We start from the raw sequence: 115343 nt of genomic DNA, 5'->3' as shown, positions 1-115343 counted from the left end.
AGGTTGGCCAGGTATGCCTGCCGCGCCAGCTTCGCCCCGCTGCGTTCGGCCAGGGCCATGCGATTGCGCGGGATCAGGCCGTTGCCCAGCTGCAACAGCATTTCAGTGAAGTACAGGTTGCCAGTGGCCTCGGCAATCAGTAGGTGAAAGCGCCGGTCGGCCTCGATACAGCTGTCACCAGCGGCGGCCAGGTCCTGGTAGTCATCCAGCGCCTGACGCATGCGCGCCAAGTGCCCCTCGTCACGGCGTAGCGCGGCCAGGGCGGCGGCCTGGCCTTCCAGGCCGATGCGCAGTTCCAGCAGGTCGCGCACATTGGCTGCGCTTTCCGCCGCGATGCGCAGGCCGGCCTGGGCCTGGCGCTCCATCACGAACGTACCGATACCGTGGCGTGGCTCAACCAGCCCCGAGGCCTGCAGTTTGGACAAGGCCTCGCGAACCACGGTGCGGCTGACCCCATGCTCGCGCACCAGGCTGTTCTCCGAGGGCAACTTGTCGCCTGGCTTGAAGGTACCCAGCAGGATCTGTTGCGTCAGGCTGGAGACCAGGTCATGGGCGCGGCTGTGGCCGCGTTTGTGAGCTTGTTCGATGGCCATGGCGGGGTCCGATTGTTGTTGTGCTTGTACGACAAGTTAATCGATGAAAATATTTTTTGCCGATTTTTCTGACGCTCAAGCCCACCAGTAGCCTGTAGGTTTTTGCAAGATATGAGCATATAGGCATTGTAGTAGCTTGTATTTTGCGATTTTGCCGATCTTGCTCATCTTGTCGTACAACTAAGCTGCGCATATGCTCCTCCCCACTGCCATGTCAGACAACCTCGACCCGCACAAAAACAATTAGTGGGAGATCCGCAAGTGAACGATACCCTCGCTCCGTCTGCCCGAAATGAAGGCGACGCCCTGGCCAGTGCTGTGGCCAAGGTCAAGCGCCACGTCCTGCCGCTGTTCGTCATCATGTTCATCGTCAACTACCTGGACCGCGTCAACATCGGCTTCGTCCGCCCGCATCTGGAAAGCGACCTGGGCATCAGCGCGGCGGCCTATGGCTTTGGCGCCGGCCTGTTCTTCATCGGCTACGCGTTGTTCGAGGTGCCCTCGAACATGCTGCTGCAGAAGGTCGGTGCACGGCTGTGGCTGACCCGCATCATGTTCACCTGGGGGCTGGTGGCCACGGCCATGGCCTTCGTGCAGAACGAAACCCAGTTCTACGTGCTGCGCTTTCTGCTGGGCGTTGCCGAAGCGGGCTTCTTCCCCGGGGTGATCTACTACTTCACCCGCTGGCTGCCGGCCGCCGAGCGTGGCAAGGCGATTGCCATCTTCCTCAGTGGTTCGGCATTGGCGTCGCTGATTTCCGGGCCGTTGGCCGGTGCACTTATGCAGATTCAAGGCCTGGGCCTGCATGGCTGGCAGTGGATGCTGTTCATCGAAGGCATGGCCTCGGTGACGCTGTGCTTCTTCGTGTTCTTCTGGCTCGACTCCAGGCCGCAGGACGCCAAGTGGCTGAGTCAGGCCGAGCAGGATGCACTGGTGGCCGCCATCGATCGCGAGCAGCTTGAGCGCGAAGCGGTCGGCGCGGTCAGGCCATCGGCCTGGAGCCTGCTCAAGGACCGCCAGATCCTGCTGTTCTGCCTGATCTACTTCTGCATTCAGCTGACCATCTATGCCGCCACGTTCTGGCTGCCGAGCATCATCAAGCGCATGGGTGACCTGAGCGACCTGCAGGTCGGCTTCTTCAACTCAATCCCGTGGCTGATTTCGATTCTGGCCATGTATGCCTTCGCCGCCGGTTCGGCGCGCTGGAAGTTCCAGCAGGCCTGGGTGGCAGGTGCGCTGGTAATCGCAGCCATCGGCATGTTCATGTCCACCACGGGTGGGCCTGTTTTCGCCTTTGTCGCGGTGTGCTTCGCGGCCATCGGTTTCAAGTCGGCGTCGTCACTGTTCTGGCCGATCCCGCAGGGCTACCTGGATGCCCGCATCGCCGCTGCGGTGATCGCGTTGATCAACTCGGTCGGCAACCTCGGCGGCTTCGTCGCCCCAACCACCTTCGGCCTGCTGGAGCAGCAGACCGGCTCGATCCAGGGCGGCCTGTACGGCCTGGCGGTGACCTCGGTGCTGGCGGCCATTGCCATCTTCTTCGTACGCACTCGCCCAAAGGGCGTCCCTTCCGATGACCTCAAGGCCCCCTCGGCCCTGGGTCAGAGCCATTGATGACCGCGAGACAACAACCATGAACATGCAGACCCTTCACACCAGCACCCCCGTGGTCACCGACCTGCGCGTGATCCCCGTCGCCGGGCACGACAGCATGCTGCTAAATCTCAGTGGTGCCCATGGCCCGTTCTTTACCCGCAACGTGGTGGTGCTGCGCGACAGTGCCGGCAAGACCGGGCTGGGCGAGGTGCCCGGCGGCGAGAAGATCCGCCAGACCCTGGAAGACGCCCGCAGCCTGGTGATCGGCCAGCCGATCGGCCATTACCAGCGCGTGCTCAATGCCATGCGCCAGACCTTCGCCAACCGTGATTCGGCTGGTCGTGGCCTGCAGACCTTCGACCTGCGCATCACCGTGCATGCGGTGACGGCCATCGAGTCGGCGCTGCTCGACCTGCTCGGCCAGCATCTGGATGTGCCGATGGCCGCACTGCTGGGCGAAGGGCAGCAGCGCGAAGCGGTGAAGATGCTCGGTTACCTGTTCTACATCGGCGACCGCCAGCAGACCGACCTGGCCTACCGCAACGAAGCCGATGCCGAGGACGACTGGTTCCGCCTGCGCCACGAAAAGGCCCTGACCGCGGACGCGGTGGTGCGCCTGGCCGAGGCCGCCAAGGCGCGCTATGGCTTCAGCGACTTCAAGCTCAAGGGCGGGGTGTTGCGCGGCGAGGAGGAGATGGAAGCGGTAACGGCACTGGCCGAACGTTTCCCCGAAGCACGCATCACCCTCGACCCGAATGGTGCCTGGTCATTGAAGGAGGCCATTGCCCTGTGCCGCGACAAGCACGATGTGCTGGCCTACGCCGAAGACCCATGCGGTGCCGAGAACGGCTACTCGGGCCGTGAGGTGATGGCCGAGTTCCGTCGCGCCACCGGCCTGCCCACCGCCACCAACATGATCGCCACCGACTGGCGGCAGATGGGCCATGCGATCCAGCTGCAGTCGGTGGACATTCCGCTGGCCGACCCGCACTTCTGGACACTGCAGGGTTCGGTCCGGGTGGCGCAGATGTGCAACGACTGGGGGCTGACCTGGGGCTCGCATTCCAACAACCACTTCGATATCTCGCTGGCGATGTTCACCCAGGTAGCAGCTGCGGCACCGGGTGAAATCACTGCGATCGACACCCACTGGATCTGGCAGGACGGCCAGCGCCTGACCCGCGAACCGCTGCGCATCGTCGACGGGCATGTGCACGTGCCGGCACGGCCGGGGCTGGGGGTGGAACTGGATGAAGACCAATTGGCCAAGGCCCATGAGTGCTACCGCAACATGGGGTTGGGCGCGCGGGACGACAGCGTGGCGATGCAGTTCCTGGTTCCGGGGTGGAGCTTCGATAACAAGCGGCCTTGCCTGGTGCGTTAAGACTGCTGGCCTCTTCGCGGGCTTGCCCGCTCCCACAGGTGCACCACAGGTTTGAGGGGTGTGGAGTACCTGTGGGAGCGGGCGAGCCCGCGAAAGGGCCAGTACAGCCACAGCACACCCAAATGAAAAACAAAAGCTCCAGACGGCCCGGTGGCGCGATCGGGCATGCCATTCGCGACATCCGGCGTTAATGGAAACGCCCTGTCGTGATCGAACAGTTCCGGGGCGTTCTCGTGTAATTTCCCGCAGCCCTGGGGGGCTTAAATGAAGCCCGACCTGCACTGACACGTTGCTCTGTGACGCGTGCCAAATATCAACAACAGAGCGCGAGCAACCTGTCGACTTATTGATTTCAAAGGAGATATTTTCGCCTACGCCTGCCCGTCCATCCTTGTGTCAGCAAAAAGAGAACAACATCAATGAACACCGTGGGATCTGATGGCAACCTTGCACAAGGTTTCAAGCCACGTCATGTAACGATGCTGTCCATCGCCGGCATCATCGGCGCCGGACTTTTCGTCGGCTCTGGCCACGCCATCGCGGCAGCCGGGCCAGCTACCATAATTTCCTATTTCGTGGCCGGGACCTTGGTGGTACTGGTCATGCGCATGCTCGGCGAAATGGCCGTGGCACACCCGGACACCGGATCGTTTTCCACCTACGCCGAGCAGGCCATCGGCCGCTGGGCCGGCTACACCATCGGCTGGTTGTACTGGTGGTTCTGGGTACTGGTAATCCCGATCGAAGCACTGGCCGCCGGGCATGTTCTGAATGCCTGGTTCCCGCAGGTGGACAGCTGGATATTCGCCTTGGCTTCGGTGCTGCTGTTGGCCGGTACCAACCTGTTCAGCGTGGCCAAGTACGGTGAGTTCGAGTTCTGGTTCGCCATCCTCAAGGTCACGGCCATTCTCGGCTTCATCGGCCTGGGCTTCGCCGCGCTGATGGGCTGGCTGCCCAACCGCGAGGTCAGCGGCCTGAGCGGCCTGATGGCCGAGCACGGCGGCTTCGCGCCGAAGGGCTGGTCGGCCGTGGTCGGTGCGTTCATCACCGTGATGTTCAGCTTCATCGGCACCGAAGCGGTGACCATCGCAGCTTCCGAATCCAGCGACCCGTCGCGCAACATCGCCAAGGCCACTCGCTCGGTGATCTGGCGCATCAGCACCTTCTACATCCTGTCGATCTTCGTGATCATTTCGGTGGTGCCGTGGAACGACCCGCAGCTGGCGGTGGTGGGCTCTTACCAGCGTGCGCTGGAGATCATGAACATCCCCAACGCTGCCTTCATGGTCGACCTGGTGGTGCTGGTGGCAGTGACCAGCTGCATGAACTCGTCGATCTACATCGCCTCGCGGATGATGTACTCGCTGGCCAAGCGCGGTGATGCGCCGGCCATGCTCAACAAGACCTCCAAGGTGGGTGTACCGCGTGCTGCGGTGTTCGGCAGCACTCTGATCGGCGCGGCCATTGCCATCCTCAACTACTTCGCGCCGAAGGGCGTGTTCGAGTTCCTGCTGGCCAGCTCCGGCGCCATTGCCTTGCTGGTGTACATGGTCATCGCCATTTCGCAGCTGCGCATGCGCCGCCGCCTGGAGCGGGAAAACACCGAGCTGAAGTTCCGCATGTGGCTGTTCCCGTACCTGACCTGGGCGGTGATTCTTTTCATTGGCGGGGCATTGGCGGTAATGATGTACACGCCTGAACACCGGGCAGAAGTGAGTTCGACATTGGGCCTGGCGATCGTGATTTCCTTCCTGGGGATCGTGACCACGCGGGGCAACGCGCAACCGGTGGGGGTGCGTTCGATGGGGTGATTGAGTTCACCTGGCGGTAGGGCAAAGGGCACCAGTGGATGGTGCCCTTTGTTTTTTTGAAACACTTGTTCGGTGTTGTTGACGCTCGAACGGCGACTCACCGGGCGTAGACTCCCTTTCGAATTCATAAAGGGAGTCGATGCATGAGCGCTGAACAACAAGACCCACAAGCGCCGCCGGCCCTTCCTTTGGTAAAGGATGACCGTTTTGAGGAAGTGCTGGCGTTGATTCAAGGCGCCAGGCAGCGGGGTGGCGCAGGCGGTCAATACTCAGTTGATCGATTTGTACTGGCAGGTGGGAGCCTACATTGGTCGAAAGCTGGAGAGGGCTGAATGGGGGGGATTCGGTGGTAAGCCAGCTGGCTGCTCACCTTGCTCAGACGCAGCCGGGCCTACGTGGTTTTACCAGGCCTAACCTGTTTCGTATGCGTCAATTCTATGAGGCGTATCGCCACGATGAGAAAGTCTCAGCACTGCTGAGACAATTGCCGTGGACTCATAATTTGACGATCCTCAGCCAGAGCAAGCTTCCCCAGGAGCGCGAGTTCTACCTGCGCATGGCAGTACAGGAAAAGTGGTCAAGCCGAGAATTGGAAAGGCAATTCAAGGCCTCGCTTTTTGAGCGCAGCGTCGCAAGCCCAGCGAGGGCTTCGGCAGCACTGCGGCAGGAGTACCCGGCAGCCATGGAGGTTTTCCGAGATGCCTACATGGTCGAGTTCCTCGGCCTGCCTAGGGACCATGCCGAAGCAGACCTGCATGGCGCATTGATAGACCGGCTAAAAGAGTTCCTGAGCGAACTGGGCCGGGATTTCTGCTTCGTCGGCTCTCAATATCCACTTCAGGTTGGCGGCCGGGATTTCGCACTGGACTTGCTGTTCTTCCACCGTGGTCTCAACTGCCTGGTAGCGATCGAACTGAAGGTTGGTCGCTTCGAGCCCGAGTACCTGGGCAAGCTCGATTTTTATCTTGAGGCGCTGGATCGCAATGAGCGTAAGCCTCATGAAAACCCTGCCATCGGCGTGTTGCTATGTGCCAGCAGGGACGACGAGGTGGTCGAGTACGCACTTAATCGCAGTTTGTCTCCAGCGCTGATTGCGGAGTATCAAACGCGCTTGCCGGACAAGGCACTGCTGCAAGCCAAGCTGCATGAGTTCTATGCCTTGGGCGCTGCTGAGGAACAGGGCGCATGAGCACCCATCAAATGCCGCACTTCACGCTTTCCACATAACGCATCACTGCCGGCGCTTTCTCGAAGCGCCGGTGGATCAGGCTAAGCCACGAGCTGGCCTGGCAGTCGATAATCCGCCGGTAGTTCACCTGCGGCAGGCTGATGCGTTGCACCACCGACTCTGGTACCACTGCGATGCCTTGGCCGAGTGACACCAGGGTGATCACCGCCACCAGGCTACCTGGCTGGGGGCCGAGCCTCGGGACGAAACCACCTTGTGCGGCCACCTCCAGCGTGCCGGAGATCTGTTCGGGCAGGATGAAGGTTTCATTGGCCAGGCGCGAGGCCGGTATCTGTGGCACTTCATTGATTCGCGAGCTGGCGGGCAGGGCGAGGACGAAACCTTCCTGGTGCAAGGCGATGGTTTCGAGTTCTTCCGGCAGATCCATCGGCGAGCGCACATAGGCAAGGTCGAGCAGGCCATCGCGGACCATGCCGGGCAGTTCGGCCATCGGCAGTTCGCGAATGTTCAGGCGCACGCCGGGGCAGGTTTCGCTGTAGCGGCTGACCTGCTGCTGGAGCATGCCCGAGTACGCGGCCGAGGCCACATAGCCGAGTTCGATACGCCCGCTTTCGCCACGGGCGGCCCGTTGCGCGCCCAGTTGTGCAGCATCGAACTGGCGCACGGCATGTTCGGCCTCGATAAACAGGGCCTGGCCGGCGGCGGTGAGGTTGACCTCGCGCTGGTTGCGCTCGAACAGGCGTACGCCCAGTTCGCGCTCCATATCCTGGATCTGCCGGCTGAGGGTGGGTGGGGCAATGCCCAGTTGCTCGGCGGCGCGGGTGAAGTGACCGTGGCGGGCGACGCAGAGGAAGTAGCGGAAATGGCGGATTTCCATGGGTGTTACCTGCAGGGTAATGACGCGGGTCGCCGGGGCTAACAAAGCTCGGGGTCGGCGGCGTTATGGTGAAGCCAACACTACAAGGCTGGTGGCTTGGCGGCAAAGGCTGCCTGGGGATTGCAGGGGACCACTTCGCGGCCCATCGCAGGCAAGCCAGCCCCCACAGGTGCAGCACAACCTTCGAAAGCGATGCCGTACTTGTGGGAGCTGGCATGCCTGCGATGGGCTGCAAAGCAGCCCCGGCGATATTGCAGCTAAACGGCACTCTCCAAGCCAACCAGCTCAGCTTCCGGAGCCTCACCATGCCCTCTGCGCGTTTCACCCTGCTCACCGCTTCCTTGGTCTGCGCCCTGATCATCCTCGACACCAACATCGTCGCGGTCAGCCTGCCCAGCATCGCCCGCGACCTGTCCGGCTCGTTCGCCGATATCGAATGGGTGGTCAGCGCCTACCTGCTGGCCTTCGCCGCCTGCCTGCTGCCTGCCGGCAGCCTGGCCGACCGCTTCGGCCGGCGGCGCATGCTGCTGCTCGGCCTGGCCCTGTTCGGCGTCGCCTCGCTGGCCTGTGGCGCGGCGCCAAGCCTGCTGTTCCTCGACTTGGCCAGGGCCGCCAAGGGCGTTGGTGCGGCGTTGCTGCTGACCTCGGCCCTGGCCGCGATCGGCAACCGCTTTCACCAGCCCCAGGAACGCATGCGCGCCTGGGCCTTCTGGGGCGCCTGCATGGGCGCCACCATTACCTTTGCGCCGTTGCTGGGCGGGCTGATAGCCAGCACCCTTGGCTGGCGCTGGATCTTCTACATCAACCTGCCGCTGGTGGCAGTGCTCGCAGTGATGGTGCTGCACAGTGTCGAAGAGTCCCGTGACAGCGCTGCGGCCCGGCTCGACCCATGGGGCAGCCTGACTTTCGCCGGCAGCCTGGGTTACCTGATCTGGGCGATGATCGATGCCAACCAGGTAGGCTGGGGCAGTGCGCAAACCTTGGGGCGGCTGGTGATCAGCGCCTTCCTGTTCGGCCTGTTCGTCATGGTCGAGCGCAGCCAGGAACGACCGATGATCGACCTGCGGCTGATGCGTAGCGGGCGTTTCGTCGGCGCCTTGCTGGGCATGTTCGCCTACGCAGCCTGCGCCCAGGTGATGATGACCCTGCTGCCGCTGTATCTGCAGAACGGCCTGCAATTGCCGGCCTTGGCCGCAGGAGCTGGCATGCTGCCGTTTGCCGTGGCCATGCTGCTGACGCCACGCCTGGGCATGCGCCTGGCTGCGCACTTGAGCCCGGCGCAGGTGTTCGCACTTGGCCTGGTATTGGTCGGGGTGGGTAACCTGCTATGTGCCTGGGCCACGCAGCGGGGCGGTTACGGTGCGTTCGCCCTGGCCAGCCTGGTGCTGGGTGCTGGCGCCGGGCTGCTGAATGGCGATACGCAGAAGAACATCATGGCTTGCGTACCGCGTGAGCGTACCGGCATGGCTTCGGGGTTGAGTACAACCACGCGGTTCGGGGCGATCGTGCTGGCCATCGCTGGGCTGGGTGGTGTGCTGGCTGCACGTAGTGAGCAGTTGCTGCATGACTCCGTGGCTGCCGTGGCGCCTGGGCAATCGTGCCAGGTTGCGGCAATGGCTGCGCGGGTTGCCGCTGGTGATTTGCAGGCGGCATTGGCGTTATTTGAGCCCGGGTTGCGGGAAACGGTGGCACCCTTGGCCCGCCAAGCGTTCATCGGGGGCTTCGAAGCCGTGTTGCAGGTCGCTGGTGTGGCGGCGCTGCTGTTCGCGATGCTGGTCGGCGTATTGCTGAGCCGACCGCTGCCAGCCATGCCGGAGGCTTTGCTCGCTGAAGGGCAATCATGACGCGTGCGCAGGAGCAGCACTATGCAGTGACTGGGGGCATCAAGCCCCTGGTCGCGGCATTCGACGATCAGTCATTCAACAGCCATGGCTTCAGTTCCTTGAGGTTGCTCACCACCAGCTGCTGCGCCTCGGGCAGTACTGCCAGGTTGCGGTGGTCGATCTGGTAACGCTGCAACACGTACTTCACCAGTGCCCTGCGGCTGGGTACCACCAATTGCCCCTGCGTCATGCCGAAGTCGGTTTCGATGATTGCCTTCTGCGCCGCGTTCAATCGCCCGTCAGGTTCGAAGATCACGGGCACCTCGACATTCCAGTCTTCATCCTGCTCGCGCGTGTTCGGCGATTGGTCGAGCAGGTCTGGCTGCCCGCGCAGGCGGCTGAGCACGAAATCGCGATACTGGCCGTTCTTTTCGCAGTAAGCCCGCACGTGCCAGCGCATGCCGGTGTAGACCAGCGTGTGCGGAGCGATAAGGCGTACCTCGACCTTAGGGGTGTTGAAGGACACGTATTCGGTTTCCAGGCGCAGGCCTTCACGGCAGGCCTTGAGCAAGGGGCGCAGCACCTCCGGGCGTATAGGCCGGTCTGGCACCTCCAGCACCCGGGTATGCGCATAGGCCAGTGCCAGCCCATCGATGTGCGGAGCTCGCTCATTGTTCTGGTAAAGCAGGTGCAGGTAGGCGCTGGCGCTGTCATCGATGAACAGCGGTTTGAAGTGCTTGCCTGGTACATAGCCCTTGAGCTGCTTGTCATATGTCAAGTTTTTGGGCGCATGTTCGCTGATGTAGGTATTGATGTCCTTCGACGCCTGCTGGCGGCTGATGCCAAAGCTCTGCATCAGGTGGCCCGTGGTCAGCCGGCCTTCCCACCAGGCAACGGTCTCGATCAAACGATAGCGAAGTGCCAGGTCCCAGCGTACCTGCTCGATGGATTGCTTGCGTTTCATACCCTCTCCATGTGCGCGATTACTTTACCTGTATAAGTCTACATTCTAGACCTGTCGTCAAACACTACATATCGTGATTCTGTCATTCGAAATGAATTGAAGTCACGAAAGGAAGTGGACATGACTATGTCTGAAGCGGTTTCGACAGGGGCGTTGGTGTTGATCGGGGTAATCTTGGTGGTGCTCCTGGTGCAGTACCTGAGGTTGCGAGAAATCTGGCACCTGGTTCTCGCCTGCCGCCAGGACGCGCGTTGGGCGCGGATATGGGAGATGGAAAATAGGGAGCTACGCTCGGCACAGCGTGCCGACAAAGCGCACATCGCGCAGCTGCAAAACAAGCTGGTGCTTTTGCAGAACCGGGTCTCTGCGGAAGTGTGGAAAGGGGAGGCATGAACACACTGGAACGGATCAAAGGTTGCACTAATGACCTGGGTAGCTGAGATGCCTATAAAAAGTAGACCGATCCGTCAAGATATTGGTCAAGTGTTTTGCAACTTTATGTTGCAGGTGCCAATCAGTATCATTAAGATTTGTACTCCAGGACGCAAGGAGAGCACTGTCCATATAAAAAGAAGGTCAAAAAAGAATGCTGAAAATGCTCCTCGTGTATGTTCATCTGCTCGCCACCTGTATTGCCCTCGGTAGGGTCTTGCTTGCCGATCACAAGCTTTGGAGTTGGCGCAAGGAAGCGTTGGATCAGGCAAAGCATGAGTACCTGGAAGAAACCAGGAAAATTGCCACCCTCGCGTTACTGGCTCTTTGGGGCAGTGGTCTGCTGTTGATACTTCAGGGGTATCTTCTCGAAGGCGCGGCGTATTTGCTCAACCAGAAACTCTGGGCCAAGGTTGCGGTTGTCGCGCTGCTGACGTTGAACGGTGGTCTGTTACATCGCATCGGCTTCCCGTTGTTGCAGAAAGCCCCTTTCGTATTGTTACCAGGTTCCGACCGCGGTCGCCTTGCACTATTGGGGGCTTTCTCCATGAGTGGTTGGCTGTTCGCCGCTTTTTTGGGGGTGGCCCGAGCCTGGAACCATGTAATGCCATGCATGCATGTTATGGCAGTGTTCACGGCATTCGCTTTGCTGGCTTGTATCGTGGCGCTTGTGGTCGCCTGCACGGCAGGTAGCATGGAAACTACGGCTTCATAGAAGCTGTGACGCAACTCAAGCGTCAATAGCATGAAACTTCCCGCAGTGCAGGGACCAGTCGGCGTTTCTACTCTGACCTGCACCTGTTGGCCGGAAGCGCCTGCGATCCGACCAGGTGGAGGACGTTCCATACCGATCAGCCTTTGGCGTCATTGACCGGCTTGGTTTTGCTTGCAGCTACAGCGGCTTGTGCTTTCTGTTTCTCTGCCAGTTGGAAGGCCTGCATCGAGGCCTTTCGGGCTGACTCCATGCGTGCGAAGGTCCGATCACCACCGCCGGAGGCCATCGCCAAAGAAGAAGCGGTAAGAGCGGCGGCAACGAAGAGAACTTTCATGTTTTTCATTTGCGTATCCTCAATTGAAACTTTTAACTGCTCAGCATGATACTCAGCCCGGCTGGGTTGGAGTTTGCCGTTGTTGATGGTGGCTGGAGTTCGGTTATTTATATGTGTTGGTACTCTGCAAAAGGCAATAGAGGTTGTCTCGAATGACTGTTGATCATTCGGTCATGTCCATTTCAGGTAACGGAAATATCATCTGCACCGGGTGCCCATGAATTTCGACTTGCGTATATGGCGAGGCTTGTAACTTTAACTTTGCTCGGATCAGGCCACGCTAGCAGGGGCTGCGGGGCTTCCACCCCATTCGAGGAAGCGGATTTTATGAATTTCGCCCTTGCTGTCTTCATACACAACGGTCACCGGCACAACGCCGGTCTTGGCTGATGTATCGGTGCGTTGCAATACCCGTTTCACATCGATGTTCATACCGTAATGGTATTCGACAGCAGAAACATGCGCGCCGGAGTCTTGCAGGTTGCTATGGTCAAAGACACTTGGTGCGAGACTGGAAATCACCGCACTTACAATTGTGGCCATGCTCATAAGGCTGTACCTCTACTGAAGTTCGCTCGACAAGGACCTAATCTGACACGCCGGAAAAGTGAAGTTCACTTCGCCAAGACGAATGCGCTTGGTTGAAACGCCTGTAGTGGCAAAAAACTCCCAGCAATTCCCCGTGCCTGACACATTTTGACCATTCGTCTTTTGACCCCCGTATCTGTTGGTCCAAGTCCGTTTTTGAGGTTGGCCGAGCACGGGAGTGGGCAGTGCGGCCTTTAGCGCATCATGCCGAGTTTGGCATCCGGCAAGCCGGGTTTTCATGGGGCTGCACATAACTCAGTGATTTGGCGGGGGCCTGTGGGAGCGGGTTTACCCGCGGACACCCGCGCAACTGATGTCATGCACCGCGTTGCCTTCTTCGCGGGCTTGCCCGCTCCCACAGGTACTTGCGCTGGCTTCGAGTTTTCACGGTACCTGTGGGAGCGGCCGTGGCCGCGAACACCGGCGTAGCCGGTGCCATGCAGCGCGTTGGATTCTTCGCGGGTAAACCCGCTCCCACAGGGTAATGAGCAAACTCTTTGTGAGCTCGGTGCTCCGCGCGACAGCGCAACCCACGGTACGGTGGCTAACGCATCATGCCCAGCTCGGCGTCATCCAGCAGTGCTTTACCTAAGGCGCAAAGGTAATGTGCGGCCCAAATCAGTTTCGGCTTGTCTTCCATCAGGCCGTCGATGGTCAGGTCCCGGGCATAGCCCATCAGTTCCGAAGCTTGCTCGCGGGCGTTCTGGCAGGGGATGCCGGGCTCGATGCGGAACAGCGGGTGAGTCTGGTTTTCACCCTGGTAGAAGATGGTTTTACCGACGGTGCATTTAGTGTCTTCGGTGGTCATTGATCGATCTCCCTGGTGGTGAATCAGTGCACGGCCTGCGGGTCCGCTGGCTTGTGTATGTGTGCCAGCGCTGACTCGAGAAGTTTGCGCAGGGCTTCAAGCTCGTGCATCGACGCCATGATCAACAATGACGCCGGCGATCGCGGCTGCATCAGCATTGCCTGCTGGGCTACGGCTTCGGCACAGAGCGCGTAGTCCGAGGCCAGCATGATGGTGTCTTCGAGGGAAAGGAGATGGTGGGGTGGGTCGGGTACTATCTTCAACATGATTGCTTCCATTTCAGGGCCGTCACCCTCTGCTGTCAAACAGAAGGGTGGCAGCTGTACGCGGGTTGACAGACCGGCGGAAACAACAAGTTCCGGCGCACGCAAGCGTGCCCGCACGTACAGCCGCCATAACGACGAGCCGTTTGTTGTTTACCGTCGCGACCTGTCAAAGTCATGCCGTTGATGAGCAACGACCCGACGAGACTAAAACTCTGAAAAAACGACCGCAACGGAAAACAGGCGCTGGGAGTATCTTTGGGCAACGCCCTACACGAAAGGGGCAAATGAATCGCCCCTGGTTTTCTAGACACTCTCCAAGCTCAGGAAATAGCGTTTCTCATACTCTACTGGAGACAGCTGCATAGCACTGCTGTGTCGGCGTTTAGGGTTATAGAACATCTCGATGTAATCGAAAATATCACTTCGGGCTTCTTCACGGGTTGTGTAGATCTTTCGTCGGATTCGCTCTCGCTTCAAAAGCTGGAAAAAGCTCTCGGCTACGGCATTGTCGTGGCAGTTTCCCCGCCGGCTCATGCTGCTGATTACATTGTTGGCCTTCAAAAAGCTTTTCCAATCCGAGCTACTGAACTGACTGCCTTGATCTGAGTGAATCATAACTTGCTGCTGAGGCTTGCGTCGCCAAACAGCCATCAACATCGCGTCGATAGCCAGGTCGCTGCACATCCTTGGCTTCATTGACCAACCAATTACTTGGCGTGAGAACAGATCCAGCACTACCGCGAGGTAGAGCCACCCTTCATAGGTGCGGATGTAAGTGATATCTGTCACCCAGACCTTGTTCGGCTCACTTACCTTGAACTGCCGCGCGAGGTGGTTGGGCGAGGCCACTGTTGGTTTTCCACCATAGAACCCTGGACGCCGCCGATAGCCCGTTTGAGAACGCAGCCCCTCCGCCTGCATCAAGCGCCTGACTCGATTTCGGCCGCATTCCTCTCCCAGCTCACGCAGGTCATCGTGAATTTTGCGGTAGCCGTATACACCTCCGCTTTCCAGCCAAGCGTGTTTGATCAAGCCAAGCAGACGTTGATCTTCTTTTGCTCGGGCAGATTGAGGCTCGGCCAGCCAGGCGTAATAGCCGCTGGGGTGCACCTTGAGGGTTTGGCAAAGGCGCCGCACCGGGTAATCAGTCGAGTGCTTCTTGATGAAGGCGTACTTCAGCCGCACTCCTTGGCAAAGTACGCGGCGGCCTTTTTTAAGATGTCTCGCTCTTCCGTCACGCGCTTGAGTTCAGCGCGTAGCTTGCGCAGTTCGGCCTGCTGATCGTCGTCTTGCTGACGCTGCTCTTGGGGCTTGCTGTAGACCTTGATCCAGGCGTAAAGACTGTGCACGGACATGCCCAGGCGCTGGGCGACATCGGCGACAGGTTTGCCTTTCTCGGTCACTTGCTTGACCGCTTCGATCTTGAATTCTTCGGGGTAACGCTGACGACTCATGGCACCTCCTATTTGGGCCTCATTATGAGGCTTGGAGGTGTCTACGAAACCAGGGGCGATTCAAAAATCTGATTTTCTGAGCTTGCACACCCCAAAATTCAGACACAAAAAAAGACGCCCGAGGGCGTCTTCTTCTTTGGGATTTGGTGGGCCGGGGTGATCTGAAAACAGTCGGTATCTATCTGTTTTGGCTAGTGAATAATTGTTTTTCAACTTGCCTGGAATACCAGTTGGAACGATGCGTGGCGTGGATTCCGATGGACAGTGATTTTTGAGCTCAGCCAAGCGACTCATCAAAGTAGTCGCTGTCGAGCCTTGGCACCTTGTAAAGCTGCGAGCTGACTCCGACCTCATGATCCAACATCAGATTGACCAAGCGTTTACCGTCGACCAGTACAAGCCCTTCGACCGATAGCGCGAACTCAACTGCTTGGGCGGTGAAGCCAGAGGTAGTTATGAATACGCCGCGTTTGGCTTTCTGTCCTGCCAGGGCACCATAGAACGCCTGCAAATCGGGGCGGCCTACTGTGTTCTGCCAGCGCTTGGCCTGCACGTAGACTTTCTCCAGGCCCAGCGCGTCGAGCGAGATCACGCCGTCGATTCCGCCGTCACCACTACCGCCGACCTGCTGCAGTGCCTGACGGTTCGCTCCGTAGCCCAAGCTGTGCAGGACGTCGAGTACGATGTGCTCGAAGCGCGTCGGGCTCGCTTGCAACAGACTGTCCAGCAGATCGCCCGCGACGCTGGTGCGCAGTTCTAGGATGGCTTGATTCAGGCGCTCCTGGGGGCTGCTAGTTGCGAGATCAGTCTTGGTAATGGGCGCTGGAGCGTCATTGCCTTCATCCAGCGAGGCGGCATCCGGCGCTGTCTTCAGCTTTACGCTCATGAAGTTCACTGCTAGATGCTCGATCTGCTCTGGGCTCAACGGGGCAGGGTTGGCTTGGGCGAATGCGCGGCCGGTGTCAGTTAGCTGCCAGTAGCCACGCTTTGCGCTGCTGGAATAGCCAGCGCGCTTGAGCCGATCATGCGCCCAGCCGGAGCGGTTCTTGTAAGTAGCCTGGCCGCTGGCAATGGTCTCCTGCCGCTGTGCCTCGCTCAGGCCAAGTGTCAAGGCAGCTGCTTCATGTGCCTCGCCCGCGATGGCACCCTCCGAGTGGGCGGCGAGAAAGCGCAGGATGGGCTCGATGAACTGGTCGTAGGTCGGGACAGGCATGGTTCGCTTCTTCCTGATAAAAGGCTTAGCTCGGCGTCGCAGTTCGACGCCTGTGCTTGGCCTCGGGCGCAGCAGTGCGCTGGGTTTTGCTGCGTTTCCAGTAAAGCGCTGGCGAATTCGTCGTTCGGGTCTTGGGGAGGGACAATTCACCGCGGAAGGCTTTGGCCAAGATACTTTGAGTCAGCTGGTCCACTCTAAGCGCATATCCCGCACTGCGGATGCCTAAGCGGAGGTAGCTTAACCAAGGTGAGGCGGTTTTGGCCATCGCAGGAGTCCATTTCGAGAGACGGTTGTATTTAGGCCTGGATGTTCCGCCTTGCAGGTCGCGACTGTTCTTGGTCCCTTCTTGGGCAAACCCATTGGAAGCGGCTACTCGCAAATCAAAGGCGGTCAGCCGCGCCGTTTAGCAAAACAGCCGCCATACCATCCAGCCGCTTTTTGGTCTTTTCCCATTGCGGCATCACCTGGTGCATAAGCCGGTAGAACCGCTCGCTGTGGTTGTGTTCGGCGATGTGACAAAGCTCATGCAAGATCACATAGTCGATGCACTCGCGGGATGCTTTAACCAAGTGGGGGTTGAGCGTGATACGGCCCGCAGGTGAACAACTGCCCCACTGTGTCCGCATGCTTAAGATGCGCAGTGGGGGCTTGGATGCAACCCAAAGTGCTTGTTGCAAGGCATCTTCTAGACGTCGATCAAATACCTCACGGGCCCGCGCTTTGTACCAAGTGTGCAGGAGTTCGCGAATCCTCTCTGCCGACTTCACCCGGACAGACACCTCTAGCTTGCCTCGCAACAGACGCACCTGCTGTAGCTCATCAGGCGCTTCTATAACCTTGAGCACGTACTGCTTGCCTAGGTAGTAGTGACTTTCTCCGCTGATGTACTGCCTCGGGCGGACGTGTGTGAGCTGCGTACGAAACTCACGAAGCTGCTCATAGATCCAGCGGCCGCGTCGCTTTAGTGCGGCCAATACCTGTTCATCGCTAGCCCCATCCGGCGCACTGACGCGCACGCGACAGTCGGGGTCAACCTTGATCAGTATGCGTGAAACCTCTCGCGCCCTTCTCGCCCTCTCAACCTCAATCAACTCGTCGGCATAGTGAAAGCTCAGCCAGCTCGATACTGCGGAGGCAGAAGGAGCACTCATAACGATGGGCACACTCATAAGCCGGACAAGCCTACTCGCGTGATTTGCACCACCCACTCAACCATGGCCTTCGCCTGATCCATACCAGCGCCCACCGCTTTGCATTCCTTGAAGAGCAACGGCAGCAGCTTCTTACGGATGTCGCTTTCGATGTTCTGTGGGTTGATTGAATGTTCGGCCACGGAGGTCATGACCATTTCATCCAGGCTGAAAGCCAGTTTTACCCAGTGTTCTTGTACCTGCTCATCAGCTGAAGTGAGGGCGTCAGGAAGGCTTTTCTTGAAAATACCGAAGTACGCCTGGGCATGCCGGTTACCCGCGAAAACATCAGGCAGCTCATCAAGCTTACGGGCCTGCACCTGCTGCTCAAATTCGTGGAATAGCAGGTACTGCTTGAGCGGATGATCAAATAGCTTTGCCGCCTCTTCGATGGCCTGGCGCAGCAGTTTGGAGAACGCTTCCTGAGCATAGGGATCGTCACGAAGCTCCTGCTCAATCATCTTGCTGACACGGGTCTTGATGATGTCGGTTTCGTTGCGCGTCTTGTCTTCACTCCACTGCTCGGGCTTCTGTTGACCCATCTTGCCGACTTCGTAAACGCCGCCAGGGTCTTTTACCTCCACGCCTACCACGTGCTTATCCAGCAGCTTGCGCACCTGTTCGGCGTACTGGTCATAGTTCACCGTTTCGCCGGCATCCTGTCTGGCCAGTTGGCGCAGGCTGGAGAACTGCTTGAGGGTTTCCTTGTAATGAATGCGGTCGGCATCGCTGAAACTGGTGTCTTCAAAGAAGGACGCGGACTGCAAAGCAACTTTTAGGCAGCTGGCAAACTCGGTTAGTGCCTCGTAGAAGTCATCGCGCACCTTGAGATTTACATCAACCAACTCGCCGTCACGCTCCTGCATCTTGGGCACCAGTACCTGGCGCAACTGCTCGATATCCCCTTTGTTTTTCACATCGGAGAAAATAGCCCAGAGGTTTTTGTGCAGCTGAGGTAGCCGTTTGTACTCACTGCTCATCTGGTTGTAGAGCCCAGCGATGTCATTGATGTCATATCCGCCCTGGGTGCGCGAAGCTAGATCCTGATACTTCTGGATCGTGGTATCCAGCTCCGAAAGAATGCCTCTGTAGTCGATCAGCAGACCGAATTTCTTTAGCGGATGTAGGCGGTTTACCCGAGCAATCGCCTGGATCAGGTTGTGCTCTTTAAGTGGCTTGTCGATGTAGAGCACGGTGTTTTTCGGCTCATCAAAACCCGTCAGCAGTTTGTCCACCACGATCAAAAGCTTGAGCGATTCATCCTTGTCGAAGCGCTCGATCAGCTGCTTGGTGTAGGTTTGCTCATCAGTGCTGCCAACGTTTTTCTTCCACCATTGGGTTACCTCAGGTGAGGCTGCTTCATCAACGTCGGTGTTACCCTCACGGCTATCCGGTGGGCTCATCACCACTGCGGATTCGAACAACCCTGTTTCATCCAGATACTGTTTGTACTTGATTGCTGAGGCTTTACTGTCACAGGCCAGCTGGCCTTTGAGGCCCTCGTCGATGTTCTTCACGAAATGGTTGGCGATATCCAGAGCAATCAGACGAATACGGTCATCAGCGCTGTATATCTGGCCTTTCTTGGCGAACTTGCGTTTGAGGTCGGCCTTCTGCTGCTCACTCAGCCCTTCTGTAATGCGCTCGAACCAGCTGTCGATGGCGCGCGCGTTTACATCTAGATCGGGGATGCGCTCTTCATAAAGCAACGGCGTCACTGCCTGATCCTCCACCGCACGCTGCATAGTGTAGGCATGCACGATGGGACCAAACTTATTTGTAGTCTTGTCGTTTTTGAGCAGCGGTGTGCCGGTAAATGCCACAAAAGCCGCATTGGGTAGAGCCTGCTTCATGCGGATATGGTTTTCACCTCCTTGGCTGCGATGACCTTCATCGATCAGCACGATGATGTCAGCACTGGTATTCACACACTGTGGCAGTTTAGTGGCGCTGTTGAACTTCTGTATTAGCGAGAAAATGATGCGCTCATTCCCCTTGCCAATTTGCTCGGCCAAGCGCGTGCCGGAAGTAGCGATGGCGGTATCGCGATCCCTTTTGCCCGAGAGTTCTCCCCCCGAGGCGAAAGTTTTGCTCAGCTGGTTTTCCAGATCGACCCGGTCGGTGACCACCACAATGCGGCACTGCTTGAGCGAGTCGTGCAGGATCAGCGCCTTGCTCAGAAAAACCATGGTGAATGACTTGCCCGAACCCGTCGTATGCCAGATCACTCCACCCTCGCGGCTACCGTCCTTGCGTTTATGGGTAATCCGGTCGATCAGCCGTTTGATGCCAAATACTTGCTGATAACGAGCAACAATCTTGCCAGCCTTCTTATCGAACAGGGTGAAGTAGCGTGTCATCTCCAGCAGCCGGGCAGGAGAAAGCAGACTGATTAGTAACTGATCCTGTCCGGTCGGCGCTAGTTCACCGCCAGCGATCAAGGTGTCATACCATTCTAGATCACGGGGCGGGCGATGGCTGAAAATAGAGGCCTTCTGCGCGGCACCCAGCTTGCGGTTCTTCAGCGCATACAACTCCTCGGCGGCGATATCTTCCTCACGCCAAGCTGCCCAGAATTTCGCAGGCGTGCCGCATGTGGCATAGCGACCATCGCTACCATTGATAGACAGCAACAATTGGCTGTAGGCGAATAGCCTTGGGATTTCGTCGTGACGCTGATTACGCAAGCTCTGCGAAACGCCTTCTTCGATGGTCGGGCCTTTCTGTGCATTGCTATCGGGGCGCTTGGCCTCGATCACTGCCAGCGGAATGCCGTTGACGAAGCAAACAATATCCGGCCTCCGCGACTCCACACCGTTGCTGCGCAGCACGCGAAACTCTTCGGTGAAAATGAAGCTGTTATTCGCTAGGTTATTCCAGTCGATTAACGCCACGGTCGGGTTGGCTTTTTTACCATCCACGAAATCCGTCACCGAAATGCCATACAGCAAATGGTTGTACAGTCGCATATTAGCGGCCTGTAGCCCTTCGTTAAGCGCCGGGCTGCACATTTCACTAATCAGGTTGTCAATGGCCTTGGCCGATAGCGGATATTCACTCCCGCCAAACAAGAAACGCCGCTTCTGTAGTTGCTCGCGGAGTACATCGCGTAAGATTACCTCGTCGCTCTTGCCGCTCCTTGCTGTCAGTGCCTGCTCAGGCGAGAGGAACTGCCAGCCGAGGTTGCATAGAAGAGCCAGAGCCGGAAGTTTTGCGCTATATTCTTCCTGGAATTTAGGTGTTTGAATCATCCGCTGTAGCTCTCCAAGCCGCCCGTCAGCTATAGCTGGAAACCAACCAGCTCATGAATTTAACTGCTAAGTGGGGCATCACCCACTCATGGTAGTACATACATTCCGCGCAGAGTGAATTGCACCAAACCATCGTCTCTGTAGAGAATTAGGTCGCTGCTGCGATATCAGCCATTTGCCTCTGCGATTATGCGATCCGATACCACCTTGTCGATCATCGCCTTCACGGCGCGATCAATGGCTGAACCATCAGAGTAATCAGCAGTGGTTGCCAGATTGGTCCGCCCTTCCTTGACCAGCTTGAGTGCCTTGTCACGGGCACCGCGTTTGCCCTTGCCGTAGACGGCAATCGAGTGGCCTCCCTGGTTCTTGACCAGGCGCATGGAGGGTATGTCGGTCTCACCGTCGCCTATAAAAACCATATTGCTGAACGGAACAGGCCGCTCGGCTGGCTCAACGAACTTGTTAATTACCGAATTATCGTGCACATCCAGGCTGCCTTTGTTAATGCGAAACAGATACTGCGTTTTAGTGGTGTAGTTCACCGCCAATGCTGGCCAGTGTGCAACGTCGTTATGGTCGTACATAAAGCCGGAGGCATAGACGCGATTGAAATACTTGTTGATCGGAGTTCCCTCGATCATTTCGCGTAGGCCCGACGAAATGATGAAGTGTTCGACCTTTACGCCCTTAGCGCGGCCATATTCAGTGATGCGTTTGAACCAGTCCTGTACGCCCGGGAATAGCTCTATATTCGCCCCAAAATCGGCAAAGTCCTTTTTGCGTACCGGCACCCGGGCAGCCTGAGCCTTTTCGATCATCAGCCGCATGTACGCCAGAATCTCGTCCGCCTGCTGCTGCTGAGCCATAACCTTAGCTTCGCTCCAAAAATCAGCCGGCTTGATGCCCAATGCCGGGACAAAGTTGTACTCCTGCATATTGCCAGGCGACAAGGTGCCGTCGAAGTCGTAAGCAATCACAAATGGTATGTGCTTCTTAGCCATTAGGCGATCTCCAGCTCATCTACCTTCACGCGGTGTTTGCCGGTGAGCAATTGTTGCATCAGGGCTTTTTTCTCATCTCGTAAGTAAGAAAGTTTGGCTTGCATCGTTTTTATTTCTTGCTCAGCTGTAGTAAGCACTGTTGCAATTGCCTTTTGTTCGGTTACCTCTGGAATGAATACAGTCAGCCCGAAGAAATCGCTGGGCTTAACGTTAAGCAAACCATGCGCACGACCGCCTTCGTTAGCTACCTTGCTTAAGCCATTGTTTAACAGGCCAGATTCAAAATAGTGCTCAAAAAAATCCCCATTACATGTGGCTTCGTTGCTTGCTTCGAAGCAGATGTAAAGTGTAGTTACTACGCCTTTTTCGTATTTGTTTAGGCGTTTTATGGCGCCCATTGGATAGCCATTGGAATAGCTTTTGTTGTAGGCAAACTGTCCTTTTTTAAGCAAAAAATAGTTTCCTAGAGTTTCTGATGCCACAGTTTTATTAAAATACTCTTCCTGACGTACCAAGCCATGCTGAGCTGATATGGTGACCACGTTCGTGCTGCCTTCAGTGTTCTTGGCGGTTACTCTGCAAAAGAGCTTTTCAAGCCGAAGCGTCTGCCATGCTTTTTCAAAGCCATGTAGGCGCCGGTGGCCTGTCAACAACTGCTGTGTCAATGCTTTGTACTGCTGTTGGCTGTTTTCCAGAAGCTTTTCGGCGGTGCTTATTGCTTGATCCCAAGTGGAAAGGATTTTGCTGACTTTTTTTTGCTCGTTTAAAGGGGGGATCAGTATCGGGAATTCTTTGATCTGTGTTGAGTTGATGCTAGCCAAATTGGTGCTTTTTTTAGCGCAGCTCAGAAAATAACTTTTCCCGTAATTGCTTCCGGCCAAGGAGGCAAGAAAATATGAATCAATTACTTTGGGGTTTGGTCGAACAGCAAACACATGATTCTGATGTAGGCATGGCTCAATCTGTCCTTTCCAAATATCGCCCCGTCCAAGCTTGTCGAAGTCGCCGCCCTCATTCATGAGAACGTCTCCGTACTTAAGGGAGAAACGTTCCAGCTGGCTTCTTTCGATTTCGATTGTCTTGACGTCACGAAGGTCTATATGACCATCTTGAACATTGGCAACTCGCAGATATGGCAAAGTTATCGGGTCTTTTAAGCCTGATTTACCTTTTGCGATACCGCCTCTTACCTCAGCGACGGATGCCAGAGGTGCGCGTTTCCATCCTTCAGGCACCATATCCCAACTCCTTCAAATACCCTTCCATCTGCACTTCAAGCTCAGCTAGTTGCACCTTGAGCCGCTTACGCTCCGCACGCACCACCAGCATATCGATTTCTTCCTCATCCTCGAAGGTGTCCACATAACGAGGGATATTGAGGTTGAAATCGTTTTCGCGAATTTCCTGCAGGCTGGCGCGGTGGCTGAACTTGTCCGAGCTGATGCGATGGCGATAAGTGATCAGGATATTGTTGATCTGCTCATCACCTAGAATGTTCTGGTTTTTGCCGGCCTTGAAGTCGCGGCTGGCGTCAATAAACAGTACATTTTCATCAGTCTTGGCTTTGCTGAAAACCAGGATCGCAGCTGGGATACCAGTGCCATAGAAGAGTTTTTCCGGCAGGCCGATGACTGCATCCAGCAGATTTTCCTCAATCAATTGCTGGCGAATCTTGCCTTCGCTGGATCCACGGAACAGTACGCCGTGGGGCACAATCACTGCCATGCGCCCCCCGCCGTTACCATGGAAAGGGCTTTTCAGGGTTTCGATCATGTGCAGGATAAAGGCGAAGTCACCTTTGGTTTTCGGCGGTATGCCGCGTTTGAATCGACCAAATTGATCATGCTCGGCTTCTTCATGACCCCACTTGTCCAGCGAGAACGGCGGGTTGGCGGTAACAATATCGAATTTGAGGAGCTGCCCATTGGAGTCAAGTAGCTTAGGATTGCGTAGGGTGTCGCCCCACTCGATCTTGTGGTTGTCCTCACCGTGGAGAAACATGTTCATCTTCGCCAGCGACCAGGTGGAGCCGATGGCTTCCTGGCCGTAGAGGGCATATTGCTTGCTGTTGTGATGTTCGCGCACCTTGCGGCCGCATTTCATCAGTAACGAGGCCGAACCGCATGCTGGGTCGCAGATGGTGTCGCCCGGTTGTGGGTCTAACAGTTCGGCGATCAGCTCGGAGACTTCCGGTGGTGTGTAGAATTCACCGGCCTTCTGACCGCCGCTGGCGGCGAAGTTCTTGATCAGGTACTCATAGGCGTTACCGATCACATCCAGGCTGCCGACGCGGGACGGCTTGAGGTTTAGTTCGGCTCTGGCGAAGTTTTCCAGCAGGTGGCGCAATATGGTGTTCTTCTGCTTTTCTTCTCCGAGCTTGTCGGTGTTGAAGGAGATATCCTGGAACACGCTCTTGCCGGCATCCTTAAGTTTGGTGCCGTTGGCTTCCTCGATAGAGTGTAACGCCTGGTCAATTCGCTCACCGTTACCTGGCTCATGGCGACGGTCGTAGAGGGCGTAGAAGCTGGCATCACGTGACAGTACGAAACGCTCAGTCTTCAGCATTTCCTCGATAAGCTCCGGCTCGTCGCCGTACTCTTTTTTATAGTTGTCGTAGTGATCCTGCCAGACATCGCTGATGTACTTGAGGAACAGCATGGTAAGGATGAAATCTTTGTAGGTATCGGCACTGATGGTGCCGCGGAAGATGTCGCAGGCTGCCCACAGCGCCTTGTTGATATCGTCTTGGTTTACTTTGTCGTTCATGGGTCAAGCCTTAATAAGGTGCTGGTAAATGCCTTGTAGCATCTGCTCTTTATTGGTTTGCAGGCGCGCGATCAGTGCATCCTCTTCATCCCACACCGCTTGCAGGGCAATCAACTTCTGCTGGGTCGCGAGCGGTGGGAGAGGGATCTGCATGTCCATTAAGGACGCTTTGCCGATGGCTTGAATCGCACTGCCGTTGCGCTCAAGGCTGCGTTGGCTTTGCGGCAAGTTGATCAGCCAGCACAGGTATGCCGGCAGTATTTCTGACCGTCTAGCCGTGACAATAAAAAACTGGTTGGTCGCTACAACCGATTGCTCGCCAGCATAGAGTACGGCCTTGTTGCTATCACCACGGGCGATCACGGCGATGTCGTTTGGCTGAAGCAAAGGCGGAGCGGTACGCGCGTCCCAGGTAACGGCAATCAGCAGATCGGGTTCAATCGCTGCGTTTTGGCGTAGATCCTTGATCTGCAGTACGCGAACGTCGCCAAATGGGTCATGCTCCAGCGCACCGCGGAAGGTGTATCCGGAACGGACATCAGCCAGTTCGCTCAACTTGAATAACTGGGTTGGCATAAATTGCTCTGGGAGAAAAGCGCCATCCTTGGCGCAACAAGAAAAGTCAGACTTCGCAGCGCTGGTACTGGCTCTGCAGCCATTTGGCTTGCTCGGTCGCCAGCCCATACCATGCTGCGTCGCCCTTAAGACGGGTTACAAGCAAGCCGTCATCGGCATCCATTACTGCTTTAAGGTAATCCCGTACCTGAGCTGCAGTTTGGGGCGTGGCAACAATCCAGGTGGACTCCAGCGGCCGGCACCACGTGCCGTAGGCTTTGATGCGCTCATACAAGGATTGGTAATCACGGTTCTTACGCAGGTCATAGGTAATTTGGTACAGTTTCATAGCTCTAGCTCTCCTAACGAGTCAGTTATTGCACTAGCGGCAGGCTGCAACCTGCCGCGCCTCATTTTTTTCTCCGTACAAGACGTACTGAGTAGATGGCGAGAGCAATATCTCCTCATTTGCACCTGCTGTCAAATTCTTTTTTCTCAGTAGAGCCTCTATGGAGTAGAGGTCGCGTTGAGGTAGCCATCCGTACTAGCGTGGAAATCGTGGTGACTGGATGGCGCTATACATCTTCGTCATGCGATCCACCAGTGTGTCGCCTAGCGCTGATAAGGCGCTTTCCATCTCGTCGCCGCTTGCAACCTGCCGGCAGCGCGGTCTCAGTTTTTCTTGCTGCTTTCTTGTGTAAGCCCAGGTTTACCAAGCCGCTTGATAATCAACCACTCGGTTAGCTGGTAGTAGTACCTCGTCGCCGGGCTGCGGGACTTCAGGTGTTGCTCCTCAAACCACCGGAAATGCTTAAGCTGCCAACGCCACGGATTGTCTCGACCGAAGCGCTTCCGAATGGCCTTTTGTATTGTTTGGGCCTGCCTAATGTGGCGCTGCCGTGTGGCATGGGAACCGGTGAGTACGGCTTCAAGGAAAAGCCTCATGTCGAAGAACTTAGTCATCGCCGTCCTCCTATGTAGGCTGCGATCACGTCAGTGCGGTTATGGCCTAGCTCCAGACTGATTTGCTGGCGTGCTGTTAGGTCGGGCTCACGGTTTTCCTGAAAGCAGGTGCTATCGTTGATCGGCGCTGCATAGCCAGTAAGTTGTTTGTAACGTTCGCAGGCGTATGCGGCGCGCAATTCGTGGAAGCCTTTCAAGCCATGTACGTGCAGGATCTCGCGTGTCGGTTTCACAGTTTGCTGCAGGAAGGTTCTGTAGCTTTCGTCTTGGGCGAGCAGGTTGTTGCTGCCAATGGGCGAGGCGTTACGGGCTGCCTGCAGTGCGTCCCGTACGTTCTTAGTCGCTGTTATCCATCTTGGCGCATATGCACCTGAACGACCTCCCTTGGTGCCGTCTTGGATGTTGATGCGGCCGAGTCGCTCGGCTTCGCGATGCAAACGTGGCAGGTTGGCTAGAATCGCTTCGCGCAGACGCATGCCAGTGGCACGTGCCAATTGTGCGATGGCGGCGATACGCGGATGCTTTTCGCGGAGCGCGTCGACGATGCGTATCATCTGCTCGTGATCTTGGCCCTGAGGATTTGTCGTGCGCACGTTGCTGCGCTGCGTTCCCAACGCCTTGCTCGGACTCGGCACTTTCACATAGTGATCACCGCGAAGCGCGGCCATGGTCCGGTTGACGCTGGACAATCGGTTTTGCGCGGTGGCGATGGTGAGCTCACCTTGGTCAACTTGCAGGCGCAGATGCCCGGCGTAGTCAAGCAAGGTCTGCCGATCAATTTGTCGCGCATCGTTAAAACCCGGCCCATTCTCCGACCGACACCAGCGCACAAATGCTTGCCACCGATCACTATGTGCTTTGACGGTCCCGTAATGCCCACCGCCAAACAGATCTTTCAGTGCTTGCGGTCCGGCATAACTCAATTGCCGGCCATAGCCAAAATTCCGTCCATCCCGTCTGCCTACCAGCGCCATGATCAAACTCCTCTCGAAGCCAACCTTTGAAACCGGCCCCACGTCATCCCGCCAAAAATGCTGAGTGTTATCAGGGATCAAGGCCCCTGCGACCTGTGGGGATGTCCTCTAGCGCGGGACTGGCGGCTCCTTACGTCCGGGGGCAAGGGCATCTCATGATCTGGCCTCCTGAGCACCGTTACCGGTGGGCGGGTGGAGGCAGCGCTGGCTGACGAGACCTGCGCCTGAAGATCCTGAGCCATGTGCAAGCAGCAATGCGATGACCGGGGCATGCCTGACTGTCAGTCAGGTGCAGTCCATTCCGTGGTCTGCGGCACCATCATCTACAGCGCTGTTGCTGGTGACATCGGCGTTTGTCACGCTGATTGTCACGAGGGGGAATGCCGCAAAGCCTTGTGCAATGAGGGCTGCAGCAGTGGTAGAAGTGCCCGTCTCTTTCCAGAAGAAAGAGACGGGCACAGGTTGGCGCAATATTCGGCCAAGCGGATAGGTTGCTGCAGGGCAGCGAGGTACGGTGTGTCTGGCGCACGAGCGCTATAGGTATAAAAGCATCCATCACATGGGTAGTGACCGGGCGAGCTGCCGGATGCGAATCGCCCTTGGGCTGAACCACCGCCAGAGCGGCGTGACCTTTAAGGCTCGGGTCACCTGGGGTGCTGTCATCGACAGCCTTTGCACGGCCAGTTCTACGCCTGTGGATAAACCCGGTCAAGGGCCGAAATTAAGCGCCCTTGAGGACGTGAATAGCGGTTATCCATCGGTGGAATTACTTGGTAAATCCCGGACAACGTCGTGGCTTTTAGCTCTTCAAAATGAGGTCCATCCAAACAGGGCGGCTTTGCAGCCCTGTTTGGATGGACCCGCGCTGAGAAGCAGATAAGCGAGGCTGCTTGCCCCGAATCTTGGACGTTCAGTTGTTTCCGCAATTCTTGCGCCGTACAGAGCTAGCGGATCGGTACCACGTTCTTGTCTCTGACTTGACCGTATGCTGAGGCAAGCAGGCTGCCGGTGGCGGCTTTCTGGATGTACTCACTCCACCAGGCCATCATCGGTCGTCTGCGTTCAATGTAGTCGGCTCGGTTGTAGGCGCTGCGCACCTCATCCTTGTCGACATGCGCCAGTGCGACCTCAATGAGTTCCGGGTCCCACCCATGTTCATTCAAGATGGTGCTGGCCATCGAGCGCATGCCGTGGCTGACCAACCGATCCTGGAACCCCATGCGTTTCAATGCCATGTTGGCGGTCTGGCTATTGGCGTGGGTGCGCGGATTTCTGTCTGCCGGGAAGACGTATTCGCGATGGCCGCTGTGGGTCTTCAGTGACTCCAACAACGCGACAGCGTGATCACTCAAAGGAATGCTGTGTGGGCGGCGCTTCTTCATCCGCTCCGCAGGGATAGTCCAAACGCGCCTTTCAAAGTCGATGTCTGCCCAGCGAGTAGTCGCCGCCTCGGCGGGGCGAGTCATCGTGTGCAACTGCCATTCGATCAGGCAGCGGGTGGTGCGTTTGATACTGGCGTTCGCGATCTCCAGCATGAGCTCGGGGAGTTCTTCGGGCGGAAGCGCAGCCATGTTCTCTTTCTTGGGCTTCTTGAACACTGCCCTGATGCCGGTGAGCGGATTGGCGAAGATCAGCCCGGAGTTTACGCCGTAGGTCATGATCTCGTTTAGCCGCTGGCTTAGACGCTTGACCGTCTCCAAGCTGCCTTTCGCTTCGATTGGACGAAGCAATGCGATCACCATCGGGGCGGTGATTTTCGTGAGTGGTGTCGTCTTCAAATCAGGGAACACGTGTAGCGTGAGCGACCGCCAAATGTCCTCGGCGTAGGCAGGGGTGACCGAGTCTTTCTTGAGCTCGAACCAGGCGGTGGCCACGTTCTCGAAGGTGTGTTCCGATTCCGCGCGTTTGGCTTCATTCAACGTATTGCGCTGCACCTTCGGATCGATGCCTTGGGCTAGCAGCTCGCGGGCTTCGACTGCCTTCTTTCGTGCGTTCGCTAGTGACAGTTCGGGGTAGGTCCCGAAGCCGATGTTGATGCGCTTCTTGGTCACCGGTTCGCGGTAGTTGAAATTCCACAGCAACGAGCCGTTGCTGCGTACGCGGAGCTGCAAACCGTCACCGTCCGTGAGGACATAATCCTTGGACGCGGGTTTGACTCCCTTGAGCTGTCGATCGGAGAGGCGGAGGTTTTGAGCAGGCATGAGATTGTCCTCAAGCACTGATTCGGTATTCCAAAGATTAGCACCGGGTGAGCTGGAATACCGCCTGGAATACCCGAATGGCTGGAACTCAAAAACTCTTGAAAGACCGCAAAAGCGCTGGAAGCCGCGTATTTACTGGCTTGCAGGCACAAAAAAAGACGTCCGTGGACGTCTTTTTTTGATCATTTGGTGGAGCCGGGGGGATTTGAACCCCCGTCCGCCAGTACTCCGCTGTCGGTACTACATGCTTAGCCGTGTCTACTGAGTTAATCCGCAGCCGCCCGACGGGCAGGGTGCTTTGGACGAGTTGGGTAAGTTTTAGTCGCTTTGCCCCCAACGTGCTACACGACGATCCTGTTCTGTATGACAATCATTTCGGGTTTACAGGCATCCCCTGATGATTGCTGGAGCCGAAGCTACCAGGAGAGCGGGCTCAGCTGCTTACGCAGCGAGAGCGTAGCCCTCGTAGTTTTCGTCATTGGCAACTATAGAAAGTTGCAACAGTGGATTTACGAGTTCTGTTACCAACTCGGCATGCACCTAGAGTTTCGCTACCGGCGTCGAATCCTAATCGGCCCCACACTAGCTCTTGGCTAACGCACCTTACGGCACGTGATGCGGAGTATACGCCATTGTGCGGGCGACGTCGACTGCCGGCCCGATCGCCCGCTTTCTGGCCTCACGCGCCGCTACCACCGCCGCTGGTGCCGCTGCCTTTCTCGGTTTTTTCCAGGCGCTCCAGCACTTTGCTGGTGATGGCGATACATTCCTTGGTGTCGCCTGCGGCCTGGGCAGCCTTGGCTTTGTCGACGTGCTCGGTGATGGCCTTGTCCAGGCCTTCGGAGGTGGCCCCGGCGGTGGCCATGCTGTCGTCGATCTTTTGCAGATTGGTGGTGCACAGGTCTTCGGCGGCAAACACCGGGGAAGCCAGCAGGGTGGCGGCCGCGAACAGGGCCGAAAGCGCGGTACCTTTCATGGGAGTCTCCTCTGGGGCCTCTGGAAGGTGGGCCTGTAAGGGTGGACTGTGGGGGATTGGCGGGGGTTCAATCGGGATGGTGAAGGGGTGGAATGATGGTGGGGATGGCACCGGCTTTGCCGGTGTTCGCGGGTGAACCCGCTCCCACATGGAATTGGGTTGGCTCGTGGTGTGCGCTGTACCGGTGGGAGCGGGCATGCCCGCTCCCACAGGGTCAGATGCTGCGGGGGCGGGTGACGCGGTCGACCAGGTAGACCAGGCCGTGGTAGTCGATGCCGCTGTGGCTGCTCAGGCCGATCTCGCAGGTGCGGCTGGTGGAAATGCCTTCGCTGCAATACTGCACCGCATCCTTCAGGCTACGCAGCGAGTGGGCGTTCAGCTCGGGGGTGGTGAAGCCTTTGTCGCCGGCGAAGCCGCAGCAATGGATGCCTTCCGGGATAACCACCTGCTTGCTGCAGCGCCGCGCCAGGTCGATCAGCGCCTGGCTTTCGCCAAGGTGCTGGGTGCTGCAGGTCACATGCACGGCCACCGGCTCGTCCTGGGGGGTGAACTCCAGGCGCTCGACCAGGTGGGTGCGGATGAAGCGCACCGGGTCGTACAGGTCCAGCCGGCTTTCGCCCAGATCCTGCACCAGGCGCAGGGTGCAGGGGCTGGTGTCGCAGTAGATCGGGTCGAGGCCGCCGCGGCTGGCGTGCAACAGAGCGGCGATCAGTTCCTGGCGCTTGTGTTCGGCCTGCTCGGGGTAGCCCTTGGAGGCGAACGGCTGGCCGCAGCACAGGTTGTCGGCGTTGTCGGGGAACACCACCTGGTAACCGGCCTTTTCCAGCAGGGCGCGGGTCTTGTCCAGCAGCGAGCTCTGCTCGCGGTCGGCATAGGCCGGGCCCATCACCCGCGAGACGCAGGCGGCCAGGTACACCACCCGAGGGCGGGCGTCGTTGCTGGCCGGGCCGAAGTCCAGTGGGCGCAAGGGTTGTGGCATCGCCGGGGTCCACTGCGGCAAGCGGCCTTTGCTGGCTTTGTTCAGCGAGGCGCTCAGGCGGCCCAGGCGTGGGGCGCCGAGCAGCTTGCGGGCGGTGTTGGCGGCGGTCAGGGTCAAGCGCGCGCCACCCAGGGCGGTGTGGAAGTGTTCGGCCAGCCAGTCGGCGGTTTTTTCGTGCCCGGCGGCCTGGCTGCGCAGTTTTTTCACCAGTTCGCCGGTATTGATGCCGACCGGGCAGCGCTGGGCGCACAGGCCGGTCGCGGCGCAGGTGTCGATGCCTTGGTACTGGTAGGTCTGGCGCAGTTGGCGGGTATCGATGCCGGCGCGCTGCTTGGCCTGGATGTCACGCCACATGACGATGCGCTGGCGCGGGCTGAGGGTCAGGCCTTTGGACGGGCAAACCGGTTCGCAGAAGCCGCATTCGATGCACTTGTCGACGATCTCGTCGGCAGCGGGCAGCGGCTTGAGGTTCTTCAGGTGAATGTCCGGATCCTCGCTCAGCACCACGTCGGGGTTGAGAATGCCGTTGGGGTCGAGCAGACGCTTGAGCTTCCACATCAGCTGGTAGGCGTCATGGCCCCACTCCAGCTCCACGAACGGTGCCATGTTGCGCCCGGTGCCGTGTTCGGCCTTGAGCGAGCCGCCGAACTCCACCGCCACCAGTTGCGCCACATCGTCCATGAAGGCCTGGTAGCGGGCGACTTCCTCGGCGCTGTTGAAGCCCTGGGTGAAGACAAAATGCAGGTTGCCTTCCAGGGCGTGGCCGAAAATGATCGCTTCATCGTAGCGGTGCTTGTCGAACAGCTGGATCAGGCGGTTGACGCCTTCTGCCAGTTGCTCGACGGGGAAGGTGACGTCTTCGATGATGACAGTGGTGCCGGTCTGGCGTACGGCACCGACGGCGGGGAAGGTGTCCTTGCGGATCTTCCACAGCTGGTTGTACACGACCGGGTCTTCGCTGAAGTCCACCTGCTGTTCCAGCGGGAAGTCGGCGATCGAAGCCATCACCTGTGGCAGCTGTTCATGCAGCAGGCTCTGGCTGGCGGCGCGGGACTCGATCAGCAGGGCACAGGCATTGTCCGACAGGCCTTTTACCCACAGCGGCATGCCGGGCATGTCCTGCACTGAGCGCAGGCTGCGGCGGTCGAGCAGTTCTACCGCAGAAACCGGCTGGCGCTTGAGCACGGTCACCGCGCGGCAGCAGCTTTCCACGCTGGGGAACACCAGCAGGGCGCTGGCCTTGTGCGGGTGGTCGGGCACGGTGTCGTAAGTGACGGCGCTGATGAAGCCCAGGGTGCCTTCGGAGCCGACCAGCAGGTGCTGAAGGATATCCAGGGGTTGGTCGTAATCCACCAGCGCATTCAGCGACAGGCCGGTAGTATTCTTCAGCCGGTATTTGTGCCGGATGCGCTCGGCCAGGGCGGTGTTGGCGCGTGTTTCACGGCCCAGCTGGGCCAATGCTGCCAGCAGGTCGGCATGGCTGCGTTCAAAGGCGGCAACGCTGGCCGAGTCTTCGCTGTCCAGGCGCGTGCCGTCGGCCAGCACCAGGCGCAGGCCGGCCAGGGTATGGTAGGTGTTCTGCGCGGTGCCGCAGCACATGCCGCTGGCGTTGTTGGCGACGATGCCGCCGATCTTGCAAGCATTGATCGACGCCGGATCGGGGCCGATCTTGCGCCCGAAGGGGGCCAGCCAGGCGTTGGCCTGGGCGCCGATGACGCCGGGCTGCAGGCGGATCTGCTCGCCTTGGCCGCGGATTTCGCGGCCGTTCCAGTTATCGCCCAGCACGATCAGTACCGAGTCGCTGATGGCCTGGCCGGACAGGCTGGTGCCGGCGGCGCGGAAGGTGACCGGCACCCGCTCGCGCTGGGCCAGTTTGATCAGGCCGACCACCTCGTCCTCGGACTCGACGCGTACCACCAGCTTGGGGATCAGCCGGTAGAAACTGGCGTCGGTGCCGAAGGCCAGGGTGGAGGTCGGGTCGTCGAAGCGGCGTTCGGCGGGGATCAGGCGCTCGGCATCACGCAGGAATGCGGCGGGCAGGCTCATGCAGTCTCCTCGCGGGGCTGTGGCGTCTGTGCGCCACATGCCCCGGGTCAATCAGGCGGTCGTTCTTGCGGGCGCTCAGGCGCCCAGTTCGCGTACCAGCGAGTCGCGGGTGATTTCGCTGATCGACTTGGCGCCGGTCAGCACCATCGCTACGCGCATTTCCTTCTCGAACAGCTCCAGCAGGTTCTTCACCCCGGCCTGGCCGTGCACGGCAAGGGCGTAGAGGAAGGCGCGGCCGATCAGTACGGTATCGGCGCCCAGGGCGATCATGCGCACCACATCGAGGCCGCTGCGGATGCCGGAGTCGGCAAGGATCTTCAGCTCGCCTTTGACCGCGTCGGCAATCGCCGGCAGGGCGCGGGCGCTGGACAGCACGCCGTCGAGCTGGCGGCCGCCGTGGTTGGACACGACGATGCCGTCGGCGCCGAAGCGGACCGCATCGCGGGCGTCATCGGCATCAAGGATACCCTTGATGATCATCGGGCCGTCCCAGAAGTCGCGAATCCATTCCAGGTCTTTCCAGGAAATGGACGGGTCGAAGTTGTTGGCCAGCCAGCCGATGTAGTCGGCAAGGCCGGTGGGGTTGCCACGGTAGGTGGAAATGTTGCCCAGGTCGTGTGGGCGCCCCATAACGCCGACATCCCACGCCCACTCGGGGTGGGTCATGGCTTGCAGCACGCGACGCAGCGGGCCGTTCTTGCCACTCATGCCGGAGTGGGCGTCGCGGTAGCGGGCGCCGGGTGTCGGCATGTCGACGGTGAACACCAGGGTCTTGACCCCGGCGGCCTTGGCCCGCTCCAGGGCGTTGCGCATGAAGCCGCGGTCCTTGAGCACGTACAGCTGGAACCACATCGGCCGGTCGATGGCCGGGGCGACTTCTTCGATCGGGCACACCGACACCGTCGACATGGTGAACGGAATGCCGTGGGCAGCCGCCGCGCGCGCTGCCTGCACTTCGCCACGGCGGGCGTACATGCCGGTGAGGCCGACCGGGGCCAGGGCCACCGGCATGCTCAGGGTTTCGTCGAACAGCTTGGTCTGAAGGCTGAGCTCGGACATGTTCTTCAGCACGCGCTGACGCAGGGCAATGCTGGCCAGGTCCGAGACGTTGTGGCGCAGGGTGTGCTCGGCGTAGGCGCCGCCGTCGGCATAGTGGAACAGGAAGGGAGGCAGCTTGCGTTGGGCCGCGGCGCGATAGTCGGTAGAGGCAGAAATGATCATGGATTCTCGCAGCGTTGCTTGTGGGGATTGCCGGGCGCGCCATGGCGCCCGGCCCCTTTCACTTTAGTGATGAACCAGCATGCCGGTCAGCCAGTAGGCCTGGATCAGGGTGATCAGGCCGACGATGGTGGCGAAGAACAGGCTGTGCTTGACGGTGAAGCGGAACAGGTCGGATTCCTTGCCGACAAGGCCGGTGGCGGCGCAGGCCACGGCGATCGACTGCGGCGAGATCATCTTGCCGGTCACGCCGCCGCTGGTGTTGGCCGCTACCAGCAGGGTGTCGTTGACCCCGATCTGGTGCGCGGTAGTGGCCTGCAGCGAGCTGAACAGGGCGTTGGACGAGGTGTCGGAACCGGTGAGGAACACACCCAGCCAGCCGAGGAACGGCGAGAAGAACGGGAACGCGGCACCGGTACCGGCCAGCACCAGGGCCATGGTCGAGGACATGCCCGAGTAGTTGGTGACGAAGGCAAAGGCCAGCACCATGCCGATCGACAGGATTGGCCAGCGCAGTTCCCAGAAGGTTTCCTTGAAAGTGGTCAGACCAGTTTTGAAGTTGATCTTCAGCACGGCCATGGAGATCAGCGCCGAGAGGAAGATCGCGGTGCCGGTGGCAGAGATCGGGTCGAGCTTGAACACCGCTGGCATGGCGGTTGGCGCGGCGACGATCGGCGCGGTCTTGATCACCAGTTGGTCGAGGTGCGGGATGGCGAAGTTGAACACGAAGTTGTACATCGCGCCGCCTGGGGCGAAGGCCGCCTTGAACGGCTTCAGGGTCCAGATGGTGACCAGCACGGTGAGGATCAGGAACGGCGACCAGGCTTTGAAGATTTCGCCAAAGCTGTAGGGGCTTGGCTGGCTGCCGCTTGGTTGTACCACGGCGGCGCCGACGCTGCCTTTGGCTTCGGCGAACGAGCGCTTGGGCTGCCAGACTTTCAGGAACAGGGTCAGGGCGATCAGGCTGGCCAGGGCCGAGGTGATGTCCGGCAGTTCCGGGCCGATGAAGTTCGAGGTGAAGTACTGGGTAACCGCGAAGCTCAGGCCGGCGACCAGGGCGGCAGGCCAGGTTTCTTTCACGCCACGCAGGCCGTCCATCATGAACACCAGCCAGAACGGCACGAACAGCGACAGCAGCGGCAGCTGGCGACCGGTCATGGCGCCGATGTGGAAGGCGTCGATGCCGGTGACCTGGCCGGCCACGATGATCGGAATGCCCAAGGCGCCGAAGGCCACCGGCGCGGTGTTGGCGATAAGGCACAGGCCGGCGGCGTACAGCGGGTTGAAGCCCAGGCCCACCAGCAGCGCGGCAGTGATTGCCACCGGTGCGCCGAAGCCCGCCGCACCTTCCAGGAAGGCACCGAAGCAGAAGCCGATCAGCAGCACTTGCAGGCGCTGGTCGTCGGTAATCGACAGTACCGAGCTGCGGATCACTTCGAACTGGCCGCTCTTGACCGTGAGTTTGTACAGGAACACCGCGGCAACGATGATCCAGGCAATCGGCCAGAGGCCGTACAGGAAGCCATAACCCGCGGCGGCGAAGGCCATGTCGACAGGCATCTGGAAGGCGAAGATTGCCACCAGGATCGACAATGCGAGGGTGATGCTGCCGGCCACGTGGCCTTTGAGGCGGAACACGGCGAGGGCAAGGAAGAAGAAGACGATGGGAATGACCGCCGCCAGTGCGGACAGGCCAAGACTACCAAGCGGGCTATAGATTTGTTGCCAGGTTTGCATATGGGGTGGCCCCTAATTGTTGTTGGTCAGGCACTGGCATTGGATAATTGGTAAGACCAATTTACAATGACTGGGCGCTAGGTTAAAAGCGTCTTCGTGGGTGTGTCAATTTGTCCCGTGCAAAACTTTGGTCGCGTGCCGATGAGCGGGCGCCTGATGAGCTGGGAAAATCGTCGCCTGGTGGGTGTTTGCGTGACCTGGATCGGCGAGAATGGCCACCCCTGAAATTGCCGGGGGTTTGTGGAGAGCATGTGATGGTTTTTGATCAGGTCCGCCAACGGCGCCTGTCCGACGACATCGTCGATCGGTTGGAAGGGATGATTCTGGAAGGCACGCTGACCTCGGGGCAGCGGTTGCCGGCCGAGCGCGTCCTTGCCGAGCAGTTCGGCGTGTCCCGCCCGTCACTGCGTGAGGCGATCCAGAAGCTGGTGGCCAAGGGGCTGCTGGTCAGCCGCCAGGGTGGGGGCAATTTTGTTGCCGAGTCTCTGGGGTCCACTTTCAGCGACCCGTTGCTGCAGCTGCTCGAGCACAGTGCCGAGGCGCAGCGTGACCTGCTCGAGTTTCGCCATACGCTGGAAGCGTCCTGCGCCTACTACGCGGCCCAGCGCGCCACCCAGCCGGACCGCGCGCGGCTCAAGGCGGCCTTCGATGCGCTGCAGGACTGCTATGCCAGGGCCGACGAAGTGACCCGGGCGGAAGAGGGCGCGGCCGATGCGCGCTTTCACCTGGCGATTGCCGAGGCCAGCCATAATGCCGTGCTGCTGCACACTATTCGGGGCTTGTTCGACCTGCTCAAGCGCAACGTGGTAACCAACATCGGTGGCATGTACCAGCAACGGACCGAGACCCGGGACATGCTGATCAGCCAGCACCGGGAGCTGTACCTGGCGATAGTCGAGGGCCGGGCGGAGGATGCTCGGGAAGTTTCCAGCCGGCACATTCTGTATGTGCAGGAGGTGCTGGAAGAGGCGCACGAAGAAGCGCAGCGAGTGGCGCGGGCGGAGCGGCGTAGCGGGCGCTGAGATTTTTACTGGCAGTGCTGGCCTCTTCGCGGGTAAACCCGCTCCCACAGAGATTGCACCGAATCTGAACTCAGTGTGAATCCTGTGGGAGCGGGTTTACCCGCGAAGAGGCCGGAACAGGCCAAAGAAGAGCTATTACTCTTCCTTGCCCTTGTTCCGCACAGCCCGTTGCAGCTCGCGGTTGGAATCACGCTCGCGCACGGTGTCGCGTTTGTCGAATTCCTTCTTGCCCTTGCCCAGTGCAATTTCGCACTTGATCAGGTGCTTGCTCCAGTACAGCGACAGGGCCACGCAGGTGTAACCCTTTTGCGCCACGGCCGCTTCCAGGCGCTCGAGCTCGCGCTTGTTCAGCAGCAGCTTGCGGGTGCGGATGGGGTCGGCGATGACATGGGTGCTGGCCGTGGTCAGCGGGGTGATGTGGCTGCCGAACAGCCAGGCCTCACCGTCCTTCAGCAGCACGTAGCTGTCAGTCAGGTGAGCCTTGCCGGCCCGCAGGCTTTTTACTTCCCAGCCGGACAGGACCAGCCCGGCCTCGAACTTGTGTTCGATGAAGTAATCGTGTCGCGCTTTCTTGTTCTGCGCGATGGTCCCGGTCGGATGTTTTTTTTGCTTAGCCATAGGGGCGGCATTATAGGCAAGTCGGCGCGTCGTCCGCTATGGGATTTCGGTGTGCTTGAGCCACTGCAATGAATACCGGACAATACCGACGCTGTCATAGCTACAGAAAATGTTTTCGGCGCGCTGCGAAGCGACGCCACCCAGCCCTGGAAGTGACGCCTGGATGACTACCCATATTCAACGCTCCGCCCTGCTGCCATACCCCGCCCAGGCGCTGTATGACCTGGTCAATGATGTCGCCAGCTACCCGGAATTTCTCCCTTGGTGCTCCGATTCCACGGTGCTGGAAGCCAGCGACACGCACATGCGTGCCAAGCTCGAAGTGGCCAAGGGTGGCATGAGCCAGCACTTCGTCACGCGCAACGTGCTGGTGCCGGGGCAGTCCATCGAGATGAACCTGGAAGAGGGGCCGTTCACCCAGTTGCATGGTTTATGGGTGTTCAAACCGTTGGGTGACAAGGCCTGCAAGATCAGCCTGGACCTGTCGTTCGACTACGCCGGCCCGCTGGTGCGCGCCACCCTGGGCCCGCTGTTCAACCAGGCGGCGAACACGCTGGTGGATGCGTTCTGCCAGCGCGCCAAGCAGCTGAATACCTGACTGAAAAAGCGGCAACAAAAAGCCCGGACCAGGTCCGGGCTTTTTTGTATCTGCTCGCCGCTTATTGAGGCGAGGTTTCCAGCGGAGCCGGAGTCGGGACCGGGGTGGTCTCGATGGTGTCGATCTCGCGCTGGATGGATTCTTCCACCGAGCCTGGCTTGGCCGGTTTTTCTTCAGGCTGAGCGGTTGGCTGCTCTGGCTGGTTGGCCGGGCTGACCGTGGTGTCGCTGCTGCCACCGAGGATTTCCTGGTCGCGGCTGACGCCTGGCATGAAGTCGCCAGACAGGCTGACCAACTGATCGCTTTCGTTGAAGAACACGCTCATGCGTTCTTGCTGGCGTTTACCGCCGCCTGGCTGCAGGCTGTACAGGTAATCCCAACGGTTGGTGTTGAAGGTGTCCTGGATCAGCGGGTTGCCCATGATAAACCTTACTTGCCGGCGGGTCATTCCGGGGCGCAATTGGTCTATCATGTCTTGCGTAACGACATTGCCCTGCTGGATGTCGATTTTGTAAACCCCGGGAAACGAGCAACCGGCGAGTGCGAGCAGTCCCGCGAGGGCGAGGCTGTTTAGCAAGAGCTTGGTGTTTTGCATCGGTGGGCGACTTCCACTATCTTGGCTGGACAACGTAAACCCCGATCATACCCGTATTAAGAGAAGCTGCGAAGCAGCATCGGCGAGAAAGCTGACCATGGTTGAAAATAGCGAATTGCGCAAAGCCGGTCTCAAGGTGACCCTGCCTCGAGTCAAGATCCTTCAGATGCTCGACTCCACCGAGCAGCGTCACATGAGCGCCGAGGATGTCTACAAGGCGCTGATGGAGGCTGGCGAGGACGTGGGCCTGGCCACCGTCTATCGCGTACTGACCCAGTTCGAAGCGGCGGGTCTGGTGGTTCGCCACAACTTCGACGGCGGTCATGCGGTGTTCGAACTGGCCGATGGCGGTCACCACGACCATATGGTCAACGTGGAGACCAGTGAAGTCATCGAGTTCATGGATGCCGAAATCGAGAAGCGCCAGCGCGAAATCGTGGCCGAGCATGGCTACGAGCTGGTGGACCACAATCTGGTCCTGTACGTGCGTAAAAAGAAGTAACGATTTAATCGTTATGGATGGCAAAGGCGACCTTCGGGTCGCCTTTGTGCTTTCTGGGGCTGGGAGGTGTGTCGTTTGTTTCGGCCTCTTCGCGGGTAAACCCGCTCCCACAGGTATTGCGAATATCCTGTGGGAGCGGGTTTGCCCGCGAATAGCCTGAAAAATTAAGGCTCAGGCCTTGCCGCTCACCACCATCTTTCGCGCATGCGCCAGGGATTCCTTGGTCAGGTCGATGCCGCCGAGCATCCGCGCCACCTCTTCGACCCGCTCGCGTTTGCCCAGGCTGGCCACGGCGGTGTGGGTAGTGTCGCTATTGCGCACCTTGTGCACGAACAGGTGGTGATGCCCCTGTGCCGCCACTTGCGGCAGGTGGGTTACGGTCAGCACCTGGCCGCGCTCGCCCAGGCGGCGTAGCAGTTGGCCGACGATTTCGGCGGTAGGCCCGCCGATGCCGACGTCGACTTCGTCGAACACCAGGGTGGGAATGCGCGAGGTCTGCGCGGTAATCACCTGGATCGCCAGGCTGATGCGCGACAGCTCACCACCTGAAGCGACCTTGGCCAGGCCTTTGAGCGGTTGGCCGGGGTTGGCGCTGACCAGTAGCTCGATCTGCTCCAGGCCATGGGGTGACAGGTCTGCGCTTTCGTTGGGGGTGAGCGCGATGCAGAAGCGCCCGCCGGGCATGCCCAGGCGCTGGATTTCCTGTTCGACGGCCACCGCCAGCTGCTGCGCGGCCTGCTGGCGCAGGGCGCTGAGCTCGCGGGCCTTCTCCTGGTAATGCTGGGCGAAGGCAGCCAGCTCTTCACCCAGCTGCTCGATCGACTCGTCACTGGCGTTCAGGCTTTCCAGCTCTTCCATCAACTGCTGCTGCAGGTGGGGCAGTTCGGCCGGGTGCACACGGTGCTTGCGCGCCAGCGTATAGATAGTGTCGAGGCGTTCTTCCAGCGCCTGTAGGCGCATGGGGTCGGCGTCGAAGTTGTCGAGGAAACGGTTGAGCTCGCCCACGGCTTCCTCGACCTGGATCTGCGCACTGGCGATCAGGTTGGCCGCTTCGCCCAATGCCTTTGGCGAGTTGGTGGCGGCGCCCAGGCGGTTGAGGCTGGAGGTGAGGGCGCTGAGTACGTTGCCCGAATCGCTTTCGCTGCACTGGTCGATGACCTGGCGGCAGATGGCGAACAGCGCTTCGGCGCTGGTCAGGTTCTTGTGTTCCTGCTCCAGCTGCTCCAGCTCGTGTTCGCCCAGGCCGAGGTTGTCCAGCTCCTCCAGCTGATAGCTCAGCAGCTGATGGCGAGCGCGTTGCTCGTCACCGGAATTGGACAGGCGCTCCAGTTCCAGGCGGGTCTGGTTCCAGCGCTTGGCGGCCAGCTGCACCTGGCGAGCCAGGTCGACGGCGCCGGCATACTCGTCAAGCAGGCGGCGGTGGGTGTCGGTCTTGAGCAGCGACTGGTGCTCGTGCTGGCTGTGAATGTCGATCAGCAGCTCGCCGAGCGCCTTGAGGTCGCCAAGCGGGCAGGGCGTGCCATTGATGTAGCCACGGCTGCGGCCTTCGGCGGTGATCACTCGGCGCAGGATGCACGGGCCGTCGTTGTCCAGGTCGCGTTCGGCCAGCCAGGTATGCGCTTCGGGGATGTCCACCAGGTCGAAGGTGGCGAGGATGTCTGCCTTGTCCGTACCAGGGCGCACCACGCCGCTGTCGGCCCGGTCACCCAGGGCCAGGCCGAGGGCATCGAGCATGATCGATTTGCCGGCGCCGGTCTCGCCGGTGATGACGGACATGCCACGGGCGATCTCGAGGTCGAGGTGCTCGACGATGGCGTAGTTGTGAATGGACAGGTGCACCAGCATGGGGCCGCTCCCGAAAGTCAGGTCTGGTTATTTATACAGTACTTTTTTCAGGCCTGCCAATGCCCCTCGGCAGATTCTGTTCGGTGCGGAAAATACCTTGCCCCTTGAAGCTGGTTTTTCCGGCCCCATATAGCCGACATCCAAGGCGAGCCTGGCTCGCAGTCCAGAAAATTGCGCAGGAGAGACCCCATGGCTGACGAGCAGCTGAACGAAAAAGACCTTAACGTTGAAGAAACCGGTGCAGAAACCACTGCTGACGCCCGTGTTCTGGAACTCGAGGAACAGCTGGCCGCCGCCAAGGACCAGTCGCTGCGCGCCGTTGCCGACTTGCAGAACGTGCGCCGTCGCGCCGAACAGGATGTCGAGAAAGCCCACAAGTTCGCCCTGGAGAAGTTCTCCAGCGACCTGCTGCCGGTGATCGACAGCCTGGAACTGGCTCTGGCCCATTCGAGTGCCGAAGACGAGCACGTCAAGCAGATCCGCGAAGGTGTCGAGCTGACCCTGAAGATGTTCCAGGACACCCTCAAGCGCTACAACCTCGAAGCGGTCGACCCGCATGGCCAACCGTTCAACCCTGAGCACCATCAGGCCATGGCCATGCAGGAAAATGCCGACGTAGAGCCGAACAGCGTGCTGAACGTGTTCCAGAAGGGCTACCTGCTCAATGGCCGCCTGCTGCGCCCCGCCATGGTGGTGGTCAGCAAGGCGCCGAGCGCGCCACAACCCTCGATCAATGAGAAGGCTTGAAATCCTCCGGGGCATCCCCATCTAGGTGTCAAGCGTTCAAGTATTACCGCAGTTGGCCAAAGTAGTCGCTGCTACCAAATTCAAGTTTCGGGAGAGTTAACATGGGCAAAATCATCGGTATCGACCTGGGGACCACCAACTCGTGCGTCTCCGTTCTGGAAAACGGTAACGTCAAGGTCATCGAAAACGCCGAAGGCGCGCGTACTACCCCTTCGATCGTGGCCTACGCCAACGACGGCGAAATCCTGGTCGGTCAGTCAGCCAAGCGCCAGGCTGTCACCAACCCGCACAACACCCTGTTCGCAGTGAAGCGCCTGATCGGCCGCCGCTTCGAAGAAGACGTCGTGCAGAAAGACATCAAGCTGGTGCCATACAAGATCGTCAAGGCCGGGAACGGCGACGCCTGGGTACAGGCCAGCGGCAAGGACATGGCGCCGCCGCAGATCAGCGCCGAAGTGCTGAAGAAAATGAAGAAAACCGCCGAAGATTACCTCGGCGAGCCAGTTACCGAAGCGGTCATCACCGTTCCGGCCTACTTCAACGACAGCCAGCGTCAGGCCACCAAGGATGCCGGTCGCATCGCTGGCCTGGACGTAAAACGCATCATCAACGAGCCGACTGCCGCTGCACTGGCGTACGGCATGGACAAGGCCAAGGGCGACCACACTGTCATCGTTTATGACCTGGGTGGCGGTACCTTCGACGTTTCGGTCATCGAAATCGCCGAAGTCGACGGTGAGCACCAGTTCGAAGTACTGGCTACCAACGGCGACACCTTCCTGGGTGGCGAAGACTTCGACATGCGCCTGATCGACTACCTCGTCGACGAGTTCAAGAAAGAGTCCGGCATGGACCTGAAGAACGATCCGCTGGCACTGCAGCGTCTGAAAGAGGCCGCTGAAAAGGCCAAGATCGAACTGTCCTCCGCTCAGTCGACCGACGTGAACCTGCCGTACATCACTGCAGACGCTACCGGTCCGAAGCACCTGAACGTGAAGATTTCCCGCGCCAAGCTGGAGTCGCTGGTCGAAGACCTGGTTGCCCGTACCATCGAGCCTTGCCGCATCGCTCTGAAGGACGCCGGCATCGATGCCAGCAAGATCGACGACGTGATCCTGGTCGGTGGCCAGACCCGTATGCCGCTGGTACAGAAAGCCGTTGCCGATTTCTTCGGCAAAGAAGCGCGCAAGGACGTCAACCCGGACGAAGCCGTGGCCATGGGTGCTGCCATCCAGGGCGCCGTACTGGCCGGTGACGTGAAGGACGTACTGCTGCTGGACGTCAGCCCGCTGACCCTGGGTATCGAAACCATGGGTGGCGTGATGACTTCGCTGATCGAGAAGAACACCACCATCCCGACCAAGAAGTCGCAGGTGTTCTCGACTGCCGACGACAACCAGGGTGCCGTGACCATTCACGTGCTGCAGGGTGAGCGCAAGCAGGCTGCCCAGAACAAGTCGCTGGGCAAGTTCGACCTGGCTGACATTCCGCCGGCTCCACGTGGCGTGCCGCAGATCGAAGTAACCTTCGACATCGACGCCAACGGCATCCTGCATGTCAGCGCCAAGGACAAGGCCACCGGCAAGTCGCAGTCGATCGTGATCAAGGCCAACTCCGGCCTGTCGGACGAAGAGATCGAGCGTATGGTGCGTGACGCCGAGGCCAACGCCGAGGAAGACCGCAAGTTCGAAGAACTGGCCGCTGCCCGTAACCAGGGTGACGCGCTGGTTCACTCGACCCGCAAGATGGTCGCTGACGCTGGTGACAAGGTTACCGCTGAAGAGAAAACGGCCATCGAGGCTGCCGTTGTTGCCCTGGAAGCCGCTGTCAAAGGCGACGACAAGGCTGCCATCGACGCCAAGGTCGAAGAGCTGTCCAAGGTCTCGGCACCGGTTGCCCAGAAGATGTACGCCGAGCAGTCGGCCGAACAGCCTCAGGGTGGCGCGCAGCAGGCCGAGCCGGAAGCCAAGCACGATGACGTGGTTGACGCCGAGTTCGAAGAAGTGAAAGACAACAACAAGCAGTAATCCCTGCATGTTGTCGGCCAGTTCACCGTCGTTTGGCGGTGAGCTGGTAGGATGTCACCGCGCGGGGGCTTGCTCCCGCGTTGGCGTATCTGGAATTCGAGAATTTTTACAGCATCTGTCAGTGGCCCTGTGGGCAAAAGGCAGGTGCTGATGGCGCGGCGCAGATGCCAGACGCCCAACAAGGTGCAAATGACCTATGTCCAAGCGTGATTATTATGAGGTTCTGGGTGTCGAGCGCGGCGCCAGCGAAGCTGACCTCAAGAAGGCTTACCGTCGCCTGGCGATGAAGTACCACCCGGACCGCAACCCGGGCGACAAAGAGTCGGAAGACAAGTTCAAGGAGGCCAACGAGGCCTACGAAGTGCTGTCCGATGCCAGCAAGCGTGCTGCGTTCGACCAGTACGGTCATGCCGGTGTGGACCCGAGCATGGGTGGCGGTGGTGCCGGTTTCGGCGGTGCCAACTTCTCCGACATCTTCGGCGATGTGTTCAGCGACTTCTTCGGTGGCGGTCGCGGTGGCGGCCGTGGCGGTGCCCAGCGCGGCAGCGACCTGCGCTACACCCTCGAGCTGAACCTGGAAGAGGCAGTGCGCGGCACCACCGTCAGCATTCGCGTGCCAACGCTGGTCAACTGCCAGCCGTGCGACGGCTCCGGTGCCAAGAAGGGCTCGACCCCGTCCACCTGCCCGACTTGCGGTGGTATCGGCCAGGTGCGCATGCAGCAGGGCTTCTTCTCGGTACAGCAAACCTGCCCGCGCTGCCATGGCCAGGGCAAGATCATTACCGACCCCTGCACCTCGTGCCACGGCGAAGGCCGTGTCGAGGAGTACAAGACACTGTCGGTCAAGGTGCCGGCGGGTGTCGATACCGGTGACCGCATTCGCCTGTCGGGCGAGGGCGAGGCGGGTACCCATGGTGGCCCGACTGGCGACCTGTATGTGGTGATCAACGTGCGCGAGCACGAGATCTTCCAGCGTGATGGCAAGCACCTGTACTGCGAAGTACCGATCAGCTACACCGACGCCGCCCTGGGTGGCGAGCTGGAAGTGCCGACCCTCGATGGTCGGGTGAAGCTGAAGATCCCGGAAGGCACCCAGACCGGCAAGCAGTTCCGCCTGCGCGGCAAGGGTGTTGCCCCGGTGCGCGGTGGTGGTGCGGGTGACCTGCTGTGCCGTGTGGCGGTGGAAACGCCGGTCAATCTCAGCCGCCGTCAGCGCGAGTTGCTCGAAGAGCTGCGTGATTCGCTGGAAGGCGATAGCTCCCACTCGCCCAAGGCCAGTGGCTGGTTCGATGGCGTGAAGCGCTTCTTCGGCGATCTCTGACAAGGAAATGGCTATGCGACGTATTGCAGTGATGGGCGCGGCAGGGCGTATGGGCAAGACCCTCGTCGAAGCCGTGCAGCAACAGGCACCCCAGGCAGGCCTGACGGCAGCGATCGACCGCCCGGACAGCACGTTGGTGGGGGCTGATGCCGGTGAGCTGGCAGCCCTGGGCCGTATCGGTGTGCCGATTTCCGACGACCTGGCCAAGGTGGTCGACGAGTTCGACGTGCTGATCGACTTCACCCACCCTTCGGTGACCCTGAAGAACCTGGCATTCTGCCGCAAGGCGGGCAAGGCCATGGTCATCGGCACAACCGGCTTCACCCCGGAAGAGAAGCAGCAACTGGCCGAAGCCGGCAAGGAAATCCCGATCGTCTTCGCTGCCAACTTCAGCGTCGGCGTCAACCTGTGCCTGAAGCTGCTGGATACCGCGGCGCGCGTGCTGGGTGACGATGTGGATATCGAAATCCTCGAAGCGCACCACCGGCACAAGGTCGATGCGCCGTCGGGCACCGCACTGCGCATGGGTGAAGTGGTTGCCCAGGCGCTGGGCCGTAACCTGCAGGAAGTGGCCGTGTACGGCCGTGAAGGACAGACCGGTGCGCGTGAGCGCCAGACCATCGGCTTCGCCACCGTGCGTGCCGGTGATGTGGTGGGTGACCATACCGTGCTGTTCGCCGCCGAAGGCGAGCGCGTCGAGATTACCCACAAGGCTTCCAGCCGCATGACCTTCGCCAAGGGCGCCGTGCGTGCGGCGCTGTGGCTGGACGGGCGCGAGCCTGGTTTGTACGACATGCAGGATGTGCTCGAACTGCGCTGAGCCGTTGGAGCGGTGCTGGCTTCTTCGCGGGTGAACCCGCTCCACAGGAATTATGCAGGGCTCAGCCTTTGCGCGGTCCCTGTGGGAGCGGGTTTACCCGCGAAGCAGGCGCCGCGAATGTCAGCCTGTCGCATTCATGTGTTTTAGAGACACATCTGCGGTAGACCGAAAACGCACTTTTCTGTAAGCTACAGCTTTAGTGTGTCCACTAAAAGCGCGCAGCGAATTGAATTCAGCACATGAAAGCGGGGTGACGTGTCCATACGTCACTCCGCTTTTTTGCAACCTGCGATCGCCCTTTCATGCTTGATTTACGGGAGGTCTTCTTGACAAAGCCAGCCATACTCGCCCTTGCCGACGGCAGTATTTTCCGCGGTGAAGCTATCGGTGCCGACGGTCAGACCGTTGGTGAGGTGGTATTCAACACCGCTATGACCGGCTACCAGGAAATCCTTACAGACCCTTCCTACGCGCAGCAAATCGTTACCCTGACCTACCCGCACATCGGCAACACCGGTACTACTCCGGAAGATGCCGAGTCGAACCGCGTCTGGTCCGCTGGCCTGGTCATCCGTGACCTGCCGCTGCTGGCCAGCAACTGGCGTAACACCCAGTCGCTGCCTGAGTACCTCAAGGCCAACAACGTCGTCGCCATCGCCGGCATCGACACCCGTCGCCTGACCCGAATCCTGCGTGAAAAGGGCGCTCAGAACGGTTGCATCCTCGCCGGTGACAACATCAGCGAAGAAGCCGCCATCGCCGCTGCTCGCGCCTTCCCGGGCCTGAAGGGCATGGACCTGGCCAAGGTCGTTTCCACCAAGGAACGCTACGAGTGGCGCTCCAGTGTGTGGGAGCTGAAGACCGACAGCCACCCGACCATCGAGGCCGCAGACCTGCCTTACCACGTGGTCGCATTCGACTACGGCGTCAAGCTGAACATCCTGCGCATGCTGGTTGCTCGTGGCTGCCGCGTGACCGTGGTACCGGCCCAGACCCCGGCCAGCGAAGTACTGGCACTCAACCCGGACGGCGTGTTCCTGTCCAACGGCCCAGGTGACCCCGAGCCGTGCGACTACGCCATCCAGGCGATCAAGGAAATCCTCGAGACCGAGATCCCGGTATTCGGCATCTGCCTCGGCCACCAGCTGCTGGCCCTGGCTTCCGGCGCCAAGACCGTGAAAATGGGCCACGGCCACCACGGTGCCAACCACCCGGTCCAGGACCTGGACACCGGCGTGGTCATGATCACCAGCCAGAACCACGGCTTTGCCGTTGACGAGGCCACCCTGCCGGGCAACGTCCGCGCCATCCACAAGTCGCTGTTCGACGGCACCCTGCAGGGTATCGAGCGTACCGACAAGAGCGCGTTCAGCTTCCAGGGCCACCCTGAAGCGAGCCCAGGCCCGACCGATGTCGCGCCACTGTTCGATCGTTTCACCGATGCCATGGCCAAGCGCCGCTGAGCATCCTGCTTCAAGGCCCCGGGCCGGCTTGCGCCGCGCCCGGAAGCGCCTGACCCAGATTGTTCAAAGCGGCTTGCCGACTGACCCCGGATTTGAGTGACAACCATGCCAAAACGTACAGATATCAAAAGCATCCTGATTCTCGGCGCTGGCCCGATCGTGATCGGCCAGGCCTGCGAATTCGACTACTCCGGCGCCCAGGCCTGTAAAGCCCTGCGCGAGGAAGGTTTCCGCGTCATCCTGGTGAACTCCAACCCGGCCACCATCATGACCGACCCGGCCATGGCCGACGCCACCTACATCGAGCCGATCAAGTGGCAGTCGGTGGCCAAGATCATCGAGAAAGAGCGCCCGGACGCCGTCCTGCCGACCATGGGTGGCCAGACCGCACTGAACTGCGCCCTGGACCTCGAGCGCCACGGCGTTCTGGAAAAGTTCGGCGTAGAGATGATCGGTGCCAACGCCGACACCATCGACAAGGCTGAAGACCGTTCGCGCTTCGACAAGGCCATGAAGGACATCGGCCTGGAGTGCCCGCGCTCCGGTATCGCCCATAGCATGGAAGAGGCCTATGCGGTCCTCGAGAAGCTCGGCTTCCCGTGCATCATCCGCCCGTCGTTCACCATGGGCGGCACTGGCGGTGGTATCGCCTACAACCGTGAAGAATTCGAAGAAATCTGCACCCGTGGCCTGGACCTGTCGCCGACCAAGGAACTGCTGATCGACGAATCGCTGATCGGTTGGAAAGAATACGAGATGGAAGTGGTCCGCGACAAAAAGGACAACTGCATCATCGTCTGCTCGATCGAGAACTTCGACCCGATGGGCGTGCACACCGGTGACTCGATCACTGTTGCCCCGGCGCAGACCCTGACCGACAAGGAATACCAGATCATGCGCAACGCCTCGCTGGCGGTGCTGCGTGAAATCGGTGTGGAAACCGGCGGTTCCAACGTGCAGTTCGGTATCTGCCCGAACACAGGCCGCATGGTCGTGATCGAGATGAACCCGCGCGTTTCGCGTTCCTCGGCGCTGGCTTCCAAGGCTACCGGCTTCCCGATCGCCAAGATCGCCGCCAAGCTGGCCATCGGTTACACCCTCGACGAACTGCAGAACGACATCACCGGCGGTCGTACCCCGGCATCCTTCGAGCCGTCGATCGACTACGTCGTCACCAAACTGCCACGCTTCGCCTTTGAGAAATTCCCGAAAGCCGACGCCCGCCTGACCACCCAGATGAAATCCGTGGGTGAAGTCATGGCCATCGGTCGTACCTTCCAGGAGTCCCTGCAGAAAGCCCTGCGCGGCCTGGAAGTCGGCGCCTGCGGTCTCGACCCGAAAGTCGACCTGGCCAGCCCGGAAGCTTCCAGCATCCTCAAGCGCGAGCTTACCGTGCCAGGTGCCGAGCGTATCTGGTACGTCGCCGACGCCATGCGTTCGGGCATGACCTGCGAAGAAATCTTCAATCTGACCGGCATCGACATGTGGTTCCTGGTGCAGATGGAAGACCTGATCAAGGAAGAAGAGAAGGTCAAGACCCTGGCCCTGTCGTCGATCGACAAGGACTACATGCTGCGCCTCAAGCGCAAGGGCTTCTCTGACCAGCGCCTGGCCAAGCTGCTGGGTATTACCGACAAGAACCTGCGCCGTCACCGCCACAAGCTGGAAGTGTTCCCGGTGTACAAGCGCGTCGATACCTGCGCTGCCGAATTCGCCACCGACACCGCCTACCTGTACTCCACCTATGAGGAAGAGTGCGAGGCCAACCCGTCGACCCGCGACAAGATCATGATCCTGGGTGGCGGCCCTAACCGTATCGGCCAGGGTATCGAGTTCGACTACTGCTGCGTACACGCTGCACTGGCGCTGCGTGAAGATGGTTACGAGACCATCATGGTCAACTGCAACCCGGAAACCGTCTCCACCGACTACGACACCTCCGACCGCCTGTACTTCGAGCCGCTGACCCTGGAAGACGTGCTGGAAGTATGCCGCGTCGAGAAGCCGAAAGGCGTGATCGTCCACTACGGCGGCCAGACCCCGCTGAAACTGGCCCGTGCCCTGGAAGAAGCCGGCGTACCGATCATCGGTACCAGCCCGGACGCCATTGACCGCGCCGAAGACCGCGAGCGCTTCCAGCAGATGGTGCAGCGCCTGAACCTGCTGCAGCCGCCAAACGCCACCGTGCGCAGCGAAGAAGAAGCCATCAGCGCTGCTGGCGGCATCGGCTACCCGCTGGTCGTGCGTCCGTCCTACGTACTGGGCGGTCGTGCCATGGAAATCGTCTACGAGCTGGACGAGCTCAAGCGCTACCTGCGCGAAGCCGTACAGGTGTCCAACGACAGCCCGGTCCTGCTCGACCACTTCCTCAACTGCGCCATCGAGATGGACGTGGATGCGGTGTGCGACGGCACCGACGTGGTAATCGGCGCGATCATGCAGCACATCGAGCAGGCCGGCGTTCACTCCGGTGATTCGGCGTGCTCGCTGCCACCTTACTCGCTGAGCAAGGAAGTGCAGGACGAAGTCCGCGTACAGGTCAAGAAAATGGCCCTGGAGCTGGGCGTGGTCGGCCTGATGAACGTGCAGCTGGCATTGCAGGGCGACAAGATCTACGTGATCGAAGTCAACCCGCGCGCTTCGCGTACCGTGCCATTCGTGTCCAAGTGCATCGGCACTTCCCTGGCGATGATCGCGGCCCGCGTCATGGCTGGCAAAACCCTGAAAGAGCTGGGCTTCACTCAGGAAATCATCCCGAACTTCTACAGCGTCAAGGAAGCCGTCTTCCCGTTCGCCAAGTTCCCGGGGGTTGACCCGATCCTCGGCCCTGAGATGAAATCGACCGGTGAAGTCATGGGTGTCGGTGACAGCTTCGGTGAAGCCTTCGCCAAGGCCCAGATGGGAGCCAGCGAAGTGCTGCCGACCGGCGGTACCGCGTTCATCAGCGTGCGTGACGACGACAAGCCGCAAGTGGCTGGCGTTGCCCGCGACCTGATCGCCCTGGGCTTCGAAGTGGTTGCAACTGCCGGCACTGCCAAGGTTATCGAAGCGGCTGGCCTGAAAGTGCGCCGTGTGAACAAGGTGACCGAAGGTCGCCCGCACGTGGTCGACATGATCAAGAACGACGAAGTGTCGCTGATCATCAACACCACCGAAGGCCGCCAGTCGATCGCCGATTCCTACTCGATTCGTCGCAATGCGCTGCAGCACAAGATTTACTGCACCACCACCATTGCGGCCGGTGAAGCCATCTGCGAGGCGCTGAAATTCGGTCCGGAAAAGACCGTTCGTCGTCTGCAGGATCTGCATGCAGGATTGAAAGCATGAGCATTACCAAGTACCCGATGACCGTCCAGGGCGCTCGCGCCCTGGAAGAGGAGTTGCTGTTCCTGAGCAAGACCGAGCGTCCGCGCCTGAGCCAGGCTATTGGCGAAGCGCGCGAGCTGGGTGACCTGAAGGAAAATGCCGAATACCACGCTGCTCGTGAAGAGCAGGGCATGGTCGAGGCGCGTATCCGCGATATCGAAGGTCGCCTGCAGAACTCGGTGGTGATCGACGTGACCACCATCGCTCACACCGGCAAGGTGATTTTCGGTACCACCGTGGTACTGGCGAACACCGAAACCGATGATGAAGTGACCTACCAGATCGTTGGCGAAGATGAAGCCGACGTGAAGAAAGGCAAGCTGTCGAGCAGCGCCCCGATCGCCCGTGCCATCATTGGCAAGGAAGAAGGGGATACCGTTGTCGTGAAGACGCCGAACGGTACGGTCGAGTACGAGATTGTCGAAGTCAAGCACATCTGACCGGCGCCTGCGGGCGCCATCCCTCGAGGGGATCCTCTGGCAGCTGGCCCAGGTTTTCTGGGTCGGTGGCCTGTGGGTGTTCCACGTGGGGCTGGTGCCCGCGCTCAAGGTCAGTGGCCTGGCACCGCTGCTGGTGCAGGACATCGCCGGGCAGATCGACCGCTGGTTGATTGGTGTGGCGATGCTTGGCTTGCTTATCCAGTTGGTCGTGCTGGCCAAAGTGGACGGCCTGCCGGCCTGGTGGCGGCAGTTCCGGGGGCAGATGCTATTGCTCGGCCTTGGCGCCTGCGTGGGGTATTACACCTTGCGCTACGGTATTTCCGTGGGCGAGCGCTGGCAGATGTTCTGCTTCCTGGTACTGGGCTTTTCCGGCATCGTGCTGGTGGCCCAGCCAGTACCGGTCAGGTTGCGCCGCTAAACGGCTCGAGATTACTGGGGCCGCTTTGCGGCCCATCGCCGGCAAGCCGGCTCCCACACCGACCGCATCAGATTCAGGCCATGCGCCGTACCTGTGAGAGCTGGCTTGCCGGCGATGGGCTGCGCAGCAGCCCCTTTGCCGTTACTTGTAACGGTGGATGTTGGACAGCTGCTTGTTCGGCTGTGGGTTCTTGCGGTAGATCAGGGCTTTCTTGCCGATGGTCTGCACCAGCTCGGCACGGCCGGCCTTGCACAGTTCGGCAATGGTCTCGGCGCGCTCTTCGCGGTCTTCCGAGCGGATTTCGACCTTGATCAGCTCATGGTCGACCAGAGCACGCTCCAGTTCGGCGATGACGCCCTCATTCAAACCGTTGCCAGCAACGATCAGGACCGGCTTCAGGTCATGACCAATGGACTTGTATTGCTTCTTCTGCTCGTTATTGAGCGGCATAATCTGACCCTTTCCGTCTGATTCTGTAAAATTGACCGGCATTTTACCCGAGGGCCACCGGCTCCGCCCAGTCAATCACGACGCATATCATCGAGGTGCCCCGTGGTACAACGTTCCAAAAGCAGCGCAAACTGGCTGCGAGAGCATTTCAACGATCCTTTTGTGAAACAGGCGCAAAAGGATGGCTACCGCTCGCGTGCGAGCTACAAATTGCTGGAGATCCAGGAAAAGGACCGGCTGATCCGCCCAGGCATGAGCGTGATCGACCTCGGCGCGGCTCCTGGGGGCTGGTCGCAGGTGACCAGTCGTCTGATTGGTGGCCAGGGCCGCCTGATCGCGTCGGACATCCTGGAGATGGACTCGATCCCCGATGTGACCTTCATCCAGGGCGATTTCACCCATGATGAAGTGCTGCAGCGCATTCTCGAGGCCGTCGGCGATTCGCACGTAGACCTTGTGATTTCCGACATGGCCCCCAATATGAGTGGTACGCCTGCGGTGGACATGCCGCGGGCCATGTTCCTCTGCGAGCTGGCGCTCGATCTGGCAACCCGCGTGCTAAAGCCCGGCGGCGACTTCCTGATCAAGATTTTCCAGGGCGAAGGTTTCGATGTGTACCTCAAGGACGTGCGCAGCAAGTTCGAAAAGGTACAGATGCGCAAGCCATCGTCGTCGCGTGACCGTTCCCGCGAGCAGTACCTGCTGGGCCGGGGCTTCAAGGGGGCGTGAAAGGCGGCAAGCGGGGTGGCCGATAGTTATTTCCAATCGGCCGCTGCGTCAGGATCGTCCGAACTTCGTGTAGTCTAGCTTTCACAAAGGGTTACAGACGGTGCCTGCGGCTGCGTAGGTAATGTAGTAAGTTAGGGCGATGAATATCATGCGAGGAACGGCTGCGTCGTGCGCCGACCTCAGAGGGTAGCGAATTGAACGACATGGCAAAGAATCTGATCCTGTGGTTGATCATCGCAGCTGTCTTGGTGACGGTGATGAACAACTTCTCCAGCCCTAACGAGCCGCAGACCCTCAACTATTCCGACTTCATCCAGCAGGTCAAGGATGGCAAGGTCGAGCGTGTCACCGTCGACGGCTACATCATTACCGGCAAGCGTGCCGATGGCGACAACTTCAAGACCGTGCGCCCGGCCATTACCGACAATGGCCTGATCGGTGACCTGGTCGACAACCACGTCATCATCGAGGGCAAGCAGCCTGAGCAGCAGAGCATCTGGACCCAGCTGCTAGTCGCGAGCTTCCCGATCCTGGTGATCATCGCCGTGTTCATGTTCTTCATGCGCCAGATGCAGGGCGGGGCAGGCGGCAAGGGCGGGCCGATGAGTTTCGGCAAGAGCAAGGCGCGCCTGCTGTCCGAAGACCAGGTCAAGACCACCCTGGCTGACGTCGCCGGTTGCGACGAGGCCAAGGAAGAGGTTGGCGAGCTGGTCGAGTTCCTGCGCGATCCGGGCAAGTTCCAGCGCCTGGGTGGTCGTATCCCGCGTGGCGTGCTGATGGTCGGCCCGCCTGGTACCGGTAAGACCCTGCTGGCCAAGGCCATCGCCGGTGAGGCGAAAGTGCCGTTCTTCACCATTTCCGGCTCGGACTTCGTGGAAATGTTCGTCGGTGTCGGTGCCAGCCGTGTGCGCGACATGTTCGAACAGGCCAAGAAGCACGCCCCGTGCATCATCTTCATCGACGAGATCGACGCCGTTGGTCGCCATCGTGGTGCCGGCATGGGCGGTGGTCACGACGAACGTGAGCAAACCCTCAACCAGTTGCTGGTGGAGATGGATGGCTTCGAGATGAATGACGGCATCATCGTCATCGCCGCTACCAACCGTCCGGACGTACTCGACCCGGCGCTGCTGCGTCCCGGCCGCTTCGACCGCCAGGTGGTGGTCGGCCTGCCGGACATTCGTGGTCGCGAACAGATTCTCAAGGTGCACATGCGCAAGGTGCCGGTCGGCGAGAACGTCAACCCGGCGGTCATCGCCCGTGGTACCCCCGGTTTCTCCGGTGCCGACCTGGCCAACCTGGTCAACGAAGCCTCGCTGTTTGCTGCGCGCTCCAACAAACGCCTGGTCGAAATGAAAGAGTTCGAACTGGCCAAGGACAAGATCATGATGGGTGCCGAGCGCAAGACCATGGTCATGTCCGAGAAAGAAAAGCAGAACACCGCTTATCACGAAGCTGGCCACGCCATCGTCGGCCGCCTGGTGCCAGAGCACGATCCGGTCTACAAGGTTTCGATCATTCCGCGTGGCCGTGCCTTGGGCGTGACCATGTTCCTGCCGGAAGAAGACCGCTACAGCCTGTCCAAGCGCGCACTGATCAGCCAGATCTGCTCGCTGTACGGTGGTCGTATCGCCGAGGAGATGACTCTGGGCTTCGACGGCGTCACTACCGGTGCATCCAACGACATCATGCGTGCCAGCCAGATCGCCCGAAACATGGTGACCAAGTGGGGCCTTTCGGAAAAACTCGGCCCGCTGATGTACGCCGAGGAAGAAGGCGAGGTGTTCCTGGGCCGCAGTGCTGCCAGCCAGCACGCCAGCGTTTCCGGCGAAACCGCCAAGCTGATCGACTCGGAAGTGCGCAGCATCATCGACCAGTGCTACGCCACAGCCAAGCAGCTGCTCACCGATAACCGTGACAAGCTCGATGCCATGGCCGAAGCGCTGATGAAGTACGAGACCATCGACGCCGAGCAGATTGACGATATCATGGCCGGCCGTACCCCCCGCGAACCGCGCGACTGGGATGATGACTCGGCTTCGGGCAAGCCTGCTGCCCAGGGTGATCGCCCGGAATCGCCGATCGGCGGTCCAGCGGCTCAACACTAAGGGCATCTATGAGCTCAGTGCAGTACCCGACCCGGTTGCCTTGCGGCAACCGGGTTCTTGATTTGTCGCGTACCCATGTCATGGGTATTCTCAACATCACCCCTGATTCCTTCTCCGATGGCGGGCGCTTCAATCAGCGCGACGAGGCGCTGCGTCATGCCGAAGCGATGGTTGCCGCAGGCGCCACGCTTGTCGACATCGGCGGCGAGTCCACGCGGCCGGGTGCGCGCGCGGTATCGGTGACCGAGGAGCTGGAGCGGGTGGCCCCCATGGTCGAGGCTATCAACAGCCGCCTCGATGTGGTCATCTCCGTCGATACCTCCACGCCAGCGGTCATGCGTGAAGCGGCGCGCCTCGGTGCAGGGCTGATCAACGACGTGCGTGCGCTGGAGCGCGATGGGGCCCTGGATGCCGCCGCGGATACCGGCTTGCCGGTGTGCCTCATGCACATGCGTGGCGAGCCGGGTAACATGCAGGACGACCCACATTACGAAGATGTGACCGCCGACGTTACGCGTTATCTTGAACAGCGAATGGCGGCCTGTGTTGCGGCTGGCATCGATGAAAACAGAATCATCCTTGATCCGGGCTTCGGTTTCGCCAAGACACTGGCGCACAACCTGAGCCTGTTCAAGCACATGGAAGCGCTCTATCGCCTTGGGCGCCCGCTGCTGGTGGGTGTTTCACGCAAGAGCATGATCGGCCTGACGCTGGAACGTCCGGTCGGCGAGCGGTTGTACGGCAGCCTTGCGCTGGCGGCGTTGGCCATGACCAAGGGGGCGAGCATTCTTCGTGTCCATGACGTGGCCGAAACCGTTGATGTGGTGCGCATGATCGCTGCGGTGCAAAGCGCCGAATAAGAACATTGGAGTCCCTATGAGCAGAAAATACTTTGGTACCGACGGCATTCGTGGCCGCGTCGGCGAATACCCGATCACGCCGGACTTCATGCTGAAGCTTGGCTGGGCGGCCGGCATGGCCTTCCGCAAGCAGGGCCACTGCCGGGTGCTGGTTGGCAAGGACACGCGTATCTCCGGCTACATGTTCGAGTCCGCACTCGAAGCCGGCCTGTCCGCGGCAGGCGCCGACGTAATGCTGCTCGGGCCGATGCCTACGCCGGCCATCGCCTACCTGACGCGTACCTTCCACGCCGAAGCCGGCATTGTCATCAGCGCCTCGCACAACCCGCACGATGACAACGGCATCAAGTTCTTCTCGGGCCAGGGGACCAAGCTGCCGGACGAAGTCGAGCTGATGATCGAGGAATTGCTCGACCAGCCGATGACCGTCGTCGAGTCGGGCAAGCTGGGCAAGGTTTCGCGCATCAATGATGCCGCCGGCCGCTATATCGAGTTCTGCAAGAGCAGCGTGCCGAGCAGCACCAGCTTCGACGGCCTCAAGCTGGTTGTCGATTGCGCCCACGGTGCCACCTACAAGGTCGCGCCAAGCGTGTTCCGCGAGCTGGGTGCCGACGTGACCGTGCTGCACGCCCAGCCCGACGGGCTGAACATCAACGAAGGCTGCGGCTCGACTCACATCGAATCGTTGCAGGCTGCCGTGCTGGTCGGCCATGCCGATCTGGGTATCGCCTTCGACGGTGACGGCGACCGCGTGCTGATGGTCGACCATACCGGCGCCATCGTCGATGGTGACGAGCTGCTGTTCATCATCGCTCGCGACCTCCAGGAGCGGGGCAAGCTGCAGGGTGGGGTAGTGGGCACGCTGATGAGCAACCTGGGCCTGGAGCTTGCGCTGAAGGACCTGGATATTCCGTTCGTGCGGGCCAAGGTCGGTGACCGTTACGTCATGGCAGAGCTGCAGGAGCGTGAATGGCTGGTCGGTGGTGAAAACTCCGGTCACGTCGTGTGCTGCAACCACACCACCACGGGTGACGCAATCATCGCTGCGCTGCAGGTGCTGATGGCGCTCAAGCGTCGTGGCGAAACCCTGGCGCAGGCCCGTCAGGCCCTGCGCAAGTGCCCGCAGGTGCTGATCAACGTGCGCTATGGCGCCAGCAAGGTCGACCCGCTGGAGCACCCGGCGGTCAAGGACGCCAGTGCCAAGGTGACTGATGCCTTGGCCGGCCGCGGTCGCGTGCTGCTGCGCAAATCCGGTACCGAGCCGTTGGTGCGTGTGATGGTCGAGGGCGAGGACGAAAGCCAGGTGCGCATGCACGCAGAAGCGTTGGCCAAACTGGTTGGCGAAGTTTGTGTCTGATGGCGCTTGCCAGCGCAGATAGGGTTGGGTACTATCTGCGCCCACTTTGACCGACGAGGTAAAGCATGCGTCGCCCTATGGTAGCTGGTAACTGGAAGATGCACGGTACCCGCGCTAGCGTCGCTGAGCTTACCGAAGGCTTGAGAAATCTGGCCTTGCCGAGCGGAGTGGAAGTCGCTGTGTTTCCACCAGCCTTGTTCATCAATCAAGTGATCGATGGCCTGGCAGGTAAGGAAATTACTGTCGGCGCACAGAATTCTGCAGTACTACCCGAACAGGGTGCGCTGACCGGAGAAGTTGCTCCGGAACAGCTGGTTGAAGCAGGTTGCAAGTTGGTGTTGATTGGTCATTCGGAGCGTCGCCAGATCATTGGTGAAACCGACGAAGTGCTTAATCGAAAGTTTGCAGCGGCCCAGGCCAAAGGTTTGAAGCCAGTGCTTTGCATAGGGGAAACCCTGGAAGAGCGCGAGGCCGGCAAAACGCTCGAAGTTGTCGGGCGTCAACTAAGCAGTATCATCGAAGCATTCGGTGTTAAGGCTTTTGCCAATGCAGTAATTGCCTATGAGCCTGTATGGGCCATCGGCACTGGCCTTACGGCCACGCCACAGCAGGCTCAGGATGTGCATGCAGCCATCCGCAGCCAGCTGGCGGCAGAAGATGCTGAAGTGGCTGCGAAGGTGCAGTTGCTCTACGGCGGCAGCGTGAAGGCGGCCAATGCGGCCGAACTGTTCGGCATGCCGGATATCGATGGGGGGCTCATTGGTGGGGCTTCCCTGAACGCAGACGAATTCGGTGCAATTTGTCGCGCCGCAGGAAACTGAACAAATGCTGGAAACAGTCATCGTTGTTTTTCATCTGTTGGCAGCGCTGTCGCTTGTAGTGCTGGTTCTGTTGCAACAGGGTAAAGGTGCGGAAGCAGGTGCATCTTTCGGCGCGGGTGCTTCAAATACCGTGTTCGGGAGCCAGGGCTCTGCAACGTTCCTGAGTAAATTAACTGCTATACTCGCTGCCACTTTCTTTTTGACAGCACTTGGGTTAGGATACTTCGCGAAGCAACAAGCTCACCAGCTTAGCCAAGCAGGTCTTCCAGATCCAGCAGTGCTAGAAGTGAAAGAGCCGCAGAAACCGGCAGTTAATGATGATGTACCGGTGCTCCAGCAGCAGAAGAGCGAAACCACTCCGAATGCGGGTGATGTACCTCCTCCGGCACAAGAGCAGAAGTAACGGGTTTCAAGTAGTATTGCCGAGGTGGTGGAATTGGTAGACACGCAACCTTGAGGTGGTTGTGCCCATAGGGTGTAGGGGTTCGAGTCCCCTTCTCGGTACCAATTAAAGCTTGAGAGCCCGCTTTAGCGGGCTTTCTTGCAGGTGAAGGTTCGGATTTGACCCTCGTGAGGGTTCGGTCTTATACTTTTGCCCCAGCTTTGTCGCGGGGTGGAGCAGCTTGGTAGCTCGTCGGGCTCATAACCCGAAGGTCGTTGGTTCAAATCCAGCCCCCGCAACCAGCTTCAGCGGAGCCCCTTTTCAGGGGCTTTTTGCTAACCGAACAGTTTTCGGCGTCGTTGTCCAACGGCGCTTTCAGGGATGGGCGCTTCGCCCATTTTTTATTTGCACAGCATGCACGAGGGGGTTCAGGTGTCGAGCAAGCTAGAACAGTTGCAGGCCTTGTTGGCCCCGGTTGTCGAGGGTCTGGGCTATCAGTGCTGGGGGATCGAATACGTTTCCCAGGGTAAGCATTCGGTACTGCGCATCTACATCGACAAGGAAGGCGGCATCTTGGTGGACGACTGCGAAGCGGTCAGCCGTCAGGCCAGCGCAATCCTCGATGTGGAAGATCCGATCAGCAGTGAGTACACCCTCGAGGTGTCTTCTCCAGGCATGGATCGCCCACTGTTCACTCTGGAACAGTTTGCCTCGCATGCCGGCGAACAAGTGAAGATCAAGCTGCGCTCACCCTTCGAGGGTCGTCGTAACTTCCAGGGCCTTCTCCGCGGTGTGGAGGAGCAGGATGTGGTGGTCCAGGTGGACAATCAAGAGTTCCTGTTGCCGATCGACTCGATCGACAAGGCCAATATTATTCCCAGTTTTGACTGAGACGTGCCGGGCCCGGCGGACTATCCGGGCCCAATGGCTTGCGCAAGGCGAGGCGTACGATGAGCAAAGAAGTACTGCTGGTTGTTGAATCGGTATCCAACGAAAAAGGTGTACCGCCCGGCGTCATTTTCGAAGCGCTGGAAGTGGCTCTGGCCACTGCAACCAAAAAACGTTTTGAAGACGAAGTCGACCTGCGTGTGGAAATCAACCGCCACACCGGTAGCTACGAGACCTTCCGTCGCTGGACCGTGGTCGATGAAGCCGATCTTGATGATCCGGCGATCGAGACCTGGCTCGACAAGATCAAGGACACCCACCCTGAAGCCAAGGTAGGTGACGTGATCGAAGAGAAGATCGAGTCCATCGAGTTCGGACGTATCGCCGCCCAGACCGCCAAGCAGGTCATCGTGCAGAAGGTCCGTGAGGCCGAGCGTGCCCAGGTGGTCGATGCCTACCGCGAACGCGTCGGCGAGATCATTTCCGGTACCGTGAAAAAGGTTACCCGCGACAACGTCATCGTTGACCTGGGCAACAACGCCGAGGCCTTGCTGGCCCGCGAAGACATCATTCCGCGCGAAACCTTCCGTGTCGGCGTGCGCCTGCGTGCGCTGCTGAAGGAAATTCGCACTGAAAACCGTGGCCCACAGCTGATTCTGTCGCGCACCGCGCCGCAGATGCTGATCGAGCTTTTCCGCATCGAAGTGCCGGAAATTGCCGAGGGCCTGATCGAAGTCATGGCCGCTTCCCGTGATCCGGGTTCGCGAGCCAAGATCGCCGTCCGCTCCAAGGACAAGCGTATCGACCCGCAAGGTGCCTGCATCGGCATGCGTGGTTCGCGCGTCCAGGCCGTATCCGGGGAGCTGGGTGGTGAGCGTGTGGATATCGTCCTGTGGGACGATAACCCGGCGCAGTTCGTCATCAACGCCATGTCGCCGGCTGAAGTCGCGGCGATCATCGTTGATGAAGATGCCCATGCCATGGACATCGCCGTCGCCGAGGACAACCTGGCCCAGGCCATTGGCCGTGGCGGTCAGAACGTTCGACTGGCCAGTCAGCTGACCGGCTGGACCCTGAACGTGATGACCGAGAAGGACATCCAGGCCAAGCAACAGGCCGAAACCGGTGACATCCTGCGCAATTTCATCGATGAACTGGAAGTCGACGAGGAGCTGGCCCAAGTGCTGGTCGACGAAGGCTTCACCAGCCTCGAAGAAATTGCCTACGTACCGTTGGAAGAAATGCTCAACATCGATGGCTTTGACGAGGATATCGTCAATGAGCTCCGCGCTCGAGCCAAGGACCGTTTGTTGACCAAGGCCATCGCTACCGAAGAAAAACTGGCAGACGCCCACCCGGCCGAAGACCTGCTCTCCCTCGAGGGCATGGACAAGGACCTGGCGGCTGAACTGGCGGTGCGCGGCGTGGTTAACCGCGAAGACCTGGCCGAGCAGTCGATCGACGATCTGCTCGACATCGACGGCATCGACGAAGAGCGTGCCGGCAAGTTGATCATGGCCGCCCGAGCCCACTGGTTCGAGTAATTAGGCGCGGCCTGAGGAGAGAAGTGCATGACGCAAGTCACGGTGAAAGAACTGGCCCAAGAGGTCGAGGCACCGGTAGAGCGCCTGCTGCAGCAGATGCGTGAGGCAGGTCTGCCGCACACCGACGCCGGTCAGGTAGTGACCGACAATGAGAAGCAGACCCTGCTGACTCATTTGAAGAGCAGCCACAAGAGCAAGGCGGAAGAACCGCGCAAGATTACCTTGCAGCGCAAAACCACCAGCACCCTGCGTGTCGCCGGTAGCAAGAGCATCAGCGTAGAAGTACGCAAGAAGAAAGTATTCGTGCAGCGCAGCCCGGAAGAAATCCAGGCTGAGCAGAAGCGTGAGCTGGAAGAGCGCCGCGCGGCTGAAAACGCCGCTCGCGACAAGGTCGACGCTGAAGTTCGCCAGCGCAACGAGGAGCAGGCTCGCCGTCAGGCCGCCGAAGCCCCGGCTGCCGCCCCTGCGCCTGCCGCCAAGCCTGAGGCGGCACCTGCTGCTGCCCCGGCCCCGGTAGTTGCCGACGCTCCGGCGTCCGAAGACGCCGCAGCCCGTGCTGCCGAGCGCAAGAAGGACGAAGCCCGTCGCAACGAAGGTCGCACCCGTGACGAAGACCGTCGCCGTGGCGAGGCTCCGCGCGTGTCGATCAAGGTCAAGGTCAAGGAGAAGGAAAAGGCTCCGACTCCTCGTGCCGCGCCGCGCACCACCGATGAAGAAAGCGATGGCGTACGCCGTGGCCGCGGTGGCAAGAGCAAGCTGAAGAAGCGCAACCAGCATGGCTTCCAGAACCCGACCGGTCCAGTCATTCGTGACGTGACCATCGGTGAGACCATCACCGTCTCGGAACTGGCCCAGCAGATGTCGGTCAAGGCCGCCGAAGTGGTCAAGTTCATGTTCAAGCTGGGTACCCCGGTCACCATCAACCAGGTGCTCGACCAGGAAACCGCTCAGCTGGTCGCAGAAGAACTGGGCCACAAGGTGACGCTGGTCAGCGATACCGCCCTGGAAGACTCCCTGGCCGAATCGCTGAAGTTCGAAGGTGAAGTCGAATCGCGTGCGCCGGTCGTTACCGTCATGGGTCACGTTGACCACGGTAAGACCTCGCTGCTCGACTACATCCGTCGTGCCAAGGTTGCCGCTGGCGAAGCCGGTGGTATCACCCAGCACATCGGTGCTTACCACGTGGAAACCGACCGCGGCATGGTCACCTTCCTCGACACCCCTGGCCACGCTGCGTTCACCGCAATGCGTGCCCGTGGTGCCAAGGCCACCGACATCGTCATCCTGGTGGTGGCGGCGGACGACGGCGTGATGCCGCAGACCCGCGAAGCCGTTCAGCATGCCAAGGCAGCTGGCGTTCCGCTGGTGGTCGCGGTGAACAAGATCGACAAGCCGGGTGCCGACCTCGACCGCATCCGCAACGAGCTGGCCGTCGAAGGCGTGACCTCCGAGGATTGGGGTGGTGATACTCCGTTCGTCAAGGTTTCGGCGAAGATGGGTACCGGCGTCGACGAGCTGCTCGAAGCTGTCCTGCTGCAGGCCGAGATTCTCGAACTGACCGCTACCCCGACCGCTCCGGGTCGTGGTGTGGTTGTCGAATCGCGCCTGGACAAGGGCCGTGGCCCGGTGGCGACCATCCTGGTTCAGGACGGTACCCTGCGTCAGGGCGACATGGTCCTGTGCGGTTCCAACTATGGCCGCGTGCGCGCCATGCTCGACGAGAACGGCAAGCCTGTGAAGGAAGCCGGCCCGTCGATCCCGGTCGAAATCCTCGGCCTGGACGGTACCCCGGAAGCCGGTGACGAGCTGTCCGTGGTTGCCGACGAGAAGAAGGCCCGCGAAGTTGCCATGTTCCGTCAAGGCAAGTACCGCGAGGTCAAGCTGGCCCGCGCTCACGCCGGCAAGCTGGAAAACATCTTCGAGACCATGGGTCAGGAAGAGAAGAAGACCCTCAACATCGTCCTCAAGACCGACGTGCGTGGTTCCCTGGAAGCACTGCAGGGTTCGCTGTCGGGCCTGGGCAACGACGAAGTTCAGGTGCGCGTGATCGGTGGCGGCGTCGGTGGTATCACCGAAAGCGACGCCAACCTGGCGCTGGCTTCGAATGCAGTACTGTTCGGCTTCAACGTGCGTGCCGATGCCGGCGCGCGCAAGATCGTCGAGCAGGAAGGTCTGGATATGCGTTACTACAACGTGATCTACGACATCATCGAAGACGTCAAGAAGGCCCTGACCGGCATGCTCGGCAGCGATGTTCGCGAGAACATCCTGGGTGTTGCCGAAGTCCGTGACGTGTTCCGTTCGCCGAAGTTCGGCGCCATCGCTGGCTGTATGGTCATCGAGGGTACCGTGTACCGCAACCGTCCGATCCGCGTACTGCGCGAAGACGTTGTGATCTTCGAAGGCGAGCTGGAATCGCTGCGTCGCTTCAAGGACGATGCCTCCGAAGTGCGTAACGGCATGGAGTGCGGTATCGGCGTGAAGAGCTACAACGACGTCAAGGTCGGCGACAAGATCGAAGTCTTCGAGAAAGTCCAGGTGGCTCGTACCCTTTAAGGGCGAGCGAGCCGCAAGCGCCCGCTGCAGGGCGGCTTGCGGTACCTCTTCAGGTAGCGCCCGGTCAGGCCATTGGTCTGTCCGGGCGTTTGCCGCTTTAAGTTACAGGTAGCAAGAATGGCCAAAGAATATAGCCGTACCCAACGTATCGGCGATCAGATGCAGCGCGAGCTGGCCGAGCTGATCCGTCGCGAAGTCAAAGACCCGCGTGTCGGTCTGGTTACCATCACTGCCGTCGACGTCAGCCGTGACCTGGGCCATGCCAAGGTGTTCATCACCGTCATGGGCGAGGAAACCCCGGACGCCGTCCAGCAGTCGCTGAAGGCGCTGAACAGCGCTGCAAGCTTCCTGCGTTTGCACCTGGGGCGCTCGATGCAGCTGCGCAGCGTGCCGCAACTGCACTTCCACTTCGATGAAAGTGTCAGCCGCGGTGTACACCTGTCGGCACTGATCGAGCGTGCAGTGGCCGAAGACCGCCTGCACAAGGATGCCGACAAGCCGGACGCCGAGGAGTAAGCGGTGGCTCAGGTCAAACGTATCCGCCGCAACGTCAGCGGCATCATCCTGCTCGACAAGCCGCTGGGCTTCACCTCCAACGCCGCGCTGCAAAAGGTGCGCTGGCTGCTCAATGCGGAAAAGGCCGGCCACACCGGCAGCCTCGACCCGCTGGCAACCGGCGTGCTGCCGCTGTGCTTTGGCGAAGCGACCAAGTTTTCGCAGTACCTGCTCGATTCGGACAAGGGCTACGAAACAGTCATGCAGATGGGGCAGACTACCAACACCGGCGATGCCGAAGGTGAGGTGCTGCAGACCCGCGAGGTGACCGTTGGTCGCGCCGACATCGAGGCCCTGTTGCCGCGTTTTCGTGGCCAGATCAGCCAGATACCGCCGATGTACTCGGCGCTCAAGCGTGACGGCCAGCCGCTGTACAAGCTGGCACGTGCAGGAGAGGTAGTGGAGCGCGAGGCGCGTTCTGTTACTATTGGCCGCTTGGAGTTGCTCGAGTGCGAAGGCACCCGTGCACGGTTGAGCGTAGGATGCAGCAAAGGCACCTATATCCGCACCCTGGTGGAGGATATCGGCGAGGCCCTTGGCTGCGGCGCCTATGTCGCCGAGCTGCGCAGGACCCAGGCCGGGCCCTTCGCGCTGGCACAGACGGTCACCCTCGAGGAACTTGAACAGGCCCACGCCGAAGGCGGTAACGAAGCGCTCGACCGCTTCCTGATGCCCTCGGACAGCGGCCTGCAGGACTGGCCGTTGGTGTGCCTGTCCGAGCACAGTGCGTTCTACTGGCTGCATGGGCAGGCGGTACGCGCGCCGGACGCGCCACAATTTGGCATGGTCCGGGTACAGGATCACAATGCACGCTTCATCGGTATCGGTGAAGTGAGCGAAGACGGGCGCATTGCGCCGCGTCGGCTGATTCGGTCGGAATGACCGAAACCGCGGGGCCAGGCAGTTGCCGAACCCCACGGCATCAAGGGTGGCTGTCAGTAGGCACGGTCACACCTTTTTTATTAATACAGGGATTTGTCCCTGGCCTATTGGACCCCGCATGCGGGATCCGTTATCAGGAGAAGCCAAATGGCCCTCAGCGTTGAAGAAAAAGCTCAGATCGTTGCCGAATACCAGCAAGCCGCCGGCGATACCGGTAGCCCGGAAGTGCAGGTTGCTCTGCTGACCGCCAACATCAACAAGCTGCAAGGCCACTTCAAGGCCAACGACAAAGACCACCACTCCCGTCGTGGTCTGATCCGTATGGTCAACCAGCGTCGTAAGCTGCTGGATTACCTGAAGGGCAAAGACACCACTCGTTACAGCGCCCTGATCGGTCGCCTGGGTCTGCGTCGCTAATAGCGGCCTGGCCAGTGGTGTGCATGGCGTGTCGCAAGCTTCGGCAGGGCTGTTCTGCAGCGCTGTCGTTGGACACGCCACGTGTATCTCCGAGGTTGGCAGCCTGGCAATGCTGAGCGGATTTTCCGCTTGGTGCCAGGCTCCCAGCCTCGTGTTGTATCTGGACGGTCAACGGGGCCGATTCCCTGTTCTGCCCAAGAATTCGCAAGAAACCAGTTCCCCCAGAGCCACTGAAAAAAGGTAGGAAACCGTGAACCCGGTAATCAAGACTTTCCAGTTCGGTCAATCGACCGTTACTCTCGAAACGGGCCGTATTGCCCGTCAGGCAACCGGCGCCGTGCTGGTTACCGTCGACAACGACGTCACCGTGCTGGTGACTGTGGTAGGTGCCAAACAGGCTGATCCAGGCAAGGGTTTCTTCCCGCTGTCGGTTCACTATCAGGAAAAGACCTACGCCGCCGGCAAGATCCCGGGTGGCTTCTTCAAGCGTGAAGGCCGTCCTTCCGAGAAAGAGACGCTGACCTCGCGCCTGATCGACCGTCCGATCCGTCCGCTGTTCCCGGAAGGCTTCATGAACGAAGTGCAGGTCGTCTGCACCGTGGTTTCCACCAGCAAGAAGACCGACCCGGACATCGCTGCGATGATCGGTACCTCGGCTGCCCTGGCCATTTCCGGCATTCCGTTCGAAGGCCCGATCGGCGCCGCCCGCGTTGCCTTCCACGAAAGCACCGGCTACCTGCTGAACCCGACCTACGAGCAACTGGCTGCTTCGAGCCTGGACATGGTCGTTGCCGGTACCGAATCGGCTGTACTGATGGTTGAATCGGAAGCCAAAGAGCTGACCGAAGACCAGATGCTGGGCGCCGTGCTGTTCGCCCACGTGGAATTCCAGGCCGTGATCCAGGCCGTCAAGGAACTGGCCGCCGAAGCCGCCAAGCCGACCTGGGACTGGCAGCCAGCCCCGGCCAACGTCGAGCTGATGAACCTGGTCCGTGGCGAGTTCGGCGAAGCCGTTTCGCAGGCCTACACCATCACCCAGAAGGCTGACCGCTACAACCGCCTGGGCCAGCTGCGTGACGAGGCCATTGCCCGTCTGAGCAACGAAGAGACCGGCCCGTCCGCCAGCGCCATCAAGGAAATCTTCGGCGAGCTGGAATACCGCACCGTCCGCGAGAACATCGTCAACGGCAAGCCGCGTATCGACGGCCGTGACACCCGCACCGTGCGCCCGCTGAACATCGAAGTCGGCGTACTGCCGAAGACTCACGGTTCGGCGCTGTTCACCCGTGGCGAGACCCAGGCCCTGGTCGTCGCGACCCTGGGTACCGCCCGTGACGCCCAGCTGCTGGACACCCTGGAAGGCGAGAAGAAAGACCCGTTCATGCTGCACTACAACTTCCCGCCATTCTCGGTGGGTGAGTGCGGCCGCATGGGCGGTGCCGGCCGTCGTGAAATCGGCCACGGTCGCCTGGCCCGTCGTGGCGTGCAGGCCATGCTGCCGAGCGACAGCGAATTCCCGTACACCATCCGCGTGGTTTCGGAAATCACCGAATCCAACGGTTCCAGCTCCATGGCTTCGGTCTGCGGTGCTTCCCTGGCGCTGATGGACGCTGGTGTGCCGATGAAGGCACCGGTTGCCGGTATCGCCATGGGCCTGGTCAAGGAAGGTGACAAGTTTGCCGTCCTGACCGACATCCTGGGTGACGAAGACCACCTGGGCGACATGGACTTCAAGGTAGCCGGTACCGCCAAGGGTGTTACCGCGCTGCAGATGGACATCAAGATCAACGGCATCACCGAAGAGATCATGGAAATCGCCCTGGGCCAGGCCCTGGAAGCGCGCCTGAACATCCTCGGCCAGATGAACCAGATCATCGCCCAGTCGCGTAGCGAGCTGTCGGCCAACGCCCCGACCATGATCGCCATGAAGATCGATACGGACAAGATCCGTGACGTCATCGGTAAAGGCGGCGCCACCATTCGCGCCATCTGCGAAGAGACCAAGGCTTCGATCGACATCGAAGACGACGGCTCGATCAAGATCTTCGGCGAAACCAAGGAAGCGGCAGATGCTGCCAAGCAGCGCATCCTGGGCATCACCGCCGAGGCCGAGATCGGCAAGATCTACGTCGGCAAGGTCGAGCGCATCGTCGACTTCGGTGCCTTCGTCAACATCCTGCCTGGCAAGGACGGCCTGGTGCACATTTCCATGCTGAGCGATGCTCGCGTCGAGAAAGTCACCGACATCCTGAAAGAAGGCCAGGAAGTTGAAGTACTGGTACTGGACGTGGACAACCGCGGCCGTATCAAGCTGTCGATCAAGGATGTTGCCGCAGCCAAGGCTTCGGGCGTCTGAGAATTGCCTCGCAGTAGCTCGCAGTAGAAAGAAGGGCCCCGCAAGGGGCCCTTTTTTTATGCCGGTACGGAACCTTTTGCGGACTTGCATCTTGCATGCAGGTTTATCGTGCAGATTGCAGAATGCACGACGCCGCCAGGATGGATGTTTTGCTAACCCCTTGATTTAAAAGGAAACAAGCGAAACGGCAAAGCTGGCACAGCGCATGCAACTATCCTGATACCTGACGCCAGGACATACGGCGCAGACCTTTCGATAAACAGGAGTGACTCACATGAAGAAGTTCGCCATTGCTGCCGCTACTGCTACCGCTCTGACCCTGACCATGGCCAACGGCGCGTTCGCTGCAGAGCCAACCCAGGCTCCAGTCATGTTGGCCGCGAACACCGTCGACAACGCCAAGCAGGAAGGTTCCGACACCTGGATCACCACCAAGGTGAAAGCGGACCTGCTGACTGAAAAAGGTATTCCAGGCAGCGACATCAAAGTCGAGACCAGCCAGGGCGTCGTCTCGCTGTCGTCTGACGTGGCAGTGACTCAGTCCCAGAAAGAAGAAGCCGTTCGCATTACCAAGAACATCAAAGGCGTCAAGAGCGTCATGTCCGACGGCCTGAAAGCCGAGTAAGGAATGTCCCGTCGGCCAAACGGATTTGGCCACCTTTGCTCCAGGCCCCGGCTTATTGCCGGGGCTTTTCATTGTGCGCCTAGTACACCGGATTACGCGCAACCACATCACTTTCGAAGCATTCCTGCTCGGCTATCAGCGGCTCGACCAATGGTCGGCTATCGCGAAAGTGCGCGGTTTGGGTATGCACTTCATACGCCGCGTCGTCGCGGTAGATCTCGTACAGGTAGATCACATCCGGGTCGACGCGATCTTGCGACACATCGAACACCAGGCAGCCAGGTTCGGTGGCGACGGAAGCTGCCGCATTGACCTTGATCGCATTCAGAAAGTCCTCTGCGCAGCCGGGCTTCACCCGAGTCTTGATGAACAGGCTATACACAAGTCGCTCCTTTTGTTTTAAATTCGATTATGAATTGTATACAAAAATGGAGCTTCGCCAATGTCCGAATTGCCTGTCCGCCCTGGTCGCCTGAACGGCCTGCGCCATATCGCCTTGCTGGTACCGAACCTGGAAGAGTGCGAGCGCTTCTACGTCGATGTGCTGGGCATGGAAGTGCTGAACCGCGCCAATGAAGACCTGGTGTACCTGACCTGCGGTAACGACAACCTGTCGTTGGGGCGCGGGGCCGGGGCGGCCAATGGTTTGCAGACCCTGGACCATTATGGGTTCATCGTCGATAGCGTGGAGGAGCTGGAGGCTTGGTACCAGTACTTCAAGGCCCATGGCGTGACTTTGCTGGATCGGCCGTTCAATCATGGTGACGGGGCGCGCAGCTTCCACCTGCTGGACCCGGCAGGGAACAAGGTGCAGCCGCTTTATCACCCGGCGGTGTCGGGGCAGCGGTTGGTGTGAAGCCTGTACCGGCCTCTTCGCGGGTAAACCCGCTCCCACAGGTACTGCACAAACCTTGAGCAGTGCGCGATCCCTGTGGGAGCGGGCAAGCCCGCGAAGGGGCCAGACCTGCTAGTAGAAGTTACTCAGCATCCAGATGCATCGGCGTCACCACCCGCCCATCGCTCTCGGCCTGGCCCAGGCTGGTATCGATGAAGTACACCCGGTCATCTTCCAGCTGGCCCTTGTCGACCAGGTAATCCTTGATGCTGCTGGCCCGCTCCTGGCCAAGTGTACGCAGCAGCGCGGTACTTTCGGCCCAGGACTTGATCACCGCCTCGCGCAGCTTGGCGGTGCGCTCGTCGCGGCCCAGTTGCTCCCACTCGGCAGGCGGTTGCTGTTTCAGGCGGTTACGGTAGATGCCTTCGAGCATCGCCGGTTTGTCGCTGTCGTCGACCACCAGCATCGACGCATTGGCCGGTACTTTGTCGCCGCGACGCTGCAGGATCTTGTACCAGGTGGCCTGGTACTCACGCTCCAGGCGCTGCTGGGCGATCAATGGGCCGTCGCTGGCCTGGGCGCTGGTGCCTTCGATTTCCAGGCGCAGTTCCGGGCGTTCCTTCAAGGCCGACGCCAGCTTGTCCAGCGATGCCTGGGCGTCGCCATTGAGCTCGCTGGAGCCCGGGGCGAAGGACACATTGCCCAGGTCTTCCGAGCCACCGCCGGCAACCAGCCCGCCAATGAACTTGAACGGTGCCTGCGCCGCACGCAACACCAGATTGCGCAGGGTTTGCCAGACGATCGGCATCACGCTGAACTGCGGGTTGTTGAGGTCGCCCGACACCGGCAGCTCGATCGAGATCTTGCCTTCGGTATCCTTCAGCAGCGCCACCGCCAGGCGGATCGGCAGGTCTACTGCGTCCGGGCTGTCGACCTTCTCGCCCAACTGCAACTGCTCTACCACTACCTTGTTCTCGGCCTTCAGCTGGCCATTGGTGATCAGGTAGTGCAGGTCGAGGTTGAGCCGGCCCTTGCGGATACGGAAGCCGGCGAACTTGCCAGAGTAGGGGGTGAGCGTGGTCAGCTCGACCCGCTTGAAGCTGGTGGCGATATCCAGGCTGGCCAGCGGATTGAACGGGTTCAGGGCGCCTTTGATGGTGACCGGCGCATAGCGGTCGACCTTGCCCTTGACGTCGACCTTGGCCGGCACCGGCTTGCGGTTGTCGATGGTGCCGACCCGGCCGTTGAGCTGCTGGATGGCGGTGGCGAAGTTGGGTGTGAGGGACAGGTCGGCGAAGTTGGCCGAGCCGTCGTTGATGTCGATCTGGCCGATGTGGATACCCAGCGGCTTGTCATTGCTGGCCGCGGTCGGCTTCGCCTGGCTGCTCGCCGGGGCGTCGGCCGGCTGCGGGATCAGCAGGTCATTGATGTTGGTGGTGCGGTCTTCGTTGATGATGAAGCGTGCATAGGGTTGCAGCAGTGTCACCTTGTCGATCGACAGCGCATCGCCGTGAACGTAGGACAGGCCGTCGACGTTCACCTGCTGCCATTTGACGAAGTCGCGGCTCTTGATGGTGTCGAGGGTGTGCAGCTGGCTGACCTGGGCCTTGCCGGTGACGCTGAAGGCCAGCGGTGCGGTGTTCTTCAGATCGACCTTGAGATCGCTGGCGAGCATGCCGCTGCGCAGCTCCAGCAGGATGAACGGGCTGATATAGGCCTGGGCCACCCGCAGGTCGATGTCGCGGCTGCTTACGTCCAGCTTGGCCCAGATGGGCGCCAGGTTGACCTGGCCGGCAGCCTGCAGTTTGCCTTGCTTGCCCACGCCAGTATCGAGCTTGAGGGTGAAGGGCGACTTGTTGAGGCTGTCGAAACCTTGCAGGTCGGCATTGAGCGGGCCGACATCGAGGGCCACTGGCTCCTTCTGGGTACGGTCTGCCAGGTGCACCAGGTAGTTACGCAGCTGCACATCCTTGAGCAGTACCTGCCAAGGTTTGCTCGGCTCCTTGACGGCTTGCTGTTCTGGCGTGGGCTCGGCGGTGGCTGGTTCGGCCTTTTCCTTCGGCGTGGCCTTGGCCGGCTGGCTGGCGAACAGCTTCTGCCAGTCGAGTTGGCCGTCCTTTTCCAGCGCGGCCCAGGTTTCAAGTTTTTCGCTACGGATCTTGCCCACGGTGACCAGCTGCTTGACCAGGTCGACCGAGGTTTCGCTCACTTCCAGGCTGGCCAGGCGCGCCAGCGGGCGGCCATCCGGGGCCTTGATGGCGAACGGTGCAATGCGCACCGACGCGTTGTCCAGCAGTAGCTCGGTCTGCTTGGCGAGGTTGAGCTTGTAATGAGTGTCAAGGCTGACCACGCCGTCTTCCAGCACCAGTGGTACCGCATCGCGCACGTAGGGCCAGAATGCCTTCATCCTGCCTTCGGTGATTTTCAGTGTGCCTTCAGAGGCGATCGGCGCCAGGCTCAGCGTGCCTTTCCAGTCGATGCGCCCGCCGTTGGGGCCGATGGCCACCAGGGCCATGTCGGCATTGTCGTTGGGCAGGGTGCTGAGGTTCTTCAACTCCAGGTTCATGTTGTCGTAGAGGAACTCGATCGGCTCGCTCGGGCGCAGGTCCTCGAAGTGCAGATAGCCGTCGCTGAGCTTGATGCTGCCGATGCGTAGCGGGAACGGGTCGCTGGGCGGCTCGTCAGGCTTGGCTTCGCTGGCTGGCAGCTTGAACAGGCGGGTCAGGTTGAGAGTACCGTCCTTGGCGAACAGCACTTCGTTGCGTGGCTTGACCAGTTCCACAGCGTCCAGGTGCAAGGCGCCGCTCCACAGGCTGTCGAGCGAGAGGTTGGCGTAAAGCCGATCGAAGCCGACCTGCTCCTTGCCCGGCTCGCCGATCTGCAGGCCCCACAGCGTCAGCTCGAGGCTGAAGGGGTTGAGCTCGATCCGTTCGAGGTGGGCAGGTACGGTTGCGTACTGGGCCAACTGCTGATTGGCGATGCGCAGCGCGACACCGGGAAGAACGAGAAAGCCGAGAAGGCTGTAGAGGGCTACCAAGGCCAGCAGTGCGCCAGCGGCGCGAGTCAATCCTTTGTACATGTGTCGCTTCGTCTGTCTAAGCAGGAGAGCTTGGAGTATGGCACGTTAAATCAGTTCCGCTGAGGCGACCATTCGACTTCATTCGATGCCCATGCGCCGTTTGGCACGGTGCGCCGAGCCGTCACGCATCGCCCAGCGCAGTACTGGCGCGGTGCGTTGCAGGCCCAGGCGGATCATGCGCCGCTGCAACGGGCCGTGCTGTAGCCCAAGCATGGCCTGGGCCCAGCCCGGCAGCAGGTCGATACCGGCATGCAGCATCAGCTTGCCCACCGGCTGTGCCAGGCGGCTGGGAGCGGGGGCATCGAGCAGGATGCCGACCACCTCATGGCTGCGTGCGTCGCAGTGCAACTGTGGGCGCATGCGCTGCAGGAAGTCCTCGACCTGCTGGCATGAGCGCGGCACGTCGCGGGCGCCAAGGCGCTCGGCAATCAATGCGATTTCTGCGTAGTAGGCATCCTGCTCGGCGCGCGCAAGCTGCGGGTTGCGGTAACGCAGGTGGGCGGCGAGGAAGCTGCTGACTTCCGCCACATGCACCCAGGTCAGCAGGTCCGGGTCGCTGGCCGCATACGGGCGGCCATCCGGCGCGGTGCCGGTCACCTGCAGGTGGATGGTGCGCACCTTGTCGATCAGCCACTCGGCATCGCGGGTGGCGCCGAAGGTGGTGCCGGAGATGAATTGGCTGGTACGGCGCAGGCGGCCGAGCAAGTCTTCACGGAAGTTGGAATGGTCCCACACCCCGGCCAGGGCCAGCGGGTGCAGCAACTGCAGCATGAGGGCACTGATGCCGCCGACCAGCATGCTCGGGAAGTCGCCATGTACCCGCCAGCTGATGCTGTGCGGGCCGAACAGGCCCGGGTCGCCCTTGGGCGACTCCAGGTCGAGCTGGCCGAGGGCCAGCCCGGTAAGGCTCATGACCTGGGTTTCGATGCGGCGGCGAAGGGCTTCCATGGCGACCTGTGGTTCAGGGCGGCCATGAACAGCAGCCGCCGGTTACTGGTTGAGGCGTTTGTCGATCAGGCCCTGCACCACGCTGGGGTCGGCCAGGGTCGAGGTATCGCCCAGGTTGTCCAGCTCGTTGCAGGCGATCTTGCGCAGTATACGCCGCATGATCTTGCCTGAGCGTGTCTTGGGCAATGCCGGGGCCCACTGGATCAGCTCGGGCTTGGCGAAACTGCCGATTTCCTTGCTGACCAGGGCCAGCAACTCGGCTTTGAGCGCGTCGTCCGGCGTTACGCCATTCATGGGCGTGACGAAGGCGTAAACGCCTTGGCCCTTGAGGTCGTGGGGGTAACCGACCACCGCCGCTTCGGCGACACTGTCATGCAGTACCAGCGCGCTTTCCACTTCGGCGGTACCGATGCGGTGGCCGGAAACGTTGATCACGTCGTCGATACGCCCGGTGATCCAGTAGTCGCCATCGGCGTCGCGGCGGGCGCCGTCGCCGGTGAAGTAATAGCCGGGCATCGGTTTGAAATAGGTGTCGACCATGCGCTGATGGTCGCCGTAGACGCTGCGGATCTGCCCTGGCCAACTGGCCTTGATCGCCAGGAGGCCGGCGCCGGGGCCTTCGATGAGTTTGCCCTTTTCGTCCAGCAGCACGGGTTGCACGCCGAACATGGGCTGGGTGGCACAGCCGGGCTTGAGCGACTGCGAGCCGGGCAGCGGGGTGAGCATGATGCCGCCGGTTTCGGTCTGCCACCAGGTATCGACGATGGGGCAGCGCTTTTGCCCGACTTCCTCGAAATACCACTCCCAGGCTTCGGGGTTGATCGGCTCGCCGACGCTGCCCAGCAGGCGCAGGCTCTGGCGTGAAGTGCTCTGCAGTGGCGCGGAGCCTTCGCGCATCAGCGCGCGCAGGGCGGTTGGGGCGGTGTAGAAGATGTTTACCTGGTGCTTGTCCACCACCTGCCAGAAACGTGAGGTGTCCGGGTAGTTGGGCACGCCTTCGAACATCAGCGAGATCGCGCCATTGGCCAGCGGGCCGTAGACAATGTAGCTGTGGCCGGTGACCCAGCCGACATCGGCGGTGCACCAGAACACCTCGCCGTCACGGTAGTCGAACACCACCTTGAAAGTGAGGGTGGCCTGTAGCAGGTAGCCGCCGGTGGTGTGCAGCACGCCCTTGGGTTTGCCTGTGCTGCCGGAGGTATAGAGGATGAACAGCGGGTCTTCGGCGCCCATCGGCTCGGGAACGCAGTCGTCGCCGGCCTTTTCCGTCGCCTCGTGGTACCAGAGGTCACGGTCTTCGGCCCAGGTGACCTCGCCGCCGGTGCGGCGCACCACGAATACGCTGCTGACCGCAGGGCAGCTGGCCAGGGCCTTGTCGACGTTCTGTTTCAGCGGGATACGTTTGCCGCCGCGCACGCCTTCATCGGCGGTGATCACCGTGCGGCAGTCGGCATCGAGGATACGGTCGCGCAGGGCGTCGGGCGAAAAGCCGCCGAACACCACCGAGTGAATGGCACCGATGCGGGTGCAGGCAAGCATGGCGAAGGCGGCCTCGGGGATCATCGGCATGTAGATGCACACCCGGTCGCCTTTCTTCACCCCGCGTGCTTTCAGTGCATTGGCCAGGCGGCAGACCTGACGGTGCAGTTCGCGGTAGGAGATGGCCTTGGAGTCCTTGGGATCATCGCCTTCCCACAGCAGGGCGGTCTGTTCGCCGCGTCGGGCCAGGTGGCGGTCGATGCAGTTGTAGCTGACGTTGAGCTGGGCGCCGTCGAACCAGCGGGCGTTGCCGGTCTTCAGGTCGCATTGCTGCACGCTCGACCAAGGCTTGATCCAGTCCAGGCGCTTGGCCTGTTCGGCCCAGAAGGTGTCGGGGTCATCCACCGACTGGCGGTAGAGGCGGCGGTACTCGTCGGGGGTGAGGGCGGCGGACTGGCTGACGGCCAGGGCCTGGGGGTAGTTGCGGATATCGAACATGGCGGGTGGTCCTGCTCTTGTAAGGGGCGATGGACTGCAACGGCTATTCGATAGGACAGTGTAGCTGGGAGAGGTGTTCAACCTGTACCGGCCCCTTCGCGGGTAAACCCGCTCCCACAGGTACTGTACAGCTCTCAAGAACTGTGCGATCCCTGTGGGAGCGGGTTTACCCGCGAAGAGGCTGGTGCAGGTTTCAGGTTACCCGCGGTGACGGCCGCGGAAGTAGTTGATCAGGCCTTGGGTGGAGCCGTCTTCGGCGCTGTCTTCCAGGCTGCCGACCAGGCGTTGGTAAACGCCCTTGCCCAGCTCCTTGCCCAGCTCCACGCCCCACTGGTCGAAGGCGTTGATGCCCCAGATCACGCTCTGTACGAAGACCTTGTGCTCGTACATCGCCACCAGCGCGCCCAGGCGGCGCGGGCTGATGCGCTCCACCACCAGGGTGTTGCTCGGGCGGTTGCCCGGGATCACCTTGTGCGGTGCCAGCTTCTCGATGTCCGCTTCGTTCAGGCCTTTCCCACGCAGCTCTGCTTCGGCTTCTTCGCGGGTTTTGCCCAGCATCAGCGCCTGGCTCTGCGACAGGCAGTTGGCGTACAGCCACTGATGATGGTCAGCCACCGGGTTGAAGCTCACCACCGGCACGATGAAGTCGGCCGGAATCAGCTGGGTGCCCTGGTGCAGTAGCTGGTGGTAGGCATGCTGGCCGTTGCAGCCGACGCCGCCCCAGATCACCGGGCCGGTGTCGGTTTTCACCGGGGTGCCGTCCTGCAGCACGCTCTTGCCGTTGGACTCCATGTCCAGCTGTTGCAGGTGCTTGGTAATGTTGCGCAGGTAGTGGTCGTACGGCAGGATCGCGTGGCTGCTGGCGCCCCAGAAGTTGCCGTACCACACGCCCAGCAGGGCCAGCAGCACCGGCATGTTCTTTTCGAACGGCGCGGTCTGGAAGTGCTGGTCCATGGTGTAGGCGCCGGACAGCAGTTCCTTGAAGTTGGCGGTACCGATGGCCAGGGCGATCGGCAGGCCGATGGCCGACCACAGCGAGTAACGCCCGCCTACCCAGTCCCACATCGGGAAGATGTTTTCTTCGCGGATGCCGAAGGCCACGGCGGCGGCCTTGTTGCTGGAAACGGCGATGAAGTGGCGGTACAGCTCGGCTTCCGAGCCGCCTTGGGCCAGGTACCAGGTACGCGCGGCCATGGCATTCTTCAGGGTCTCGAGGGTGTTGAACGATTTCGACGAGACGATGAACAGCGTGGTTTCGGCGCGCAGGTTGGCTGACAGCTCGTGGAACTCACTGCCGTCGATGTTCGCCAGGTAGTGGCAGCGCACACCGCGCTGGGCATAGGGCAGCAGCGCCTCGGAGACCAGCTCGGGGCCGAGGAACGAGCCACCGATACCGATGTTGACCACATCGGTGATCGGTTTTTCGCTGTAGCCGCGCCACAGTCCGTCGTGGATACGGCCGACCAGTTCGGTGATCTGGTTGAGCACCTTGTGTACTTCCGGCATGACGTTCACGCCGTTGACGCTGAGCTTGTCGCCTACCGGCCGGCGCAGGGCGGTGTGCAGCACCGGGCGGCCTTCGGAGGCGTTGATGATTTCGCCGGCGAACATCGACTTGATGGCGTCCTGCAAGCCCACTTCGTTGGCCAGGTTCACCAGCAGGTCGCGGCTTTGTTCAGTGATCAGGTTTTTCGAATAGTCGAGGAACAGGCCACAGGAGCTCAGGGAGAACTGGTCGAAGCGCTTGGCATCGGCGGCGAACGCTTCGCGCATGCTGAAGCCTTGCATGGCGTCGCGGTGTTGCTGGAGCGCCTGCCAGGCGGGCAGGGCCGTGACATCGTGGGGTGTACGGTAATACGCCATTGCGCGGGGTTCCCTTGGTGCGTGGTGAGACCTTGGACACGGCACTCATTGCCGGGTTCAGGCTGGCACCATTATAGGCAAAGGCCACTTGCAGGGAATGGGTATGGCGGGGATTTTGGGGGGCGCTTTGCGCCCCATTCGCAGCACAAGGCTGCTCCTGCAGGAGATAGTATTCCTCTGTAGGAGCAGCCTTGTGCTGCGAATGGGCTGCAAAGCAGCCCCGGCCATTACGCGGTCTTCTCTTCCACATGCAGGTACAGGTTGTCGATCAACCGTGTGTTACCCAGGTAAGCCGCCGCTAAAACCACTAGGTCTCGATCATCGATCACTGCCGGGCGCAGGCTCACGGCATGACGCACTTCCAGGTAATCCGGGCGGAAACCAGCGGCGGTCAACTGCGCCTGGCCTTCGGCAACCAGCGCGGCAAAGTCCCGTTGGCCACGGCCGATGCCAGCAGCGATATGCTGCAGCGTGCGATACAACGCTGGCGCCGCAGCACGTTGCTCAGGCGTGAGGTAACCATTGCGCGACGACAGCGCCAGGCCATCCTCGGCCCGCACGGTGGGTTCGCCGATGATCTGGATTGGCATGTTCAGGTCGCGCACCATGGCGCGAATTACCGCCAGCTGCTGGAAGTCCTTTTCGCCGAACACGGCAAGGTCAGGCTGGACCATGTTGAACAGCTTGTTGACCACGGTGGCCACGCCTTCGAAATGCCCGGGCCGGCTGGCGCCGCACAGGCCTTCGGAAAGATGGGGTACGCTGACCCGGGTTTGCACGTTCATGCCGTCGGGGTACATCTCTTCGACGCTGGGCGCGAACAGCAGATTGCAGCCTGCCTGGAGCAGGCGCTCCTGGTCGGCGACCAGGGTGCGCGGGTACTTGTCGAGGTCTTCGTTGACGCCGAACTGCAGCGGGTTGACGAAGATGCTGGCGACCACGAAATCGGCGCGCTGCGTAGCCTTGGTCACCAGGGCGGCATGGCCGCTGTGCAGGTTGCCCATGGTCGGCACGAAGCCGATGCGCTTGCCTTCACCGCGGGCTCGGGCGACTGCGGCGCGCAGTTCGCGGACGGTCTTGACTGTGTTCATGCGTTGAATCCGTGTTCACTCGCCGGGAAAGTGACTGCCTTGACTGCCTGGACGTAGGCGGTGAGGGCGCTCTGGATGTCTGGTTGGCCAGCCATGAAGTTCTTCACGAACTTCGGTACCCGACCGCTCAACGACAGCCCGAGCATGTCATGCAGCACCAGAACTTGGCCGTCGGTAGCACTTCCCGCCCCAATACCGATCACCGGGATGCCCACGGCATTGGTGATTTCCGCGGCCAGTTCGCTGGGCACGCACTCGAGCAGCAGCATTGCCGCACCGGCCTGTTCCAGGGTGATGGCGTCGGCGCGCATCTGCCGGGCCTGGGCTTCCTGGCGGCCCTGGACCTTGTAGCCGCCCAGCACGTTGACAGTTTGCGGGGTCAGGCCCATGTGCGCGCATACCGGCACACCACGCTCGGCCAGCAGGCGGATGGTCTCGGCCAGCCAGGCAGCGCCTTCGATCTTGATCATGTGGGCGCCGGCCTGCATCAGTGTGGCGCTGTTGGCGAAGGCCTGCTCCGGGGTGGCATGCGCCATGAACGGCAGGTCGGCGAGGATCAGCGCGCCGTCGTTGCCACGTTTGACGCTGGCCGTATGGTAAGCCATGTCCGCGGTGGTTACCGGCAGTGTGCTGTCGTGGCCTTGCAGGACCATGCCCAGCGAGTCGCCCACCAGCAACACTTCGACACCGGCCTGGCTGGCGGCCTTGGCGAAGGTCGCGTCGTAGCAGGTCAGCATGGTGATTTTTTCACCCTTGGCCTTGAGGCCATTGAGGGTGGTCAGGGTTACTTCAGGCATGTAGGAAATTCCTCGTTCAGGCGCTGTAAGAAACGACTGCATTCAACGCGTGTAGTCATCTTCCGGAGCGGCACATCATCGCGCGTGATGTTCGGGCACAGGTCCGTCCGGGCCTAAATACGGGTATGCGGCACTTTGGTGCCACACGGGACGCCTATAGTCGTGAGCGAGGTGGGGGAAGTCAATGACCCTGTTACCGCATTGTTACGATCAGGGTGTTACTGGCGTTACCGCGCCAGTGCGCAAGGCTGGAACGCCCGGTTTACAGGCGTTCCAGGCCGACGAACGGGCAGTCGGCGAGCAGTTGCGCGAGGGCGCGACCATCGGCCAGGCGGAAATCGCCCGGTACCAGTTCTGCCAGCGGGTACAGCACGAAAGGCCGGGCATGCATGTGGTAATGCGGCACTTTCAGGCGTGGCTCGTCGAGCACCTGGTCGCCGAACAGCAGGATGTCCAGGTCCAGTGTGCGCGGGCCCCAGCGCTCCTTGCGCACGCGGCCCTGTTCGTTCTCGATGGCCTGCAGGGCATCGAGCAGGGCCAGCGGCGCCAGGGCGGTGTCCAGGGCTGCGACGGCGTTGGTGTAGCGCGGCTGGCCGGGCAGCAGCGAATCGCTGGTATACAGCGCCGAGGCCGCCACCAGGCGCGTGGCCTCGACTTGGTCGAGGGCGTGCAAGGCGCTGCGCAACTGTTCGGCAGGTGCGTCCAGGTTGCTGCCCAGGCCGATATAGGCGCGGGTGTTCACTCGAACGCCTCGTCGCCACTGCGCTTGCGTTTGCCACCGCTGCGCTTGCGTTTGCGCGGGCCGGCGCCGGTGCCTTCGTCACGGCTGCCCAGTTCGCGGATCATTTCGCGGCGCTCGCTGTCGTTGGCATCCTGGTAGTCGGTCCACCATTGGCCAAGGTCGTCGGTTTCTTCGCCGGCGCTTTCCCGCAGCAGCAGGAAGTCGTAGCCGGCGCGGAAGCGCGGGTTGTCCAGCAGCATGTCGGCGCGCTTGCCGCTGCGGCGTGGCAGGCGCTCCTGCATGTCCCAGATCTCGCGGATCGGCAGGGTGAAGCGCTTGGGGATGGCGATGCGTGCGCATTGCTCGGCGATCAGGTCGTGGGCCGCACCGTTCATGGCGGGGATCGGCGGCACGCCCTGGTTCTGCAGGTGCAGCACGCGGGCGGGCAGGGCTGGCCACAGCAGCGCGGCGAAGAGGAAGGCCGGGGTTACCGGTTTGCCTTGCTTCACGCGCAGGTCGGTGTTGTTCAGCGCCTGGCTGATCAGCGTGTGGGTATAAGTCGGGCGCTCGTCCAGGGCATGCGAACTGGCCGGGAACAGCGGCTCGAACAGCTGCAGGTCGACCAGCATTTCGAAGACCATGGCGCCCTGGCCGGAGAGGAACAGCTTGAGGCTCTCTTCGAACAGGCGCGCTGGCGGAATCTCGCGCAGCATCGGGGCCAGCTCGCGGATCGGCTGGACGGTGTGCTTTTCGATGCCGAAATCGAGCTTGGCGGCGAAGCGCACCGCGCGCAGCATGCGCACCGGGTCTTCCTGATAGCGGTGGGTAGGGTCACCGATCAGGCGCAGCAGGCGGTTGCGGATATCGTGCACGCCGTTGGCGTAGTCGAGGATGCGCTCGCTGACCGGGTCGTAGTACAGGGCGTTGATGGTGAAGTCGCGACGTTGCGCGTCTTCTTCCAGGGTGCCGTACACGTTGTCACGCAGGATGCGGCCACTGGCATTGTGCGACGAACGGTGGCTGTCGCCCTGGTCGTCTTCCGAGTGGTGGGCGCGGAAGGTGGCGACCTCGATGATCTCACGGCCGAAATGCACGTGGACCAGCTTGAAGCGGCGGCCAATGATGCGCGCGTTGCGGAACTCGGCGCGGACCTGTTCGGGGGTGGCGCTGGTGGCGACGTCGAAGTCTTTCGGCGTGATGCCCAGCATCAGGTCGCGGACACATCCACCGACCAGGTAAGCCTGGTAACCGGCGCTCTGCAGACGTTCCACGATGTTCACCGCATGGCGGCTGAACTGGTGGCGTTGCAGCGAGTGCTGGCTCTTGTTGATCACCTCAGGCGTGGTGCGCCTGTGGTGCGGGCCCGGTACGGGCGGGCGGAACGACTGGAACAGCTTCTTCAGCATGGGATGCACTGTTTGAAGGAATGTTCGGCCAAGAATAGGAGAATGGCCGCATGATGGGCGGGGATTCTAGCATTTACTCAAGGAATGGTGTAGGCGGGTAGCAGGATGCCTGCCGGAAGGGTAGAAACGACAAGGGGAGCCTAAGCTCCCCAAGAAGTCGTTGCGTGCTCTTATTGTTTTTCTGCTGGGCTTCTTGTTTTTGTTGAGTGCCCTGTCCACAAATCTCGAAGCTTGTGGACGACCCCCAAGCCAGGGGTTAAGAGCAAACGGATTGCTTTGGTCGCTGATGTCACGTTGATCTGTCGATCCAACCAGTTCAGGCGCTGCTTTTTAGTGCAGTTTTTATTGTTCTCTGCCTGGTTGTGGGGCAAGCCCCAAACACGCATCCTCTCCAAAAGAATCAGTTAGCTGCGCCTCCGCCGTCTTGTTTTTATTGTGCGTGAGCCGTTTCGTCTTGTTCTTATTCTGAGTTGCAGTGCTTGTTATTGTTCTTGTACCAGACATATAGCAGGTGCCGTGCCAACTTTTGCAAACCCAGTAAAATCAAGGGCTTGGAGGGGGCGAGCAGTTTTTCAGCGGTCGAAAATGTCGAAATTTCGTTACCGTACGCCTCGGGAACTGTTACGGCGGAAAGCCTGGGTAACAGATTTTTGCGGGGGCTGATGTGTTACCTGGGGTGTGTGCGCTGGCTTTGCCGGCCCTTTCGCGGGCACGCCCGCTCCCACAGGTACTTCACCCTCGAGGGGGGTAATACCTGTGGGAGCGGGTTTACCCGCGAAAGGGCCGGGGGGCTGTGTAGAGAAGGGGCAGGAGGAACCTCCCGCCCCGGCAGATCGCTTATTCGCTGGTAGCGTTGCTCTTGCGCCGCGGGATGCCCAGGCGCTGGCGACGTTCCCACAGGCACTTGCGGCTGACCCCGAGCTTGCGAGCCAGCTCGGTTTCGGTCATGTGGTCCTGGTGTTCGAGCACGAAGTGCTGGAAGTAGTCCTCCAGCGACAGGTCCTCTGTCGGCTCATGGCTGGCATTCGTCGCACTGGCCACGACCAAGGCGTTGTCGAGGATTTCATCATCCTCCAGGTCACTCAGCTCGATGTCGATGCCCAGCAGGTCGGCGGAAATTTCTGCGCTCTCGCTGAGGATCACTGCCCGCTCCACGGCGTTTTCCAGTTCGCGCACGTTACCCGGCCAGCTGTAGTGACGGATGGCTTGCTCGGCTTCGGCCGAGAAGTGCAGGTCGTCGCGGCCGATGCGCGCGCTCTGGCGGGCGAGGAAGGCGCTGGCGATCTCGTTGACGTCGCTGCCGCGCTCGCGCAGGGCAGGCAGTTTCAGGGCGATCACATGCAGGCGGTAATACAGGTCTTCACGGAACTGGCCGGCCTTGGCCAGGTTCTTCAGGTCACGGTGGGTCGCGGCGATCAGGCGTACATCGACCTTTTGCGACTGTACCGAACCCACCCGGCGAATCTCGCCTTCCTGCAGCACGCGCAACAGGCGGGCCTGGGCTTCCAGCGGCAGTTCGCCGATTTCGTCGAGGAACAGGGTGCCGCCATCGGCAGCTTCCACCAGGCCGGCGCGCCCGGCGCTGGCGCCGGTGAACGCGCCTTTCTCGTGGCCGAACAGTTCGGACTCGATCAGTGTCTCGGGGATGGCCGCGCAGTTCACCGAAATCATCGGCGCCTTGGCCCGGCGCGACAGGTTGTGCAGAGCGCGTGCAACCAGCTCTTTACCGGTGCCCGACTCGCCCTGGATCAGCACGTTGGAGTCGGTGGGAGCGACCTTGCGGATCTTGCTGTACATATCCTGCATCGGCGGGCACGAGCCGATGATGCCGATTTCGCCATTGGCGGCTGCCGCGCTGCCTTTGTCGGCCGGGGCGGCCTTGCCATTGGTGGCCCGTGGCTCGGCCGCTGGAGCCGCAGCCGGGGCGTTCTGGCGGTCACGCAGGATACGCGCCACCGCTTGCAGCATCTCGTCATGGTCGAAGGGCTTGGCGATGTAGTCCACCGCGCCCATTTTCATCGAGTCTACTGCCGAGCGCAGGCTGGCGTAGCTGGTCATGATCAGCACCGGGGTGCCTTGGCCGAGCTTGATCAGTTCGGTGCCGGGCGCGCCTGGCAGGCGCAGGTCGCTGACGATCAGGTCGAAGGTGGCAATGCTGAAGCGTTCCTGGGCTTCCTGCACCGAGCCGGCTTCGCTGACCTGGTACTGGTTCCGTTCGAGCAGGCGACGCAAGGCCGAGCGGATGATGGTTTCGTCTTCGACGATCAGAATGTGCGGCATTGATTCAATTCTCTCGACGGTCTCGAATTTCAGGGGACGTCGCTACGACATGCCGGGGCAGGGTCACGCGGATCCGGGTGCCACGTTGCCGTTCGATATCGGCCGGGCTGTCGATGGTGATTTGCCCATAATGCTCTTCCACGATGGAATAGACCAGAGCGAGCCCCAGTCCGGTTCCTTCGCCCGGGTCCTTGGTGGTGAAGAAGGGTTCGAACAGGCGGTCCATGATGCTCTTCGGGATCCCGCTGCCCTCATCCTCGACGATCAGGTCGACGGTGTGTTCGCTGACTTCGCTGCGCACGCGTACGGCGCTACCGGGCGGTGAGGCGTCGCGGGCGTTGGAGAGCAGGTTGATCAGCACCTGGGCCAGGCGCTGCGGGTCCCCTTCGGCCCAGTGCTCCGGGTCGCAGAGGTTGAAGAACTGTACTTCGAAATTGCGCCGGTTCAACGCCAGCAGACCGATGGCATCCTGCGCCACTTCGGCCAGGCATACCGGCTCTTCGCTGTTCTGGTGGCTGCCGCCGGCATGGGCGAAGCTCATCAGCGACTGGACGATACGTGATACCCGCTTGGTCTGTTCGAGAATCTGGCTGGACAGCTCGATGATTTCGCCATCGCCCTCACGCTCCTCGCGCAGGTTTTGCGCCAGGCAGGCGATGCCGGTGATCGGGTTGCCGATCTCGTGGGCCACCCCGGCGGCCAGGCGGCCGATGCTGGCCAGGCGTTCGGAGTGCACCAGCTTGTCTTCCAGCGCCTGGGTTTCGGTAAGGTCCTCTACCAGCAACACCAGGCCGCTGTTACCCGGGGCCAGCGGCTCGTCGATGGCCGCCTTGTGCAGGTTCAGCCAGCGCGGCTGGCCGTCCAGCGCCAGGCGCTGCTTGTGCAGGTGCTCGTCGGGCACATTGATGAAACCTTGCAGCAGGCCGCGCCAAGGTTCGCTGATGGTAACCAGGCGTGAGCCGACCACGTGCTTGGCGGCGATGCCGGTGAGCTCCTCCATGGCCTTGTTCCACATCAGGATTTCCTGGTCCTTGGCCAGCGAGCAGACGCCCATGGGCAGTTCCTGCAGGGTCTGGCGGTGGTAGCGGCGCAGGGCGTCGAGCTCGGCGGCCAGGCCAGTCAGGCGCGAGTGGTAGTCTTCCAGGCGGCTTTCGATGAAGTGGATGTCCTCGGTCACGTAGTTTTCGTTACCGGACTTGTACGGCAGGAAGGTCTCGACCATGTCCTGGGCCACGCTCGGCCCCATCAGGCCGGACAGGTTGGCCTCGATGCGGTCGCGCAGCCGACGCAAGGCGTAGGGGCGGCGCTCGTCGAAAGGCAGGTAGAGGTCACGCAGGGCCTGTTCCACTTCCTTCTGTGCAGCCTTGGCGCCCAGCGGCTTGGCCAGCTGGGTGGCGAACTCCTGTGGCGAGGCGGCGTGCAGCTCGCGGCGTTGCGGGCGGCGCACGTTGTCCACCGCGCAGGCTTCGGCGGCGCTTACTTCTTCGGTACTGGCGTTGGTGAATAGCGAGATCAGGGTGAACAACAGCACGTTGGCCGCCAGCGAGGCGATGGCCGCCATGTGCCAGCTGGTGTCGTCCAGCACGTAGATCATGTCCAGCAGCGGGATGTAGAAGCCCTGCAGGTTGCCCAGCAGTGGCAGCAGCATGGTCACCATCCACACCAGGGTGCCCGCCAGCAAGCCGGCGATGAAGCCACGGCGGTTCGCAGTTGGCCAGTACAGAACCGACAGCACGCCCGGCAGGAACTGCAATGTGGCGACGAAGGCGACGATGCCAAGGTTGGCCAGGCTCTGGTGGTTGTTCTGGGTCAGGTAGAACATGAACCCGGCGGTGATGATGGCGACGATCAGCGCGCGGCGGGTCCACTTCAGCCAGCGGTAGATGTTGCCTTCGGCCGGCGGCTGGTACAGCGGCAGCACCAGGTGGTTCAGGGCCATGCCCGACAGCGCCAGGGTGGTGACGATGATCAGCCCGCTGGCGGCCGACAAGCCGCCGATGTAGGCCAACAGCGCCAGTGCCTGGTTGTTGGCGGCAAGCCCCAGGCCCAGGGTGAAGTACTCAGGGTTGGTGGTGGCGCCCAGGCGCAGGCCGGCCCACAGCACCAGCGGCACGGCCAGGCTCATCAGCAGCAGGAACAGCGGCAGGCCCCAGCTGGCGCTGACCAGCGAGCGCGGGTTGAGGTTTTCGGTGAAGGCCATGTGGTACATGTGCGGCATGACGATGGCCGAGGCGAAGAACACCAGCAGCAGGGTGCGCCATGGGCCTTCCTGCAGTGGCGTATGCAGAGCGGCCAGGGCGGTCTGGTTCTGCAGCAGCCACACTTCCAGCTCGTGCGGGCCGCCGAACACGCCATACAGGGCGTACAGGCCGATACCGCCCAGGGCAAGCAGCTTTATCACCGACTCGAAGGCGATGGCGAACACCAGCCCTTCGTGCTTTTCGCGTGTGGCGATGTGCCGCGAGCCGAAGAAGATGGTGAACAGGATGATCAGCGTACAGAAGGCGAAGGCAACCCGCGCCTTGACCGGCTCACCGGTGAGGATGCTTATCGAGTCGGCCACGGCCTGGATCTGCAGGGCCAGCAAGGGCAGCACGCCAATCAGCATGAAAATGGTGGTCAGCGCGCCGGCCCAGGTACTGCGGAAGCGGAATGCCAGCAGGTCCGCCAGCGATGACAGCTGGTAGGTGCGGGTAATCTTGAGGATCGGGTAGAGCAGCACCGGCGCCAGCAGGAACGCGCCGGACACCCCCAGATAACAGGCAAGGAAGCCGTAGCCGTACTGGTAGGCCAGGCCCACCGAGCCATAGAAGGCCCAGGCACTGGCGTACACGCCCAGCGACAGGGTGTAGGTGAGCGGGTGGCGAATGATCGAGCGCGGGATCAACCCCCGCTCGCTGATCCAGGCCACGCCGAACAGCACCATGAGGTACGCGGCGCTGATCAGGATCATCTGGGTCAGGCTAAAGCTCATCGGCATCTCGTTGGCTCTGCAGGATGAAGGTGACGACGATCAGGATCAGCCAGAGCAGGTAAGGGCGATACCAGGCTCCGGTCGGTTCGATCCACCAGTCCATGATGGCCGGGGAGAACAGGTAGATCCCCACGACCAGAAGCAGGACCAAACGATAGATGTACATGCTGGCCTCGATGGTTGGGCGCTGCGGGCTTGGACTTATTATTGGCGCAAATGGCTGGGGGGATGCTAGCGGGAATCCATGGTGTTCGCCAAGAGGTTGAATTTATTGGGCTTTTGTTTTTGCGGGGTGGGTTGCCTGTGCCGGCCTCTTCGCGGGTGAACCCGCTCCCACAGGTAATGCGCTTTCCTCAGGTTTGGTTAGGACCCTGTGGGAGCGGGTTTACCCGCGAAGGGGCCGGGCCTGCCTCAGCGCAAATCAGCCTCTGGCACCGTGGTCCGCTGTGCAATCGCCTCGGGCTTCCACTGCTTGCGAGCTACCGCCAGCACCTCAGCCGGCGTTGCCAGCAGCAACTCGGGGTCTGCCTCCTGCCCCAACGCCCGCAGCGCCCGCAGCAACAGCGGTGTCGCCTGGTCCGCCTGCAACGGCGGCGAGCGGTACGACTTGCCCAACTTGTGCCCGTCCGGCTGCACGATCAACGGGATATGCAGGTAGCGCGGCTGCGAAAAGCCCAGCAACTCTTGCAGGTACAGCTGGCGCGGGGTGTTGTCGAGCAGGTCGGCGCCACGCACGATGTCGGTAACACCTTGCCAGGCATCGTCCAGTACCACCGCCAGCTGGTAGGCATACAGCCCGTCGCGACGCTGAATGACGAAGTCGCCTACTTCACGCCCCAGGTGCTGCTGGAACTCGCCTTGCACCCGGTCGGTAAAGCGGTAGATCAGTTCCGGCACGCGCAGGCGGATTGCAGCACCTTCACGCGCATGCCCGGCATTGCGGCAAAGGCCCGGGTAAATGCCGTGGTAACCCTCAAGCTGCTTGCGCGAGCAGGTGCAGGCGTAGGCCAGGCCCAGGTTGAACAGGCGGTCGACGACCGCGGCATAGGCATCGTGCCGCTGGCTCTGGAACACCACTTCGCCGTCCCACTCCAGGCCGTAGCGCTCCAGGGTCTGCAGGATGGCATCGCGAGCACCGGGCATTTCCCGAGGCGGGTCGGTGTCTTCCATGCGCAGCAGCCAGCGGCCGTTCACCGCGCGGGCATCGAGCCAGGAGGCGAGGGCGGCGACCAGCGAGCCGAAGTGCAGGAAGCCGCTGGGGGTGGGGGCGAAACGCCCGATGTAGCTTGAGTCGGTCATGTTCAGGCTGGGCATATAAATGAAACGGGGCGCATGATGCGCCCCGTTCAGGTGGAAAGAAAGATCAGCCTTTGCCGACTGTCTTTTCCTTTTTCTCGGCGATTTCCTTGCAGTCGAAGCACAGGTCGGCGGTAGGACGAGCCTCCAGGCGACGCAGACCGATCTCGATGCCGCACGATTCGCACCAGCCGTATTCGTCGGCCTTGATCTTGTCGAGGGTCTTGTCGATTTTCTTGATCAGCTTGCGCTCGCGATCGCGGTTGCGCAGCTCCAGGGCGAATTCTTCTTCCTGGCTGGCGCGGTCGGCCGGGTCGGGGAAGTTGGCTGCCTCGTCCTTCATGTGGTCCACAGTGCGGTCGACACTGTTCATCAGCTCTTGCTTCCAGGCGCCGAGAAGCTTGGTGAAGTGCTTTTTCATGGGCTCGCCCATGTACTCTTCACCCTTGGTTTCTACGTAGGGCTCGACACCGTACATGGTCTGGGCTTTTTGCTTTTCTACGGTGGACATGAATAGACCGCCTCTCACTCATCTGATCCAATGCGCAGGCTGCTCCATCTCCGGCACCCGCCGGCCCTGCGACTGCGAGCCGCCGAACTTACCAGATAGATCGGGGGTGCGCTACCCCGCCCGATCCTGGTAATTGACAGCGGCGCGAGCCGCACGTTCGGTGGCGTACAGAGGTAGAATCTCCAGTTTAGACCCAATTGAGAGAAGGTCATGGCCCACACCTACAGTGCGCGCAGCCGCGCCATCGAACCCTTCCACGTCATGGCGCTGCTGGCCCGGGCCAACGAGTTGCAGGCGGCCGGACACGATGTGATCCACCTGGAAATCGGCGAGCCGGACTTCACCACGGCCGCGCCCATCGTTGCCGCCGGCCAGGCAGCACTGGCCGCCGGACACACCCGCTACACCGCCGCACGCGGCCTGCCGGCGCTGCGCGAAGCCATTGCCGGTTTCTACGGCCAGCGTTACGGCCTGAGTGTCGACCCTGAGCGCATTCTCATCACTCCGGGCGGCTCCGGTGCGCTGCTGCTGGCCAGCAGCCTGCTGGTCGACCCAGGCAAGCACTGGCTGCTGGCCGACCCGGGCTACCCGTGCAACCGTCACTTCCTGCGCCTGGTAGAGGGCGGGGCGCAGCTGGTACCGGTGGGCCCGGAGGTGAATTACCAGCTGACCGCCGACCTTGTCGACCGCTACTGGGACAAGGACACGGTCGGTGCCCTGGTCGCCTCGCCGGCCAACCCGACTGGCACTGTGCTGGGTCGTGACGAGCTGGCCGGCCTGTCCCGCGCCACCCGCGAACGGCATGGTCACCTGGTGGTGGACGAGATCTACCACGGGCTGACCTATGGCATGGACGCGCCCAGCGTGCTGGAAGTGGACGACTCGGCATTCGTGCTGAATAGTTTTTCCAAGTATTTCGGCATGACCGGCTGGCGCCTTGGCTGGCTGGTCGCCCCACCTGGCGCCGTGGCCGACCTGGAGAAGCTGGCACAGAACCTGTACATCAGTGCGCCAAGCATGGCCCAGCATGCCGCGCTGGCGTGTTTCCAGCCCGAAACCCTGGCCATTTTCGAGGAGCGCCGCGCCGAGTTCGCCCGCCGCCGCGACTACCTGTTGCCCGCCCTGCGCGAACTGGGCTTCCGCATTGCCGTCGAGCCGCAGGGGGCGTTCTACCTGTATGCCGACATCAGTGCCTTCGGCGGTGACGCCTTTGCCTTCTGCCGGCACTTCCTGGAGACCGAACACCTGGCGTTCACTCCAGGCCTGGATTTTGGCCGTCACCTGGCCGGTCACCATGTGCGCTTTGCCTACACCCAGAGCCTGCCGCGCCTGGAAGAAGCGGTGCAGCGCATTGCCCGCGGCCTGCGGAGCTGGCAAGGCTGATGCAGTTTTATCCTCCACTCGAACAAGGCCGTCTGCTGCGCCGCTACAAACGCTTTCTGGCGGATATCGAACTGACCGGCGGCGAACAACTGACCATCCACTGCCCGAACACCGGCTCCATGCTCAACTGCATGCGTGAAGGCGGGCAGGTGTGGTTCAGCCGCTCCAACGACCCCAAACGCAAGCTGCCGGGCACCTGGGAAATCAGCGAAACCCCGCAGGGGCGGCTGGCCTGTGTGAACACCGGGCGGGCCAATACGCTGGTCGAAGAGGCCCTGCATGCCGGCATTATCGCCGAACTGGCCGGCTTCAGTGCTCTAAGGCGTGAAGTGGCCTACGGCGAGGAAGGCAGCCGCATCGACTTTCGCCTGGAGTTCGACGGTGCCCCGGCCTATGTCGAGGTCAAGAGCGTGACCCTGGGCTACCCAGGCAGCACGGTCGCGGCCTTCCCTGATGCGGTGACCCAGCGCGGTGCCAAGCACCTGCGCGAGCTGGCGAAGCTGGCCAGGCAGGGCGTGCGGGCGGTACAGCTGTATTGCGTGAACCTGACCGGTATCGACGCGGTGCGCCCGGCCGAGGAGATCGATGCGGCCTATGCCCAGGCCCTGCGCGCGGCGGTGGCAGAAGGGGTGGAGGTGCTGGCCTACGGCACACGCCTGGACGCCGAAGGTATCGTCATCGACCGCCGCCTGCCGGTGCTGCTTACCCCTTGAACCAGATGCCCTGGCTGTCCTCATGGCAGCCCAGGGCCTGCAGTTGTTCGCCCTCGCACGGCCCGGCCACGCATTCGCCGCTTTCGATCAGGAACAGCGCGCCATGATGGGCGCAGTGGATCAGGCTGGCGCTGTCATCGAGAAATGCATCTTCCGCCCAGTTCAACGGGATGCCGCGGTGCGGGCAACGGTTGCGGTAGAGATACACTCGGCCTTGGCGGCGCACGCCGAACAGTTCGATGCCGTCTACGCTGAAGGCGCGGCTTTGGCCTTCGGCCAGACCGTGGGAGGTACAAAGGAAGTGCATGGCAAGGACGACTCGTGAAACAAGTGTTGGCTTGACGCTTCAATGCGAATAATTATCAAATTGCCCGCATTCGCTGCGCCCGGCTGCCTATGGTGCGCAGTTCCGTCGCTCGCCACAAGGCGCGTGGCCCGTCTGCAGAAGGAACCCGATGATGCGCCGTCCCGTCGCCTTGCTCGCCCTGTGCGCGAGCCTTGTGCTCTCTACCCAGGCCCTGGCGGCCGAGCTGCCGCAGCGTTGGGTCAGCGCTGGTGGTGCACTGAGCGAATGGATCAGCGCGCTGGGTGGTGAAGCGCGGTTGGTGGGTGTGGACACTACCAGCCAGCATCCGCCATCGCTGAAGTCACTGCCCAGTGTCGGCTACCAGCGGCAGCTGTCTGCAGAAGGCATTCTGAGCCTGCGCCCGGATGTGCTGGTGGGCACCGAGGAAATGGGACCGCCACCGGTACTGGCGCAAATCCGCAAGGCTGGCGTGCGGGTCGAGTTGTTCTCCAGCAAGGCCGAGCTGGCGGCGGTGGATGAAAACCTCAAGCACTTGGGGCAATTGCTGGGCGCAGAGCAGCAGGCCGCCGTGTTGGCGTCGGGCTACCACCAACAGCTCGATGCCATGCAAGCCAATGTCAGGCAGGCCCAGGCCGGGCAAAAGGCGCCAGGGGTATTGCTGCTGGTCGGGCATGCCGGCGCCAGGCCGCTGATCGCCGGGCAGGGTACCGCCGGTGATTGGCTGCTGAGCCAGGCAGGCGGGCGCAACCTGGCAGAACATCAGGGCTACAAGAATTTCTCCAGCGAAGCACTGGCGGCTCTGGACCCGGATGTGATCGTGTTTTCCGACCGGGCTCTGGCCGATGAGCAGGCCCTGCAGGCGTTGCTGAAAGAAAACCCTGTGCTGGCGGCCTCGCGCGCCGTGCGCGAGAAGCGCCTGGTATCGCTTGACCCAACACTGCTGGTCGGCGGGCTCGGGCCACGCTTGCCGGCAACCCTGCAGTCCCTGGCAGCCACCTTCTACCCGGCTGCCAAGGCCAGTCTCGCCCAATGAAGCAGCGGGTCCAGCCACGCACGCTGTTCGTTTGCCTGAGCCTGTTGTGCCTGTTGGCGGTGTGGTTGTCATTGGCCCTGGGGCCAGTCAGCCTGCCGCTGTTCGATACACTGCGTGCCGGCCTGCGCCTGCTGGGGCTGCCCATTGCCGCTGATGGCCTGCAGCAGGCCGAGATGATCCTCGGCCAGATCCGCCTGCCGCGCACCTTGCTGGGGCTGGCGGTGGGCGCGGTGCTGGCGTTGTCCGGTGTGGCCATGCAGGGGCTGTTCCGTAATCCGCTGGCCGACCCCGGGCTGGTAGGGGTTGCGGCCGGGGCGGCGGTGGGCGCGGCAGTGGCCATCGTTGGCGGCAGTTGGCTGGGCGGTTTGCCGGATATGCTTGCCCCTTACCTGTTGTCGCTGTGTGCTTTCATCGGCGGGTTGGGTGTGACTGCGCTGGTATATCGCCTGGGCCGGCGTGATGGCCAGACCAACGTCGCCACGATGCTGCTGGCCGGTGTGGCCATGACCGCGCTGGGCGGTGCTGCCGTGGGGCTGTTCTCCTACCTGGCCGACGACGCCACGTTGCGCACGCTGACCTTCTGGAACCTGGGCAGCCTCAATGGTGCCAGTTACCAGCGGCTGTGGCCGTTGCTGGTGGTGGCTGCGGGCGTGGCGGTGTGGCTGCCACGTCGGGCCAAGGCGTTGAATGCCATGCTGCTGGGAGAGTCGGAAGCGCGTCACTTGGGTATCGATGTGGAGCGGCTCAAGCGCGAGCTGGTGTTCTGCACGGCGCTGGGTGTGGGGGCGGCGGTAGCGGCAGCGGGGCTGATCGGCTTCATCGGCCTGGTGGTGCCGCACCTGGTGCGCCTGCTGGCCGGGCCTGATCACCGGGTGGTGCTGCCAGCTTCCTTGTTGGCGGGCGGCGTGCTGATGCTGTTCGCCGATTTGGCGGCGCGGCTGCTGCTGGCGCCTGCAGAGCTGCCGATTGGCATCGTCACGGCTTTTATCGGTGCGCCGTTCTTCCTGTTCCTGCTGATACGAGGACGCAGCTGATGTTGCAAGCCGAGGGGCTGTACTTGCGGCGGGGCAGCAACGAAGTGCTGCACGGCATTCATCTGCAACTGAGCCCGGGGCAGGTGGTGGGCGTGCTCGGCCCCAACGGTGCCGGCAAGAGCAGCCTGCTGGGTGTACTGTGTGGTGAACTGGTACCCGATCGCGGGCAGGTGACGTTAGAGGGCAGGCCACTGGCCGACTGGGCCGGACAGGAACGGGCCAGGCGTCTGGCGGTGTTGCCGCAGGTGTCCAGCCTGGGGTTCTCGTTCCGGGTCGAGGAAGTGGTGGGGATGGGGCGCATGCCCCATGGCACCGGGCAGCGGCGCGATGCGGAAATCGTCGAAGCGGCCTTGCGGGCGGCGGATGCCTGGCACCTGGTGGAGCGCAGCTACCTGGCGTTGTCTGGCGGCGAGCGGCAGAGGGTGCACCTGGCTCGGGTGCTGGCGCAGCTTTGGCCGGGCGAGGCGGGCACCACACTGCTGCTCGACGAGCCAACCTCGATGCTCGACCCGTTGCACCAGCACACCACCCTGGAAGCCGTGCGCCGTTTTGCCGAGCGTGGCGCTGCAGTGCTGGTGATCCTGCATGACCTGAACCTGGCGGCGCGCTACTGTGACCGTATCCTGCTGCTGGAGCAGGGGCACTGCCATGCCTTTGCCGCACCTGAAGCCGTGCTGACGCCGGCGGCGTTGAAGGCGGTTTACGGGATCGATGTGCTGGTACAGGCGCACCCGGAGCGTGGGCATCCGCTGATCATCACCCGCTAACGCCGGCGCGATCTTTGTAGGAGCGGCCTTGTGTCGCGAAAGGGCTGCAGAGCAGCCCCGGCAATTTGTGCATCACTGCTAAAAATCTGGGGCCGCTTTGCGGCCCTTTCGCGACACAAGGCCGCTCCTACAAAGGCTCGTGCAGGCCATGAATGGAGGTACTGCCCATGCGCCATCCGCTGCTGTCCGCTTTCTCGCTATGCCTGGCCCTGGTCCTGGGTGGCTGCCAGGCCAGCCTGCCACCGCTGCCCGGCTGGCAGAGCAGTGAGGGGCGTAGCCACGCCGACCTGGGGCATATCGTCGATCTTGCCAATGGCCAGCTGGTCAGCCCTGAGCAACTGGTGCAGCAACTGTCTGCGGCCCCCCGGGTGCTGGTCGGCGAGAAACACGACAACCCTGACCATCACGCACTGCAGCTGTGGCTGCTGCGCGCCCTGCAAGGCCAACGTGTGCAGGGCAGCCTGCTGCTGGAAATGCTGCAGCCCGAGCAGCAACCGCTACTGGACAAGCTGGCGGGGCAACCTTTGCCGGCAGACCTGCCCAAGGCCCTGGCTTGGCAGGACGGCTGGGACTGGCAGCTGTACGGGCCAATCGTGACTGAGGCTTTGCAGCAGCGGGTGCCTGTGCTGGCCGCCAACCTCTCGCCCGGCGAGATGCGCCAGGCCTATCGACAGCCAGCTTCGTTACCGGGCGAACGCTCCAATGCGCCGACGGTCAAGGCCGCCTTGCTGGAGCATGTGCGTGCCGGGCATTGCGGGATGCTGCCAGAAAGCCAGTTGCCGGCGATGCTGGCCGTGCAGCAGCAGCGCGACCGGCGCATGGCCGAGCGCTTGCTGGCGGCGCCGCAGCCGGCACTGCTGCTGGCTGGGGCTTATCACGTGCGCAAGGACCTGGGTGTACCGTTGCACCTGGCTGACCTGCAAGCGCAGGGGGAGAGCAAGGTACTGCTGCTGGCAGAGGTCGGTGAGCAGGTCGAGGCAGGCGAGGCTGATTTTGTGTGGTACACGGCAGCGATGCCGGAGCAGGACTATTGCGCGCAACTGCGGTGACAGGGCTGCAAAAAAGCAAAAAAAGACCCGGCAAATTGCCGGGTCAATAACCGTGATTAGCCTGATGAGGAGATAATCTGAGAGTCCGAACCAGGGGCTCTTAGCTTATCCAACCAGTCTCGCGACCAGTTGTGATAATCATAACGATTCTCATTACTGCGTCAATCCCCTTCTCGGGATTATTTCTGATTTTTTTGCGCAGGGCTTTTCGCATCCAGTTGTTGGTTGAGCGCTTCTTTGCGCTCTAGCGGCAAATCGTTCCAGTGCATGTCCAGCAGGGCGCCTTCAATGGCATACAACAGCACCTTCGATGCGCGGAACCCTCGTGTCTTCACGGCCTGGTAAGCACCCACCGCGCCCAGGCGGCGCAAATCCGATGCACTGTGGATGCCGGCTGCATGCAGCCACTGCGCAGAGGTCTTGCCAAGGTTCTTCAGATGCTGCAATTCATCGTTCATCGAGCCTCCTTGCGATGGCTGAACGGGGATTGGGGGATAAATCGCGAGCAGGTCAGAGAGGAGTGTAGCGGGGGATGGGAAATGCGCGGCCTTTTGCCATGGGGGGCGACGAGATGTCCTGGGCCGGCCTCTTCGCGGGTGAACCCGCTCCCACAGGTACTGCGTCTGTCGTGAGGCTTGCAGATAACCTTGTGGGAGCGGGTTTACCCGCGAAGAGGCCGGCCCAGGAAAACGCTGAACTTACAGCCCAGGTAAGCGCTGGCGAATCTGCTCGATCACCTGATCCATGCTCCCGGCACTCTGGGTATCGACGCGAGTGCTCTGCACCAGCTCCTGTGCATCCAGCGGCTCACGGCTGGCCTGCTGGGCCTTGACCACTTCCACGGTGGCATCCGACGGGTCGGTGTTTTCTGCCCGGCGCTGCTCCAGCCAGCTGGCGATGACCGCATCCGGCGCGTGGCAGTCGAGGATCAGGAACGGCACGCCGGTCTGGCTGGCGATGTTCGCCGCGGCCTGGCGCTGATCGCGCTTGAGGTAGGTGGCATCCAGCACCACCGGGAAGCCGGCTCGCAGCACGGTTGCCGCCACCTCGTGCAGGCGCTGGTAGGTCGCGACACTGGCGTCCTGGTCATAGATGCCGGTACTCAGCAAGCCAGCGTCAGCCTGCTGCTGTTCGCCGAACAGGCGTTTGCGCTCCACATCCGAACGCACGCGGACGGCGCCCAGGGCCTCGACCATGCGCATGGCCACGTGGCTTTTGCCCACCGCCGAAACACCGTGGGTAATGGCCAGCAGGCGCGACGGGATGGCGCTGTAGCTTTCTGCCAGGTTGGCATAGTTGCGGTAGGTGCGCAGGGTGGTGGCGCGCTGCACGCCATCGGCATCGGCCGGCATGCTGAACAGCGCCACCTTGGCCCGCACCAGTGCTCGGTAGGCTTTGTAGAAGTTGAGCAGTTCCAGGCCTTCGTAGTCGCCGGTCAGTTCCAGGTACTGGCTGATGAAACGCCGGGCCAGGCATTTAAGGCCGCGGTCTTCCAGGTCCATGGCGAGGAAGCCGGTATCGGCGTAAACGTCGGTCAAGCGGAACGGTTCGTTGAACTCGATGCAGTCGAAGATCACCACCTTGCCGTCGATCAGGGTGGCGTTGCCCAGGTGAATGTCACCGTGGCATTCACGGATGAAACCATTGGCCTTGCGCTTTTCCAGCAGGCCATGCAGGCGCTCGAAGCTGCTGCGTGCCCAGGCCTGCAGGGCGTCGAGTTGCTGCAGGTCGGCCTTGTCGCTGAGGAACGGGCGAATCTGCTCGAAGTTCTGCTCCACCGGTGCCATAACGCTGTCCGGCGTGCCCAGTGGGTGCTCCACCGGCACGCGTGGGGCCTGCAGGTGGAACTCGGCGATCTGCCGGGCCATCTGGTCGATGTGCGCGGCGTTCAGTTCGCCGTTGGCCTGCAGGGTGTTGAGCATCTGCCCCTGGGGGAACTGACGCATCTTCAGCACGTATTCAATGGCTTCGCCTTCACCACCGATCTGCGGTGCGTCGACGCTACCGGTGATCGGCAACACTTCCAGGTACAGGCCTTCGGTCAGGCGCTGGTTCAGGCGCAATTCTTCGTTACAGAAATGCTGGCGCTGGTCCAGGCCGGTGAAGTCGAGGAAGCCGAAGTTCATCGGTTTCTTGATCTTGTAGGCATACTCGCCGGTGAGCAGGACCCAGGAGATATGCGTCTCGATGAGCTGGAACCCATCCACGGGGTGAGGGTACAGGGCTGGGTTCTGCAACGCAGTGATAAGGGCTTGGCTCACGGGAAATCCTTCCGGGGGCAGGGAATTCGAATGCGCCATTATGGTCAATGGTGCCGTCCCTGCCTACCGCCGGGGGCGTCTGCCCAGCCTTTATAAAGTGCGTATAATCCGCCGCCATGACCCGAACCCGAAATCCCCGTACCCCTCAGAAACGCCCGACCGGCCGCTCCCGCGCCTGGCTGGGCTGGGCTTTGAAGCTCAGCCTGGTCGGTTTGGTGATCGTCGCCGGCTTCGCGGTTTACCTCGATGCCGTCGTCCAGGAAAAGTTTTCCGGCAAGCGCTGGACCATTCCCGCCAAGGTGTATGCCCGGCCGCTGGAGCTGTTCACCGGCCAGAAACTGAGCAAGAACGACTTCCTCACCGAGCTGGATGCGCTCGGCTACCGGCGTGAAAGCGCGGCCAACGGCCCGGGCGCGGCGGCAGTCAACGGCAATACCGTCGAGCTCAATACCCGTGGCTTCCAGTTCTACGAGGGCATGGAGCCGGCGCAGTTCGTGCGTGTGCGCTTCTCCGGCGATTACGTGGCGGGCCTTTCCGGCGCCAACGGCAAGACGCTCGACGTAGTGCGCCTGGAGCCGTTGATGATCGGCGGCATCTATCCGAAAAACCTCGAAGACCGCATCCTGATCAAGATCGACCAGGTGCCGCCGTACCTGCTCGAAACCCTGGTGGCGACGGAAGACCGCGACTTCTACAGCCACTTCGGGGTGTCTCCCAAGTCCATCGCCCGGGCCATGTGGGTCAACACCTCGGCAGGTTCCATGCGTCAGGGTGGCAGTACCCTGACCCAGCAGCTGGTGAAGAACTTCTACCTCACCAGCGAGCGCAGCCTCAGCCGCAAGCTGACCGAGGCGATGATGGCCGTGCTGCTGGAATTGCACTACGACAAGCGCGAGATCCTCGAGGCCTACCTGAACGAGGTGTTCGTCGGCCAGGATGGCCAGCGTGCGGTGCACGGCTTCGGCCTCGCCAGCCAGTTCTTCTTCAGCCAACCGCTGTCGGAGCTGAAATTGCACCAGATCGCCTTGTTGGTGGGCATGGTCAAGGGGCCGTCCTATTACAACCCGCGTCGCTACCCCGACCGCGCCCTGGCCCGCCGCAACCTGGTACTCGACCTGGTGGCCGAGCAGGGCGTGGCCAGCCAGGCAGAAGTCGATGCAGCGAAGAAGATGCCGCTGGGCGTGACCAAGCGCGGCAGCCTGGCCGACAGCTCGTTCCCGGCGTTCCTCGACCTGGTCAAGCGTCAGCTGCGCCAGGACTACCGCGATGAAGACTTGACCGAAGAAGGCCTGCGCATCTTCACCAGCTTCGACCCGATCCTGCAAATGAAGGCCGAAACCTCGATGAGCGAGACCTTCAAGCGCCTGGCGGGCCGCAAGGGGGCGGACGAGGTTGAGTCGGCGATGGTCGTGACCAACCCGGAAACCGGTGAAGTGCAGGCACTGATCGGCAGCCGCCAGGCCGGCTTTGCCGGCTTCAACCGCGCCATCGATGCCGTGCGGCCGATTGGCTCGCTGGTCAAGCCAGCGGTGTACCTGACCGCGCTGGAGCAGCCGACCAGGTACACCCTGACCAGCCTGGTGCAGGACGAACCGTTCTCGGTCAAAGGTGCCGACGGCCAGGTCTGGCGCCCGCAAAACTACGACCGCCGCCCGCACGGCACCATCTACCTGTACCAGGGGCTGGCCAATTCCTACAACCTGTCGACAGCCAAGATCGGCCTGGATGTGGGCGTGCCCAATGTGATCAAGACCATTGGCCGGCTGGGTGTGAATGTCGACTGGCCAGCCTTCCCGGCCATGCTGCTGGGTGCCGGTGGCATGTCGCCGATGCAGGTCGCGACCATGTACCAGACCATCGCCAATGGCGGCTTCAACACCCCGATGCGCGGTATCCGCAGCGTGCTGACCGCCGAGGGCGAGCCGCTCAAGCGCTACCCGTTCCAGATCCAGCAAACTTTCGACCCGGGGGCTATCTACCTGGTGCAGAACGCCATGCAGCGGGTGATGCGCGAAGGCACAGGCCGCTCGGTGTACAACACGTTGCCGCGCAATCTCACCCTGGCGGGCAAGACCGGTACCAGTAACGATTCGCGTGACAGCTGGTTCTCCGGCTTCAGTCAGGACCTGCTGGCCGTGGTATGGATGGGCCGCGACGATAATGGCAAGACGCCATTTACCGGTGCTACCGGTGCCCTGCAGGTATGGACCAGCTTCATGAAAAAGGCCGACCCGCTGCCGCTGGACATGCCGCAACCGGACAACGTGGTGCAGGCCTGGATCGACCCGTACAGTGGCCACGGGTCTGATGGCAGCTGTCCGGGAGCGGTGCAGATGCCGTATATTCGCGGGAGTGAACCGCCCGCCGGCGCGGCCTGTGGCGGCGAGCAGGATCCAGTTGAATCGGTCATGGACTGGGTCAAGGGCTGGATGAATTAAGCACAGGCTGCATTGATGAGGTGTGACGTGAACAAGTGGCTGTTTCCTGCCGTGACGGCGCTGGCTGTGCTCCAGGGGTGCGCCAGCGTCCCACGCGGCAATATTCCGGTGGTCGACTCGAGCACCCGCGTGTCCAACAGCGAACGCGTGACGGCCAACCGCTCTGCCGGTGGCTATAACGCGGGCACCGCGCAGGCACAAACGCTGCCTGAGGACTCGGGCGTCACCGTGATGATCCCGCAGGGCGCGGGCGCTTCGAGCATCCAGACGTTCCCGGCGGCAAATGGCGCGGCGCCGATCAGCACCTCGCCGATTACCCCGGGGCCGATCACTCCAGGACCGATTACCACCGAACCGGTCAGTTCGGCACCTATGACCACCAACCCCAACCCGATCGCCGACGAACCCTTCGACATCGCGGCGATGACCAGCGCCCCGCAAAGCACCAGCGCGCCAACTGGTATTCCGCGTAGCAGCGCCACTGCAGGTGGCCTGTCGGCCGACGAGCAGCTGGACGGCCCGGTGCTGGCCCTGCTGACCACTGCGAAGACTCAGCAAGGCAGTGGTGACTTCAACGGTGCCGCCTCGAGCCTGGAGCGTGCCCAGCGCATTGCCCCACGCGAGCCGCAGGTGCTGTACCGCCTGGCCCAGGTGCGCCTGTCGCAAGGTGATGCGCCGCAGGCCGAGCAGTTGGCGCGTCGTGCCCTGACTTACGCCAACGGCCGCCCGAGCCTGCAGGCCGAGCTGTGGAACACCATCGCCCAGGCCCGCGAGAAGCAGGGTGACAGCGCTGGTGCCGCCCTGGCCCGGCAAAAGGCACGGGTCAATTCGTGATGATCGAGCAGCGCATTCTGGATATTGCCGACCACCTGCTGCTGATCGAGCGTGAGCTGCAGGTGCAAGGCTGGTGGGATGACGAGCCGCCAAGCGACGAGGCACTGGCCAGTGCTGTGCCTTTCGCTGTCGATACCCTCAGTTTCGAGCAGTGGCTGCAATGGATCTTCCTGCCGCGCATGAAGATCATCATCGAGCTGGGCCACCCGCTGCCCAACGCCTCCGGCATCCTGGTCATGGCCGAAACCGTGTTTACCGACCGGCCAGAGCAAAGTCGTGAGCTACGCCGCCTGTTGGCAGCATTTGATCAATTGATTGCTCCTTCCGCCTGATTTCTTCAGTTTTTCCTTCAAGGGCCGCAGATTGTGGCCCTTTTTTGTGGAAATCTTATTTATTCTGCTGCTGAAGCGATTTTTAGTGGTGGCAGGAATTCATCTTGGGGAAAAATTGGCAATAATTTTTCTTGACTTGTTGGCGCCGAATCAGAAGAATCCAATCTCCGCTGTAGAGGGACTGCCAGAAGCAGACCCGCTAAGCAGATCATGAGGCGCACACCCGCGCCGACCTGTTACACCCCGCAACGCGTTACCTCGCGCTGGGTGGGAAAACCCCGCAACACTCTGGGGCGCTCCCAATACTTGCTCAGTCAGTGCTGACGTTCGCTCATGCTCTGCTTGGCAGTAAACCTATTAAGACCCGTCCAGTGAGGACGGTATTCTGGCGTTTTAGAGGTGAACAACGTGGAGCTTTTATCTGGCGCTGAGATGGTCGTCCGCTTCTTGCGTGACGAAGGCGTTAAGCACATCTACGGGTACCCTGGTGGTGCTCTCCTGCATGTTTACGACGCGCTGTTCAAGGAACCGGAAGTCGAGCACATCCTGGTTCGTCATGAGCAGGCAGCTACCCATATGGCGGACGGCTACGCTCGCGCCACCGGCAAGGCCGGCGTGGTGCTGGTAACCTCCGGCCCGGGCGCGACCAATGCCATTACCGGTATTGCCACCGCCTACATGGACTCGATTCCGATGGTCATCCTGTCCGGCCAGGTGCCTAGCACCATGGTGGGTACCGATGCCTTCCAGGAAACCGACATGATCGGTATTTCGCGGCCGATCGTGAAGCACAGCTTCATGATCAAGCATGCCAGCGAAATCCCCGAAGTCTTGAAAAAAGCATTCTACCTGGCGCAATCCGGTCGCCCAGGCCCGGTCGTGGTCGACATTCCAAAAGATATGACCAACCCGGCAGAGAAGTTCGAATACGTCTACCCGAAAAAGGTCAAGCTGCGCTCCTACAGCCCGGCGGTACGCGGCCACTCCGGCCAGATCCGCAAGGCGGCCGAGATGCTGCTGGCGGCCAAGCGCCCGATCGTCTACTCCGGTGGCGGCGTGATCCTCGGTGGTGGCTCCGAAGCCCTGACCGAAATCGCCAAGTCGCTGAACCTGCCGGTCACCAATACCCTGATGGGGCTGGGTGGCTTCCCGGGTACCGACCGCCAGTTCCTCGGCATGCTGGGCATGCACGGCAGCTTCACTGCCAACATGGCCATGCACAATGCCGACGTCATCTTCGCCGTCGGTGCTCGCTTTGACGATCGCGTGGTCAACGGCCCGGCCAAGTTCTGCCCGAACGCCAAGATCATCCACATCGACATCGACCCGGCGTCTATCTCCAAGATGATCAAGGCCGACGTGCCGATTGTCGGCCCCGTCGACAGCGTGCTCAGCGAAATGCTCGGCATCCTCAAGGAAATCGGCGAGCAGCCTGACAAGGCGGCGCTGGATGCCTGGTGGAAGCAGATCGACGAATGGCGTGGCGATGGCGAGCTGTTCCCCTACGACAAGGGCGACGGCAATGTCATCAAGCCGCAGAAAGTCATCGAGACCCTGTGCGAAGTGACCAATGGCAATGCCTTCGTCACCTCCGACGTTGGCCAGCACCAGATGTTCGCGGCGCAGTACTACCGCTTCAACAAGCCGAACCGCTGGATCAACTCCGGTGGCCTGGGCACCATGGGCTTCGGCTTCCCGGCGGCGATGGGCGTCAAGCTCAACTTCCCGGATCAGGACGTGGCCTGCGTGACCGGTGAAGGCAGCATCCAGATGAACATCCAGGAGCTGTCCACCTGCATGCAGTACGGCCTGCCGGTGAAGATCGTCAACCTGAACAACGGTGTGCTGGGCATGGTCCGCCAGTGGCAGGACATGGCCTACAACGGTCGTCACTCGCACTCGTACGTCGAGTCGCTGCCTGACTTCATCAAGCTGGCCGAGGCCTATGGCCATGTGGGTATCCGCATCACCAGCCTGAAGGACCTCAAGCCGAAGCTGGAAGAAGCGTTTGCGATGAAGGACCGCCTGGTCTTTATCGACATCGCGGTTGACCGCAGTGAGCACGTCTATCCGATGCAGATCAAGGATGGCTCGATGCGTGACATGTGGCTGAGCAAGACGGAGCGTACCTGATATGCGGCACATCATCTCCCTGCTGCTGGAAAACGAACCAGGTGCGTTGTCCCGCGTGGTCGGCCTGTTCTCCCAGCGAAACTACAACATTGAAAGCCTGACCGTGGCGCCGACCGAAGACCCGACCCTGTCGCGTCTGACGCTGACCACCGTTGGCCATGACGAAGTGATCGAACAGATCACCAAGAACCTGAACAAGCTGGTCGAAGTGGTCAAGCTCGTCGACCTGTCGGAAAGCGCTCACATCGAGCGTGAACTGATGCTGGTCAAGGTCAAGGCCACCGGTGCCCAGCGCGCCGAGATCAAGCGCACCACGGATATCTTCCGTGGCCAGATCGTCGATGTGACCGCCAGCGTGTACACCGTACAGCTGAGCGGCACCAGCGACAAACTGGACAGCTTCATCCAGGCGATCGGCACTGCATCGATTCTCGAAACCGTGCGCAGCGGCGTTACCGGCATTGCCCGTGGCGACAAAGTGCTCAGCATCTAAATTCAAAAATTAGCGATGGCTCCGCAGGGGCCGAGATATAACCAGGGGTATTTTCATGAAAGTTTTCTACGATAAAGACTGCGACCTTTCCATCATCCAGGGTAAGAAAGTCGCCATCATCGGTTACGGTTCCCAGGGCCACGCTCAGGCGTGCAACCTGAAGGACTCCGGTGTAGATGTCACCATCGGTCTGCGTAAAGGTTCGGCCACCGTTGCCAAGGCAGAAGCCCATGGCCTGAAAGTGACCGACGTTGCCTCTGCCGTCGCTGCTGCCGACCTGGTCATGATCCTGACCCCGGACGAGTTCCAGGGCCAGCTGTACAAGCAGGAAATCGAGCCGAACATCAAGAAGGGCGCTACCCTGGCCTTCTCCCACGGCTTCGCGATCCACTACAACCAGGTCGTTCCGCGTGCCGACCTCGACGTGATCATGATCGCGCCGAAGGCACCTGGCCACACCGTGCGCTCCGAGTTCGTCAAAGGCGGCGGTATCCCTGACCTGATCGCCATCTACCAGGACGCTTCCGGCAATGCCAAGAACGTTGCCCTGTCGTACGCTTCGGGCGTAGGCGGCGGCCGTACCGGCATCATCGAAACCACCTTCAAGGACGAAACCGAAACCGACCTGTTCGGTGAGCAGGCCGTTCTGTGCGGCGGTACCGTCGAGCTGGTCAAGGCTGGTTTCGAGACCCTGGTCGAAGCTGGCTACGCGCCGGAAATGGCCTACTTCGAGTGCCTGCACGAGCTGAAGCTGATCGTTGACCTCATGTACGAAGGCGGCATCGCCAACATGAACTACTCGATCTCCAACAACGCCGAGTACGGTGAGTACGTAACCGGTCCGGAAGTCATCAACGAAGAATCCCGCAAGGCCATGCGCAACGCCCTGAAGCGCATCCAGGACGGCGAGTACGCGAAGATGTTCATCTCCGAAGGTGCTACCAACTACCCATCGATGACTGCCAAGCGCCGCAACAACGCCGCTCACGGCATCGAGATCATCGGCGAGCAACTGCGCTCGATGATGCCGTGGATCTCGGCTAACAAAATCGTCGACAAGACCAAGAACTGAGTCTTATCGAAAGATGAAAAACGCGGCTTCGGCCGCGTTTTTTCGTTCTGACTGTCAGCTTCTGGTATAAAGCAGACCAGTGGCCTGCCGTCAGAACCTGTTTTGCAGGCCCGTGTCGAACATTTTCCATCCTGTTGCAAGGTACCCTCCATGAGCGAACGTCCCGAAGAGCCGAACAAGCCCTCCGACGCCGAAAGCCTGCTACCTGTCGATGAGCACGTTGAAGAAGGGCATGACGCCGAAGGGCGCAAGGTGCGCCACCGTGGCATCTACCTGCTGCCCAACCTGTTTACCACCGCCAACCTGTTTGCCGGTTTCTATTCCATCATCAGCTCGATGAGCGCGCAGAGCGCCCTGAGCGCCGGAGACCCGCGCGAGGCGAGCAAGTACTTTGCCTTCGCCGCCATCGCCATCTTCGTGGCCATGGTGCTCGACGGCCTCGATGGCCGTGTTGCGCGTATGACCAACACCCAAAGCGCCTTTGGTGCCGAGTACGACTCGCTGTCGGACATGGTCGCCTTCGGTGTGGCTCCGGCTTTGCTCGCCTTTGGCTGGGCGCTTGGCGACATGGGCAAGGTCGGCTGGATGGTCGCCTTCATCTATGTGGCCGGTGCAGCACTGCGCCTGGCACGTTTCAATACCCAGGTCGGCACCGCCGACAAGCGCTACTTCATCGGCCTGGCCAGCCCGGCTGCCGCGGGTGTGGTCGCTGGTACCGTGTGGGCGTTCAGCGACTACGGCATCCAGGGCTCCAAGCTGTCGTTCCTGGTGGCGCTGCTGGTGGCCGCGGCCGGTATGTTGATGGTCAGCAATATCAAGTACAACAGCTTCAAGGAGCTGGACCTCAAGGGCCGTGTACCGTTTGTAGCGATTCTGGCCGTGGTGCTGGTGTTTGCCGTGGTGTTCAGCGACCCGCCTCGCATCTTGCTGCTGATCTTCCTCGCCTATGCGGCTTCGGGGCCTATCCAGTTCCTGCTGAAGTCGCGCCGTCGCAAAGCGTGACAATCATTTAATGCTGGAATAACCCGCCGGCTCCATAGTCTTACTGGTACATCCGTTATCCAGTGCTGTGGAGCCGCTCATGCTCATCAAGCTACCCAGGTCTTCCGAGTGCAAGGCATCGGAGATCACCCCCGAAGGCATCTACCTCTCCCGTCGTACCCTGCTGGGTGGCTCGTTGGCTGGCTTGGCCCTGGGCGCCTTGCCGAGCATGGCGCGTGCAACTGAAGCCAGCCGTTACGCCGATGTCGAGGTGGGCAGGGCGCCTGGCTGGTTCAATGAAAAGCTTGCGGCCGCCCGATGGCAGGCGGTAACGGTCACGGGCGAAGCAATCACACCGTTCAAGGATGCCACCCACTACAACAACTTCTATGAGTTCGGGCCCGACAAGGGCGACCCGGCAGCCAATGGCGACAGTCTGAAAACCGAGCCGTGGAGTGTTGTGGTCGATGGCGAAGTGAGCAAGCCCGGGCGCTATGCACTGGAAGACTTCGTGAAACCGTACCAGCTTGAGGAGCGCATCTATCGGCTGCGTTGCGTGGAGGCTTGGTCGATGGTCATTCCGTGGCTGGGCTTCCCGTTGGCGCAGGTGCTCAAGCAGGTCGAACCGACGTCCAAGGCGCGCTATGTGCGCTTCGAAACCCTGAAAGACCCGGAGCACATGCCGGGGCAGCGTTCGGGGTTCGCCTTGATCGACTGGCCTTATAGAGAAGGCTTGCGTCTGGATGAGGCGATGCATCCTTTGGCGATCCTGGCGGTTGGCATGTATGGCCGGGAGCTGCCCAACCAGAATGGCGCTCCGTTGCGGCTGGTGGTGCCGTGGAAGTATGGCTTCAAGAGCATCAAGTCGATCGTGCGTATCAGCCTGGTGGCCGAGCAACCGGGCACCACCTGGGAAGGGTTGGCGCCGGATGAATATGGGTTCTATGCCAATGTGAACCCGACGGTCGACCACCCCCGTTGGAGCCAGGCGCGTGAACGGCGGCTGCCCAGCGGGCTGTTCAGTCCCAATGTGCGGGAAACCCAGATGTTCAATGGCTATGCCGATGAAGTGGCGTCGCTGTATACCGGGCTTGATCTGCGGAAGAACTATTGATGCGTTACCCCTGGTTTCGTCTGGCCATCTTCATCGTGGGGTGCCTGTTCCCGGTCTGGTGGTTGTATGAGGCGGCGATGAATCTGCTAGGGCCTGACCCTGGCAAGATCATGATGGACCGGCTTGGGCTCGGGGCGTTGACCTTCCTGCTGGTTACCTTGGGCATGACGCCGCTGCAGAAGCTGACGGGATGGTCGGGCTGGATCGTGGTGCGCCGGCAACTGGGGTTATGGGTGTTTGCCTATATCGTGCTGCACATCCTGGCTTACCTGTTCTTTATCCTTGGGCTGGACTGGGGGCAGCTGACGGTTGAGTTGCGCAAGCGGCCTTACATTATTGTGGGTGCGCTTGGGTTTCTTGGGCTGCTGGCCCTGGCGGTTACCTCGAATCGGTATAGCCAGCGGCGGTTGGGTGCGCGTTGGAAGAAGCTGCACCGATTGGTGTACGTGATACTTGGGTTGGGGTTGCTGCATTTCTTGTGGATCGTGCGCTCGGATCTGCGGGAGTGGGCGATCTATGCGTTTATTGGGGCTGTGTTGATGGTGTTGCGGGTTCCCGCGGTTTCGCGGGTGCTGCCCAGGGTTGGACGGAGGCAGGGGAGGGTGGTTTGAGCGGGGTGGGGCTGCTAGGTGCCTGTCTTGGGATAGTATTGGCTTTGAGATGTGCCTGGCTTGAGTTTTCTGGCGCCTGTGAGATCGGGCGCCGCCCGCGCGGCGCATCGCGGGGCAAGCCCGCTCCCACATTTGTTGCAACGTGCCGAACCTGCCAGGCCATGGTTGCCCGCCTTGGTGCTCGTCTTGAGGCAGGTGGGGCGGCATCAATGCCCACCCCCGAGATCCAGCCATGCCAACAAGGCTGACAACCATGCCCTCACAGGCATGGCCACGTTGCAACAAATGTGGGAGCGGGCTTGCCCCGCGAAGCGCCGCGCGGGCGGCGCTCGATCTCACAGGCGCTGAAGGTATTGTGGCGAGCACTTAATGACCTTGATAAGGTCTTCGCCTGGAACATTTCAAATAAATGAAATTAAAGGTTGACGCCCCTCCGAATCCCCTTATAATGCGCCCCACTTCCAGCGACATCGGAACGAAAAACTCCTTGTTCATCAATGGGTTAAGTAGTTAAGAAGAAGCTGAAAGCGCTACGATCAACTGATCGACAGCGGTTGAGATGATGGTTGACAGCGCTTTTAAACGCTGTATGATTCGCCTCCCGCTACGAGAGATCGCGGCGAGTCAAGTGTTTGAAGCTAAACGAGTTTCTCGCAAAAAACTTCAAAATAAACGCTTGACAGCAAATGAGGAAAGCGTAGAATGCGCGCCTCGGTTGAGACGAAAAGCTCTTAACCAAACGCTCTTTAACAAATCGAATCAAGCAATTCGTGTGGGTGCTTGTGAGTACGGACTGATAGTCACAAAGATTATCAGCATCACAAGTGGCCATGCGAGAAATCACATAGTCATTTGAGATTGCTGAGCCAAGTTTAGGGTTTCTTAAAAACCCAAGCAGTATTGAACTGAAGAGTTTGATCATGGCTCAGATTGAACGCTGGCGGCAGGCCTAACACATGCAAGTCGAGCGGATGACGGGAGCTTGCTCCTTGATTCAGCGGCGGACGGGTGAGTAATGCCTAGGAATCTGCCTGGTAGTGGGGGACAACGTTTCGAAAGGAACGCTAATACCGCATACGTCCTACGGGAGAAAGCAGGGGACCTTCGGGCCTTGCGCTATCAGATGAGCCTAGGTCGGATTAGCTAGTTGGTGGGGTAATGGCTCACCAAGGCGACGATCCGTAACTGGTCTGAGAGGATGATCAGTCACACTGGAACTGAGACACGGTCCAGACTCCTACGGGAGGCAGCAGTGGGGAATATTGGACAATGGGCGAAAGCCTGATCCAGCCATGCCGCGTGTGTGAAGAAGGTCTTCGGATTGTAAAGCACTTTAAGTTGGGAGGAAGGGCAGTAAGCTAATACCTTGCTGTTTTGACGTTACCGACAGAATAAGCACCGGCTAACTCTGTGCCAGCAGCCGCGGTAATACAGAGGGTGCAAGCGTTAATCGGAATTACTGGGCGTAAAGCGCGCGTAGGTGGTTCGTTAAGTTGGATGTGAAAGCCCCGGGCTCAACCTGGGAACTGCATCCAAAACTGGCGAGCTAGAGTACGGTAGAGGGTGGTGGAATTTCCTGTGTAGCGGTGAAATGCGTAGATATAGGAAGGAACACCAGTGGCGAAGGCGACCACCTGGACTGATACTGACACTGAGGTGCGAAAGCGTGGGGAGCAAACAGGATTAGATACCCTGGTAGTCCACGCCGTAAACGATGTCAACTAGCCGTTGGAATCCTTGAGATTTTAGTGGCGCAGCTAACGCATTAAGTTGACCGCCTGGGGAGTACGGCCGCAAGGTTAAAACTCAAATGAATTGACGGGGGCCCGCACAAGCGGTGGAGCATGTGGTTTAATTCGAAGCAACGCGAAGAACCTTACCAGGCCTTGACATGCAGAGAACTTTCCAGAGATGGATTGGTGCCTTCGGGAGCTCTGACACAGGTGCTGCATGGCTGTCGTCAGCTCGTGTCGTGAGATGTTGGGTTAAGTCCCGTAACGAGCGCAACCCTTGTCCTTAGTTACCAGCACATTATGGTGGGCACTCTAAGGAGACTGCCGGTGACAAACCGGAGGAAGGTGGGGATGACGTCAAGTCATCATGGCCCTTACGGCCTGGGCTACACACGTGCTACAATGGTCGGTACAGAGGGTTGCCAAGCCGCGAGGTGGAGCTAATCTCACAAAACCGATCGTAGTCCGGATCGCAGTCTGCAACTCGACTGCGTGAAGTCGGAATCGCTAGTAATCGCGAATCAGAATGTCGCGGTGAATACGTTCCCGGGCCTTGTACACACCGCCCGTCACACCATGGGAGTGGGTTGCACCAGAAGTAGCTAGTCTAACCTTCGGGAGGACGGTTACCACGGTGTGATTCATGACTGGGGTGAAGTCGTAACAAGGTAGCCGTAGGGGAACCTGCGGCTGGATCACCTCCTTAATCGACGACATCAGCCTGCTGATGAGCTCCCACACGAATTGCTTGATTCATTGTAAAAGACGATGCTGTAACGCGACCCTGTTATAGGTCTGTAGCTCAGTTGGTTAGAGCGCACCCCTGATAAGGGTGAGGTCGGCAGTTCAAATCTGCCCAGACCTACCATTACATGGTTCAGCCGTAGAATACGGGGCCATAGCTCAGCTGGGAGAGCGCCTGCCTTGCACGCAGGAGGTCAGCGGTTCGATCCCGCTTGGCTCCACCACTTCCGCAGTACACAGTAACTTGTCAGAACTTAGAAATGAGCATTCAGATCGAATGTTGATTTCTGACTTTTGTCAGATCGTTCTTTAAAAATTCGGATATGTGATAGATATAGACTGATAGCCAGTTTCACTGCTGGTTAATCAGGCTAAGGTAAAATTTGTGAGTTCTGCTCGAAAGAGCAACATGCGAATTTTCGGCGAATGTCGTCTTCACAGTATAACCAGATTGCTTGGGGTTATATGGTCAAGTGAAGAAGCGCATACGGTGGATGCCTTGGCAGTCAGAGGCGATGAAAGACGTGGTAGCCTGCGATAAGCTTTGGGGAGTCGGCAAACAGACTGTGATCCAGAGATCTCTGAATGGGGGAACCCACTCAGCACAAGCTGAGTATCTTGTACTGAATACATAGGTGCAAGAAGCGAACCAGGGGAACTGAAACATCTAAGTACCCTGAGGAAAAGAAATCAACCGAGATTCCCTTAGTAGTGGCGAGCGAACGGGGACCAGCCCTTAAGTTGATTTGAGATTAGTGGAACGCTCTGGAAAGTGCGGCCATAGTGGGTGATAGCCCCGTACACGAAAATCTCTTGTCAATGAAATCGAGTAGGACGGAGCACGAGAAACTTTGTCTGAATATGGGGGGACCATCCTCCAAGGCTAAATACTACTGACTGACCGATAGTGAACCAGTACCGTGAGGGAAAGGCGAAAAGAACCCCGGAGAGGGGAGTGAAATAGAACCTGAAACCGTATGCGTACAAGCAGTGGGAGCCTACTTTGTTAGGTGACTGCGTACCTTTTGTATAATGGGTCAGCGACTTATATTCAGTGGCGAGCTTAACCGAATAGGGGAGGCGTAGCGAAAGCGAGTCTTAATAGGGCGTTTAGTCGCTGGGTATAGACCCGAAACCGGGCGATCTATCCATGGGCAGGTTGAAGGTTAGGTAACACTGACTGGAGGACCGAACCGACTACCGTTGAAAAGTTAGCGGATGACCTGTGGATCGGAGTGAAAGGCTAATCAAGCTCGGAGATAGCTGGTTCTCCTCGAAAGCTATTTAGGTAGCGCCTCATGTATCACTCCAGGGGGTAGAGCACTGTTTCGGCTAGGGGGTCATCCCGACTTACCAAACCGATGCAAACTCCGAATACCTGGAAGTGCCGAGCATGGGAGACACACGGCGGGTGCTAACGTCCGTCGTGAAAAGGGAAACAACCCAGACCGTCAGCTAAGGTCCCAAAGTCATGGTTAAGTGGGAAACGATGTGGGAAGGCTTAGACAGCTAGGAGGTTGGCTTAGAAGCAGCCACCCTTTAAAGAAAGCGTAATAGCTCACTAGTCGAGTCGGCCTGCGCGGAAGATGTAACGGGGCTCAAACCATGCACCGAAGCTACGGGTGTCATCTTACGATGACGCGGTAGAGGAGCGTTCTGTAAGCCTGTGAAGGTGAGTTGAGAAGCTTGCTGGAGGTATCAGAAGTGCGAATGCTGACATGAGTAACGACAATGCGAGTGAAAAACTCGCACGCCGAAAGACCAAGGTTTCCTGCGCAACGTTAATCGACGCAGGGTTAGTCGGTCCCTAAGGCGAGGCTGAAAAGCGTAGTCGATGGAAAACAGGTTAATATTCCTGTACTTCCAGTTATTGCGATGGAGGGACGGAGAAGGTTAGGCCAGCCTGGCGTTGGTTGTCCAGGTTTAAGGTGGTAGGCTGAAATCTTAGGCAAATCCGGGATTTCAAGGCCGAGAGCTGATGACGAGTTGCCTTTAGGCGACGAAGTGGTTGATACCATGCTTCCAAGAAAAGCTCCTAAGCTTCAGATAACTGGGAACCGTACCCCAAACCGACACAGGTGGTTAGGTAGAGAATACCAAGGCGCTTGAGAGAACTCGGGTGAAGGAACTAGGCAAAATGGCACCGTAACTTCGGGAGAAGGTGCGCCGGCGAGGGTGAAGGACTTGCTCCGTAAGCCCATGCCGGTCGAAGATACCAGGCCGCTGCGACTGTTTATTAAAAACACAGCACTCTGCAAACACGAAAGTGGACGTATAGGGTGTGACGCCTGCCCGGTGCCGGAAGGTTAATTGATGGGGTTAGCGCAAGCGAAGCTCTTGATCGAAGCCCCGGTAAACGGCGGCCGTAACTATAACGGTCCTAAGGTAGCGAAATTCCTTGTCGGGTAAGTTCCGACCTGCACGAATGGCGTAACGATGGCGGCGCTGTCTCCACCCGAGACTCAGTGAAATTGAAATCGCTGTGAAGATGCAGTGTATCCGCGGCTAGACGGAAAGACCCCGTGAACCTTTACTATAGCTTTGCACTGGACTTTGAATTTGCTTGTGTAGGATAGGTGGGAGGCTTTGAAGTGGGGACGCCAGTTCTCATGGAGCCATCCTTGAAATACCACCCTGGCAACTTTGAGGTTCTAACTCAGGTCCGTTATCCGGATCGAGGACAGTGTATGGTGGGTAGTTTGACTGGGGCGGTCTCCTCCCAAAGAGTAACGGAGGAGTACGAAGGTGCGCTCAGACCGGTCGGAAATCGGTCGTAGAGTATAAAGGCAAAAGCGCGCTTGACTGCGAGACAAACACGTCGAGCAGGTACGAAAGTAGGTCTTAGTGATCCGGTGGTTCTGTATGGAAGGGCCATCGCTCAACGGATAAAAGGTACTCCGGGGATAACAGGCTGATACCGCCCAAGAGTTCATATCGACGGCGGTGTTTGGCACCTCGATGTCGGCTCATCACATCCTGGGGCTGAAGCCGGTCCCAAGGGTATGGCTGTTCGCCATTTAAAGTGGTACGCGAGCTGGGTTTAGAACGTCGTGAGACAGTTCGGTCCCTATCTGCCGTGGACGTTTGAGATTTGAGAGGGGCTGCTCCTAGTACGAGAGGACCGGAGTGGACGAACCTCTGGTGTTCCGGTTGTCACGCCAGTGGCATTGCCGGGTAGCTATGTTCGGAAGAGATAACCGCTGAAAGCATCTAAGCGGGAAACTTGCCTCAAGATGAGATCTCACTGGGATCTTGAATCCCCTGAAGGGCCGTCGAAGACTACGACGTTGATAGGTTGGGTGTGTAAGCGCTGTGAGGCGTTGAGCTAACCAATACTAATTGCCCGTGAGGCTTGACCATATAACACCCAAGCAATTTGCTGACGCAGATTGCGGTGGTGAAGACGAAACGAACCGAAAGTTCGCACTGCTCACAAAAGCACCACAAATATCGCATATCCGAATTCGCTGGGCTGTCCATCTGGACATTCTGGCAACAGAATTTCTTGACGACCATAGAGCATTGGAACCACCTGATCCCATCCCGAACTCAGCAGTGAAACGATGCATCGCCGATGGTAGTGTGGGGTTTCCCCATGTGAGAGTAGGTCATCGTCAAGATTCATTTCGCAAAACCCCTATCTGCGCATGCAGGTAGGGGTTTTGTCTTTCTGGCCCAAAAGTTCGGGGCCTGCACAACCCTTCTCTGTGGGAGCGGGTTCACCCGCGAACACCGGCAAAGCCGGTGCCATCCACCGCGCTGCCTGCTTCGCGGCTAAAGCCGCTCCCAGGAGTCGCAGCAATAGTCAGGAATCGCGTCAGCCTGATGGCACTCGGCCCTTTCAGGCATTCGCATGATATCGTTCCCCCTCAGCCACCAGTGCCTGCCAGAGACCTCCCGATGCCCAACACCACTCACCTCCACCCCGGCTTCATGATCGTCCACGGCAACCGCCTCGACGACCTGCGCAGCCTGGTGGTGAGCTGGATGCGTCGTTATCCCCTGGCGCCCCTGGAAAACGAAATCGCCCTGGTGCAAAGCAATGGCATCGCTCAATGGCTCAAGCTGGCCCTTGCCGAAGACCCTCGGGACGATGACCAGGGCGGCTGCGGCATCGCTGCGGCCATCGACGTGCAACTGCCAGGCAGCTTCATGTGGCAGCTGTACCGCAGCGTGCTGGGCCGCGACGAAATTCCCGAAGTCTCCCTGCTCGACAAGGCACCGCTGACCTGGCGCCTGATGCGCCTGCTTCCGGCTCTGATCGAACGCCCGCATTTCGAGCCGCTGCGGCGCTTCCTCACCGACGACAGCGACCTGCGCAAGCGCTACCAGCTCGCCGAGCGCCTGGCCGACCTGTTCGACCAGTATCAGGTCTACCGCGCCGACTGGCTCAAGGATTGGGCCGCTGGCGAGCATATCCTCAATACCGCCCGCGGCGAGCGCAAGGCGCTGCCCGCGGGCAACCGCTGGCAGGCCGAACTGTGGCGTGCATTGCTGGATGATGTTGGCGAGCAAGGCATGGAGCAAAGCCGCGCCGGGGTACATCAGCGTTTCATCGAACGGATCAACAGCCTGGAGCAGGCACCTGCCGGTCTGCCGGCCCGGGTGATCATATTTGGCATATCCTCGCTGCCAGCCCAGGCCCTTGAGGCACTGGCGGGCCTGGCACGCTTCAGCCAGGTGCTGCTATGTGTGCACAACCCCTGCCGCCACCACTGGGCCGATATCGTTGCCGACAAGGACCTGCTGCGCCACCAGTACAAGCGCCAGCAACGCAAGCAGGGCATGCCCTTGCAGCTGGACGACCAGTCGCTGCACCAGCATGCCCACCCCTTGCTGGCTGCCTGGGGTAAACAAGGCCGCGACTACATCAACCTCCTCGACAGCTACGATGACCCTGGCAGTTACCAGGGCGTATTCAGCGACGGCCGCATTGACCTGTTCAGTGACGGCTCGCCCACCACGCTGCTCAGCCAGTTGCAGGACGACATCCTCGAGCTGCGCCCGCTCGCCGAAACCCGCGAGCGTTGGCAACCAGTCGAGCCGGCGAAGGACCGCTCGATCCGCTTCCACATCGCCCACAGCCCGCAACGTGAAGTGGAGATCCTTCACGACCAGCTGCTGGCCCGGTTCAGCGCCGACCCAACCCTGCGCCCACGTGATGTGATCGTCATGCTGCCGGCCATCGATACCTACGCGCCGCATATTCGCGCCGTATTCGGCCAGTTGCAGCGCAACGATCCGCGCTACATCCCGTTCACCCTGGCCGACCAGGGCCAGCGTGGCCGCGAACCTTTGCTGATTGCTCTCGAGCACCTGCTCAAACTGCCGGACAGCCGCTTCGCGGTCAGCGAAGTGCTCGACCTGCTGGACGTGCCGGCAGTCCGCGCCCGTTTCGGCATTCGTGAAAACGACCTGCCCACCTTGCACCGCTGGATCGAGGGGGCCGGCATCCGCTGGGGCCTCAATGCCGAGCAGCGGGCCAGCTTGGGCCTGCCCGCAGGGCTGGAACAGAACAGCTGGCGGTTCGGCCTGCGGCGCATGCTGCTGGGTTATGCCGTAGGCGTGGGCGAGGCCTGTGACGGCATCGAACCCTACGATGAAATCGGTGGCCTGGATGCGGCACTGATCGGCCCGCTGGTCGCATTGCTCGACGCCCTCGAAGTAGCCAGCCAGGCCTTGTCCGAGCCTGCCACTGTCAGCCAGTGGGGCGAGCGGCTGCATGCCTTGCTGCAAGTGTTTTTCCTGGCCGAAGGCGAGCGCGACGAGTTCCTGCTGATGCAGCTGCAGGATCTGCGTGACAGCTGGCTTGAAGTGTGCGAAGCCGTCGGTCTGCAAGACCCATTGCCGCTGACCGTAGTGCGCGAAGCCTGGCTCTCGGGCCTCGACCAGGGCAAGTTGTCCCAGCGCTTCCTCGCCGGCTCGGTCAACTTCTGTACCCTCATGCCGATGCGCGCCATCCCGTTCCGGGTGGTCTGCCTTCTGGGCATGAACGACGGCGATTATCCCCGCGCCCAGCAGCCGCTGGACTTCGACCTGATGGCCAGCGACTACCGCCCTGGTGACCGCTCGCGCCGTGAGGATGACCGCTACCTGCTGCTCGAAGCGCTGTTATCGGCCCGCGACCAGCTGTATGTCAGCTGGGTCGGGCGCAGCATCCGCGACAACAGCGAACGCCCGGCCTCGGTCCTGATCGGCCAGTTGCGCGACCACCTTGCCGCCGGCTGGCAGCTGGCAACTGTGGAGCCGGGGCAGCCAGCAGAGCCGGGCGAGCAACTGCTGCACGCACTGACCCAGGAGCATCCGCTGCAACC

At 60.6% G+C, this 115343-nt stretch carries 92 protein-coding genes, 4 tRNA genes, 3 rRNA genes, 1 other RNA gene and 1 pseudogene (2 of these 101 cut by a window edge); 56 read left to right on the top strand and 45 right to left on the bottom strand.

Going from position 1 to position 115343, the window contains the following annotated elements:
• Positions 1-593: the 5' portion of a FadR/GntR family transcriptional regulator gene (locus tag RIN61_RS08175; protein ID WP_112253587.1), read on the bottom strand. Its footprint begins 115 nt before the window's first position; only the first 593 of its 708 coding nucleotides appear in the window; it begins with the start codon at positions 591-593; its stop codon lies off the left edge, out of view.
• A gap of 261 nt (positions 594-854) precedes the next feature.
• On the opposite strand from RIN61_RS08175, the gene RIN61_RS08170 reads away from it, so the two are divergent.
• From RIN61_RS08170 to RIN61_RS08155, 4 genes and pseudogenes are all read left to right on the top strand, one after another.
• Positions 855-2207 carry an MFS transporter gene (locus tag RIN61_RS08170; RefSeq protein WP_112253586.1) on the top strand — a complete coding sequence of 451 codons (1353 nt, stop codon included), beginning with the start codon at positions 855-857 and terminating at the stop codon, positions 2205-2207.
• Between the two features lie 19 nt (positions 2208-2226).
• Positions 2227-3573, top strand: coding sequence for a glucarate dehydratase (gene gudD, locus RIN61_RS08165; RefSeq protein ID WP_112253585.1), 1347 nt, complete (start codon positions 2227-2229; stop codon positions 3571-3573).
• A 419-nt stretch (positions 3574-3992) separates the two neighbouring features.
• Complete coding sequence (gene gabP, locus RIN61_RS08160) at positions 3993-5384, top strand: GABA permease (protein ID WP_112253584.1); 1392 nt, start codon at positions 3993-3995, stop codon at positions 5382-5384.
• A gap of 143 nt (positions 5385-5527) precedes the next feature.
• Positions 5528-6573: pseudogene (locus RIN61_RS08155) on the top strand (PDDEXK nuclease domain-containing protein).
• A 7-nt stretch (positions 6574-6580) separates the two neighbouring features.
• On the opposite strand, the gene RIN61_RS08150 reads toward RIN61_RS08155, so the two are convergent.
• Entirely contained in the window at positions 6581-7450 is an 870-nt protein-coding gene (locus RIN61_RS08150; RefSeq protein ID WP_207877249.1) for a LysR family transcriptional regulator, read from the bottom strand.
• 305 nt (positions 7451-7755) lie between these two features.
• Here RIN61_RS08150 and RIN61_RS08145 point away from each other — a divergent pair, with 305 nt between their 5' ends.
• A complete protein-coding gene (locus RIN61_RS08145) occupies positions 7756-9294 on the top strand; it encodes an MFS transporter (RefSeq protein WP_313856619.1) in 1539 nt (512 codons plus the stop codon).
• Between the two features lie 67 nt (positions 9295-9361).
• Here the strand turns inward: RIN61_RS08145 and RIN61_RS08140 are convergent, their stop codons facing one another.
• Entirely contained in the window at positions 9362-10237 is an 876-nt protein-coding gene (locus RIN61_RS08140; protein WP_215520455.1) for a BrxR family helix-turn-helix transcriptional regulator, read from the bottom strand.
• Positions 10238-10357: 120 nt separating this feature from the next.
• Here RIN61_RS08140 and RIN61_RS08135 point away from each other — a divergent pair, with 120 nt between their 5' ends.
• Both RIN61_RS08135 and RIN61_RS08130 read left to right on the top strand, forming a co-directional pair.
• Positions 10358-10630 (top strand): hypothetical protein, encoded by a 273-nt coding sequence (locus tag RIN61_RS08135; RefSeq protein ID WP_112253580.1) that lies wholly within the window; start codon positions 10358-10360, stop codon positions 10628-10630.
• Positions 10631-10823: 193 nt separating this feature from the next.
• Entirely contained in the window at positions 10824-11384 is a 561-nt protein-coding gene (locus tag RIN61_RS08130) for a hypothetical protein (protein ID WP_215520454.1), read from the top strand.
• Between the two features lie 136 nt (positions 11385-11520).
• On the opposite strand, the gene RIN61_RS08125 is transcribed toward RIN61_RS08130, so the two are convergent.
• The 21 genes from RIN61_RS08125 to RIN61_RS08025 form a co-directional block, all read right to left on the bottom strand.
• A complete protein-coding gene (locus RIN61_RS08125) occupies positions 11521-11727 on the bottom strand; it encodes a co-regulatory protein PtrA N-terminal domain-containing protein (protein WP_112253578.1) in 207 nt (68 codons plus the stop codon).
• A 261-nt stretch (positions 11728-11988) separates the two neighbouring features.
• Entirely contained in the window at positions 11989-12267 is a 279-nt protein-coding gene (locus RIN61_RS08120; RefSeq protein WP_112253577.1) for a DUF2790 domain-containing protein, read from the bottom strand.
• A gap of 583 nt (positions 12268-12850) precedes the next feature.
• A complete protein-coding gene (locus RIN61_RS08115) occupies positions 12851-13114 on the bottom strand; it encodes a DUF3077 domain-containing protein (RefSeq protein WP_112253576.1) in 264 nt (87 codons plus the stop codon).
• Positions 13115-13137: 23 nt separating this feature from the next.
• Positions 13138-13380 carry a hypothetical protein gene (locus tag RIN61_RS08110; RefSeq protein ID WP_112253575.1) on the bottom strand — a complete coding sequence of 81 codons (243 nt, stop codon included), beginning with the start codon at positions 13378-13380 and terminating at the stop codon, positions 13138-13140.
• 303 nt (positions 13381-13683) lie between these two features.
• Positions 13684-14834, bottom strand: a protein-coding gene (locus RIN61_RS08105; RefSeq protein WP_087535084.1) for an IS3 family transposase whose coding sequence is annotated in 2 segments (ribosomal slippage) — positions 13684-14600 and positions 14600-14834 — 1152 coding nt in all. Because the reading frame shifts where the segments join, the coding sequence is not laid out codon by codon here.
• Between the two features lie 277 nt (positions 14835-15111).
• Positions 15112-16047: a restriction endonuclease gene (locus RIN61_RS08100; RefSeq protein WP_028944561.1), complete on the bottom strand. Its 936-nt coding sequence runs from the start codon at positions 16045-16047 to the stop codon at positions 15112-15114.
• 380 nt (positions 16048-16427) lie between these two features.
• Positions 16428-17216, bottom strand: coding sequence for a M48 family metallopeptidase (locus RIN61_RS08095; RefSeq protein WP_313856612.1), 789 nt, complete (start codon positions 17214-17216; stop codon positions 16428-16430).
• Positions 17213-20488 carry a type I restriction endonuclease subunit R gene (locus tag RIN61_RS08090; RefSeq protein ID WP_313856609.1) on the bottom strand — a complete coding sequence of 1092 codons (3276 nt, stop codon included), beginning with the start codon at positions 20486-20488 and terminating at the stop codon, positions 17213-17215. The genes RIN61_RS08095 and RIN61_RS08090 overlap by 4 nt, the downstream gene beginning before the upstream one ends.
• A gap of 167 nt (positions 20489-20655) precedes the next feature.
• Positions 20656-21492, bottom strand: coding sequence for an HAD family hydrolase (locus tag RIN61_RS08085; RefSeq protein ID WP_313856607.1), 837 nt, complete (start codon positions 21490-21492; stop codon positions 20656-20658).
• The gene (locus RIN61_RS08080; RefSeq protein ID WP_313856604.1) at positions 21492-22730 is read right to left on the bottom strand and encodes a restriction endonuclease subunit S; all 1239 of its coding nucleotides are present in this window, start codon (positions 22728-22730) and stop codon (positions 21492-21494) included. Before RIN61_RS08080 ends, RIN61_RS08085 begins: the two co-directional genes overlap by 1 nt.
• Entirely contained in the window at positions 22720-24258 is a 1539-nt protein-coding gene (locus RIN61_RS08075; protein WP_313856601.1) for a type I restriction-modification system subunit M, read from the bottom strand. The genes RIN61_RS08080 and RIN61_RS08075 overlap by 11 nt, the downstream gene beginning before the upstream one ends.
• 3 nt (positions 24259-24261) lie before the next feature.
• Complete coding sequence (locus tag RIN61_RS08070; protein WP_313856599.1) at positions 24262-24834, bottom strand: restriction endonuclease subunit S; 573 nt, start codon at positions 24832-24834, stop codon at positions 24262-24264.
• Between the two features lie 46 nt (positions 24835-24880).
• Positions 24881-25162: a hypothetical protein gene (locus tag RIN61_RS08065; protein ID WP_313856597.1), complete on the bottom strand. Its 282-nt coding sequence runs from the start codon at positions 25160-25162 to the stop codon at positions 24881-24883.
• 323 nt (positions 25163-25485) lie between these two features.
• The gene (locus tag RIN61_RS08060) at positions 25486-25776 is read right to left on the bottom strand and encodes a hypothetical protein (protein ID WP_313856595.1); all 291 of its coding nucleotides are present in this window, start codon (positions 25774-25776) and stop codon (positions 25486-25488) included.
• Positions 25773-26750, bottom strand: coding sequence for an integrase domain-containing protein (locus RIN61_RS08055; protein WP_313856593.1), 978 nt, complete (start codon positions 26748-26750; stop codon positions 25773-25775). Before RIN61_RS08055 ends, RIN61_RS08060 begins: the two co-directional genes overlap by 4 nt.
• A gap of 944 nt (positions 26751-27694) precedes the next feature.
• A complete protein-coding gene (locus RIN61_RS08050; protein ID WP_313856591.1) occupies positions 27695-28951 on the bottom strand; it encodes an integrase domain-containing protein in 1257 nt (418 codons plus the stop codon).
• 187 nt (positions 28952-29138) lie between these two features.
• Positions 29139-29530: a transfer-messenger RNA gene (ssrA, locus tag RIN61_RS08045) on the bottom strand.
• Positions 29531-29630: 100 nt separating this feature from the next.
• The gene (locus RIN61_RS08040) at positions 29631-29927 is read right to left on the bottom strand and encodes a PA2433 domain-containing protein (RefSeq protein WP_207877272.1); all 297 of its coding nucleotides are present in this window, start codon (positions 29925-29927) and stop codon (positions 29631-29633) included.
• 214 nt (positions 29928-30141) lie between these two features.
• Entirely contained in the window at positions 30142-32952 is a 2811-nt protein-coding gene (locus tag RIN61_RS08035) for an FAD-binding and (Fe-S)-binding domain-containing protein (protein WP_313856588.1), read from the bottom strand.
• 75 nt (positions 32953-33027) lie between these two features.
• Positions 33028-34173, bottom strand: a complete 1146-nt coding sequence (lldD, locus tag RIN61_RS08030) for an FMN-dependent L-lactate dehydrogenase LldD (protein ID WP_112249988.1) — start codon at positions 34171-34173, stop codon at positions 33028-33030.
• Positions 34174-34236: 63 nt separating this feature from the next.
• A complete protein-coding gene (locus tag RIN61_RS08025) occupies positions 34237-35907 on the bottom strand; it encodes a lactate permease LctP family transporter (RefSeq protein ID WP_015271872.1) in 1671 nt (556 codons plus the stop codon).
• A 254-nt stretch (positions 35908-36161) separates the two neighbouring features.
• Between RIN61_RS08025 and RIN61_RS08020 the strand changes: the two genes are divergently transcribed.
• On the top strand, positions 36162-36929 hold the full coding sequence (locus tag RIN61_RS08020) for an FCD domain-containing protein (protein WP_013974301.1): 768 nt from the start codon (positions 36162-36164) through the stop codon (positions 36927-36929).
• A 135-nt stretch (positions 36930-37064) separates the two neighbouring features.
• Here the strand turns inward: RIN61_RS08020 and smpB are convergent, their stop codons facing one another.
• Positions 37065-37547, bottom strand: a complete 483-nt coding sequence (smpB, locus tag RIN61_RS08015; RefSeq protein ID WP_112249989.1) for an SsrA-binding protein SmpB — start codon at positions 37545-37547, stop codon at positions 37065-37067.
• A gap of 163 nt (positions 37548-37710) precedes the next feature.
• On the opposite strand from smpB, the gene RIN61_RS08010 reads away from it, so the two are divergent.
• On the top strand, positions 37711-38145 hold the full coding sequence (locus RIN61_RS08010; RefSeq protein ID WP_112249991.1) for a type II toxin-antitoxin system RatA family toxin: 435 nt from the start codon (positions 37711-37713) through the stop codon (positions 38143-38145).
• 61 nt (positions 38146-38206) lie between these two features.
• Here RIN61_RS08010 and RIN61_RS08005 read toward each other — a convergent pair whose 3' ends face one another.
• Entirely contained in the window at positions 38207-38740 is a 534-nt protein-coding gene (locus RIN61_RS08005) for an outer membrane protein assembly factor BamE (protein ID WP_313856583.1), read from the bottom strand.
• 97 nt (positions 38741-38837) lie between these two features.
• Between RIN61_RS08005 and fur the strand changes: the two genes are divergently transcribed.
• Entirely contained in the window at positions 38838-39242 is a 405-nt protein-coding gene (gene fur / locus RIN61_RS08000; RefSeq protein WP_015271870.1) for a ferric iron uptake transcriptional regulator, read from the top strand.
• Between the two features lie 171 nt (positions 39243-39413).
• Here fur and recN read toward each other — a convergent pair whose 3' ends face one another.
• A complete protein-coding gene (gene recN / locus RIN61_RS07995) occupies positions 39414-41087 on the bottom strand; it encodes a DNA repair protein RecN (RefSeq protein WP_112249995.1) in 1674 nt (557 codons plus the stop codon).
• A 189-nt stretch (positions 41088-41276) separates the two neighbouring features.
• Here recN and grpE point away from each other — a divergent pair, with 189 nt between their 5' ends.
• The 8 genes from grpE to RIN61_RS07955 all read left to right on the top strand — a co-directional run bounded on the left by grpE (position 41277) and on the right by RIN61_RS07955 (position 51689).
• A complete protein-coding gene (gene grpE, locus RIN61_RS07990) occupies positions 41277-41834 on the top strand; it encodes a nucleotide exchange factor GrpE (protein ID WP_114170420.1) in 558 nt (185 codons plus the stop codon).
• A gap of 101 nt (positions 41835-41935) precedes the next feature.
• Positions 41936-43861, top strand: coding sequence for a molecular chaperone DnaK (gene dnaK, locus RIN61_RS07985; RefSeq protein ID WP_085625700.1), 1926 nt, complete (start codon positions 41936-41938; stop codon positions 43859-43861).
• A gap of 196 nt (positions 43862-44057) precedes the next feature.
• Positions 44058-45182, top strand: a complete 1125-nt coding sequence (gene dnaJ / locus RIN61_RS07980) for a molecular chaperone DnaJ (RefSeq protein ID WP_112250000.1) — start codon at positions 44058-44060, stop codon at positions 45180-45182.
• Between the two features lie 13 nt (positions 45183-45195).
• Entirely contained in the window at positions 45196-46002 is an 807-nt protein-coding gene (dapB, locus tag RIN61_RS07975) for a 4-hydroxy-tetrahydrodipicolinate reductase (protein WP_112250001.1), read from the top strand.
• A gap of 326 nt (positions 46003-46328) precedes the next feature.
• Entirely contained in the window at positions 46329-47465 is a 1137-nt protein-coding gene (gene carA, locus RIN61_RS07970) for a glutamine-hydrolyzing carbamoyl-phosphate synthase small subunit (RefSeq protein ID WP_133975560.1), read from the top strand.
• Positions 47466-47570: 105 nt separating this feature from the next.
• The gene (gene carB, locus RIN61_RS07965) at positions 47571-50792 is read left to right on the top strand and encodes a carbamoyl-phosphate synthase large subunit (RefSeq protein ID WP_112250004.1); all 3222 of its coding nucleotides are present in this window, start codon (positions 47571-47573) and stop codon (positions 50790-50792) included.
• Positions 50789-51271 carry a transcription elongation factor GreA gene (gene greA, locus RIN61_RS07960; RefSeq protein ID WP_085625697.1) on the top strand — a complete coding sequence of 161 codons (483 nt, stop codon included), beginning with the start codon at positions 50789-50791 and terminating at the stop codon, positions 51269-51271. Before carB ends, greA begins: the two co-directional genes overlap by 4 nt.
• Positions 51249-51689: an MFS transporter gene (locus RIN61_RS07955; protein WP_112250006.1), complete on the top strand. Its 441-nt coding sequence runs from the start codon at positions 51249-51251 to the stop codon at positions 51687-51689. The genes greA and RIN61_RS07955 overlap by 23 nt, the downstream gene beginning before the upstream one ends.
• A 141-nt stretch (positions 51690-51830) precedes the next feature.
• Here RIN61_RS07955 and yhbY read toward each other — a convergent pair whose 3' ends face one another.
• Positions 51831-52139: a ribosome assembly RNA-binding protein YhbY gene (gene yhbY / locus RIN61_RS07950; protein WP_003249945.1), complete on the bottom strand. Its 309-nt coding sequence runs from the start codon at positions 52137-52139 to the stop codon at positions 51831-51833.
• 102 nt (positions 52140-52241) lie between these two features.
• On the opposite strand from yhbY, the gene rlmE reads away from it, so the two are divergent.
• The 16 genes from rlmE to RIN61_RS07870 all read left to right on the top strand — a co-directional run bounded on the left by rlmE (position 52242) and on the right by RIN61_RS07870 (position 68219).
• A complete protein-coding gene (gene rlmE, locus RIN61_RS07945) occupies positions 52242-52868 on the top strand; it encodes a 23S rRNA (uridine(2552)-2'-O)-methyltransferase RlmE (RefSeq protein WP_112250008.1) in 627 nt (208 codons plus the stop codon).
• Between the two features lie 203 nt (positions 52869-53071).
• Positions 53072-54976: an ATP-dependent zinc metalloprotease FtsH gene (gene ftsH, locus RIN61_RS07940; protein ID WP_112250010.1), complete on the top strand. Its 1905-nt coding sequence runs from the start codon at positions 53072-53074 to the stop codon at positions 54974-54976.
• Between the two features lie 8 nt (positions 54977-54984).
• Entirely contained in the window at positions 54985-55836 is an 852-nt protein-coding gene (gene folP, locus RIN61_RS07935) for a dihydropteroate synthase (protein ID WP_112250011.1), read from the top strand.
• Positions 55837-55852: 16 nt separating this feature from the next.
• Positions 55853-57193 carry a phosphoglucosamine mutase gene (gene glmM, locus RIN61_RS07930; RefSeq protein WP_215520449.1) on the top strand — a complete coding sequence of 447 codons (1341 nt, stop codon included), beginning with the start codon at positions 55853-55855 and terminating at the stop codon, positions 57191-57193.
• Positions 57194-57258: 65 nt separating this feature from the next.
• Positions 57259-58014, top strand: a complete 756-nt coding sequence (gene tpiA / locus RIN61_RS07925; protein ID WP_112250013.1) for a triose-phosphate isomerase — start codon at positions 57259-57261, stop codon at positions 58012-58014.
• Between the two features lie 4 nt (positions 58015-58018).
• On the top strand, positions 58019-58417 hold the full coding sequence (gene secG / locus RIN61_RS07920) for a preprotein translocase subunit SecG (RefSeq protein ID WP_112250014.1): 399 nt from the start codon (positions 58019-58021) through the stop codon (positions 58415-58417).
• A gap of 18 nt (positions 58418-58435) precedes the next feature.
• Positions 58436-58521, top strand: a tRNA-Leu gene (locus RIN61_RS07915).
• A gap of 100 nt (positions 58522-58621) precedes the next feature.
• Positions 58622-58698: transfer RNA gene (locus tag RIN61_RS07910), tRNA-Met, on the top strand.
• Between the two features lie 130 nt (positions 58699-58828).
• On the top strand, positions 58829-59287 hold the full coding sequence (rimP, locus tag RIN61_RS07905) for a ribosome maturation factor RimP (protein WP_003249960.1): 459 nt from the start codon (positions 58829-58831) through the stop codon (positions 59285-59287).
• Between the two features lie 59 nt (positions 59288-59346).
• A complete protein-coding gene (nusA, locus tag RIN61_RS07900) occupies positions 59347-60828 on the top strand; it encodes a transcription termination factor NusA (protein ID WP_009685349.1) in 1482 nt (493 codons plus the stop codon).
• 27 nt (positions 60829-60855) lie between these two features.
• Positions 60856-63384 carry a translation initiation factor IF-2 gene (gene infB / locus RIN61_RS07895; RefSeq protein WP_112250015.1) on the top strand — a complete coding sequence of 843 codons (2529 nt, stop codon included), beginning with the start codon at positions 60856-60858 and terminating at the stop codon, positions 63382-63384.
• Between the two features lie 117 nt (positions 63385-63501).
• The gene (rbfA, locus tag RIN61_RS07890) at positions 63502-63900 is read left to right on the top strand and encodes a 30S ribosome-binding factor RbfA (protein ID WP_025340699.1); all 399 of its coding nucleotides are present in this window, start codon (positions 63502-63504) and stop codon (positions 63898-63900) included.
• A 3-nt stretch (positions 63901-63903) separates the two neighbouring features.
• Complete coding sequence (gene truB / locus RIN61_RS07885) at positions 63904-64821, top strand: tRNA pseudouridine(55) synthase TruB (RefSeq protein WP_013974284.1); 918 nt, start codon at positions 63904-63906, stop codon at positions 64819-64821.
• 147 nt (positions 64822-64968) lie between these two features.
• On the top strand, positions 64969-65238 hold the full coding sequence (gene rpsO / locus RIN61_RS07880) for a 30S ribosomal protein S15 (protein ID WP_003249971.1): 270 nt from the start codon (positions 64969-64971) through the stop codon (positions 65236-65238).
• 250 nt (positions 65239-65488) lie between these two features.
• Positions 65489-67594 (top strand): polyribonucleotide nucleotidyltransferase, encoded by a 2106-nt coding sequence (gene pnp, locus RIN61_RS07875; RefSeq protein WP_215520448.1) that lies wholly within the window; start codon positions 65489-65491, stop codon positions 67592-67594.
• A gap of 274 nt (positions 67595-67868) precedes the next feature.
• Positions 67869-68219 (top strand): BON domain-containing protein, encoded by a 351-nt coding sequence (locus tag RIN61_RS07870; RefSeq protein ID WP_025340697.1) that lies wholly within the window; start codon positions 67869-67871, stop codon positions 68217-68219.
• 79 nt (positions 68220-68298) lie between these two features.
• On the opposite strand, the gene RIN61_RS07865 is transcribed toward RIN61_RS07870, so the two are convergent.
• Positions 68299-68601, bottom strand: coding sequence for a heme-binding protein (locus tag RIN61_RS07865; RefSeq protein ID WP_207877288.1), 303 nt, complete (start codon positions 68599-68601; stop codon positions 68299-68301).
• Between the two features lie 60 nt (positions 68602-68661).
• Here RIN61_RS07865 and RIN61_RS07860 point away from each other — a divergent pair, with 60 nt between their 5' ends.
• On the top strand, positions 68662-69075 hold the full coding sequence (locus RIN61_RS07860) for a VOC family protein (RefSeq protein ID WP_112250023.1): 414 nt from the start codon (positions 68662-68664) through the stop codon (positions 69073-69075).
• A 121-nt stretch (positions 69076-69196) separates the two neighbouring features.
• Here the strand turns inward: RIN61_RS07860 and RIN61_RS07855 are convergent, their stop codons facing one another.
• From RIN61_RS07855 to dksA, 13 genes are all read right to left on the bottom strand, one after another.
• Entirely contained in the window at positions 69197-72133 is a 2937-nt protein-coding gene (locus RIN61_RS07855) for a DUF748 domain-containing protein (RefSeq protein ID WP_215520447.1), read from the bottom strand.
• A gap of 78 nt (positions 72134-72211) precedes the next feature.
• A complete protein-coding gene (locus RIN61_RS07850; protein ID WP_112250027.1) occupies positions 72212-73081 on the bottom strand; it encodes an oxygenase MpaB family protein in 870 nt (289 codons plus the stop codon).
• Positions 73082-73123: 42 nt separating this feature from the next.
• Positions 73124-75058, bottom strand: coding sequence for an acetate--CoA ligase (gene acs, locus RIN61_RS07845; protein WP_112250029.1), 1935 nt, complete (start codon positions 75056-75058; stop codon positions 73124-73126).
• Between the two features lie 198 nt (positions 75059-75256).
• Positions 75257-76921, bottom strand: a complete 1665-nt coding sequence (gene pgi, locus RIN61_RS07840; RefSeq protein ID WP_112250031.1) for a glucose-6-phosphate isomerase — start codon at positions 76919-76921, stop codon at positions 75257-75259.
• A gap of 227 nt (positions 76922-77148) precedes the next feature.
• Complete coding sequence (gene panC / locus RIN61_RS07835) at positions 77149-78012, bottom strand: pantoate--beta-alanine ligase (protein WP_112250033.1); 864 nt, start codon at positions 78010-78012, stop codon at positions 77149-77151.
• Positions 78009-78809, bottom strand: a complete 801-nt coding sequence (gene panB / locus RIN61_RS07830) for a 3-methyl-2-oxobutanoate hydroxymethyltransferase (protein ID WP_112250035.1) — start codon at positions 78807-78809, stop codon at positions 78009-78011. Before panB ends, panC begins: the two co-directional genes overlap by 4 nt.
• A 262-nt stretch (positions 78810-79071) precedes the next feature.
• Positions 79072-79551: a 2-amino-4-hydroxy-6-hydroxymethyldihydropteridine diphosphokinase gene (folK, locus tag RIN61_RS07825; protein WP_112250037.1), complete on the bottom strand. Its 480-nt coding sequence runs from the start codon at positions 79549-79551 to the stop codon at positions 79072-79074.
• On the bottom strand, positions 79548-80936 hold the full coding sequence (locus tag RIN61_RS07820) for a polynucleotide adenylyltransferase PcnB (RefSeq protein WP_112250039.1): 1389 nt from the start codon (positions 80934-80936) through the stop codon (positions 79548-79550). The genes folK and RIN61_RS07820 overlap by 4 nt, the downstream gene beginning before the upstream one ends.
• 837 nt (positions 80937-81773) lie before the next feature.
• Entirely contained in the window at positions 81774-83216 is a 1443-nt protein-coding gene (locus tag RIN61_RS07815; protein ID WP_112250041.1) for a sigma-54-dependent transcriptional regulator, read from the bottom strand.
• Positions 83217-83220: 4 nt separating this feature from the next.
• A complete protein-coding gene (locus RIN61_RS07810) occupies positions 83221-86196 on the bottom strand; it encodes a sensor histidine kinase (RefSeq protein ID WP_181457301.1) in 2976 nt (991 codons plus the stop codon).
• The gene (locus RIN61_RS07805) at positions 86180-86356 is read right to left on the bottom strand and encodes a hypothetical protein (RefSeq protein ID WP_003250005.1); all 177 of its coding nucleotides are present in this window, start codon (positions 86354-86356) and stop codon (positions 86180-86182) included. The genes RIN61_RS07810 and RIN61_RS07805 overlap by 17 nt, the downstream gene beginning before the upstream one ends.
• Before the next feature lie 245 nt (positions 86357-86601).
• The gene (gene gluQRS / locus RIN61_RS07800) at positions 86602-87489 is read right to left on the bottom strand and encodes a tRNA glutamyl-Q(34) synthetase GluQRS (protein ID WP_207877293.1); all 888 of its coding nucleotides are present in this window, start codon (positions 87487-87489) and stop codon (positions 86602-86604) included.
• A 64-nt stretch (positions 87490-87553) separates the two neighbouring features.
• Positions 87554-87997: an RNA polymerase-binding protein DksA gene (gene dksA, locus RIN61_RS07795; RefSeq protein ID WP_025340685.1), complete on the bottom strand. Its 444-nt coding sequence runs from the start codon at positions 87995-87997 to the stop codon at positions 87554-87556.
• A gap of 210 nt (positions 87998-88207) precedes the next feature.
• Here dksA and RIN61_RS07790 point away from each other — a divergent pair, with 210 nt between their 5' ends.
• Both RIN61_RS07790 and sfsA read left to right on the top strand, forming a co-directional pair.
• Entirely contained in the window at positions 88208-89380 is a 1173-nt protein-coding gene (locus RIN61_RS07790; protein WP_313856545.1) for a pyridoxal phosphate-dependent aminotransferase, read from the top strand.
• Positions 89380-90093, top strand: coding sequence for a DNA/RNA nuclease SfsA (sfsA, locus tag RIN61_RS07785; RefSeq protein WP_112250047.1), 714 nt, complete (start codon positions 89380-89382; stop codon positions 90091-90093). The genes RIN61_RS07790 and sfsA overlap by 1 nt, the downstream gene beginning before the upstream one ends.
• Here sfsA and RIN61_RS07780 read toward each other — a convergent pair.
• Positions 90083-90400 (bottom strand): Rieske (2Fe-2S) protein, encoded by a 318-nt coding sequence (locus RIN61_RS07780; protein WP_313856543.1) that lies wholly within the window; start codon positions 90398-90400, stop codon positions 90083-90085. The genes sfsA and RIN61_RS07780 overlap by 11 nt on opposite strands.
• Before the next feature lie 148 nt (positions 90401-90548).
• Between RIN61_RS07780 and RIN61_RS07775 the strand changes: the two genes are divergently transcribed.
• From RIN61_RS07775 to RIN61_RS07760, 4 genes are all read left to right on the top strand, one after another.
• On the top strand, positions 90549-91433 hold the full coding sequence (locus RIN61_RS07775) for a heme/hemin ABC transporter substrate-binding protein (protein WP_313856541.1): 885 nt from the start codon (positions 90549-90551) through the stop codon (positions 91431-91433).
• 50 nt (positions 91434-91483) lie between these two features.
• Positions 91484-92467 carry a FecCD family ABC transporter permease gene (locus RIN61_RS07770; RefSeq protein WP_166674309.1) on the top strand — a complete coding sequence of 328 codons (984 nt, stop codon included), beginning with the start codon at positions 91484-91486 and terminating at the stop codon, positions 92465-92467.
• A complete protein-coding gene (locus RIN61_RS07765; RefSeq protein ID WP_112250055.1) occupies positions 92467-93234 on the top strand; it encodes a heme ABC transporter ATP-binding protein in 768 nt (255 codons plus the stop codon). Before RIN61_RS07770 ends, RIN61_RS07765 begins: the two co-directional genes overlap by 1 nt.
• 167 nt (positions 93235-93401) lie before the next feature.
• The gene (locus tag RIN61_RS07760) at positions 93402-94283 is read left to right on the top strand and encodes a ChaN family lipoprotein (RefSeq protein ID WP_313856539.1); all 882 of its coding nucleotides are present in this window, start codon (positions 93402-93404) and stop codon (positions 94281-94283) included.
• Between the two features lie 179 nt (positions 94284-94462).
• Here the strand turns inward: RIN61_RS07760 and RIN61_RS07755 are convergent, their stop codons facing one another.
• Together RIN61_RS07755 and RIN61_RS07750 are read right to left on the bottom strand one after the other, a co-directional pair.
• Complete coding sequence (locus tag RIN61_RS07755; RefSeq protein WP_013974260.1) at positions 94463-94741, bottom strand: TfoX/Sxy family protein; 279 nt, start codon at positions 94739-94741, stop codon at positions 94463-94465.
• Positions 94742-94981: 240 nt separating this feature from the next.
• On the bottom strand, positions 94982-96544 hold the full coding sequence (locus tag RIN61_RS07750; protein ID WP_207877304.1) for a bifunctional aminoglycoside phosphotransferase/ATP-binding protein: 1563 nt from the start codon (positions 96542-96544) through the stop codon (positions 94982-94984).
• A 116-nt stretch (positions 96545-96660) separates the two neighbouring features.
• Between RIN61_RS07750 and mrcB the strand changes: the two genes are divergently transcribed.
• From mrcB to recC, 15 genes are all read left to right on the top strand, one after another.
• A complete protein-coding gene (gene mrcB / locus RIN61_RS07745) occupies positions 96661-98982 on the top strand; it encodes a penicillin-binding protein 1B (RefSeq protein WP_112250061.1) in 2322 nt (773 codons plus the stop codon).
• Between the two features lie 15 nt (positions 98983-98997).
• Positions 98998-99816: a tetratricopeptide repeat protein gene (locus RIN61_RS07740; protein ID WP_207877306.1), complete on the top strand. Its 819-nt coding sequence runs from the start codon at positions 98998-99000 to the stop codon at positions 99814-99816.
• A complete protein-coding gene (locus tag RIN61_RS07735) occupies positions 99816-100148 on the top strand; it encodes a YqcC family protein (protein WP_112250065.1) in 333 nt (110 codons plus the stop codon). The genes RIN61_RS07740 and RIN61_RS07735 overlap by 1 nt, the downstream gene beginning before the upstream one ends.
• 408 nt (positions 100149-100556) lie before the next feature.
• On the top strand, positions 100557-102281 hold the full coding sequence (locus RIN61_RS07730; RefSeq protein WP_112250074.1) for an acetolactate synthase 3 large subunit: 1725 nt from the start codon (positions 100557-100559) through the stop codon (positions 102279-102281).
• Between the two features lies 1 nt (position 102282).
• A complete protein-coding gene (ilvN, locus tag RIN61_RS07725) occupies positions 102283-102774 on the top strand; it encodes an acetolactate synthase small subunit (protein WP_003250040.1) in 492 nt (163 codons plus the stop codon).
• A 55-nt stretch (positions 102775-102829) separates the two neighbouring features.
• Positions 102830-103846: a ketol-acid reductoisomerase gene (ilvC, locus tag RIN61_RS07720; protein ID WP_054885606.1), complete on the top strand. Its 1017-nt coding sequence runs from the start codon at positions 102830-102832 to the stop codon at positions 103844-103846.
• Positions 103847-103996: 150 nt separating this feature from the next.
• The gene (gene pssA / locus RIN61_RS07715) at positions 103997-104848 is read left to right on the top strand and encodes a CDP-diacylglycerol--serine O-phosphatidyltransferase (RefSeq protein WP_009685387.1); all 852 of its coding nucleotides are present in this window, start codon (positions 103997-103999) and stop codon (positions 104846-104848) included.
• A gap of 79 nt (positions 104849-104927) precedes the next feature.
• On the top strand, positions 104928-105941 hold the full coding sequence (msrP, locus tag RIN61_RS07710) for a protein-methionine-sulfoxide reductase catalytic subunit MsrP (protein WP_313856531.1): 1014 nt from the start codon (positions 104928-104930) through the stop codon (positions 105939-105941).
• Entirely contained in the window at positions 105941-106552 is a 612-nt protein-coding gene (gene msrQ / locus RIN61_RS07705; protein ID WP_075046405.1) for a protein-methionine-sulfoxide reductase heme-binding subunit MsrQ, read from the top strand. The genes msrP and msrQ overlap by 1 nt, the downstream gene beginning before the upstream one ends.
• A gap of 902 nt (positions 106553-107454) precedes the next feature.
• Positions 107455-108991: ribosomal RNA gene (locus RIN61_RS07700) — 16S ribosomal RNA — on the top strand.
• A gap of 85 nt (positions 108992-109076) precedes the next feature.
• A tRNA-Ile gene (locus RIN61_RS07695) sits at positions 109077-109153 on the top strand.
• 24 nt (positions 109154-109177) lie between these two features.
• Positions 109178-109253: transfer RNA gene (locus RIN61_RS07690), tRNA-Ala, on the top strand.
• A gap of 243 nt (positions 109254-109496) precedes the next feature.
• A 23S ribosomal RNA gene (locus RIN61_RS07685) occupies positions 109497-112389 on the top strand.
• A gap of 144 nt (positions 112390-112533) precedes the next feature.
• Positions 112534-112649, top strand: a 5S ribosomal RNA gene (gene rrf / locus RIN61_RS07680).
• The 16S, 23S and 5S rRNA genes sit together here with 2 tRNA genes alongside, the layout of an rRNA operon.
• Before the next feature lie 280 nt (positions 112650-112929).
• Positions 112930-115343, top strand: partial view of an exodeoxyribonuclease V subunit gamma gene (recC, locus tag RIN61_RS07675; RefSeq protein WP_215520853.1) — the 5' portion only. The gene runs 1069 nt beyond the window's last position; 2414 of the gene's 3483 nt are visible here — the first part of the coding sequence; its start codon is at positions 112930-112932; its stop codon lies beyond the right edge, outside the window.

It is taken from the genome of Pseudomonas inefficax (genome assembly GCF_032164165.1).
Taxonomy (GTDB): domain Bacteria; phylum Pseudomonadota; class Gammaproteobacteria; order Pseudomonadales; family Pseudomonadaceae; genus Aquipseudomonas; species Aquipseudomonas inefficax.
The sequence above is the reverse complement of the archived record's forward strand: the minus strand, read 5'-3'. Positions and strand labels throughout refer to the sequence as shown.

Coding starts and splice junctions, on each gene's coding strand:
- gudD (WP_112253585.1), top strand. CDS start 2,227: ATGAACATGCAGACCCTTCACACCAGCACCCCCGTGGTCACCGACCTG.
- gabP (WP_112253584.1), top strand. CDS start 3,993: ATGAACACCGTGGGATCTGATGGCAACCTTGCACAAGGTTTCAAGCCA.
- RIN61_RS08150 (WP_207877249.1), bottom strand. CDS start 7,450: ATGGAAATCCGCCATTTCCGCTACTTCCTCTGCGTCGCCCGCCACGGT.
- RIN61_RS08145 (WP_313856619.1), top strand. CDS start 7,756: ATGCCCTCTGCGCGTTTCACCCTGCTCACCGCTTCCTTGGTCTGCGCC.
- RIN61_RS08140 (WP_215520455.1), bottom strand. CDS start 10,237: ATGAAACGCAAGCAATCCATCGAGCAGGTACGCTGGGACCTGGCACTT.
- RIN61_RS08135 (WP_112253580.1), top strand. CDS start 10,358: ATGACTATGTCTGAAGCGGTTTCGACAGGGGCGTTGGTGTTGATCGGG.
- RIN61_RS08130 (WP_215520454.1), top strand. CDS start 10,824: ATGCTGAAAATGCTCCTCGTGTATGTTCATCTGCTCGCCACCTGTATT.
- RIN61_RS08125 (WP_112253578.1), bottom strand. CDS start 11,727: ATGAAAAACATGAAAGTTCTCTTCGTTGCCGCCGCTCTTACCGCTTCT.
- RIN61_RS08120 (WP_112253577.1), bottom strand. CDS start 12,267: ATGAGCATGGCCACAATTGTAAGTGCGGTGATTTCCAGTCTCGCACCA.
- RIN61_RS08115 (WP_112253576.1), bottom strand. CDS start 13,114: ATGACCACCGAAGACACTAAATGCACCGTCGGTAAAACCATCTTCTAC.
- RIN61_RS08110 (WP_112253575.1), bottom strand. CDS start 13,380: ATGTTGAAGATAGTACCCGACCCACCCCACCATCTCCTTTCCCTCGAA.
- RIN61_RS08100 (WP_028944561.1), bottom strand. CDS start 16,047: ATGCCTGTCCCGACCTACGACCAGTTCATCGAGCCCATCCTGCGCTTT.
- RIN61_RS08095 (WP_313856612.1), bottom strand. CDS start 17,216: ATGAGTGTGCCCATCGTTATGAGTGCTCCTTCTGCCTCCGCAGTATCG.
- RIN61_RS08090 (WP_313856609.1), bottom strand. CDS start 20,488: ATGATTCAAACACCTAAATTCCAGGAAGAATATAGCGCAAAACTTCCG.
- RIN61_RS08085 (WP_313856607.1), bottom strand. CDS start 21,492: ATGGCTAAGAAGCACATACCATTTGTGATTGCTTACGACTTCGACGGC.
- RIN61_RS08080 (WP_313856604.1), bottom strand. CDS start 22,730: ATGGTGCCTGAAGGATGGAAACGCGCACCTCTGGCATCCGTCGCTGAG.
- RIN61_RS08075 (WP_313856601.1), bottom strand. CDS start 24,258: ATGAACGACAAAGTAAACCAAGACGATATCAACAAGGCGCTGTGGGCA.
- RIN61_RS08070 (WP_313856599.1), bottom strand. CDS start 24,834: ATGCCAACCCAGTTATTCAAGTTGAGCGAACTGGCTGATGTCCGTTCC.
- RIN61_RS08065 (WP_313856597.1), bottom strand. CDS start 25,162: ATGAAACTGTACCAAATTACCTATGACCTGCGTAAGAACCGTGATTAC.
- RIN61_RS08060 (WP_313856595.1), bottom strand. CDS start 25,776: ATGACTAAGTTCTTCGACATGAGGCTTTTCCTTGAAGCCGTACTCACC.
- RIN61_RS08055 (WP_313856593.1), bottom strand. CDS start 26,750: ATGGCGCTGGTAGGCAGACGGGATGGACGGAATTTTGGCTATGGCCGG.
- RIN61_RS08050 (WP_313856591.1), bottom strand. CDS start 28,951: ATGCCTGCTCAAAACCTCCGCCTCTCCGATCGACAGCTCAAGGGAGTC.
- RIN61_RS08040 (WP_207877272.1), bottom strand. CDS start 29,927: ATGAAAGGTACCGCGCTTTCGGCCCTGTTCGCGGCCGCCACCCTGCTG.
- RIN61_RS08035 (WP_313856588.1), bottom strand. CDS start 32,952: ATGAGCCTGCCCGCCGCATTCCTGCGTGATGCCGAGCGCCTGATCCCC.
- lldD (WP_112249988.1), bottom strand. CDS start 34,173: ATGATCATTTCTGCCTCTACCGACTATCGCGCCGCGGCCCAACGCAAG.
- RIN61_RS08025 (WP_015271872.1), bottom strand. CDS start 35,907: ATGCAAACCTGGCAACAAATCTATAGCCCGCTTGGTAGTCTTGGCCTG.
- RIN61_RS08020 (WP_013974301.1), top strand. CDS start 36,162: ATGGTTTTTGATCAGGTCCGCCAACGGCGCCTGTCCGACGACATCGTC.
- smpB (WP_112249989.1), bottom strand. CDS start 37,547: ATGGCTAAGCAAAAAAAACATCCGACCGGGACCATCGCGCAGAACAAG.
- RIN61_RS08010 (WP_112249991.1), top strand. CDS start 37,711: ATGACTACCCATATTCAACGCTCCGCCCTGCTGCCATACCCCGCCCAG.
- RIN61_RS08005 (WP_313856583.1), bottom strand. CDS start 38,740: ATGCAAAACACCAAGCTCTTGCTAAACAGCCTCGCCCTCGCGGGACTG.
- fur (WP_015271870.1), top strand. CDS start 38,838: ATGGTTGAAAATAGCGAATTGCGCAAAGCCGGTCTCAAGGTGACCCTG.
- recN (WP_112249995.1), bottom strand. CDS start 41,087: ATGCTGGTGCACCTGTCCATTCACAACTACGCCATCGTCGAGCACCTC.
- grpE (WP_114170420.1), top strand. CDS start 41,277: ATGGCTGACGAGCAGCTGAACGAAAAAGACCTTAACGTTGAAGAAACC.
- dnaK (WP_085625700.1), top strand. CDS start 41,936: ATGGGCAAAATCATCGGTATCGACCTGGGGACCACCAACTCGTGCGTC.
- dnaJ (WP_112250000.1), top strand. CDS start 44,058: ATGTCCAAGCGTGATTATTATGAGGTTCTGGGTGTCGAGCGCGGCGCC.
- dapB (WP_112250001.1), top strand. CDS start 45,196: ATGCGACGTATTGCAGTGATGGGCGCGGCAGGGCGTATGGGCAAGACC.
- carB (WP_112250004.1), top strand. CDS start 47,571: ATGCCAAAACGTACAGATATCAAAAGCATCCTGATTCTCGGCGCTGGC.
- greA (WP_085625697.1), top strand. CDS start 50,789: ATGAGCATTACCAAGTACCCGATGACCGTCCAGGGCGCTCGCGCCCTG.
- yhbY (WP_003249945.1), bottom strand. CDS start 52,139: ATGCCGCTCAATAACGAGCAGAAGAAGCAATACAAGTCCATTGGTCAT.
- ftsH (WP_112250010.1), top strand. CDS start 53,072: ATGGCAAAGAATCTGATCCTGTGGTTGATCATCGCAGCTGTCTTGGTG.
- folP (WP_112250011.1), top strand. CDS start 54,985: ATGAGCTCAGTGCAGTACCCGACCCGGTTGCCTTGCGGCAACCGGGTT.
- glmM (WP_215520449.1), top strand. CDS start 55,853: ATGAGCAGAAAATACTTTGGTACCGACGGCATTCGTGGCCGCGTCGGC.
- tpiA (WP_112250013.1), top strand. CDS start 57,259: ATGCGTCGCCCTATGGTAGCTGGTAACTGGAAGATGCACGGTACCCGC.
- secG (WP_112250014.1), top strand. CDS start 58,019: ATGCTGGAAACAGTCATCGTTGTTTTTCATCTGTTGGCAGCGCTGTCG.
- nusA (WP_009685349.1), top strand. CDS start 59,347: ATGAGCAAAGAAGTACTGCTGGTTGTTGAATCGGTATCCAACGAAAAA.
- infB (WP_112250015.1), top strand. CDS start 60,856: ATGACGCAAGTCACGGTGAAAGAACTGGCCCAAGAGGTCGAGGCACCG.
- rbfA (WP_025340699.1), top strand. CDS start 63,502: ATGGCCAAAGAATATAGCCGTACCCAACGTATCGGCGATCAGATGCAG.
- rpsO (WP_003249971.1), top strand. CDS start 64,969: ATGGCCCTCAGCGTTGAAGAAAAAGCTCAGATCGTTGCCGAATACCAG.
- RIN61_RS07870 (WP_025340697.1), top strand. CDS start 67,869: ATGAAGAAGTTCGCCATTGCTGCCGCTACTGCTACCGCTCTGACCCTG.
- RIN61_RS07860 (WP_112250023.1), top strand. CDS start 68,662: ATGTCCGAATTGCCTGTCCGCCCTGGTCGCCTGAACGGCCTGCGCCAT.
- RIN61_RS07855 (WP_215520447.1), bottom strand. CDS start 72,133: ATGTACAAAGGATTGACTCGCGCCGCTGGCGCACTGCTGGCCTTGGTA.
- RIN61_RS07850 (WP_112250027.1), bottom strand. CDS start 73,081: ATGGAAGCCCTTCGCCGCCGCATCGAAACCCAGGTCATGAGCCTTACC.
- acs (WP_112250029.1), bottom strand. CDS start 75,058: ATGTTCGATATCCGCAACTACCCCCAGGCCCTGGCCGTCAGCCAGTCC.
- pgi (WP_112250031.1), bottom strand. CDS start 76,921: ATGGCGTATTACCGTACACCCCACGATGTCACGGCCCTGCCCGCCTGG.
- panC (WP_112250033.1), bottom strand. CDS start 78,012: ATGAACACAGTCAAGACCGTCCGCGAACTGCGCGCCGCAGTCGCCCGA.
- panB (WP_112250035.1), bottom strand. CDS start 78,809: ATGCCTGAAGTAACCCTGACCACCCTCAATGGCCTCAAGGCCAAGGGT.
- RIN61_RS07820 (WP_112250039.1), bottom strand. CDS start 80,936: ATGCTGAAGAAGCTGTTCCAGTCGTTCCGCCCGCCCGTACCGGGCCCG.
- RIN61_RS07815 (WP_112250041.1), bottom strand. CDS start 83,216: ATGCCGCACATTCTGATCGTCGAAGACGAAACCATCATCCGCTCGGCC.
- RIN61_RS07810 (WP_181457301.1), bottom strand. CDS start 86,196: ATGCCGATGAGCTTTAGCCTGACCCAGATGATCCTGATCAGCGCCGCG.
- RIN61_RS07805 (WP_003250005.1), bottom strand. CDS start 86,356: ATGTACATCTATCGTTTGGTCCTGCTTCTGGTCGTGGGGATCTACCTG.
- gluQRS (WP_207877293.1), bottom strand. CDS start 87,489: ATGACCGACTCAAGCTACATCGGGCGTTTCGCCCCCACCCCCAGCGGC.
- dksA (WP_025340685.1), bottom strand. CDS start 87,997: ATGTCCACCGTAGAAAAGCAAAAAGCCCAGACCATGTACGGTGTCGAG.
- RIN61_RS07790 (WP_313856545.1), top strand. CDS start 88,208: ATGGCCCACACCTACAGTGCGCGCAGCCGCGCCATCGAACCCTTCCAC.
- sfsA (WP_112250047.1), top strand. CDS start 89,380: ATGCAGTTTTATCCTCCACTCGAACAAGGCCGTCTGCTGCGCCGCTAC.
- RIN61_RS07780 (WP_313856543.1), bottom strand. CDS start 90,400: ATGCACTTCCTTTGTACCTCCCACGGTCTGGCCGAAGGCCAAAGCCGC.
- RIN61_RS07775 (WP_313856541.1), top strand. CDS start 90,549: ATGATGCGCCGTCCCGTCGCCTTGCTCGCCCTGTGCGCGAGCCTTGTG.
- RIN61_RS07765 (WP_112250055.1), top strand. CDS start 92,467: ATGTTGCAAGCCGAGGGGCTGTACTTGCGGCGGGGCAGCAACGAAGTG.
- RIN61_RS07760 (WP_313856539.1), top strand. CDS start 93,402: ATGCGCCATCCGCTGCTGTCCGCTTTCTCGCTATGCCTGGCCCTGGTC.
- RIN61_RS07755 (WP_013974260.1), bottom strand. CDS start 94,741: ATGAACGATGAATTGCAGCATCTGAAGAACCTTGGCAAGACCTCTGCG.
- mrcB (WP_112250061.1), top strand. CDS start 96,661: ATGACCCGAACCCGAAATCCCCGTACCCCTCAGAAACGCCCGACCGGC.
- RIN61_RS07740 (WP_207877306.1), top strand. CDS start 98,998: ATGAGGTGTGACGTGAACAAGTGGCTGTTTCCTGCCGTGACGGCGCTG.
- RIN61_RS07735 (WP_112250065.1), top strand. CDS start 99,816: ATGATCGAGCAGCGCATTCTGGATATTGCCGACCACCTGCTGCTGATC.
- ilvN (WP_003250040.1), top strand. CDS start 102,283: ATGCGGCACATCATCTCCCTGCTGCTGGAAAACGAACCAGGTGCGTTG.
- ilvC (WP_054885606.1), top strand. CDS start 102,830: ATGAAAGTTTTCTACGATAAAGACTGCGACCTTTCCATCATCCAGGGT.
- pssA (WP_009685387.1), top strand. CDS start 103,997: ATGAGCGAACGTCCCGAAGAGCCGAACAAGCCCTCCGACGCCGAAAGC.
- msrP (WP_313856531.1), top strand. CDS start 104,928: ATGCTCATCAAGCTACCCAGGTCTTCCGAGTGCAAGGCATCGGAGATC.
- msrQ (WP_075046405.1), top strand. CDS start 105,941: ATGCGTTACCCCTGGTTTCGTCTGGCCATCTTCATCGTGGGGTGCCTG.